Below are 82,338 nucleotides of genomic sequence, written 5' to 3'. Positions count from 1 at the left end.
CGACTACGTCGCCCAGGACGCCGATGGCGACACCGACAGCGCCACCGTCAGCATCGACGTTAACCAAGTCAACGACGCTCCCACCGGCACCGATGCCGTCATCAGCCTCAGCGAAGACGGCAGCCACGGCTTCAGCGCCGCCGACTTCGGCTTTGCCGATATAGACAGCGCCGACAGCCTGCAGGCGGTGCGCATCGATGGCCTGCCGGGGGCCGGTTCGCTGCAGCTGAACGGCGCGGCGGTCGGCGCGGGCCAGGTGATTGCCCTGGCCGACCTCGACAAGCTGACGTTCAAGCCGGCACCCGACGCCAGCGGTGACAATTACGCCAATCTGACCTTCTCGGTCAGCGATCAGGCCGGTCTGTTCGACAGCACGTCCAACACGCTGACCTTCGACGTGGCCCCGGTTGCCGACGCGCCCATCGTCACCCTCAGCCTGGGCGCAGGCAGCACCAGCACCACCACCATCAGCACCACCAACGTCACGGCCAGCGGCCAAGGCTTCAGCGTCAGTGCCGTCAAGCTCGATGGCAGTGCGGGGGTGATTGCCATCAACGGCAGCCCGAACGGCTTCGGCGTCGCGGGGTCGGCCTCCGGCGCCGACAATGAACTGGGCCAGGCCAGCGGCCAGTCCGAGCGTATCGCGGTGACCTTCGATGCCCCGGTGGCGAACGCGACCGTGCGCTTCGCCTGGCTGCATACCGGCGAAAGAGCCACCTACGAACTGTTCGACAGCGACGGTAACCCGATCGGCAGCGGCACCATCGCCGGCCTGACCGATGCCATCGATCCGGCCATCACACTGACCAGCAGCACCGGTGCCGCGATCAGCCGCATCGAGTTCAGCGCCCCGGGAGGCGGAGATAACGACTACCTGATCAACTCGATCGAGTTTGTCTCCAGCATCGGCTATCCGCTGACCATCACGGCCACGCCCAGCGACATCGATCACTCCGAGTCCATTGCCAGCATCACGGTGGCAGTCCCCGACGGTGCCACCCTGTCCGCCGGCACCGCCAATCCCGACGGTACCTGGACGCTGCCGCTGATCACTAACGGAAGCTATAACGTGGTGGTTGATTCCACTACAAAGGCAGTCACCATCACCGGCCTGACCATGACCATCCCAGGTAACCCGGTCGGCAACCTGAGCCTGACCGTGACGGCGACGGCCCAGGATGGTGCGGACAGCGAGTCGGCTTCCGCCAGCCTGACCATCGGTGACACGGGCGCCCCCGAATCCGTGGATGACCTGGTTACCGCCAACGAGGATGCCGGCGCCATCGCCATCACCCTGAAAGCGACCGATGCCGACAGCAGCATTGCCAACTTCACCATCGACAGCCTGCCGGCCAACGGCACGCTGAGCTACAACGGCCAGGCAGTGCAGGTTGGCCAGGCCATTCCCGCCATCGGCGATCAGGCCGTCCTGAGCTTCACGCCGAACGCCGACTGGAATGGCAGCACCGCGTTCCAGTACCGCGCCAGCGATGCTGCCGGCAACCTGGATCAAACCCCGGCCACCATCGCCATCCAGATCAACGCCCTGAACGATGCTCCGGTCAACCAGCTGCCGGCCAGCTACGGCACCAGCGAAGACGTCGCCCTCAAGCTCAGCGGGCTATCTGTCAGCGACGTGGATGCCGGCGCCAGCAACCTCTCGGTGAGCCTGAGCGTGAGCAGCGGCCTGCTCAGCGCCAGCTCGAGCGCAGGCGTAGACGTCACTGGTTCCGGCACCGGCAGCCTGCTGCTGACCGGCAGCCTGGCGGCGATCAACGCCTACCTCGCCGACGCGGCCAGCCAGCCGGTGTTTACCCCGGCAACCGATGCCAGCGGCACTGTCACCCTGAGCATGACCAGCAATGACGGTGGCAATACCGGCGCCGGCGGCCCCCTGACCGACAGCGACAGCATCGGCATCCTCGTCAACCCGGTGGCCGATGCCGTGCCCGGCAGCGATGTATCGCTGGTCATCGGCGCACCGCTGATCAACTCCATCAGCTTCGTCAGCGATGGCGGCCTGACCGGCAAGAACACCTACACCTTCGGCAATGGCGTGACCATTTCCACCGGCGGCAACGGCACCTTCAACTGGTCGGGTGGCAACGACCTGGGCGTCAACGGCAGCGGGGACAACGGCACCGAAGCCCAGCGCATCGAGGGCGACGAGGCCATCACCTTCAGCTTCCCGAGCGGCATGCAGTACATGGCGCTGAAGCTGAAGAACTCCGCCGATGACGTGGTCAAGGTCAGCAGCAAGCTGGAAGCCGCCGACCTGGTCGGGCAGAGCACGCTGAGCGGCAGCATCGGTACCTCCTCCACGACCACGGTATCCGCCGCCAACCTCAAGGTGGAACTGCAGCTGGAAGTGGCCAGCGCCAGCGGCGTCACCAGCACCGTGACCCGTACTGCCACGGTCAACTCAGGCGGCAGCTGGTCCGCGGACCTCACCGGTATCAGCGGCACCATCACCAAGGCCACGCTCAACGCCACGCTCGACGGCGCCCTGTTCAACCAGGGCGGCAATACCTCGGCCAACGTGAACTACTCGGTCAGTGCCGACATGAGCAGCCTGTCGATCGGGCTGGGGGCCGCCAACGCCTTCAATCCCGGAACCAGACCACAGGACGACAAGGCCAACAACGGCTTCCAGATCGAGTACATCGCCGTGGACGCCAGCCAGACCGGCCTGACCAGCTACAGCTACCCGGTGGATCTGTACGCCGTGGTGCAGGACAAGGTCGGCACCGCGGAGACCTTCACCGGCCTGGCCCTCAGCGACCTCCCCGCAGGCTCGACCCTCAGCGTGGCGCATGCCGATGGCACCTACCAGGAGATCATGCCCAACGCCCAGGGGGTCTATGACCTGAGCGCCTACACCGCCCTGCTGAACACCGCGACCACCACAGTGGGCACGGACAAGATCTACCTGACCACCAACTCGGCGCTGCCCAGCGGTTTCGCCCCGACCTTGACCCTGGAAGTCAGCGATGGCGGCACCAGCACGGCCAAGACCATTATCGGCGGCTCGGCCGACTCGACGCTCACCGGGGGTACCGGCAATGACTACATCAGCGGCGGCGCCGGCAACGACAGCCTGGTTGGCGGCACGGGCAACGACACGCTGGACGGTGGAATCGGCAACGACAGCCTGATTGGCGACAGCGGCAACGACATCCTGCTGGGCGGCAGCGGCAACGACTCGCTGACGGGCGGGAGCGGAGCCGACCTGTTCATCTGGAAGGCCGGCGATACCGGCAATGACGTGATCAAGGACTTCAATGCCGGCGAAGGCGACCGCATCGATCTGCACGAACTGCTGCAAGGCGAGAACGATGGCAATATTCTCAACTATCTGCGAGTCGATACCGCCACCTCGACCCTGCTGATCAGCAGCACCGGGGTGCTAAATGCCGACGGCAGCAACGCCGATGCCAGCATCCAGCTGGAGAATGGTGGTGCCGCCGTCAACCTGAACCCGGGCAACCTGAGTCAAGCCGACCTGGTCAACTCGCTGATCGCCGGCGCCGATCCGCTGGTCAAGACCGACCCGATCTGATCAGCAGAACCCCGCGCCCTCCCGGGCGCGGGCTGATTCGCGGCAGTCAAATGCGTAAGGAGCGGCCGATGCTGTATGTGAAACACGACGCCTGGGGTAACCTGGAGCGGGTGGAGCCTGCGCCATTCGCGGGCATGGACGGCGAGCTGGCGGCCGATAGCCAGGAAGCCCAGGCCTGGTTTGCCAACCAGAGCGTGGAAAACAGCCTGCTGCAACTGCAGCAGAGCGACCTGGACATGATCCGCGTGCTGGAAGACCTGATCACCGCGCTGATCCAGAAAGGCGTGCTGCGCATCACCGATCTGCCGGAAGCGGCGCAGGCCAAGCTGGTTGGCCGCAGCAAGGCGCGTGACGCGCTGGGCGGCCTGCACCGGCTGATCAACGATGAAGAGTCCGGCCTGATCTAGCCCGGCCGCGCGGGGGCATACTGCAGCCCCCGCGCCCAGCCGCCCCCTCTGTTCACGGCGACCCTATCCGGCCGCCACCCCCGCCCAACTCAGGCGCAAGGCCACAAGGCCCGCAGCACAGCCCTCACGGCCAGGGTTGCGGCTCGCCGAACAAGCGCCCCTGCACGCCCAGAATGCCCATCGAGCGCAGCACCTGCCACTCGCCGTCCGTCTCGACGCGCTCGGCGATCAACGGCAGGTCGATGCTGTTGGCGGCGCGCTGCATGGCCTCGATGAACAGGCGCTTGTCGTTTTCCTGGTCGATGGCGCGGATGTGGCTGCCATCCACCTTGAGGTGGCTGAGGCCCAGTTTGGCCAGGTTGCCGATCATGCTGAAACGCCCGCCGAAGTGCTGCAGGGCCATGCCGAACCCCAGCGCGTGCAGGCGCTGGGCCAGGGCCTGGAGCGCATCCTGTTCGGGCAGCTGGTCTTCACCCAGTTCGATGATCAGGCGCGCGCCCAGCTGGGCGTGCTGGCGCAGCTTCTCATAGAGCCCGGCCAGCGCCTGCGGGTCGCGCAGGGTACTGCCGGACAGGCTCAGCGCCACAGTGCCAGCGCATTCCTGCAGGTGCGCCAGCACCCGGTCGAGCATGCCCATGTCCAGGCGTGCGGCCCAGCCGAAGCGCTCCAGCCAGGGCAGGAAGCTTCCTGCCGGCAGCAGATTGCCCTGTTCGTCGAGCAGGCGCGCCAGCACCTTGTGGTGCAGCACCCGTTCGGGCTGGTTGGCATCGACCACCGGCTGCGCATACAGCTGCACGCGGCCCTCGCTGAGCGCCGTATCCAGCAGGCGATACCACACCTGGCGCTCGTCGACGGCCTGCTGCGCCAGCCCCTGCTCATGACAGGCCCAATTGCGCTCCAGCTGACTGGCCGCCCGGGTCAGCGCTTCGTCGGCAGCCTGGAAGATGCGCACAGCCTCGGCGCCGGGGGCGAAGGCGCTCAGGCCGATATGCGCCACCGGCAGGCTATCGACGATACCGCTGCGCTGCAGGTTGATCAGGGCCTGATCCAGCGCCTCGGCCAGTTGCTCGGCCTCGTCGCGTTGCAGGCCGATGGCCAGCAGGGCGAATTCGCCGCCGCGATTGCGCGCCAGCACATGGCGGCCCCGGCTAAGCAACTGCAGTTGCTCGGCCACGGCCTTGAGCAACAGGTCGGTGCGCTTGCCACCCAGGCGCTGGTTGAGTCCGGCCAAGTCGTTGATCCGCAGCAGCAGCAGGAAGCCGCTGCTGGCATTCTCGCCGCTCAGGCGACCCTGCAGCTGCAGGTCGAAGTAACGGCGGTTGGCCAGCCCGGTGAGGCTGTCCTCGTAGGCGTCGGCGCGCAGTTTTTCGCTGCGCGCGGCCTCCTCGGCAAACAGCGCCTTGAGCTTCTCCACCATCTGGTTCATCGCGCTGACCACCCGGCGGAACTCGGGGGTCTTGGGCAGCGCCGGCAGGCTGAGGAACTCGCGCCGGGCGATGGCATTGGACTGCTCCACCAGGTATTCCAGCGGGCGCAGCTGCCGCTTGAGGAACAGCACGCCCAGGCCCACGCAGAGCAGGCTGCTAAGGGCCAGCCACATCAGGGTGCCCAGGGCGCTCTGCCAGAGTTTTCCGATGGCGAACAGCGGATGGCTGACCACCTCGACGCGGGCCGCCTGGCGCCAGCCGTCGCTGACGATGGCGTCGCCGCTGGCGGCGTCCAGGTCGACCAGGCGGGCGAACCACTGCGGGGCGGCGGCGCTGACCGGCACGCCACTGCGCTCGACCAGCAGCTCGCCGCTCTCGGCGTCGAGCACGCGAATGCTCTGGAAGTAGCCGCTGTCGAAGATCGAGCTGACCATCAGTTCCATCATCGGCACGTCGTCGACGTGCGGGCTCAGCGAAAGGCCCAGTGCCGTCGCCGCATCCTGGGCGTGGGCGCGCAGCTGGTTGACCTGCTGCTCGCGCGAGCCCTCCACGCTGACCAGGAAGCTACCGGCGAAATTCACCAGCATCAGCACGCAGATGGCGATGAACAGCTGTTTGAACAGTGACATGCATAAACCCCTCGGCCGCTATCAGGGAAATCCCTCGGCACGCATTTTTTTCAACAGGTCTTGCCAGCGCGACAGGCGCTTGGCGTCGCCGACCTGCTTGCCGCCGCCCGCTCCGGGCAGCCACAAGCCTTCGGCATTGAAGGCATAGACCGGCACCAGGTCGGTCCGGCGGTCGGCCGGCTCGATGGCATCGATCAGGTTGTCCAGCACCAGCGGTATCGCCGAGGGCTGCGGGTAATAGGTCAGTACCATGTGCGCCTGGTTCTGGCGCAACGCCTTGACGTAGGTGATGCGCAGCTTATGGCTGGGAACCCCCAGCTGGCGCAGGCTGAAGTACTTGGCGATGGCGAAATCCTCGCAATCGCCGGCGCCGCGGAACAGGGCTTCCACCGGGGTGGCCCAGTAGTCCTTGACCCGCCACAGCTGGATGTCGTCGCGAAAGCGCAGGCGCAGGTTGAAGAACCGGTTGACCGCCTTCAGCTGTTGCAGCTCGGCCTGGCCCGCCTGCGCCTCGAACAGGCGCTGCCAGTCGTCGATGCGCGCGCGGCCCTCGCCCAGCGGGCCATAGAGTTTCTCCGCGCGCGCGCTGATCAGGCCGAAGTCCCAACCCGCCTGCAGAACGCCGGCAACGGCCAGGCAGACCAGCAAAAAAACCACTTTTGCGGGTCTACCCGGATGCTGCAGAAAAGAGACGAGGCGACCGATCGGCAAAGCCGGTACATCCAAACCGATGAATGGCCGTCATGGTGAGTGGCGCAGGCTGAAAACACAATCCTCGGCCCGCCCGACCGGGCCAGATGAATCGGCGCAACGGCCTTCATCCTGGGCCAGTCATTAAAGCGCGGCGCGGGCCTCAGTTGGCGATACGCCAGCCGCGCTGGCCGTCCTGGTGCGACGAGCGCTCCTGACGCCGCTCGCCTTCGTGGCGGCGTTCCTCGTGGCGACCCTCGTAGCGGCGGCCCTCGTCGCGCCGGTCGCTCTGGCGCAGCCAGGAGCCCTGGCGCCGCTCATCGTTGCCCTCGCGGCGATCCCAGCCATAGCGTGGCTGCTCGCTGTGCCGGCGTTGCTCGTGGTAGCGCTGCTGCTCGCCGGAGCGATGGCGGTCGTTGCGCCAGTCATAGCGGCCGTCATAACCGGGGGCATAGTGGGAGTGGCGGCGTTCCTGGTAGCGGTCGTGATGGTCGCTGTAACGCCGGTCATCGTCGTAATAGCGGTAGACCCGGTAACTCGGGTACACCTCGTAGCGCTGCACGTTGTAACCACTGTAGGGGGCGTACTGACGGTAATAGGGGCGCTCATCGCCATAGGCGACGCAACCGCCGAGACTCAAGCCGAGAACTGCACACAAGACTGCTCGAATGGACATGGGCGGCCTCCTTCGACCGCTGGGGTGGCGCCGACGAATATCGGCACCCGGGATCACTCCCACAGGCTTTGACCCTTGCCCCCCGAATGAAGTGCCGGACCGGCCCCGCGCATAAGTTGTATCGGCGCATTACCGGTGCACCAGCACGGTGCAAAACGCCTCGCTCCTGATGCGAAGACCCATGCTAGAGCGCTCCATGCCTTCCGCACAGGCCGCGCAATGGCATCCGACCCGTTGTTTTGGCACGCCATTCGCTAGACAGGGCGGACACAGGATTGCCGCCACGCGCAATCGCATCAGTACATCATCGCAATGGTCGACTAGGGTTCCGGCTCGCCCGCTCCGCAACGAGCAGGGCAAGCGACTGGTCCGAGAGTGGACAACCTCGACAGAGGTCACACGGCGGGACAAAAGCCCGGGAGAACGCGCAGCGTTTGGCTGCCGCCATCCTGTGCCCGTTTCTTCTGCCTGAGGTCAGCCATGTCACGCCGTTCCCTGTTCGCCCGTCTGCTTCCCGCCAGCCTGCTGGCCCTGCTGTTTGTGCAATCGCCCGGAGCCATCGCGGAGCCCGCCAAGTTCAAGGTCTGCTGGTCGATCTATGCCGGCTGGATGCTCTGGGGGCAGATGGCCGAGCAGGGCATCATCGACAAGTGGGCCAAGCAGTACGGCATCCAGATCGAGGTCGAGCAGGTACCGGACTACGTCGCCTCCATCGAGCAGTACACCGCCGGCGACTACGCCGCCTGTGCCATGACCAACATGGACGCCCTGACCATCCCGGCCGCCGCCGGGGTCGACTCCACCGCGCTGATCGTCGGCGACTTCTCCGCCGGAGCAGACGGCATCCTGATCCGCGGCGCGGATCGCGACATCAAGGACCTCAAGGGCAAGACCATCCTGCTGGTGGAAAACTCGGTGTCCCACTACCTGCTCGGCCGCGCCCTGGAATGGGCGCACCTGGACGAGAGCGAGGTGAAGATCGAGAACGTCTCGGACAAGGACCTGGCCCAGGTCTGGCGCAGCGGCAGGGGCGATGCGCTGGTGACCTGGAACCCGATCCTCGCCGACCTGCGCCAGGACGGCGACAGCACCCTGGTGTTCAGCTCGCACCACATCCCCGGGGAGATCCTCGACCTGCTGGTGATCAACAGTGCCACCCTGGCCGCCCACCCGGAACTGGGCAAGGCGCTGACCGGCGCCTGGTTCGAAGGCATGCGCCTGATGGGCATGCCGACCGCCGCGGGCAAGGCCGCCCGCACGCAGATGGCAACCGCCGCCGGCACCACCCTGGAAGACTTCGAGCTGCAGCTGAAGACCATCCGCTCCTTCTATGCCCCGCGCTCGGCCTATGCCTTCGCCAGCAGCGAGAAGATGCCCCTGCTGATGCAGCGCGTGGCCGGCTTCGCCGACGCGCACAAGCTGCTCGGCAACGACGGTAACGGCCTGCAGCAGCTGGGCATCTCCTTCAGCGGCAACCGGGTGCTGGGCAACCCGGCACAGATCAAGCTGCGCTTCGACCCCAGCTATATGCAGCAGGCCGCCGAAGCCAGGCTTTAACCCGCTGTTGTGGGAGCGGATTGATCCGCGAAGGGCGCGGCTGAGCCCGCGCCCAGGCACCAACAACGAACACCGCGCACCAGGATGGCGCAACCACCCATCCCGTTCACCGCCAGGCTCACCGCGCAAACCGCCAGGCCAAGGGCCTTGCCCCAGCTGGCACGATGTTCGCTTTAGTACCGACATGCAGAAGCACCCCGCAAGGGGCGCGGCACGACAATTTGCAATGGCTGACTAGGGTTCCGGCTCGCCGTTCTCCACAGAGTGCGGCAAGTGACTGGTCCGAGAGTTGGCGACCTCGTTCGGGGTTACACGGCGGGATAAAAGCCCGGGAGAACGCGCCACCTGGTCAGCCAGGCACGTGCCGCGCCGCTCCTGCCCGTATTCCCTGGAACTGGAGGTCTACCCATGCGCAAGTCCCTGCTGTCCTCGCTGATCGCTACCGGCCTGTGTGCCGCCCTGAGCTTCCCCGCCCTCGCCGCCCCGAAGACCGACTTCAGCGTCTGCTGGACCATCTATGCCGGCTGGATGCCATGGGAATACGGCGCCGCCCAGGGCATCGTCGACAAGTGGGCGAAGAAGTACGACATCAGCATCGATGTGGTGCAGCTCAATGACTACGTCGAATCGATCAACCAGTACACCGCAGGTGGGTTCGACGGCTGCACCATGACCAACATGGACGCCCTGACCATTCCCGCCGCCGGTGGCGTAGACAGCACCGCGCTGATCATCGGCGACTTTTCCAACGGCAACGACGGCATCGTGCTCAAGGGCGAGAAGAAGACCCTCGGCGACCTCAAGGGCCAGGACGTCAACCTGGTCGAGTTGTCCGTCTCCCACTACCTGCTGGCCCGTGGCCTAGAGCGCGCCGGCCTGGCCGAGAAAGACCTCAAGGTGGTCAACACCTCCGACGCCGACCTGGTCGCCGCCTTCGCCACCGACGACGTCAAGGCCGTGGCCACCTGGAACCCGCTGCTGGCCGAGATCGAAGCCACCCCGAGCGTGACCAAGGTGTTCGACTCCAGCCAGATCCCCGGTGAAATCATCGACCTGATGGTGGTCAACAGCGCCACCCTGAAAGACAACCCGGCCCTGGGCAAGGCCCTGACCGGCGCCTGGTACGAGATCATGGCGACCATGAGCGCCGACACCCCTGCCGGCAAGGCCGCCCGCGAGCACATGGCCAAGGCCTCCGGCACCGACCTGGCCGGCTACGACGCGCAACTGGCGGCGACCAAGATGTTCTACAGCGCCAAGGATGCCGTGGCCTTCGCCAACAGCCCGAAACTGCCGGCGACCATGACCAAGGTGGCCGAGTTCTCCTTCAGCCACGGCCTGCTCGGTGAAGGCGCGCAAAGCGCCGAGGCCATCGGCATGGGCTTCGCCAAGGGCGTGACCACCGGCGACAAGGGCAACCTCAAGCTGCGCTTCGACCCGAGCTACATGCAGATGGCGGCCGACGGAAAACTCTGACGCCGTAGGGTGCGCCGCGCGCACCAACCAGCCCCGCGCGTGCCAATGGTGCGCGCAGCGCACCCTACGCAGCTCTCGCTCTCCATGAGATAGCCCCATGCGCCTGATCAACCGACACCCGGACCGCGGCGGCCGCCTGCTGCTGATCCTGCTGCCCTTCGCCCTGCTGCTGTTCGCCTATTTCACGGGCTCGGCGGCGCGGCTGACGGACAACCCCAACGACAAACTGCTGCCCAGCGCCAGCCAGATGGCCGACGCCATCGATCGCCTGGCCTTCAGCGAGGACAAGCGCAGCGGCGAGTACCTGTTCTGGCAGGACAGCGCCGCCAGCCTGGCCCGCCTCGGCATGGGCATCGGCATTGCCGCCCTGGTCGGTCTATGCCTGGGCATCGCCGCCGGTATCCTGCCGCTGTTCCGCGCGCCGCTATCGCCGCTGCTGACCGTGCTGTCGATGGTGCCGCCGCTGGCGATCCTGCCGATCCTGTTCATCGTCTTCGGCCTCGGCGAACTGTCCAAGGTGATGCTGATCGTGATCGGCATCACCCCGGTACTGGCTCGCGATCTGGAGCAGCGTGCCCGCGAGATCCCTCAGGAAATCCTGATCAAGGCGCAGACCCTCGGCGCCAGCACCTGGACCCTGATCCTGCGCGTGGTGCTGCCGCAGCTGCTGCCGCGCCTGCTGATCGCCCTGCGCCTGGTGCTCGGCTCGGCCTGGCTGTTCCTGATCGCCGCCGAAGCCATCGCCGCCACCGATGGCCTCGGCTACCGGATATTTCTGGTGCGTCGCTACATGGCGATGGATGTGATCCTGCCGTACGTGGTGTGGATCACCCTGCTCGCCTGGCTGATGGACCTGGGCCTGCGGCAGACCACCAGACTTGTTTTTCCCTGGTATGAAGGAGCCAAGGCATGAGCGCCTTCATCGAAGTCAAAAACGTCTGGCAGGAGTATGGCGATCAGGTCGTACTGGAAAGACTTAACCTGTCGATCAACGAAGGCGAGTTCTGCACGCTGGTAGGGGCTTCCGGCTGCGGCAAGTCGACCTTCCTGCGCCTGCTGCTGGGCCAGGAACGCGCCAGCCGTGGCGAGATCCTGCTGGGTGGCCAGCCGCTGGCCGGCGAGCCGGATAGCAGCCGCGGCGTGGTGTTCCAGCGCTACTCGGTGTTCCCGCATCTGTCGGTACTGGACAACGTCGCCATCGGCCTGGAGCTGCCGCGCTCGCCCCTGCTCGGCCGCCTGTTCGGCGCCGCCAAGCGCGAGGCCCGCGAACAGGCCGCGGTGATCCTGAAGAAAGTCGGCCTCGGCCACGCCCTGGACAAGTACCCCAGCCAGCTCTCCGGCGGCATGCAGCAACGCCTGGCCATCGCCCAGGCGCTGATCATGAAGCCGCGCGTGCTGCTGCTCGACGAACCCTTCGGCGCGCTGGACCCGGGCATCCGCAAGGACATGCACGCCCTGCTGCTGGAGCTGTGGCACGAGACCAAGCTGACCGTATTTATGGTCACTCACGACCTGAGTGAGGGCTTCAGCCTCGGCACCCGCCTGCTGGTGTTCGACAAGACCCGCATCGACCCGCACGCACCGAACGCCTTCGGCGCGCGCATCACCTACGACATCCCCCTGAACAGCGACCGCCGCGCCACCCGCGCCGCCGTCGAAACGCTGCCGGCGCATGTCACCGGCACCGCGCAACCGGCCCTGTAAGGAGTTAGCCATGACTGCTGCACTCACCCTGCGCCCCAGCCTGTACGAAGAGCTCGTGCCCGGCGGCGGCCACACCTCCTTCGTTCTCAAGCGCGGCCAGCTGCTGCGCCTCACCGACCTCGAAGGCGGCGCCAACGTCAGCCTGCTGCTGCTTTCCGCCGCCGAGAAAAGCGAGCGCCTGAACCTGCCGGACACCCTCAAGTGCCAGCACACCGCCAAGCTCACCGCAGGCCACTGCCTGTACTCGGATATGGGCCGCGTGCTGGCCGCCATCACCGCCGACACCTGCGGCTGGCACGACAGCTTCGGCGGCGTACTCTCTGCCTCCGAAGTCAGCGAGAAGTACGGCGCCGGTCGTTACCAGGAGCTGCGTAACGGCTACTTCCGCAACGGCGTGGACAACCTGCTGGTGGAAATGGGCAAGTGGAACCTGAACATCCAGGACCTGCTGATGGCGCTCAACCTGTTCAGCAAGGTGACGGTCGATGGTGACGGACGCTTCCACTTCGAACCCGGCAATTCCAAGGCCGGCGACTACATCGAGCTGTACGCGCCGATGGACTGCCTGGTGGTGCTCACCGCCCTGCAGCACCCGCTGGACCCCAACCCGCAGTACGCGCCCAAGCCGGTGCAGCTGAACTGGAGCACGGTGGCGAGCGACGGCATCAGCGTGCTCTGCCGCACCTCACGCCCGGAGAACGGCCGCGGCTTCCACAACACCGAACGCCTGTATATCTGAGGACGCCGAGATGAGCCTTACCGCCAGCGACAAGCACCCCGAAGCCGCCGTCTACCGCCACGAGATCCCGGCCGGCGAGCCATTCCTCTGCGAAGTCAAAGCCGGGCAGACCGTGCGCCTGCTCGACCTCGAAGGCAACCAGGCGGTCGACACGCTGTTCTTCAGCGCGAAGAACCCGCGCGAGCGCTACGACCCGCAACGCACCCTGCGCAAGCAGAACAGCCTGTACCTGACCACCGGAACCGTGCTCTGGTCCAACCTGGGCAACCCGCTGCTGACCATCAGCGCCGACACTTGCGGGCGCCACGACACCCTCGGCGGCGCCTGCGCCCAGGAGAGCAACACCGTGCGCTACGCCCTGGACAAGCGCTACATGCACAGCTGCCGCGACAACTTCCTGCGCGCCAGCCTGCACGACGGCCGCCTGGAGAAGCGCGACATAGGCGCCAACATCAACTTCTTCATGAATGTCCCCGTCACCCCGGAAGGCGGCCTGACCTTCGAGGACGGCATCTCCGCACCGGGCAAGTACGTCGAGCTGATCGCGCATATGGACGTCATCGTGCTGATCTCCAACTGCCCGCAACTGAACAACCCCTGCAACGGCTGGAACCCGACCCCGGCCGAGGTGCTGGTATGGGATTAAGCATGTGGGAGCGGCTTCAGCCGCGATGCTTTCGCGTGATCCTGATTCGCGGCTAAAGCCGCTCCCACAGTAGAACCCCGCCACCAAACCGATTTACCCACCCCGGACGACCGGGGTGCAGACCGAATACTGCGGGACGGCCCGCCCCTTCGAGGACGCCTCGAATGTTCGACAAACTCCTGATCGCCAACCGCGGCGCCATCGCCTGCCGCATCCTGCGCACCCTGCGCGCCATGAACGTGAAAGGCGTGGCCCTGTACTCCGAGGCCGACGCCGCCAGCCTGCATATCCAGCAGGCCGATGAAGCCTTCAGCCTCGGCGAAGGTCCGGCCGCCAGCACCTATCTGGTGGTCGACAAGATCCTCGCCGTCGCCAAGCAGACCGGCGCAAAAGCCATTCACCCCGGCTACGGCTTCCTCTCCGAGAATGCCGCCTTCGCCGAGGCCTGCGAGGCCGCCGGCATCGCCTTTGTCGGCCCGACGCCTGAGCAATTGCGCGTATTTGGCCTGAAGCACACCGCCAGAGCGCTGGCAAAACAGCACGGCGTGCCGATGTTGGAAGGCACTGAGCTGCTGGAAAACCTCGACGCCGCGCTCAAGGCCGGTGAAGAAGTCGGCTACCCGGTGATGCTGAAAAGCACCGCTGGCGGTGGCGGTATCGGCATGCGCGTGTGCAACAGCGCTGCAGAGCTGAGCGAGGCGTTCGACACGGTCAAGCGCCTGGGGCAGAACAACTTCAGCGACAGCGGCGTGTTTATCGAGAAGTACATCCAGCGTGCCCGCCACCTGGAAGTGCAGGTGTTCGGCGACGGCCAGGGCGACGTGCTGGCCCTCGGCGTGCGCGATTGCTCGGTGCAACGGCGCAACCAGAAGGTGCTGGAAGAAACCCCGGCGCCCAACCTGCCGGCCGGCATGGCCGACGAGCTGTGCGCGGCGGCGATCAAGCTGGCCAAGGCGGTCAGCTACCGCAGCGCCGGCACCGTGGAGTTCGTCTACGACAGCGAGGCCGAGCGCTTCTACTTCCTCGAAGTGAACACCCGCCTGCAGGTCGAGCACGGCGTCACCGAACAGGTGTGGGGCGTCGACCTGGTGCGCTGGATGATCGAGCTGGCGGCCGGCGACCAGGCCCCGCTGAGCGAGCTGGCGCAGAACCTGAAACCCAGCGGCCACGCCATCCAGGCGCGCCTGTACGCCGAAGACCCGGGCCGCGACTTCCAGCCGAGCCCCGGCCTGCTTACCGCCGTCAGCTTCCCCAAGGCCGATGGCAAGAGTCTGCGTATCGACACCTGGGTCGAAGCCGGCTGCGAGATTCCGCCCTACTTCGATCCGATGATCGCCAAGCTGATCACCTGGGCGCCGAGCCGCGACCAAGCCAGCGCCGCACTGAACCAGGCCCTGGCCGACTCGGTGCTGTACGGCGTGGAATCCAACCGCGACTACCTGCGCCAGATTCTGGTCGACGCACCGTTCGCCAGCGGCTCGCCCTGGACCCGCTGCCTGGAAGGCCTGGTCTACCAGGCACACACTTTCGAAGTGCTGTCCGCCGGCACCCAGACCACGGTGCAGGACTTCCCTGGCCGTCTCGGCTACTGGGCAGTCGGTGTGCCGCCGTCGGGCCCGATGGACGACCGCGCGCTGCGCCTGGGAAACAGCCTGCTCGGCAACGACGAAGGTGCCGCCGGTCTGGAAATCACCATGAGCGGCCCGCTGCTGCGCTTCAACACCGATGCGGTGGTGGCGGTGACCGGCGCGGCGATTCCGCTGAGCGTGGATGGCAGCGAGCAACCAATGAACACCGCATTGCTGATCAAGGCCGGCAGCACCCTGAGCCTCGGCACCATCGCCGGTAGCGGCGCGCGCTCGTACCTGTGCCTGAGAGGCGGCCTGCAAGTGCCGAAATACCTCGGCAGCAAAAGCACCTTCACTCTCGGCCAGTTCGGCGGCCACGGCGGCCGTGCCCTGCGCGCCGGCGATGTGCTGCACATTCCACCTCTCGCGCAAAAGGACAGCGGTGCACAACTGCCCGCCGCGCTGTGCACCGCCCTGCCCGCCGTCCGCGAAATCCGCGTGATCTACGGCCCGCACGGCGCGCCGGAATACTTCACCCCGGCCTATATCGAGACCTTCCTCGCCACCGACTGGGAAGTGCATTTCAACTCCAGCCGTACCGGCGTGCGTCTCATAGGACCGAAACCCGAGTGGGTGCGCGACAGCGGCGGCGAGGCCGGCCTGCACCCGTCGAACATCCACGACAATCCCTACGCCATCGGCGCGGTGGACTTCACCGGAGACATGCCGGTGATCCTCGGCCCGGACGGCCCGAGCCTGGGCGGCTTCGTCTGCCCGGTGACCATCATCGAAGCCGACCTGTGGCAGCTCGGCCAGCTCAAGGCCGGCGACAAGCTGCGCTTCGTGCCGGTGAATATCGAAACCGCTCGCAACCTGGCTAAAGCCCGCAAAGAGGAAACCAGCGGACTGACGCCGGTCGCCGTCAACTGGCAGCCGATTCCGCTGGAGCCGCCGGTGATCCTCGACATCGGCAGCCAGGACAAGCGCCTGGTCGCCCGCCTCTCCGGCGACACCCACCTGCTGCTGGAAATCGGCCAGGCCGAGCTGGATCTGGTGCTGCGCTTCCGCGGCCATGCGCTGATGCAGGCGCTGGAAGCCAAGAACCTCAACGGAGTCATTGATCTCACGCCCGGCATCCGCTCGCTGCAGGTGCACTACCAGCCGGAAACCCTGTCGCTGGCCAACCTGCTGGCGGTGGTGATCGGCGAGTGGGACGCGGTTTGCAACGCCCAGGACCTCAAGGTGCCGTCGCGCATCGTGCACCTGCCGCTGTCCTGGGACGACCCGGCCTGCCAGCTGGCCATCGACAAGTACATGACCACGGTACGCAAGGACGCACCCTGGTGCCCAAGCAATCTGGAATTTATCCGCCGCATCAACGACCTACCCAATCTGGACGAGGTCTACAAGACCGTGTTCGACGCCAGCTACCTGGTGATGGGCCTCGGTGACGTCTACCTCGGCGCGCCGGTGGCCACGCCGCTGGACCCGCGCCATCGCCTGGTCACCACCAAGTACAACCCGGCGCGCACCTGGACCGCGGAGAACTCGGTGGGCATCGGCGGCGCCTACATGTGCGTGTACGGCATGGAAGGCCCCGGCGGCTACCAATTCGTCGGCCGCACCCTGCAGATGTGGAACCGCTACCGCGAAGTCGCCGCCTTCCACGGCAAGCCCTGGCTGCTGCGCTTCTTCGACCAGATCCGCTTCTACCCGGTGGGGGCCGAGGAACTGCTGCAGATCCGCCGCGACTTCCCGCTTGGCCGCTATGAACTGCGCATCGAGGACAGCGAACTGGCCCTGGCCGACTACCAGGACTTCCTCACCGAGGAAGCCGAGGGCATCGACGCCTTCCGCAGCCAGCAGCGTGCCGCCTTCGACGCCGAACGCCAGCGCTGGATCGCCTCCGGCCAGGCGCATTTCGAAGTCGAGGAAGTCGGCCCGGATGTGGGCGAGGACACCCAGCTCGGCGCCGGCCAGCACAGCATCGACAGCCACATCGCCGGCAATCTCTGGCAGGTGCAGGTGGAGGCCGGCAGCACGGTGAAAGCCGGCGATGTGCTGGTGATCCTCGAGTCCATGAAGATGGAAATCCCCCTCACCGCCCCACGCGATGGCGTGGTGCGCGAGGTGCGCGTGCAACCCGGTTCGCCGGTACGCGCCGGCCAGCGCGTGGTGGTGCTCGAGGAAGCCTGACACCTCGCAAGGGTGGATGGATAAAGCGCCATCTACCCCACAACAGAGATTCATAGCCGCACGGCGCCGTAGGGTACGCCGTGCGCACCAACCGGACATGCGGTGCGCACGGCGCACCCTACGAGAGAACTGCGATGAAACACCCATTCGATCTGCGCCTCGGCGCCCTGAAAACCGCCTACAGCGATGGCAGCCTGACCCCGCGCCAGCTGATCGCCACCCTGCACCAGCAGGCCGCCGCGCTGAACCCCGAGTTCAAGCTGTTTATCCACCTGCTCAGCCTGGCCGAGCTGGAACCCTACCTGGCCGCCCTGGACGGCAAGTCCCCCGCCGAGTTGCCGCTGTTCGGCGTGCCCTTCGCCATCAAGGACAATATCGACCTGGCCGGCGTGCCGACCACCGCCGCCTGCCCGGCCTTCGCCTATGTGCCGGGGCAAAGCGCGACCATCGTCGAGCAGCTGATCGCCCTCGGCGCCGTGCCCCTGGGCAAGACCAACCTCGACCAGTTCGCCACCGGCCTCAACGGCACCCGCTCGCCCTACGGTGAATGCCGCAACAGCGTGCACCCGGCTTACCCGTCCGGCGGCTCCAGCGCCGGTTCGGCCCTGGCCGTGGCACTGGGCGTGGCCAGCTTTGCGCTGGGCACCGACACCGCCGGCTCCGGCCGGGTGCCGGCGGCGCTGAACAATCTGGTCGGACTCAAGGCCACCAAGGGCCTGATTTCCACCGCCGGCGTGGTACCGGCCTGCCGTACCCTGGACTGCGCGACCTACTTCACCGCGACCGCCGCCGAGGCCAGCCAGTTGCTGGCGCTGACCGCCAGGCTGGATGCGCACGATGAATACAGCCGCGCCAACCCGCTGTGGAACGACGCCAGCGCCTTCGGCAAACCCCGCGCGGGCTTTCGCTTCGGCGTGCCGGCGCAGCTGGAGTTTCTCGGCTGCCCGGAAAGCCCGGCGCTATTCGCCAGCACCATCGAACAGCTCAAGGCCCTTGGCGGCGAAGCGGTGGAAATCGACTTCGCGCCCTTCCTCGAAGCCGCGCGCCTGCTCTATGAAGGGCCCTGGGTCGCCGAGCGCTACAGCGTTGCCGGCGCCCTGATCGAGCAGCAGCCGGATGCCGTGTTGCCGGTGATCAAGGCCGTGCTGGAAAAGGCACCCGGCGTCAGTGGCGTCGACACCTTTCGCGCCCAGTACCGCCTGCAGGCACTCAAGGCGATCTGCGACCGCATCCTCGGCGAGGTCGACTGCGTGCTGACCCCGGCCTACCCGCGCCCGGTAACCCTGGCCGAATTGCACGCCGAACCGGTCAAGCGCAACTCGGACCTGGGCTACTACACCAACTTCATGAACATGCTGGATTACGCCGCCGTCGCTGTTCCTGCAGGCTTCATGGCGGGCGGCCTGCCGTGGGGCGTGACCCTGTTCGGTCGCGCCTTCACCGACCAATCCCTGCTCGGCCTGGCCGACGGCCTGCAGCGCCAGCATGGCCTGGCGCTGGCCGGTCAACGCACGCTGGACGCACAGGCCCCGGCAAGCGTCGCCCGCAACGACCGCGCCCGCGTGGTGGTATGCGGCGCGCACCTCGATGGCCTGCCGCTGAACTGGCAGCTCAAACAACGCGGCGGCCGCCTGCTGCAGGCCACCCAGAGTTCGCCGGACTACCGGCTGTACGCCCTGGCCGGCGGCCCACCGTTCCGCCCAGGGATGGTCCGCGTCGCCGAGAGTGGCGTGGCCATCGCCGTCGAAGTCTGGGAGCTGCCGAGCGCCGAGCTGGGCTCGTTCCTCACCGGCATCCCCGCGCCGCTGGGCCTGGGCAAGGTGCAACTGGCCGACGGCAGCTGGGAAACCGGCTTCATCTGCGAACCCTATGGCCTGGCCGGCGCCGTGGACATCAGCCACTTCGGCGGCTGGAAGGTCTATCTGCAGAACAAGACCTGAGGCTCACTCATACGCTCTGCGTAGGGTGCGCCGTGCGCGCCGGCAAATCCGTACCGGGCCCTGGTGCGCACGGCGCACCCTACGAATCGCCAGCTCTCATGCCGGCACGGCATGCCGGGCAGCTGGCGGGGCTGGGGCTTCGGGTTTAGAGTGCTTGGAGGGAGTCGCCCGCTTGCCGGGACACAGCACGCACAGGGAACCGTATGCCGTCACTCACCCGCGACCAGGCCCAGCACCGCGCCGACGATATCCAGGCGTTCTACCGCGAGGTGCAGCGCCTGCATGAAGAGCAGGCCCTGAGGCTTGGCAACGAGCAGCTGCAGCACCTGCAACGACACCATCAGGAGTTGCTGGCGCAGTACCGCGCCCGCTTCGATATCGATGCCAGCCAGCAGAGCAAACGCCTGTCGCTGAGCATGCGGATCGTCTCGCTGCTCGGCGCCCTGGCCCTGGCCGCCAGCCTGCTGTTCTTCTTCTACCAGTTCTGGGGGCTGTTCAGCGAGGCGGCGCAGGTCGCCATCCTCGGCGGTTTCGCCCTGGGCAGCCTGCTGCTGACCTTCGCCATCCGCCGCCGCGACCCGTCCGGCTATTTCAGCAAGCTGGCCGCCCTGCTCGCCTTCGCCTGCTTCGTGCTGAACATCAGCATGCTCGGGCAGATCTTCAATATCACGCCCTCGGACAAGGCCCTGCTGCCCTGGGCCGCCCTCGCCCTGCTGCTGGCCTATGGTTGCAACGCGCGCCTGCTGCTGGTCGCCGGCCTGGCCTGCCTGCTGGCCTACAGCGGCACGCGGCTGGGCGCGTGGAGCGGCTTCTACTGGCTGGAGGCGAGCGAGCACCCGGAAAACTTCCTGCCCGGCGGGCTGCTGGCGTTCCTCCTGCCGCTGTTCGTCGGCCAGGCGCGCTTCAGCGGTTTCGCCGCCACCTACCGGATCATGGGTCTGCTCGCCCTGTTCGTGCCCATGCTGGTGCTGGCCAACTGGGGGCATGGCAGCTACCTGCCGTTCTCCGCCGCCAGCATCGAGAATGGCTACCAGCTGCTCGGCTTTGTCGCCTCGGCCCTGGCCATCTGGCTCGGCACCCGTCGCGACTGGACTGAAGTAGCGCTGACCGGCCAGCTGTTCTTCATCGTCTTTCTCGGCATCAAGATGGTCGACTGGTGGTGGGACGTGCTGCCCAAGTACCTGTTCTTCCTCCTGCTCGGCCTGGTTGCCGTGCTGAGCCTGCTGGTGCTCGGGCGCTTGCGCCGCAGCCACAAGGGGGCCAGCGCATGATCACGCTCACCAGCCGGCACGGCCTGCTCGCCGGCCTCGCCCTGATCCTGCTGACCAACGCCGTGGCCCTGGCCGGCGTCTGGTACAACCGCCAGGACCAGCCGGAGAGCAGCCTGCTGCTCTCCGAGCGCGAGCTGCTGCGCGACCACGAGGGGCCCAGCCGGGAAAACAGCGGCCTGGCCCTGCGCCTGGACTGGCGCAGCCCACGCCCCGCCGACTCCGGCAACCGCTACGAGCGCCGCCCCCTGCAGCAGGAGCAGCTGCTGGCCCTGGGCTTCGCCCCGCTCGCCGAGGACGACGCCGACTATCGGCAGCGCCATGGCAAGCGCCAGGTGCTGGTGGTGCTGGAGCTCGATGGCCCGGCCTACCAGGCCGAGCTGCGGCGCACGGAGGCCGAGCTGCAGCAGGCCAGCCGGGCCCTCGCCCAGCTACCGGACGATGAACAACTGCAGGTCCGCGAGCGTTTGGCACGCGAGGACCTCGCCCGCGAACGCCAGCACGACAGCCGCCTGTTCGCCGTCGATGTCGGCCTGGATGCCGCCAGCCTGCGCCAACGCTACCCGGACCGCAGCCGCTACGCCCTGGTCCCCGGCACGGTGAGCGCCTGGTGCGACTGCAGCGGCAAGGTGCGCCAGCTGAGCGGGCAGATCGACCAGCTGTACAACAGCAGCCTCAACGTGCCGCATGCCTGGCGCAGCCTGCTGGCCAAGCGCCTGCCCGCCAGCCACTCCGACGAGCCGCGCCCCGGCTTCCAGGCCCGGGTCAACTATGGCCAGCGCCTGGAGCCATGGATCAGCGCCATCCACGGCCTCGCCGAATAACCCGGCAGAACCGGTGACGCCGGCCCGGCCGGCGCGCTAGCATGGAGCCACTACTCCAGGGCCCACTCCATGCCACTCAGCCACTCGCGCAAAGCCCAGACCCTTCTGCTCCTGCTGTTGCTCGCCCTGCTGCTCAGTGGTTTCACCGCCACCGCCCTGGTCAGCTACTACACCTCGCGGGACAGCATCCGCCACAGCATCGTCAACACCGAACTGCCGCTGACGTCCGACAATATCTACTCGGAAATCCAGAAGGATCTGGTGCGCCCGGTGGTGATCTCCTCGATGATGGCCCGCGACACCTTCGTCCGCGACTGGGTGATGGGCGGCGAGCAGGATGCCGCGCAGATGACCCGCTACCTGCGCGAAGTGCAGGAACACTACGGCGCCTTCACCAGCTTCTTCATCTCCGAGAAGACCCACACCTACTACCAGGCCAAGGGCGTGCTCAAGCAGGTCAGCGCGAGCGAACCGCGCGATGTCTGGTACTTCCGCGTGCGCGCCATGCAGGAGCCCTACGAGATCAATGTCGATGTCGACATGGCCAACCAGGACCGGCTGACCTTCTTCATCAACTACAAGGTGTTCGACTACAGCGGCAACTTCATCGGCGTCACCGGCGTCGGCCTCACCGTCGATGCCGTGGTCAAGCTGATCGATGACTACCAGCAGCGCTACGAGCGCAGCATCTACTTCGTCGACGGCAACGGGCGCATCGCCCTCACCGGGGCCAGCGGCGGACCGCTGGGCGCACGCACCGGGCAGGCGCTCGGCAGCGTGGCCGGCCTGGAAGAACTGCTGGCCAGGCTGCCGCAACCGCAAAGCGGCCACTTCGACTACCAGGAGCACGGTCACCGACACTTTCTCAACGTGCGCTTCATTCCCGAACTGGACTGGTACCTGTTCGTCGAGAAGCACGAGGATGGCGCCCTGGCCGGCATCCGCCACACGCTCTATCTCAACCTGCTGATCTGCGCGCTGATCAGCGCCATGGTGCTGTTTCTGGTGTACCTGGCCATGCGTCGCTACCAGCGCCACATCGCCACCCTGGCCACCACCGACGTGCTCACCGGCCTGCCCAACCGCCGCGGCTTCAACCTGCTGGCCGGCCAGGCCCTGAACGAAGCCCAGCGCAGCCAGAGCCCGCTCTGCGCCCTGCTGATCGACCTCGACCACTTCAAGCAGCTCAACGACAACTACGGCCACCTGGCCGGTGACGAAGTGCTGCGCGGCTTTGCCCACAACCTGCAGGGCAATCTGCGCCAGTCCGACATCATCTGCCGCTGGGGCGGCGAGGAGTTCATCCTCCTGCTCAAGGACACCGACAGCGCCACGGCGCGCCTGCTGGCCGAGAAGATCCGCGAGCAGAGCACCGCCAGCAGCTTCCCCTTCAATGGCGTCAACCTGACGATCAGCACCAGCATCGGCCTCACCGAACTGCATGACGAGGACAGCCTCGACCGCCTGATCGCCCGCGCCGACCGGGCGCTGTACCGGGCCAAGCAGTCCGGGCGCAACCGCGTCTGCGCAGAAACCTTCGAGCCGCAGGCATGACCGACGCCAGCCATTGCCCACGCTGCGGCCAGCTCAACCGCTGCGCCCAGGCCGGCCAGAGCGAGCCGGTGCAGGATTGCTGGTGCTTCCACAGCCCAGTCGATGCGGCCGTGCTCGACAGCCTGCCAGCCGAACAGCGCGACCGGGCCTGCCTGTGCCCACGCTGTGCCCGGGGCCTGCCCGCCGAGCCCAAGCAAGCGGACTGAGCCGTGCGTCTCGACCGCTTTCTCAGCAACCTGCCACAGTTCAGCCGCGCCGATGCGCGCCTGCTGCTGGCCAGCGGGCGCATCCGGGTGGATGGCACCGCGGTGCGCGACGGCCGCTGCGAAGTGCGCGAATTCAGCCGCATCGAACTGGACGACCAGCTGCTGCAGGCCGGCAAGCCGGCGCGCTTCTTCATGCTGCACAAGCCGGTCGGCGTGGTCAGCGCCACCGAACATCCCGAGCACCGCACCGTGCTCGACCTGCTCGACGAGCCGGACAAGCACGAATTGCATATCGCCGGGCGCCTCGACCTCAACACCAGCGGCCTGCTGCTGCTCACCAACGACGGCCTGTGGTCGCGCCGCCTGACCGAACCGCGCAGCCGCCTGGGCAAGGTCTACCGGGTACGCACCGAACAACCGATCAGCGCCGAGTACATCGAGGTATTCGCCCGCGGCCTGTACTTCGCCTACGAGGACCTCACCACCCTGCCCGCCGAGCTGCAGATCCTCGACAGTCACAGCGCCCTGCTGACCCTGCACGAAGGCCGCTATCACCAGGTCAAGCGCATGTTCGGCCACTTCCAGAACAAGGTGCTGGCCCTGCACCGCGAGCGCATGGGCCCGCTGCAACTCGACCCGAGCCTGGCGCCTGGCGCATACCGGGCGCTGAGTGCCGAGGAAGCGGCTCTGGTCTGAATGCTACCGTCCGGCAGAAGTTGCAGAACCAGCCATACGAGTGACTTGCTTCGGTCACACAAGCCTGCTTGAATCAAATCCAAGGTCCGTAAGTGACCAGCAAGTCATAAGCAGAGTCTAAGAACACTTTTTTGGTTGAGGGTGCCACGGCACCTGTAACGGGACTGCCCCCGATCGTACCGAAGCGAAGTGACGCCACTTCTCCTCGGTCGATTCCCGAACCGAAAAATCGCCCGCCAATAACAACACCTGTCGGCAGACCGTACCCGTCGACAAGGGCCCCACTTTCCAGGCGCATGCCTACCTGTCCTGAAGCTCGTGCAGCTCGCGTTCCTGCGGCTGCGCGTCCGTAACACTGCACGTCAGGGGCATGTACGATGAAACCAGAAACCGCTGTGCTGGATATCCAGGGGCAATACCGGGTCTACACGGAGTTCTACCGCGCCGACAGCGCCGAGCACACCATCATTCTGGTCAACGGTTCACTGTCGACAACGGCGTCCTTCGCCCAGACCGTCCGCTATCTCTACCCGCATTTCAATGTGGTGCTGTTCGACCTGCCCTATGCCGGCCAGTCGCGCGAGCACAACGACCACACGCGTCTGATGACCCGCGAAGAGGAAGCCGACATCCTCCTCGAACTGGTCGAACAGTTCGCCTGCGACCACGTGCTGTCGTTTTCCTGGGGCGGCATCGCCACCCTGCAGGCCCTGGCGCGTCGGCCGCGGCGCATCGTCCGGGCGGTGATCAACTCGTTCTCGCCGGTCACCAACCAGGCCATGCTCGGCTACCTGGAGCGCGGCGTGGCGGTGATGAAGGCCTGCGACCGCGAGAACGCCGGTCTGCTGCTCAACGGCACCATCGGCAAGCACCTGCCGTCGCTGTACAAGCGCTACAACCATCGCCACCTGACCAGTCTGGAAGTCTACGAGTACCAGCAGATGTGCTTCCACGTGGAGAACGTGCTGAACATGGAAGGGCGTTCCTGCACCAGCTTCGCCGCGGAAATCGAGATTCCCACGCTGTTCGTCAACGGCGAGTGGGACGAGTACACCACGGTCGAGGATGCCCGCCTGTTCGCCCAGTACGTGCGCCACAGCGAGTTCCGCTGCATCGACCAGGCCGGCCACTTCCTCGACATGGAACACAAGGGCGCCTGGCTGCAGACCCGCGACACCCTGCTGGGCTACCTGCAGCAACCGCTGGGCCAGCGCTCGCGCAGCGTGGCCATGGCCGAGAGTGCCGCCCTCGCCGGCTGAACTCCGTGCCGCCGGCAGCCCGGCAAGGCCCCGCCGCAGCTGCCAGCGGCAACGGCGTGCACCACGACGCAGGTATTTCTTGCGCCGTGGCTTCACCTCGGCAGGCGATTCTGGTACAAAGTCACCCGCTCAAGCGGGCGTCGTATAATGGCATTACCTGAGCTTCCCAAGCTCATGACGAGGGTTCGATTCCCTTCGCCCGCTCCAGAACTTCAACGAAAAAGCCCTGCTCATGCAGGGCTTTTTCGTTTCTGCTGGCACACAGCCTTGCCAGCCGGCCATCGCAGTGGCTGCATGGCTGCTGGTCACCAGCACGACAGCCCTTAGCGAGGACACAAGATGCGCAGAGCACTGCAGCGACTCAGCGACTGGGCCAAGGCACTCAAACGACAAGTGATGGTGTTGTGGTTCTGCTGTCGACACCCCGACACCCCTTGGCTGGCCAAGGCCGTGGCGATTGCCGTGGTCGCTTACGCGCTGAGTCCCATAGACCTGATTCCCGACTTCATCCCGATTCTGGGCTATCTGGATGACCTCCTTCTGCTGCCCCTGGGCATCCTGCTGGTCATCCGCCTGATCCCCGGAAAGATACTGGAAGCGTGTCGACAGCAGGCCAGCGCATGGGAAAGCACACAACAGCCGCGCCCGGTAAACCGAGCCGCAGCGGTCTTGGTTGTGCTGATCTGGCTGGCAGGCCTGGCCCTGGCCTGGCTAGCAGTCAGGCCTCACTGAGCAGCCGCCTTCCCACACTTAGGCTCTCGGGTGAAGGTCTGGGAAACATCCACCGCGCCGAGATGCTCCAGCGTGCGCCGCCCGATGAGCACGGGGTAGAGCATCTTGCCCCGGTTCTTTAGCGAGAACTGCTCGCTGTACACCCGATGGCCAATGCACATCTGCATCAGCACGACCGGGCGATGTTCAGCGCCACCGGCACCGCGGACCTTCACATTACGCTCCACGCGCCGTTCGAAAGGGATGCTGACCGCGCTGCCGGTATCACTGTCCTTGGCCTCGACATTGAAACGCACCCACTTCTCGCCGTTCTTCTCGAAGCGTTCGAGGTCTTTGGCGTCCATGGACGAGGTTAACGCGCCGGTATCCAGCTTGATCTTCACCGAGACGTTTTCCGGCAGCAGCAGCCCCTCTTCGACCCAGCCGAAGACCTCTGGCTGGCTGGCATTGGCCGCATAAAGCGGTGCCGCGGTGACCAGCAGGAGCACCGAGGCAACGATCCAATCAATCCAGTTAGGCTTCACGCTGAGCTCCATGGCATAGACATGTCCGGACTCTAAAGAAAGCCAGGTGAAATACACGTCAAGGCGAGTATAGGGGTGCTGCCCCGCCCAGGGAGCCGACTCGGGCTGACCCGACAGAATCCGGCCAGCGGCATTTGCCCTGGCGCAGAAAAAAGAAAACCCCGCACGCGGGCGGGGTCAAAGGAGCACTGCATCTTGGGGATTTCAGTGGACTCAGGCTATGGCCCGAGCCGTGAAACTTTCGTGAAGGCGATGTCGGTAAAACGGTAAAAAAGCGAATTTCGCCACCCCGGCGCACCACCGGCCTCAGTCGGCGCCCCGCAGCCACTGCGCCAGGCTGCCGCTGAACAGCGCCGCCTGTTCCTCATGGAGCATTTCCAGCGCCCGGCGCAGGCCCGGATACCAGGCTTCATCATCGAGCTTGTCCGGCAATTGCCCGGGGCGCGGCAACGGCCATGGGCTGCGGCTGAGCAGTTGATGCAGGCTGAAATGCTCCAGGTCGCGGCACAGCACCCAACCGCCGCCACCGCTGACCCGGCAGACCAGGTGTTCGCGCTCGAGGAAGTCGAGCACTTCCTCCCACTCGTTCTCCGGCAGCAGCCAGCCCTCACGCTGCACGTCGCCATGGCGCAGCGGCACGCCGCGCACCTGGCGCTGGTGAAATACCCGCAGGATGCCCAACAGCACCAGCACCCTTGGCAGCGCGCGGCGGCGCCAGTGGCGCGAGGCCGTCAGGTTGCACACCAGCTCGGCACCGAACAGCACGATCAGCCAGGACACGTAGATCCACAGCAGGAACAGCGGCACCGTGGCGAAGGCGCCGTAGATCAGCTGGTAGCCGGGGAACAGGCTGACGAACAGGCCGAACAGCGCCTTGGCCACCTCGAACAGCACGGCGGTGAACAGGCCGCCGAGCAGCGCATTGCGCAGCGGTACCCGGGCATTCGGCACGGTGGCGTAGATCAGGGTGAAGGCGGCGACGCTGGACAGCAGCGGGGCGAAGCCGAGCAGGGTCTTGGCGCCGATCAGCGCATGCGGCCCGGACAGCAGCGACAGCGAGGTGATGTAGGTGCTCACCGCAAAGCCCACGCCGAGCAGCAGCGGGCCCAGGCTGAGGATCGCCCAGTACAGCAGGAAGCTGGACACGCCGCGGCGCGGCTGGCGCACCCGCCAGATGGTGTTGAAGGCCTTCTCGATGGTCACCAGCATCATGAACGCGGTGAGCGCCAGCAGGATCACCCCGGCCCAGGTCAGCTTGCGCGCCTGCACGGTGAACTCGCGCAGGTATTCCTGCACCGTGGCCCCGGAGGATGGCACGAAGTTGCGGAAGACGAAGCTCTGGATGTCCTCGCCCATGCCCTGGAAGGCCGGGATCGCCGAGAGCATGGCGAAGGTCACGGTCATCATCGGCACCACCGCGAACAGGGTGGTGTAGGTCAGCGCCGCGGCGCTCTGGGTGGCGCGGTCGGCAAAGAAGCGCTGCACCAGGAAACGCCAGAACTCCGAGACATCTTCTAGTCGCTGACGCATTCCCTCTCCTTAGAAACTGTTCATGTCCAGCGGCAACCTGGCTATTCCGCCCGCGAGCGCAAGGCGGACTGCGCTGATCCGCGCCGAGGCGGGTAGAATAGCGCCCACCTCAGGCTAGATGCGACCCATCCATGACCGACTTGACCCTCTATCACAACCCGCGCTGCTCGAAATCCCGCGGCGCCCTGGAACTCCTCGAAGCCCGCGGCCTGACGCCGAACATCGTGCGTTACCTGGAAACCCCACCCTCCGCCGCTGAATTGCACAGCCTGCTGGGCAAGCTGGGCATCGGCGCGCGCCAGTTGCTGCGCACCGGCGAGGACGAATACAAGGAACTCAACCTGGCCGACGGCAGCCTCAGCGAGGCCCAGCTGATCGAGGCCATGGTCGCCCACCCCAGGCTGATCGAGCGGCCGATCCTGATCGCCGGGGACAAGGCGGTGATCGGCCGGCCGCCGGAGAAAGTCCTGGAGTTGCTGGCATGAGCGCGCCCTACATCCTGGTGTTGTATTACAGCCGCCACGGCGCCACCGCCGAGATGGCCAGGCAGATCGCCCGCGGCGTCGAGCAGGCTGGCCTGGAAGCACGCCTGCGCACGGTGCCGGCCGTCTCCACCGAGTGCGAAGCCACGGCCCCGGCGATTCCCGCCGAAGGTGCGCTGTACGTCAGCCTCGACGACCTGAGGCACTGCGCCGGCCTGGCCCTGGGCAGCCCGACCCGCTTCGGCAACATGGCCGCGCCCTTGAAGTATTTTCTCGATGGCACCAGCAGCCTGTGGCTGACCGGCGAGCTGGTCGGCAAGCCGGCCGGGGTGTTCACCTCCACCTCCAGCCTGCATGGCGGCCAGGAAAGCACCCTGCTGTCGATGATGCTGCCGCTGCTGCACCACGGCATGCTGCTCTGCGGCCTGCCCTACAGCGAAGGCGCCCTGCTCGACACCCGCGGCGGCGGCACGCCCTATGGCCCCAGCCACCATGCCGGGGCCGACGGCAAGCGCGCCCTCGACGAACACGAAATCAGCCTGTGCCGCGCCCTCGGGCTGCGCCTGGCCAAAACCGCCCAGCAGCTGGAGACCCCGCGTGGCTAAGCAAGCGAAACCCCTTCCGGCCCTCGACTGGCTGCAACCGCGGCTGAAACTCAGCCGCGCCCTGAGCCTGTTCAGCTTCATCGCCCTGTTTGCCCTGCTGCTGGGCTGGAACCTCGGCTTCGCCGACCTGCACGGCGCGCGCATCTGGGTGGTGTTGAGCATCCAGCTGGTGCCGCTGCTGCTGCTCGCTCCCGGCCTGTTCCTGGGCAGCGCCCGCGCCCACGCCTGGACCTGCTTCGTGGTCAACATCTACTTCATCCAGGGTGTGCTGGCCGCCATCGACCCGGCTCGCGCGCTGTTCGGCATGCTGGAGGCGGTGATCAGCTTCGGCCTGTTCTGCTGCGCCCTGCTCTACACCCGCTGGCGCTTCCAGTACGACCGCAAGCTGGCCGGCGAGGCCTGATGCGACTCGCGCAGTAACAGGCTATTGCCGTTACTGCGCGAACCTCACCAGCCGAGCACTTCTTTCAGGAAAGGAATGGTCAGCTTGCGCTGGGCCTGCAGCGAGGCCTGGTCGAGGCGTTCGAGCAACTCGAACAATGCGCTCATGCTGCGCTCGCCACGGTTGAGGATGAAACGCCCGACTTCGTCGGTCAGGTGCAGGCCGCGGCGCGAGGCACGCAGCTGCAGGGCACGCAGCTTGTCCTCGTCGGACAGCGCATGCAGCTGGAACACCAGCGCCAGGGTCAGGCGCGACTGCAGGTCGGCCAGGCCGATCGGTAGTTCGCGCGGCGCGGCGGCAGCGGCGATCAGCAGGCGCCGCCCCGAATCCCTCAAGCGATTGAACAGGTGGAACAGCGCCTCTTCCCACTCCGGCCGGCCGGCCACCGCCTCCAGGTCGTCCAGGCAGACCAGCTCGCACTGCTCCAGGTTGTCCAGCAGCTCCGGGCCGTAGTCGGCCACCTCGGCCAGCGGCAGGTAGACCACCGACTCGCCACGCTGCTCGAACCGCAGACAGGCCGCCTGCAGCAGATGACTGCGTCCCACGCCATCGCTACCCCACAGGTAGATCAGGCTTTCGGTCCAGCCGGCATCGGCCTCGCACAGGCGCTCGACATAGCCGAGGGCCGCGGCGTTGGCACCGGGATAGTAGTTGGCGAAGGTGGCGTCGTCACGCAGACGCACCCCCAGGGGCAGCTGAATCGGGATCATGCAGGGTTGGGCGGTTCGTCAGAACCTGCTCCGAGCTCACCATAGAGATCGGAAAGTTTATAGAAATCATGAGCATGGCGCAGCAAAACCATGATGATCGCCGCCACCGGCAGGGCCAGCAGCACGCCGGTGAAGCCGAACAGCTGGCCGCCGGCAAGGATGGCGAAGATCACCGCCACCGGGTGCAGGCCGATCCGATCGCCGACCAGCCAGGGCGTCAGCAGCATGCCTTCGAGCAGCTGGCCGATACCGAACACCACGGCGATGCCGATCAGCGGGTACAGTTCGAAGCCGCCGAACTGGAACAGCGCCGCCACCAGTGCCGCACCGAAGCCGACGATGAAGCCCATGTACGGCACGATGCTGGCCAGCCCGGCCAGCACGCCGATCAGCAGGCCCAGCTCCAGGCCGACCAGCATCAGGCCACTGGCGTAGATGCCGGCCAGTGCCAGCATCACCATCAGCTGGCCGCGGATAAAGGCACCGAGCACCTCGTGGCACTCGCCGACCAGGCGCACGATGAAGCCCTCCCGGGCCCGCGGCAGCAGGCCACGCAGCTTGGCCAGCATCACATCCCAGTCGCGCAGCAGGTAGAAGGCCACCACCGGAATCAGCAGCAGATTGCCCAGCCAGCCAAGCAGCGCCAGGCTGGAGGCGGTGGCCTGGGCCAGAATCATGCCGGCGATATCGGTGGTCTTGCCCAGGTGCTCGCTGAGCGCGGCCTTGAGCTGTTCAAACCGCCAGAAGTCCTCGGCTAGGCCGAACTGTGCCTGCACCCAAGGCAACGCCTGGTGCTGCAGGCGGTCGAGCATCAGCGGCACCAGCTCATACAGGCGCACCAGCTGGCGGCCGAGCATGGGCAGCAGCACCAGCAGCAGAATCAGCAGCAACAGGCTGAACAGACCGAACACCAGCACCACGGCCCAGGTCCGCGACAGCTTGTGGCGTTCCAGGCGGTCGACCAGCGGGTCACCGAGGTAGGCCAGCAGCATGGCCACCAGGAACGGCGAAAGAATCGGGGTCAGCAGGTAGATCAGCCAGCCGCCGAGAAACAGCCCGGCCAGCCACATCCAGCGCCTTGAATCGGTCATCTCGGGCTCTCCGCCTCGGTTCATCCCTGTATCCGCGAGCCTTGGCGCGCGGTTGTGTGTGCTGCTTCAGCCCTTGTGCTTGATGGGCGGGGCGCTGCAGCGCGGCAAACTACCAGCGGAAACGCAGCAGATTGGCCGGCGCCGCGACCGGGGCGCCGGCCGCGGGCGCCGCCGCATCCAATGGCGCGGCATCGGCGGGAATTTCCTGCAGCCCGGCCAGGCCCAGCTGGGCGCGCAGCTGTTCAGCGCTGGCATTGACCCGCCAGGTCAACTGGTCGCCCTTGACCTTGATCAGGCGCGCGGCGAAGGGTTCGAGCAGGCGATCCAGCTCGGCATAACGTGCCAGGTTGGTGCCCTGGACCTCGACCAGCAGGGCGCTGGCCGCCCCCGGCTTGACCACGAAACGCGGCGCCAGGCGCTCGCTCACGGCCAGCAGCACGGCATCGGCCAGGGCCTTCTGGTCGGCGCCCTGGGCCTTGCCCTGCTCGCGACCATCGCCCAGCCACAGGCGCCATTCGGCCTGCCACTGGCCAGCCTCTTCGCGCGCCTGCACGGCCAGCAAGGCATCGGCGGCATAGCGCTCGGAGGCCGGCTGCAGTGCATCCGGCTGGTCGGCGCCGAGGGTTTCCGGGGTCGCCAGCAGTTGTTCCTGCAGATCGGCCAGCGGCAGGCGCAGCGGCAGGCCACGGTTCTGCGCGGCCTGGCGCAGCGGCGCGGCCGCTTCCTGGCCATCGCCGAGCAGGCTGCTGCCTTCTACCCCGGTATTCAGCCACCAGGCCAGGATCGCCGGGCGATTGGCGCCCCACAGGGCCAGGCCGGCCTGGCGCAGTTTGTTCTCGGTGGTCACTGGATCGAAGTCGACGATCAGGGTGTCGCCCTCGTAGACGTACTGGCTGACCAGTTGCTGCGGGTCCTTGCGCACCCCCTCCAGACCCGGCGCCTGCAGCGCCTTGGCGTCGCCGGTCAGGCGCAGCACCAGGGTTTCCAGGGCCTTGCCCAGGACCACGCTGCGCTCTTCCGGCTGCTGGCTGGTGACCGCCTCGCGCACCTGATAGAGGCCGCTGACCGGCTCGGCAAGGGACGGCAGGCTGAGCAGCGCACAGCACAGGGCAAACAGACGGACGAACAGGCGCATGTGAGGTCTCGACGGCTGGAGGTGTGTGCGACGGGCGCACGCGAAGGGTTATACCTTAAACAGCCGCCCGCCACGCGGCAACCGTCGGGGCCGGTGGCCGCTGACGGGCAAGCCTGATAAAATCGCGCGCCTTCGCAGACCGGCACGCGCGTGGACTCCCGCCCGGCCCGGTCGACAACCGCATTCCCCCCCTTAAAGGCCTGAACCCATGAGCAAGCAACCCTCCATCAGCTACAAGGACGCCGGTGTAGACATCGACGCCGGCGAAGCCCTGGTCGAACGCATCAAAGGCGTTGCCAAGCGCACCGCACGCCCGGAGGTCATGGGTGGCCTGGGTGGCTTCGGCGCCCTCTGCGAAATCCCCGCCGGCTACAAGCAGCCGGTACTGGTCAGCGGCACCGACGGCGTCGGCACCAAGCTGCGCCTGGCGCTGAACCTGAACAAGCACGACAGCATCGGCCAGGACTTGGTCGCCATGTGCGTCAACGACCTGGTGGTGTGCGGCGCCGAGCCGCTGTTCTTCCTCGACTACTACGCCACCGGCAAGCTCAACGTCGACGTGGCCGCCACCGTGGTCACCGGCATCGGCGCCGGTTGCGAACTGGCCGGCTGCTCCCTGGTCGGTGGTGAAACCGCCGAGATGCCGGGCATGTACGAAGGCGAAGACTACGATCTGGCCGGCTTCTGCGTCGGCGTGGTGGAAAAGGCCGAAATCATCGACGGCTCGAAAGTCGCCAGCGGCGACGCGCTGATCGCCCTGCCCTCCTCCGGCCCGCACTCCAACGGTTACTCGCTGATCCGCAAGATCATCGAAGTCGCCGGTGCCGACATCGAGGCCATCCAGCTGGGCGGCAAGCCGCTGACCGAGCTGCTGATGGCGCCGACCCGCATCTACGTCAAGCCGCTGCTCAAGCTGATCAAGGAAACTGGCGCGGTCAAGGCCATGGCCCACATCACTGGCGGCGGCCTGCTCGACAACATCCCGCGCGTGCTTCCGCAAGGCGCCCAGGCGGTGATCGACGTGGCCAGCTGGACCCGCCCGGCGGTGTTCGACTGGCTGCAGGAGCAAGGCAACGTCGACGAGCACGAGATGCACCGCGTGCTCAACTGCGGCGTCGGCATGGTCATCTGCGTCGCCCAGGACCAGGTCGAAGCGACCCTGGCCAGCCTGCGTGCCTCGGGTGAAGCCCCCTGGGTGATCGGCCAGATCGGCACTGCCGCCGCAGGCGCCGCCCAGGTCGTGCTGAACAACCTGAAAGCCCACTGATGGCCGACTGCAATGTCGTGGTGCTGATTTCCGGGTCCGGCAGCAACCTGCAGGCCCTGATCGACAGCATCGCCCAGGATGGCAACCCGGCACGCATCTGCGCGGTGATCTCCAACCGCGCCGATGCCTACGGCCTGCAGCGCGCCCAGGCGGCGGGGATTGCGACCCGCGTGCTCGACCACAAGCAGTTCGACGGCCGCGAGGCCTTCGATGCCGCCCTGGTCGAGTGCATCGACGCCTTCGCCCCGCAGCTGGTGATCCTGGCCGGCTTCATGCGCATCCTCACCCCCGCCTTCGTCAGCCATTACAGCGGCCGCCTGCTGAACATCCACCCCTCGCTGCTGCCCAAGTACAAGGGCCTGCACACCCACCAGCGGGCGCTGGAGGCCGGCGAGCGCGAGCATGGCTGCAGCGTGCACTTCGTCACCGAGGAACTCGATGGCGGCCCCCTGGTCGTACAGGCCATAGTGCCGGTACAGTCGGACGACACGCCGGACAGCCTGGCCCAGCGCGTCCACGCCGAAGAACACCGCATCTACCCACTGGCCATGCGCTGGTTCGCCGAAGGCCGCCTGCGCCTGAGCGGCACCGGGGCAGAATTGGATGGCCAGGCCCTGCCGCCCTGCGGACAGCAGCTACGTAACTAGGAGATCGATCGATGCGCCGCGCCCTGTTGTTGCTCCTCGCCCTGTTCAGCCTGCCGCTGACGGCAGCCGAGCTGACCCCGTTCTCGGCCAGCTACACCGCCGACTGGAAACAACTGCCGATCAGCGGTACCGCCGGTCGCAGCCTCAAGCAGCTGGACAACGGCCGCTGGGAGCTCAGCTTCGAGGCCGCCATGCTAGTGGCCAGCCTCAGCGAAGTGAGCACCTTCCGCGTGGAAAACGGCACCTTCCTGCCGCTGACCTACCGCTTCGACCGCAGCGGCCTGGGCAAGGCCAAGCAGGTCGAGCATGACTTCGACTGGACCGAGAAGCAGGTGATCGGCAGCGATCGCGGCGAGCCGGTGCGCTTCGCCCTCAACCGCGGCATGCAGGACAAGTCGACCTACCAGCTGGTGCTGCAGGAAGACGTGGCCGCCGGCAAGCAGAGCATGAGCTACCAGGTGGTCGACGGCGACGAGATCGAGGTCTACGACTTCCGCGTGCTCGGCGAGGAGCGCGTGCGCACCAAGGCCGGGCTGATCGACGCGATCAAGGTCGAGCGCGTGCGCGACCCGACCCAGAGCAGCCGCAAGACCGTGCTGTGGTTCGCCAAGGACTGGGACTACCTGCTGGTGCGCCTGCATCAGGTGGAGAAGGACGGCAAGGAATACCAGATCATGCTCAAGGACGGCACGGTCAACGGCCGCACCGTCGAGGGCATCCAGGAGTAAGTACTCCTGATGCGAACGAGCCGGGCACTGCCCGGCTTTTTTCTGCCTGGCGAAAATTGCCCTAGGCTGGTCAGTGAGCAATCAGGGGAAAGCGCCATGAACGACAACTACCAGCCCATCGCCTGCGACCTCTACGACTACCTGGAGATCGCCTGCATGCACCATTACCGGTTGCGCATCGAGCTGACGGACGGCAGCGAGCTGCTGGCCGAGGCAGTCAACACGGACATTAGCGCGAACAAGGAGGAGTTCTTCGTGGTGCGCGGCCCCGACGGCGAGCAGCGCCTGCGCATGGACCGCCTGCTGGCCATCACCCCGCTGGATGCAGGGGCCAGTTTCGGCCGGGTACTGCTGGGCAATGCGCGCTGCTAGCAACGCGACACGACTGAGGTGCCTGATCGCCGCAGGGTCAAAGCCGCGCTGCACCACCTGGGGAGCAGGTACGCCGACAACCTGACGACCCAGGCGCTGATGGAAGCGCAATGCTCCAACACGGAAATGGCCTTGACGGTGCAAGCCCATGACCTGAAACGGGCCATCCAGGTACTCGTTGCCGGTCGGTTGAACGAATTGCCGGGCTGCCCCCAGCTCACTTGCCGGCGCCCCAGAAATGCCAACGCCCCGAACCAGTCGGGGCGTTGGCTTACGGTCAGCGTGTTTGCACAGGCTCTGGATTGGCGGGCGGTGGCGAGACCTAGCGCACATCACCGCGCAGCTGCGCCACCTGCTCCTGCAGCACCAGGCGCCCGGTGTCGGCTGGCATGGGCTGGCCGGCGACCAGGGTGATGCGCGACCAGAAGCGCTTGAACAGGCCCTTGTGCGGCGCGCGGCTGAAGAAGCTGCCCCACAGCCCCTGCAGCGCCATGGGGATCACCGGCACCGGGTTGGCGGCGAGGATGCGCTCGACCCCGGCCTTGAACTCGTCGATCTCGCCGCTGGTGGTCAGCTTGCCCTCGGGGAAGATGCACACCACTTCGCCGTCCGCCAGGTACTGGGCGATGCGCTGGAAGGCCTGCTCGTAGACCTTCTCGTCCTCGCTGCGCCCGGCGATCGGCACGGTGCCGGCGGTGCGGAAGACGAAGTTGAGCACCGGCAGGTTGTAGATCTTGTAGTACATGACGAAACGGATCGGCCGACGCACCGCGCCGCCGATCAGCAGCGCATCGACGAAGGACACATGGTTGCACACCAGCACCGCCGCGCCCTCGTCCGGGATCGCCTCCAGCCCCTGGTGCTTGACCCGGTACATCGAGTGGCTGAGCAGCCAGATGAGGAAGCGCATGGTGAATTCGGGAACGATCTTGAAGATGTAGGCGTTGACCGCGATGTTCATCAGCGACACCACCAGGAACAGCTGCGGGATCGACAGCCCGGCGACGTTGAGCAAGAGCATCGCCACCAGCGCCGACACCACCATGAACAGCGCGTTGAGGATGTTGTTGGCGGCGATCACCCGGGCCCGCTCGCTTTCCACGGTGCGCGACTGGATCAGCGCATACAGCGGCACGATGTAGAAGCCGCCGAAGATGCCGATGCCGAGGATGTCCGCCAGCAGCCACCAGGCCTGGCCCTGGCCCAGCAGGGTCAGCCAGCTGTAGGGCTCGGCGGCGGCCGGGAAGCCCGCCGAGTGCCACCACAGGAGGATGCCGAACACCGTCATGCCCATCGAGCCGAACGGCACCAGGCCGATCTCCACCTTGCGCCCGGACAGGCGCTCGCAGAGCACCGAGCCCAGCGCGATGCCCACCGAGAACACGGTGAGGATCAGGGTGATGACGGTCTTGTCGCCGTGCAGCAGGTCCTTGGCGAAGCCGGGGATCTGCGCCAGGTAGATCGAGCCGATGAACCAGAACCAGGAGTTGCCGAGCAGCGAGCGCGATACCGCCGGGCGCTGACCGAGGCCCAGGCGCACCGTGGCCCAGGTCTGGCGGAAGATGTTCCAGTCCAGCACCAGCTCCGGCAGCGCCGCATGCGAGCGTGGGATGTTGCGGCTGACCAGATAGCCGAGGCACGCCACCAGCACGATGGCGCCGGACACCAGGCCGGCGGAATGGCTGCCGGACATGATCACCCCGGCGCCGATGGTGCCGGCGAGGATGGCCAGGAAGGTGCCCATCTCCACCAGGGCGTTGCCGCCGACCAGCTCCTCTTCGCGCAGGGTGGCCGGCAGGATCGAATACTTCACCGGGCCGAACAGCGCCGAATGGGTGCCCATGCCGAACAGCGCAAGCAGCAGCAGCGACAGGCTGTTGAGGTAAAAACCGGCGGCGCCGACCAGCATGATGGCGATCTCGGCCAGCTTGATCAGGCGGATCAGCGCGTCCTTGGCGAACTTCTCGCCGAACTGCCCGCCGAGGGCGGAGAACAGGAAGAACGGCAGGATGAACAGCAGGTGGCAGAAGTTGACCAGCAGGTTGCCGGTCTTGTCCGAGAACGCCATGTTGAACAGGATGACGAAGATCAGCCCCTGCTTGAACACGTTGTCGTTGAAGGCGCCGAGCAGCTGGGTGATGAAGAACGGCAGGAAGCGCCGGGTGCCCAGCAGGGCGAATTGCGAATGTGGGGTCATCGTCCTTGTACCTGTAGCGAAGCGGCAAACGCCGTCCCGCATTGGACAGCATCTGCCCCCGACAAAGCCACACCCGCGATGCTCGAAATGCAGCAATATCTTAATGCAAATTGTTTGCAATTAGATTAAATTCCGTGCCCTCTCAGAATCGCCAACCTCTCCGAGTGAGCACGCAATGTTCCGCAAGACCCACCTCTGCCTCTCGATCTCCCTCGCCCTTCTGGCTCCGACCAGCCAGGCCAAGGAAATCCTGCAACTGGAAAGCACCGCCATCAGCGCCACCCGCTCGCACAGCGAGGCCGGCAAGACCCCGCAGAAGATCACCGTGATCAGCCGCGAGCAGATCGAACAGCAACTGGCGATCACCAGCGACCACGGCCAGGTGCTGAGCAACCTGATCCCGTCCTACTCGCCGAGCCGGCAGAAGCTGAGCAACGCCGGCGAGACCTTCCGCGGGCGTGCGGCGCTGGTGATGATCGATGGCGTGCCGCAGTCCACCCCGCTGCGCGCTGGTGGCCGCGACGGTTACACCATCGACCTGTCGATGGTCGAGCGCATCGAGGTCATCCACGGTGCCAGCGCCGAACACGGTCTGGGCGCCACCGGCGGCATCATCAACTACGTCACCCGCCGCCCCCAGGGCGGCAGCCTGAAACAGCATGCCGGCGTCAGCCTGGAGGCCGGCGACGACTTCGACGGCGACGGCCTGGGCTACAAGCTGGACTACCGCGTCGAAGGCAGCGAAGGCGACTGGGACTACCTGGCCGCCATCAGCGGCCAGACCCGCGGCATGTTCTACGACGCCGACGGCCAGCTGATTGGCGTCGACGACACCCAGGGCGACATCATGGATTCCACCAGCACCGACCTGCTGCTCAAGCTGGGCTACTGGTTCGATGCCGAGCAGAATCTGGCGCTGATGGTCAATCGCTTCGAACTGGAAGGCGACCACCAATACGTCAACGTCCCCGGCGACCGCGACGCCGGCACCCCGACCACCTCGCGCAAGGGCGAGCCGCTGGGCAAGGCGCCGCAGAACGAGGTACTGGCCACCAGCCTGACCTACAGCAATACCGACCTGGCCGGCAACCTGCTCACCGCCCAGCTCTACAGCCAGCGTTTCCGCGCCCGCTACGGCGGCGGCACCCTGAGTGCCTTCCAGGATGCCAGCATCGCTCCGCCCGGCACCCTGTTCGACCAGTCGCAGAACGAGTCCGACAAGTACGGCGGCAAGTTGACCCTGAGCCGCGACGACATGCTCGACGGCTACCTCAAGCTCACCGGCGGCCTGGACTTCCTGCAGGACACCACCAGCCAGATGCTGATCGCCACCGACCGCGAGTGGGTGCCGGAGACCGTATTCCAGAACCTGGCGCCCTTCCTCCAGGCCGAGGTCCGCGCCACCGAGCGCCTGACCCTGCACGGCGGCGTGCGTCACGAGTTCGCCGAGCTGGAAGTCGACAGCTTCCGGACCATCGCCTCGACCACCAAGCCCGCTGGCGGCGTCACCGTCGAGGGCGGCAAGCCGAACTTCGAGGAAACCCTGTACAACGCCGGCCTGGTCTACCAGGTCAACGACTGGGCGCAGGTCTTCGCCAACTACTCGGAAGGCTTCGGTATGCCCGACGTGGGCCGCGTACTGCGGGCCATCAGCCAGCCCAACCAGAGCGTCGAGCAGTTCCTCGACCTGCAGCCGATCGTCACCGACAACCGCGAGATCGGCCTGCGCCTGAACTGGCAGACGGTCGACATGGAGATCAGCTATTTCGAGTCCGATGCCGACCTCGGCTCGCGCCTGGATAGCGTCGGCGGGGTCTACCAGGTGCGCCGCGAGCGCACCGAGATCGACGGCGTGGAGGCCAGCGCCGGCTGGCAGGTCAGCGAGGTGCACCGCCTGCAGGCGACCTACGCCCAGCTCAACGGCCAGTCCGACACCGATGGCGATGGCGACGTGGACACCGACCTGGACGGCGCCAACATCGCCCCGGACCGCTACGGCCTGAGCTGGCAGGCCACCTGGAGCGAGCAGCTCAACAGCCGCCTGCAGGTCAACCACTACGCCAGCCGCGGCTTCGACAGCCCCGGCCTGAACTTCGACGGCTACAGCCTGGTGGATGCCTCCGTCGGCTACCGCCTGCCGGTCGGCGAGGCCAGTCTGGGCATCGAGAACCTGCTCAACCGCGACTACATGACCTACTACGCCCAGGCCGGCAGCACCCGCGACGACCAGTACTTCGCCGGGCGCGGGCGTACCTTCACCCTGGGTTACCAGGTCGATTTCTGATCCCGCCCCGCATGACACGAACGGCCTCGCAAGAGGCCGTTTGCCGTTCTAGATCGGCAACTGCCCGAGCCAGGCGCGCAGCAGGAAGAACACCAGCAGCCCGCCGGCGATGGTCGCCAGCAGGTGACGGGTCAGCGCGGCGATGGCGATGGTCGACAGTCCGGCCAGCAGGTAGGCGTTGTCCAGCCGTACGGCCCAGTGCTGGCCGTCCGGCAGCAGCATGCCGGGCACGACGATGGCGGTGAGCACCGCGGTCGGCACGTAATGCAGGCCCTGGCGCACCAGCGGCGGAAACTGCAGGTCGGGGAAGGCGAACAGGCTGTAACGGATGGCGAAGGTGATCGCCAGCATGCCGAGAATCAGGGTCCAGTTGGCCATCACAGCGGCGCCTCCAGCAGGCTTTGCCTGCGCCGCTCCAGCAGCACGCCGACCAGGATGCCGCTGAACGCCGCCGCCATCAGCCCGAGCTTGTACGGCAGGCCGTGACAGGCCAGGGCCACCGCCCCGGCCACCAGCGCCGCCGCCACCTGCGGGCGACTGCGCAGCATCGGCACGACGATGCCGATGAAGGTGGCGAGCATGGCGAAGTCCAGCCCCCAGGCCGCGATGTTCGGCACCGCCTGGCCGAACAGCAGGCCGATCAGGGTGCACAGCTGCCAGTTCAGGTACATGGCCAGCGCCGCACCGAGGAAGTACCAGTGCTTGTGCGGCGAGGCATCCGTCTCGGCATAGCGATGCTGGACCACGGCGAACGCCTCGTCGGTCAGCCAGAAGGCCAGCGGCATGCGCCAGCGTCGCGGCAGATGACGCACGAAGGGCTGCAGGCTGGCGCTGTACAGGGCGTGGCGCAGGTTGACCACGAAGGTGGTGAGCAGCAGCACGGCCAGGGTCGCGCCGCCGCCGAGCAGGCTGATGGCGATGAACTGCGCCGAACCGGCAAACACCAGCACGGACATGCCGATGGTCTGCCAGGGCGTGAGGCCGGCGGCACCGGCCAGGCTGCCGAAGATGATGCCGAAGGGAATGGCGCCGAGCAGCATCGGCAGCATGTCGCGGGCGCCCTGCAGGAATTCGTGATGACGGGACATGGAACCTCCTTGAGAGCGTGAGGCTAGCCGCTCGTGCGCCGTGCGTCTTGAACGATCTTGCGCAATCGGTCAGCCGGGCACCGCGCTATCGCGGCTGACGCCGCTCCCACAAGAGCCGGCCGCTCAGCTGCGGGCTGGGCGACGACTCAGCCGACGCAGGCGCTGCGGTAGGCGCCAGGGGCGATGCCGTAGGCCTGCTTGAACTGCCGACTGAGGTGGCTCTGGTCGGCGAAACCCAGGCGCAGCGCCACCTCCAGCGGTGCGCAGCCGCCCCTGAGCAGGGCCCGCGCCTGTTCCAGGCGGCGCTGCCGCAGCCAGGCATGCGGCGGCAGGCCGGTGGCGCGGCGGAACACCCGGGCGAAGTGGAATGGCGACAGGTTCACCGCTTGCGCCAGCTGTTCCAGGGCCGGCGGCTCGCTCAGGCTGGCGGCCAGCAGCTCCTTGGCCCGCGCCACCGCCTGCGGCTCCTGGCCGGGCGCCCGGACCGCGGGCACCCGCGCATGGCGCTGCAACAGCTGCAGCATGACCTCGCGCCAGCGGGTCTGGCGCTGCAGGGCCGGGGTGTCGGGGTGTTCGAGCAGGCGGTGCAGGCGCAGCAGGGCGCCGACCAGGTCGGCATCGCGGTGCACGCTGCCATGGAACATCGGCGCGCTGCCGTGGGGCAGTTCCAGCTCCGCCAGCAGCCCCTGCAGCTGCCCGGGATGCGGATAGAACACCCGGTAGCGCCAGCCCTGCTCGCTGGCCTTGGAGCCGGTGTGCACCTCGTCCGGGTTGAGCAGGGCGAAGCTGCCGGCCGCCGCCAGGTGTTCGGCGCCGCGATAGCGGTAGCGTTCGGCACCCTCCTCCAGCACCGCGATGGCGTAGCTGTCGTGCACATGGGGGGCGAAGCTGTGGTCAATGAAGCGCGCGCTGAGCAGTTCGAGACCGTCCAGCTCCGCCACCGCGCTGAAGCGCGACTGTTCCTCGGCGCTCGCCGGCTCAGGCACCGAAGCGCGCCTCCAGCTGCTGCTTGACCTGCGGCCACTCGCTGTCGGTGATGCTGTACAGCACCGTGTCGTCGAGGCGGCCGTCGGCCAGGCGCCGGTGGTTGCGCAACAGGCCCTCGCGCACCGCACCGAGCTTCTCGATGGCGCGCTGCGAGCGCAGATTGCTCGCCGCCGTCTTCAGCTGCACGCGCACCAGGCGCCAGTCCTCGAAGGCATGACGCAGCAGCAGGTACTTGATCATGCTGTTCAGCCCGGTGCCGTGCTGGCGGCTGTCCAGCCAGGTGTAGCCGATCTCGGCGGCCGGCAGCGCCGCATTGAAGTCGAAGAAACGCGTGGTGCCGACCAGCTCGCCGGCCAGGCGGACGGCGAAGACCACCGCCGTCTGCGCGCGGTGCTCGGCCAGGGCCGTGCGGTACCAGTCCGGACGCGTGGTGCCGCTCATGTACTGCTGAGACTCGCGATTGGCCTCGGCCAGCGCCAGCAGGCCGGGCAGGTCGGCCTCGACCAGCGGGTCGAGGCGCAAGGCGCCCTGCTGCAGGGCTATGGGGTGCGGCTGAAACATCGCGAAACTCCGGTAGAACGACCACGGCCGGCCACGCTAACAGGGCCATGCAGCCGGCTCAAGCCGCTTGCGACCATGGTCGGCCTGACGGCACGCGCGGCCCATGCGAGACTACGCTCTAGCCCACCGGCCGCGCCGGATGGCTGGTGCCGCCCGGAGTTGCCCGGGCCATATTCATTGTGGAGTCTGCATGTCGCTGTCCGGCGGATTGATCGCCCTGGTTGCCCTGGTCTACATGGCCATCCTGTTCGCCATCGCCTTCTATGGCGACCGTCGCCGCGCGCCGCTGTCGCCGCGGGTGCGGGCCTGGGTCTACAGCCTGTCGCTGGCGGTGTACTGCACCAGCTGGACCTTCTTCGGCGCGGTCGGCCAGGCCGCCGGCCAGCTCTGGTCGTTCCTGCCGATCTACCTGGGGCCGATCCTCCTGCTGCTGTTCGCCCCCTGGGTGCTGCAGAAGATGGTGATGATCAGCAAGCAGGAAAACATCACCTCGATCGCCGACTTCATCGCCGCCCGCTACGGCAAATCCCAGGCGCTGGCGGTGGTGGTGGCGCTGATCTGCCTGGTCGGCATCCTGCCCTACATCGCCCTGCAGCTGAAGGGCATCGTCCTCGGCATCAACATGCTGATCGGCGCCACGCCCAGCACCAGCAGCGGCCAGGACACCGCGCTGATCATCTCCCTGGTGCTGGCCCTGTTCACCGTGCTGTTCGGCACGCGCAACCTGGATGTCACCGAGCACCACCGCGGCATGGTCCTGGCGATCGCCTTCGAATCGCTGGTCAAGCTGCTGGCCTTCCTCGCCGTCGGCGTGTTCGTCACCTGGGGTCTGTTCGACGGTTTCGCCGACCTGTCGCGCCAGGCCGTGCAGGCCCCGGCGCTGCAGGAATTCTGGGCGGAGACGGTGAACTGGCCGGCGATGCTGGTACAGACCGGACTGGCCATGACCGCCATCGTCTGCCTGCCGCGGCAGTTCCACGTCACCGTGGTGGAGAACATCGAACCCAAGGACCTGCGCCTGGCACGCTGGGTGTTCCCCGCCTACCTGGTGCTGGCCGCGCTGTTCGTCATCCCCATCGCCCTGGCCGGCCAGCTGCTGCTGCCGGCCGGCGTGCAGCCGGACTCCTTCGTCATCAGCCTGCCGCTGGCCGAAGCCCATCCGGCCCTGGCCCTGCTGGCCTTCATCGGCGGCGCCTCGGCCGCCACCGGCATGGTCATCGTCGCCTCGGTGGCGCTGTCGACCATGATCTCCAACGACATGCTGCTGCCGGTGCTGCTGCGCCGGCAGAGCGCCGAGCGGCCGTTCGAGGCCTTCCGCCACTGGATGCTCAGCGCCCGCCGGGTCAGCATCGTGGCCATCCTGCTGCTGGCCTACGTGTGCTACCGCCTGCTCGGCACCAATGCCAGCCTGGCCACCATCGGCCAGCTGTCGTTCGCCGCCATCGCCCAGCTGGCGCCGGCCATGTTCGGCGCCCTGGTGTGGAAGCAGGCCAACCGCCGCGGCGTGTTCGCCGGCCTGGCCGCCGGCTGCGCGCTGTGGTTCTACATCCTGGTCCTGCCGCTGGTGGCCGGCGGCCTGCGCTGGTCGCTGGACAGCTTCCCGCTGCTGCCGGAGCTGCTGTATTACCCGGTCGGCTTCGACATCGACCCGCTGACCCGCGGCGTGCTGCTGTCGCTGGCCGGCAACTGGCTGCTGTTCGGCTGGGTGTCCTGGTTCTCGCGCACGCGGGTCTCCGAGCACTGGCAGGCCGGGCGCTTCATCGGCCAGGAAATCGCCGCCCGCCCGGGCAGCCGCAACCTGCTGGCGGTCCAAGTCGCCGACCTGCAGGAACTGGCCGCCCGCTTCGTCGGCGAGGAGCGCGCCCGGCAGAGCTTCATGCGCTTCGCCTACCAGCAGGACAAGCCGTTCAACCCGACCCAGAGCGCCAACAGCGAGTGGATCGCCCACACCGAGCGCCTGCTCGCCGGCGTGCTCGGCGCATCCAGCACCCGCGCCGTGGTGCGCGCGGCCATCGAAGGCCGCGAGATGCAGGTCGAGGACGTGGTGCGCATCGTCGACGAAGCCTCCGAGGTGCTGCAGTTCAACCGCGCCCTGCTGCAGGGCGCGATCGAGAACATCACCCAGGGCATCAGCGTGGTCGACCAGTCCCTGCGCCTGGTGGCCTGGAACCACCGCTACCTGGAGCTGTTCGACTACCCGGAAGGGCTGATCAGCGTCGGCCGGCCGATCGCCAACATCATCCGCTACAACGCCGAGCGCGGCCTGTGCGGCCCGGGCGAAGCCGACAAGCACGTGGAGAAGCGCCTGTACTGGATGCGCCAGGGCACCGCCCACACCTCGGAACGGCTGTTCCCCAACGGCCGGGTCATCGAGCTGATCGGCAACCCGATGCCCGGCGGCGGCTTCGTCATGAGCTTCACCGACATCACCGAGTTCCGCGAGGCCGAACGGGCCCTCAAGGAGGCCAACGAAGGCCTGGAGCAGCGGGTCGCGGCGCGCACCCGGGAACTCTCCCTGTTGAACCAGGCGCTCACCGAGGCCAAGGGCGTTGCCGAGGCCGCCAACCAGTCGAAGACGCGCTTCCTCGCCGCGGTCAGCCACGACCTGATGCAGCCGCTGAACGCCGCCCGGCTGTTCTCCGCCGCCCTCTCCCACCAGCAGGAGGCCCTGCCGCGCGAGGCCCAGGAACTGGTGCGTCACCTAGACAGCTCGCTGCGTTCGGCCGAAGACCTGATCAGCGACCTGCTGGACATCTCGCGCCTGGAGAACGGCCGCATCACCCCGGACCTCAGCAGCTTCCCGCTGGGCCAGCTGTTCGAGGCCCTGGGCGCCGAGTTCAAGGCCCTGGCCCAGGAACAGGGGGTGGACTTCCGCCTGCGCTCGAGCCAGCTGCGCATCGAAAGCGACCCCAAGCTGCTGCGCCGGGTGCTGCAGAACTTCCTCACCAACGCCTTCCGTTATGCCAAGGGCCACGTGCTGCTGGGCGTGCGCCGCGAGGGGCAGAACCTGCGCCTGGAGGTCTGGGACCGCGGCCCGGGCATCCCCGAGGACAAGCGCAAGGTGATCTTCGAGGAGTTCAAGCGCCTGGACAGCCACCAGACCCGCGCCGAGAAGGGCCTGGGCCTGGGCCTGGCGATCGCCGACGGCCTGTGCCGGGTACTCGGCCATCGCCTGGAAGTGCGCTCCTGGCCGGGCAAGGGCAGCGTGTTCAGCGTCAGCGTGCCGCTGGCCAGGCAGGCCAGCGCCGTGGCGCCGCGGCTGGTCGGCGAGCTCAACGGCCAGGCCCTCGGCGGCGCCCAGGTGCTGTGCATCGACAACGAGGACAGCATCCTCACCGGCATGCACAGCCTGCTGTCGCGCTGGGGCTGCCAGGTATGGACGGCGCGCAACCGCCTGGAGTGCGAACACCTGCTGGACGAGGACGTGCGCCCGCAACTGGCGCTGGTCGACTACCACCTCGACGAGGGCGACACCGGCACCGAGCTGATGGCCTGGCTGCGCACCCGCCTGGGCGAACCGCTGCCCGGCGTGGTGATCAGCGCCGACGGCCGCCCGGAGCTGGTGGCCGCGGTGCATGCCGCCGGCCTCGACTACCTGGCCAAGCCGGTCAAGCCGGCGGCCCTGCGCGCGCTGATCAGCCGCCACCTGAGCCTGAGCTGAACCCGGGCCTGCCGGCGGCAGGCCCGGAAACGCATCGAATAAACAGATCAATAATCCGGGTTTTTTGCGCTTTTTATCCGGATAGACCAGATAGATCATGCAGCCCTAGCCCGTGGTGCCCAACGCGCACCGCCCCAGCAGGAGCACCGCCATGATCGAACTGCGCCCCTTCAACAGCCTCGGCCACGCCCAGCATGGCTGGCTGAATGCCCGCCACCACTTCTCCTTCGCCGAGTACCACGACGAGCAGCGGCTCAACTGGGGCGCGCTGCGGGTCTGGAACGACGACGAGATCGCCGCGCACAGCGGCTTCCCGCCGCACCCGCACCACGACATGGAAATCATCACCTACGTCCGCGAAGGCGCCATCAGCCACCGCGACAACCTGGGCAACCAGGGCCGCACCACCGCCGGCGATGTCCAGGTGATGAGCGCCGGCACCGGCATCAGCCACTCCGAGTACAACCTGGAAGAGACGACCAGCAAGATCTTCCAGATCTGGATCATGCCCAACCAGCGCGGCACCGCGCCGTCCTGGGGCAGCAAGCCGTTCCCCAAGGGTGAACGCGCCGGCCGCTTCGTGGTGCTGGCCAGCGGCCATGCCGGCGACGAGGACGCCCTGCCGATCCGCACCGACGCGCGCCTGGCCGCCGCCACCCTGAGCGCCGGGCAGAGCGCCGAGTACCCGCTGGGGCGCCTGCGCAAAGGCTACCTGGTGGCCGCCAGCGGGCAGATCGAGGTCAACGGCGTGCGCGCCGCCGAACGCGATGGCCTGGCCATCGCAGACGAGGACGTGGTGCGAGTGAGCGCTATTGAGGACAGCGAGGTGATTTTGGTCGACGTGGCCTAGGGTCTGTTGCCATGAGCGGGGTTACACTGCAGTGAAGCCACCGCTCAAGGACGCGCCATGCCGACCACCGCCACGCTCGACTTCAACCTCGCCCTGGCCCTGGCCACCTCCCTGGCGGTCGGCCTGCTGATCGGCACCGAGCGCGGCTGGCGTGCCCGCGACAGCGACGACACCCACCTGGTGGCCGGCATCCGCACCTTCGGCCTGGTCGGTCTGCTCGGCGGCCTGGCCGCCCTGCTCGGCAGCCATTTCGGCGTCGCCGCGTGGATCGCCGTGCTGCTGCTGGTCGGCCTGCACGCCCTGGCCGGCTACCTGGGCGAGGTCAGGCGCAGCGGCGACCTGGGCCTGACCAGCGAAATCGCCCTGCTCCTGACCTTTCTCCTCGGCAGCCTGGCGCTCAGCCACGGCAGCGCCCTGGCCGCCGGCGGCGCGGTGGTGGTGGCCCTGCTGCTGAGCCTCAAGGAACCCCTGCACAGCGGCCTGCGCCGGCTGTCGGCGGCGGAGCTGTCCGGTGCGCTGAAGCTGCTGTTCATTTCCCTGGTGCTGCTGCCGGTACTGCCCAACCAGGGCTACGGCCCCTGGCAGGCCTTCAACCCCTACGCCACCTGGTGGATGGTGGTGCTGATCGCCGCCATCGGTTTCGCCGCCTACGTCGCCATCCGCCTGGTCGGCACCCGCCACGGCATGCTGGTCACCGCCCTGCTCGGCGGCATCGTCTCCTCCACCGCCATGACCCTGACCCTGTCGCGCCTGCACGATGGCCGGCAGATGCGCGCCCTGCTGGCCTGCGCGCTGCTGGCCACCTCGGCGCTGATGTTCCCGCGCATGCTGCTGGAAGTCGGCGTGGTCAACGGCGCGCTGCTGCCGGCGCTGCTGGTGCCGCTGCTGCTGGCCGCGCTGGTGTATGCCGCGGGCGCGCTGGTCTATTACCAGATTGCCGGGCTGGAACTGAAAGAGGTCATCGAGCCACCGCTGAAGAACCCCTTCGAACTGGGCCCGGCCCTGCGCTTTGCCGCCCTGCTGGTGCTGATCCTGTTCCTGATCGAGGCGGCGCGGGCCTGGTTCGGCGATGCTGGGGTGTATGGCGTGGCGATCCTGTCCGGGCTCAGCGATGTCGACGCCATCACCCTGTCGCTGGCACGCAGCGCGCACAGCGACCTGGCCGCGGACCTGGCGGTGCAGGGCATCTACCTGGCCGCGTTCAGCAACAGCCTGGTCAAGGCCGGGCTGATCGCCCTGATCGGCGGCCGCGAACTGGCCCTGCGCACGGTGCCGGTGATGCTGCTCGGCCTGCTGGTCGGTTTCGCCGCCCTGCTGCTGCTCTGACACGCAGCGCACGTTTCGTGGGAGCGGCTTTAGCCGCGAAAGCCGGCCGCACCGAGGCGCTCCCGATCGCGGCTAGAGCCGCTTATACGGGAAATCGCCGGCCAGCGCCTACTCGCCCGCCTCGTCCAGCAACGGCACGCCGGCCGCCCGTTCCAGCAGGTCCGCCGGCAGGCTCTTGCTGGCGCGGGCGCCGAGCAGCTTGAGGTTTTCCACCCGGTTGATCAGGTTGCCACGGCCCTCGCAGAGCTTGTTGCGCGCCGCCGCGTAGGCCTTGTCCAGCTGCAGCAGGCGGCTGCCGACCTCGTCCAGGTCGCCGATGAAGGCGACGAACTTGTCGTACAGCTGGCCGGCGCGCTCGGCGATCTCACGGGCGTTCTGGCTCTGCCGCTCCTGGCGCCAGAGGCTGTCGATCACCCGCAGGGTGGCCAGCAGGGTGGTCGGGCTGACGATCACCACATGCTGCTCGAAGGCTTCCTGGAACAGGTTCTGGTCGGCCTGCAGGGCCGCGGCGAAGGCCGCCTCGATGGGCACGAAGAGCAGCACGAAATCCAGGCTATGGAGGCCGTCCAGGCGCTTGTAGTCCTTGCCGGCCAGCCCCTTGAGGTGGCTGCGCAGGGACAGCAGGTGCTGCTTGAGCGCCTGCTGGCGGATCACTTCGTCGTCGGCGGCGATGTATTGCTGGTAGGCGGTCAGGCTGACCTTGGCGTCGACTATCACCTGCTTGTCGCCCGGCAGCTGGATCAGCACGTCCGGCTGGAAACGCTCGCCATCGGCGCCCTTGAGGCTGACCTGGGTCTCGTACTCGCGGCCCTTCTCCAGGCCGGCGTGCTCCAGTACCCGTTCCAGCACCAGCTCGCCCCAGTTGCCCTGGGTCTTCTGCCCCTTGAGGGCACGGGTCAGGTTGGTCGCCTCGTCGCCCAGGCGCTGGTTGAGCTGCTGCAGGCGCTCCAGCTCCTTGCCCAGGGAGAAACGTTCGCGGGCCTCCTGCTGGTAGCTTTCCTCGACGCGCTTCTCGAAGGCCTGGATGCGTTCCTTGAGCGGGTCGAGCAACTGGCCGAGGCGCTGCTGGCTGGTTTCGGCGAAGCGCTGCTCGCGCTCGTCGAAGATCTTCCCGGCCAGCTCGGCGAACTGCGCGCGCAGCTCGTCGCGGGCGGCCTGCAGATCGCTGAGGCGCTGCTGGTGATGTTCCTGCTGTTCGCGCAGCTCGGCGGCCAGGCCGGCGTTGTGGCTTTCCAGGCGACGCAGTTCGCCTTCCTTCTGTTCGCGCTCGCGGCCCCAGTCCTGCGCGGCCACCCGCGCGCCCTCGCGTTCGATGCCGAGCAGCTCGGCCTCGCGGCGCAGGGCCGCCAGCTCGGCCTGCTGGCGCGCGCCCTCACCCTGCAGGTGGCGCAATTCGTCGAGGCTGCTGTCGAGCTGGGCGGACAGGCCCTCCTGGGCCAGGCGTGTGCTGCTCAGGCGCTCTTCCAGCAGCAGCCGCTCGGCGGCCTGGGTCGCCAGCTGGCGCTGCAGACGCCAGGCCAGCAGGGCCAGGGGCACGGCGGCCAGCAGCAGGCCGAGCAGCAGGTTGGACGGATCGAGGGTAAAGGACACAGGCACGGGCACACTCACTGTCAGCAACGCGATGCCCGGCAGTATACCCGCCCGCCATCAGCCGGTTGGGTTCAGCCTGCCGAGCAGCCGGGCGGCTTCGTGGGAGCCCTGGGCCGCCGCCAGTTCCAGCCAGTGGCGGGCCTGCAGTGGCTCGCGCTGGCGCGGCTGGCAGTACTGACGGCCCAGCTCCAGCTGCGCGCGCGCATCGCCGGCGCGCGCAGCCTGGCGCAGCAGCTCGAGGCCGATGCGGCGGTCGCGGGCATTGCCGCAATCGCGGCACAGCAGTTGCCCGAGGCGACTTTGCGCCTCGACCACGCCGCGCCGGGCGGGCTGCTTGAGCAGGCGCCCGGCCAGGCGCTTGATGCCGGCACTGCGCCCCAGGCGCGGCCGGTCGAGCAGCCACAACGCCATGCGCAGGAGCAGACGCGAGCTCTCGGTGGACGAAGAAGCAACAGAAGCGGACAGCGCGCGAGACTTCATGAAGGCAGCTGATGGCGGCAAGGGCGCGCCACTCTACACGCTTTTTTTCTCCGGTAAAGACTTGCCACTGCGGCAAAAAAGCGCTCTAGAACAAGCACTCTAAACAATCCACAAAAGCTGTGGATAACTCCGTGGACAACTTGCGGGAAACCCGGCTTACCACCGATGGCTTGGGGCTTTCGGTCAAACTGGTGGTTTTTTCACCAATAAAAAAACTCCATATTTTTCAATAACTTGAAAAAACGCAACGGAGAATCAAGCGCTTAGGCGCATTTATGACAGCGGGTTGACAAGCTGCCTCGCAATTGTGCACAAGTTCTCCGGCGCGGGCCGCGCCCTGCCCCGTTTGGGGGCGCAGCCGGCGCCCTGGCCGCGGCGGGCCCGGGCTCCGCCGCCAGCCGGCGTGCTATAAAACCGCGCCGCCCATCGAACCGACTTCAGCGCCCGTCCATGTCCCTTCTCGCCGCCTACCAGCACGCCATCGATCAACAGGGTTTCCAGTCCGATCTCGCCCAGTGGCAGGCCGTCGAGGCGCTGCAGAATTGCCAGGACGCCCTGCATGCCGGCGAGCAGCCGGTGCCCGGCGTCTACCTGTGGGGCCCGGTCGGGCGGGGCAAGACCTGGCTGATGGATCGCTTCTACGAGGGCCTGCGCGTACCGGCGCGGCGCCAGCATTTCCACCATTTCCTGCAATGGGTGCACCGGCGCCTGTTCCAGCTCACCGGCACCGCCGAGCCGCTGCAGGCCCTGGCCCGCGAACTGAGCAGCGAGGTGCGGGTACTGTGCTTCGACGAGCTGTTCGTCGGCGACATCGGCGATGCCATCCTCCTCGGCGGCCTGCTGCAGGCGATGTTCGCCCAGGGCATGACCCTGCTCGCCACCTCCAACCAGCCGCCGCAGCAGCTGTATGCCGATGGCTTCAACCGCGAACGCCTGCTGCCGGCGATTGAGGCCATTGGCCGCCACATGCAGGTGGTCGGCGTCGATGGCGGGCAGGACCATCGCCTGCATCCGGGCCGGCAGCACCAGCGCTACTGGCTCGGCCAGACCGACCAAGGCAGCGCCCTGGCGGCGGTATTCGAGCGCCTGAGCGCCGGCCAGCCGATCTCGCGGGAGGCAATCCAGCTCGGCCGCCGGCCGATCCGGGTGCAGCGGCGGGCAAGCACGGTGGTCTGGCTGCACTTCGCCGATCTGTGCGCGCAGCCGCTGGCGGCCCTCGACTTCATCGCCCTGTGCGACCAGTTCCAGGTGATCCTGCTCGGCGCGCTGCCCAACCTCAGCGCGGCCACCCGCCCGGCGAAGATTGCCCGCGGCACCGAGGACGGCGTCGAACGGGTGGTGGCCGGGGATCGCCAGCTCGCCGCGCTGTCGGTGCACGACGACGCGGTGCGCCGCTTCATCGCCCTGGTCGACGAGTGCTACGACCGCAAGGTGCCGCTCTATCTGGAGGCCGAAGTGCCACTGAACGAGCTGTACACCGAAGGCCACCTGGACTTCGCCTTCCGCCGCACCCTCAGCCGCCTGCAGGAAATGCAGCTGCAGCGGTTCACCAACGGGGCGGACTCGACGGCACCGGCCGCGCAGCAGCCCGTCGCGGTCGACTGAGACGCCGCCGAGCCGGCTCAGGCCGGCTGCGGCAGGCGCCCGTCGACCAGGAACAGCGCCAACTCAAACACCCGCGGCGTATCCAGGCCCTGGGCGCTCTTGAAGGCCACGTAGCCGGCCGTGGTCTCGCACAGCCAGGGTTGCAGGTTGCGCGGGCGCCGCTCGGCGAAGGCCTGCGGGCGGTACAGCGCCACGTTGTTGCCCCGCAGCGGGCAGCGCGCCGAGGGAAATTCGAACGCCTCCACGCCGGCCTCGCGCATGGCGCTGCCCAGCTCATGGGTGGCGCGGTAGTCGCTGCGGTGCGCCAGCAGCTCGCGGTGGCGGTCGAACGGCGGCAGCTGCAGGCGGATGCCGCGCTCGACTTGGTAGCGTGCCTCAAACGAGGCATGTTCGCTGAGAATCCGCCCGCTCGGCGGCGGCTCGAGCATCCCGTGCCACAGCACAAAGCGGTAGAAGGCCGTCTCGGCCATCGCCGTATCCAGGCGGCAGGCGGCGTAGAACAGGCTCGGCTCATGCCGGCGGCCGAAGCGCGAGCCCCAGCGCAGCGGCGGGTAGCGAAACGGCGTATGCAGCAGGTAGTGCAGCGGTTCGTCGCTGGCCGGCAGCGGCGGCTTGCTGGTCTCCAGCAGCTGTTCGAGCAGGGCCTGCTCCTCCAGGGTGTCGACCAGCTGCAGGGTGGCCACCTGCTCCTGGCTTTCCACCAGGCGCACCAGGCGCCCACGCAATGGGGCAATCTGCTCTGCGCCAGCACAGGCCTGCCAGATATCCATATCGATGCTCGCTGGGCCCGCCGGCGGCGGGCGTGAAAGTCGGGGGTAAGAAGATCGGTCTGTAGTCCGGGCGCTTAGCGGCAGCCGCACGAGGACGGTCCCGGCAGCGGCCTCAGAAGCTGTTTAGGATCTTTTGAGCTAGAGCCAGGCAAGGCGCAACGACCATTGGGAGTAACAGCCAAAGGCTGGCCCGAAGGGTGAGCGCCAGCGAATCAATTGGGTGAGGACGCGGAGTTTACGAGGTGTAAATGAGCAGTCCGAGCCCAATTTCAACGCAGCATGGCCGACGATCAAGAGATCCGAGACAGGTTCTCAGACCTTGCCGCGGATGGCGTCGAGATACTCGACCACCCGCACCAGGCCCTGCACCTGGCCCATCTGCTGCAGCGGTACGCCGGCCAGGTGGCGGTTCTCGGTGCGCAGGAAGTGGCGCATGTCCTCCAGGTTGCCGCCGAACAGGGCGAACAGCGCCCGGTAGGCGCGGATAAGCAACAGCGCCAGCTCGCCGGTCTTGCTCTGCGGGCGCAGGCCGCCGCTGTCGTTCCAGCGGCTGATGGCCGAACGGTTGACCCCGACTATCTGCGCCAGTTCCTGCTGGGTAAGGCCCAGCTGTTCGCGGCTGTTGAGCAGGGCCTTGAGCAGAACCGCATCCGCGGCGACGCGGGGCTTGCCAAGCGCACTCATGACCGTCTCCTGATGTCTGTTTGATACAAACATAGCAATAAAACAACCAAACGAACACCAGGATATGCACCGACGGCGGGGCTGGCCGGCGCTTGCGCAGGCTGCGCCATGCGCACCACAGGCCCGTGCGGGCTGCTGGTGCGCACAGGAACAGGCGCCTAGACGGTGCGGGAAAAGCGCCCCTGCTGCGCCTCGCCCAGGTAGGCATCGAAGGCCATGGCGATGCTGCGCATCAGCAGGTGGCCCGGTGGCAGCAGCACCAGTTCCCGCTCATGGATGTGCAGCAGGCCGTCGGCGACCGGCCCGGCGAGGGAATCCAGGGCCGCGGCGAAGTACTCGCGAAAGCGGATGCCATGGCGGCTTTCGATGCGGGCGAAGTCGACCCGGCCGTGGCACATCAGGTCGCTGATCACCTCGCGGCGCAGGCAGTCGTCGGCGCTCAGCCGATAGCCGCGCTGCACCGGCAGCAGGCCCTCGTCGAGACGGGCGTAGTACTGCGAGAGCTCCTTGACGTTCTGGCTGTAGCTGTCGCCGACCTTGCCGATCGACGACACGCCCAGGCCGATCAGGTCGCAGTCGGCGTGGGTGGAATAGCCCTGGAAGTTGCGCTGCAGGGTGCCCCGCGCCCGCGCCAGGCTCAGCTCGTCGTCCGGCAGGGCGAAGTGGTCCATGCCGATGTAGACATAGCCCGCCGCCGTCAGGCGCTCGATGGTCAGTTCCAGCAGCTCCAGCTTGCGTTCCGGCGGCGGCATGTCCTCGCGGCGGATCAGGCGCTGCGCGCGGACCAGCTCGGGCAGGTGGGCATAGCTGTAGGCGGCGATGCGGTCCGGGCGCAGGTCGATGATCTTGTCCAGGGTGACCGCGAAGCTGGCCCGGGTCTGCAGCGGCAGGCCGTAGATCAGGTCGACGCTGACCGACTTGAACGCGGCACGGCGGGCCGCGGCGACCAGCTCGCGGGTCTGCTCCTCGCTCTGCAGGCGGTTCACCGCGGCCTGTACCGCCGCGTCGAAGTCCTGCACGCCGAAGCTCAGGCGATTGAAGCCGAGGTCGCGCAGGTGCTGGATCTGCGGCGGGCTGATGGTACGCGGGTCGACCTCGATGGAGAACTCGTGGGCGTCGCTGTCATCCATGGCGAAGGCCGCGTGCAGGGCGGCCATCAGCTCCTCCAGCTGCTCGCCGGTCAGATAGGTCGGCGTGCCGCCGCCGAGGTGCAGCTGGGTCAGCTTGCGCGTGCCGTCGAACAGCGCGGCCTGCAGGGCGATTTCCCGCTTGAGGTAGGCCAGGTACTCGACCGCCCGGTGGCTCTTCTGGGTGATGATCTTGTTGCAGGCGCAGTAGTAGCAGAGGCTCTTGCAGAACGGGATGTGGATGTACACGGACAGCGGCTTGGGCGCGGCGGCCTGGTTGCTCCGCCTGGCCGCGGCGCGGTAGTCGTCCATGGCGAAGGCTTGGTGGAACTGCGGCGCCGTGGGGTAGGAGGTATAGCGCGGCCCGGGGCGGTCGTACTTCTCGACCAGGGCGCGGTTGAAACTCACCGGCTCAATCATGCTCACTCACCTGAACAGGGGATGCTGCTCAACCCGGGTCGTTCGCCGGCTGCCGATCCGCGGCAGCGGCCGGTTCCAGCAGGCCGGCCAAGCGACTGTTGATCAGCAGGGAATTGTTCACCAGCAGCTCCAGGTGCGCCTGCAGGCTGCCGGTGACCTCGCTCACGCCATGGCGCTGAAACCAGGCGGAGATCAGCTGGATGGCCTCCCCCAGGGCGACCTGATTCTGGTGAATCAGCGCCAGCGTGGTGGCGGTGACCCGCTGTCGATCCTGCATGGCCGAAACTCCTTGTGCGGCACTTCAGTCTGACAAGGGTCGGGGATCCGGGCCGCCAAGGCCATACCTCTGGATGGGTACCTCTTCGGCGCCGGCCTTATCCGGGGAAAAATTGACGAGAATCATTATTGATTACATCCCGCCTTCCTATGCTGGCGCCATCGACTACAGCCAAAGGAAACGCCCGGATGAACCCCCGCCTCTTGCTCGCCCTGACCGGCCTGATCGCCGCCACCACCAGCCAGGCCAAGGAATACCCGATCGGCGAACCGCAGCAGTGCGCCGGCATGGAAGTGGGTGCCGTGTACCTGCAACCGATCGAGATGGACCCACCGGGCATGATGCGCCCGGCAGTGGATTCCGACGTGCACATGGAGGCCGATATCAGCGCCCTGGAGCACAACGCCCACGGCTTCCAGGAAGGCAGCTTCGTGCCCTACCTGAACGTCAACTACCGCCTGAGCAAGGTCGGCAGCGCCCAGGTGCTGGAGGGTAACTTCCACGCCATGGTGGCCAACGACGGCCCGCACTACGGCGACAACCTCAAGCTGATGGGGCCCGGCCAGTACCAGCTGACCTACTGGGTAGCGGCCCCCGGCGGCCATGGCCAGCACTTCGGCCGGCATAGCGACAAGGAGACCGGCGTGGCGCCCTGGTTCGCCACCTGCGAGCTGCACTACAGCTTCACCTACGCCGGCATCGGCAAGAAAGGCGGCTACTGACCCCCGCGGCGCGCCCGCGCGCGCCGCCCTCCCCGGAGAGCGCCCCATGCATCATCCAGCCCTCTGCCTGCTGCTCGCCGCCCTGCCCGGCGGCCTGCTGGCCGCCCCGCTGCCGAGCTACGAGCTGAGCATCCGTGACGGTCACTTCACCCCGGCCAGCCTGCAGGTGGCCGCCGGGCAACGCTTCAAGATCGTCGTGCACAACGTCGGCCAGGGGCCCATCGAGTTCGAAAGCACGCCGCTGCGCGTGGAGAAGGTACTCAGCCCCGGCGTCAGCTCCTTCGTCGTGATCCATCCGCTCAAGCCCGGGCGCTACCTGTTCTTCGACGAGTTCCACCCCGAGCTGCCGCAAGGCGTGATCGAGGCTCGCTGACCCGCATTCTTCGAGGTACCCGCAATGGAACAAGCCCTGTTGATCGTCTGGCGCGAGAGCGTCGAGGCCCTGCTGGTGATCGGCATCCTGTATGCCTGGCTGCGCCGCCAGCCCGGCCAGCAGCGTGCCCTGCTGCACCTGTGGGCCGGGGTCGGCGCCGGCCTGCTGCTGGCCGGGCTGCTGGCCGCGCTGATGGCCCTGGCCGGCAACTGGATGAGCGGCCCGGGTGGGGAATGGTTCCAGGCCGGCCTCAGTCTGCTCGCCTGCGTGCTGATCCTGCAGATGGTGCACTGGATGGCCCGCAACGGCGGGCAACTGCGCCAGCAGCTCGAACAACAGGCCGACAGCGCCCTGCAGCACGGCCGCCTGGCCAGCCTGGCGCTGCTGGTGGCCCTGGCGGTGGCGCGCGAAGGCAGCGAGACGGTGATCTTCCTCTACGGCGTCAGCGCCTCGGCCAACCCCGCCAGCCTGGCGCTGGGCGCGGGCCTGGGCCTGCTGCTCGGCCTGCTGTGCTTCGCCCTGCTGCAGGCCGGCAGCCGCTTCATCGCCTGGCGCCAGTTCTTCCTGGTCAGCGAAGTGCTGCTGTTGCTGCTCGGCGGCGCCCTGCTGATGAGCGCGGTGGACCGCGCCAGCGGCCAGTGGATGGCCCTGGACCTGCCCGAACACATCTACGCCCTGCTCAGCGAGCCGATGTGGGACAGCTCGGCGCTGCTCGACGACGGCAGGAAGCCGGGCGCGCTGCTGGCCAGCCTGAGCGGCTACCGGGCCATGCCTTCGGCCCTGCACGTGGGCCTGCTGGGCTACTACTGGCTGCTCGCCTGGAGCCTGCTGCGGCCGCCGCGGAGGGTTCTGCAGAGCCGCGCGGCATGAACGCCGCGCTCAACCGCCGGCTCACCCGCCTGGGCCACGCCATGCGCCGCCACGCCGGACTGATCCGCCGGTTGCAGTGGCTGGTGGTGCTGGTCTACGCCGCTCTGCTGGTGATCCCCGCCCTGCTGCCCCTGCCGCCAGGCTCGGCGGGCCTGCTGGACAACCTGACGCTGCTGGCCCAGTTCGTGTTCTGGGGCCTGTGGTGGCCGTTCGTGCTGCTGTCGATCGTCCTGTTCGGCCGCCTGTGGTGCGGCGTGCTGTGCCCGGAAGGCTCGCTCAGCGAATGGGCCAGCCGACACGGCCAGGGCCGCGGCACCCCGCGCTGGATGCGCTGGGGCGGCTGGCCGACCCTGGGTTTCCTGCTGACCACCCTGTACGGCCAGCTGATCAGCGTCTACGACTACGCCCAGGCCGCCCTGCTGATCCTCGGCGGCTCGACCCTGGCGGCCATGCTGGTCGGCTACCTGTACGGCCGCGGCAAGCGCGTGTGGTGCCGCTACCTGTGCCCGGTCAGCGGGGTGTTCGCCCTGCTGGCCAAACTCGCCCCCGTGCATTTCCAGGTCGACGAGGCGCGCTGGCAGGCCAACGCCGCACCGCACCTGCCGCCGCCCAACTGCGCGCCGCTGCTGGATATCCGCCGCATGCGCGGCGCCTCAGACTGCCACGCCTGCGGCCGCTGCAGCGGCCAGCGCGATGCGGTGCGCCTGATCGCCCGCTCCGGCAACGAGGAAATCGTCCGCTACGGCGCCGACGGCGACACCACCTGGGAGGTGCGCCTGCTGCTCTACGGGGTGATCGGCCTGGCCATCGGCGCCTTCCAGTGGACGGTCAGCCCCTGGTTCATCGCCCTGAAGCAAACCCTGGCCGAATGGCTGGTGCGGCGCGACATCCTCTGGCCGCTGGAAGCCGACGCGCCCTGGTGGCTGCTGACCCATTATCCGCAGCTCAACGATGCCTTCACCTGGCTCGATGGCCTGAGCATCTGCCTGTACCTGGGCGCCAGCAGCCTGCTGCTCGGCGGCGGCCTGCACCTGTTGCTCAGCGGGGCCGCCAAGCTGGCCGGGCAAGGTCCGGCCTTCGCCCGCCAGATCGCGTTGTGCCTGCTGCCAACCGGCGCGGCCGGGCTGTTTCTCGGCCTCTCCGCCACCACGGTCAAGCTGCTGCGCTACGAGGGCCTGGCCCTGCTCTGGGTGCCTAGCGTGCGCGCCACGCTGCTGGCCGCCGCCCTGCTCTGGAGCCTGCACCTCGGCTGGCAGGTCTGCCGCGCCCTGACACCCGCACAACGCCTGCCGATCCTGGGCGCCCTGCTGCTGGCCAATCTGCTGATCGCCACGACCTGGTGGCTGCAGTTCTGGGGCTGGTAAGACGCGCTCGATAGCGGTTGGCGCAAGCCGTTGGCTCTGCGTGCGTCATGCGCACCGAAGACTCCGCACGGACTTACCGGTGCGCACGGCGCACCCTACGGCATGATGCAGACTGCAGCTCCGGGAGCAGTGAGAAACCCGGCACCCCGCAAGCCGCTGGCGCTGGCTCTGCGTAGGGTGCGCCATGCGCACCGAGGGCTCTGCACGGGTTTGCCGGTGCGCCCGCAAGTCGCAGGATTCCGCTCAGGCCTCACGCAGCTCGAAGCGGGGAAACAGCTGCTGCAGATAGGGCCATAGCTGGGCGGCTTCGGCCGGCATCGGCGCGGCGCCCAGTTGCGGGTCGAGCATCTGTTGCGGGCGGGCCAGCTGCACCACGAAGCGCTGCACGCCAAGCGCCGCCAGGCGTTCGCCCAGGCGTTGCAGGCGCTGGCAGTCGAACAGCTGCCAGTGCACGGTGGTGCGGCATTCGTAGTCCACCCCGCTGTCCAGCAGCAGCTCCAGGCTGTGCCAGTTGGCCTGGCCGCTGCCGGTGACCCCGGTGATCAGCTCGGCCTCTTCCTCCAGCGCCTTGACGTCGAAGCCGACCCAGTCGCACAGCGCCAGCACGCGGCGGAACGAGGTCGGCTTGATCCCGGCACTGTGCAGGCCGACCTTGAAGCCCAGTTCGCGCACCTTGCGCATGGCCCCGGGCAGGGCCTTCTGCAGGGTCGCCTCGCCGCCGCTGAAGACCACCGCGTCGAGCAGGCCGCGGCGCTTGCGCAGGAAGCGCAGCACCTCGTCCCAGCTGATCGGGGTGGGCACCTTGGCGCGGATCAGCTCCGGGTTGTGGCAGTAGCGGCAGCGCCAGGCGCAGCCCTGGCAGAACAGCACGCAGGCCAGGTGTTCGGGGTAGTCGAGGGTGGTCATCGGCAGCAGCCCGCCGATGCGCAGCGGTACGTCCAGCGGGCCACTGCCGAAGGACTGACAAGGACTGTTCATGACCACCTCCTGAAGGTACAGATGACAAAGCCAGACCCGCGCTTATCACCGCACGGGCCTGGCCGGATGACGCCGCTGGCGGCCTATTTGGGTTCGCAGAAGTGCTGGCGCTCGCGGTGCTCGGACTGCTTGCCCGGATTGAAGGCCGCCACCGGGCGGTGGTAGCCCATCACGCGGGTCCAGACTTCGCAGCGCTGGCGTTGGGCTTCTGGCAGTTGCATGGCTTGGTTCATGGTGTTGCTCCTTGCTGTGGGTGAATGTCTTTATCCGCCGCAGGCGCCGCAGCACTGCTGCTTGTGCAGCAGGGCCTCGTCGCACTTCGGACAGAACTCGTGCTCGCCGGCCAGGTAGCCGTGCACCGGGCAGATCGAGAAGGTCGGGGTAACGGTCAGGTACGGCAGGCGGTAGCGACTGAGAGCGGTGCGCACCAGCTTCTTGCAGGCCTCGGCCGAGGACACCCGCTCGGCCATGTACAGGTGCAGCACGGTGCCGCCGGTGTACTTGCACTGCAGCTCGTCCTGCAGCTCCAGCGCCTCGAACGGATCGCTGGTGAAGCCCACCGGCAGCTGCGAGGAGTTGGTGTAGTACGGTGCATCCAAGCTGCCGGCCTGGAGGATGTCGGGGAAGCGCTTCTTGTCTTCCTTGGCGAAGCGGTAGGTGGTGCCCTCGGCCGGCGTGGCCTCGAGGTTGTACATGTGCCCGCTTTCCTCCTGGAACTCGACCAGGCGGGCGCGCACGTGGTCGAGCAGGCGGATCGCCAGTTCGCGCCCGGCCTCGCTGTGCATGCCGTCGCGGTCGCCGGTGAAGTTGCGCAGCATCTCGTGCAGGCCGTTCAGGCCGATGGTGGAGAAGTGGTTGCGCAGGGTGCCCAGGTAGCGCCGGGTGTAGGGGTAGAGGCCGGCATCCATGTGGTGCTGGATCACCTTGCGCTTGACCTCCAGGCTCTCGTAGGCCATCTGCAGCAGCTGGTCCAGGCGCAGCAGCAGGCCGTCCCAGTCCTGGCGGTGGACATAACCCAGGCGCGCGCAGTTGATGGTCACCACGCCGAGGGAGCCGGTCTGCTCGGCCGAGCCGAACAGGCCGTTGCCGCGCTTGAGCAGCTCGCGCACGTCCAGCTGCAGGCGGCAGCACATCGAGCGCACCTGGTTGGGCTGCATGTCGGAATTGAGGAAGTTCTGGAAGTACGGCAGGCCGTAGCGCGCGGTCATGTCGAACAGGCGCGTGGCGTTGTCGCTGTCCCAGGGGAAGTCGTGGGTGATGTTGTAGGTCGGGATCGGGAAGGTGAACACCCGGCCCTTGGCGTCGCCGGCCATCATCACCTCGATGTAGGCGCGGTTGATCAGCTCCATCTCGGCCTGCAGCTCGCCGTAGCAGAACGGCATCTCCACCCCGCCGATCACCGGCACCTGCTCGCGCAGGTCTTCCGGGCAGACCCAGTCGAAGGTCAGGTTGGTGAAGGGCGTCTGGGTGCCCCAGCGCGACGGCACGTTGAGGTTGTAGATGAACTCCTGCAGCGACTGGCGCACCTGGGCGTAGCTCAGCTGGTCCTTGCGCACGTAGGGCGCCAGGTAGGTGTCGAAGGAGCTGAAGGCCTGGGCCCCGGCCCACTCGTTCTGCAGGGTGCCGAGGAAGTTGACCATCTGCCCGAGGGCGCTGGACAGGTGCTTGGGCGGCCCGGCCTCGACCCGCCCGGGGATGCCGTTGAGGCCCTCGTGCAGCAGGGTGCGCAGCGACCAGCCGGCGCAGTAGCCGGCGAGCATGTCGAGGTCGTGGATATGCAGGTCGGCCTCGCGGTGGGCCCAGCCGATCTCGGCGCTGTACACCTCGTCCAGCCAGTAGTTGGCGGTGACCTTGCCGGACACGTTGAGGATCAGCCCGCCGAGGGAATAGCCCTGGTTGGCGTTGGCCTGCACGCGCCAGTCCTCGCGGGACAGGTATTCGTTCATCGACGCGGCCACGTCGACCAGGCTGCGCCGGTCGCGGCGCAGCCGGCCATGGCGTTCGCGGTAGACGATATAGGCGCGCGCCGTGGCGTAGTAACCGGCCTCCATCAGCACCAGCTCGACCTTGTCCTGCACCTGCTCGACGCCCAGGCTGTCGAACTCCAGCAGACGGGCCAGCACCGCCTCCATCAGGGCCTGGGCATCGGCGGCGTGGAACTCGCCGCTGGCCTCGCCGGCCGCGGCGATGGCGCGCTGGATCTTGCTGCTGTCGAATGCCGCTTCACTGCCGTCGCGCTTGTACAGCAGGGTCGGCCGATAGGGTTGTTTACGCGGAAGCACTTACCACCTCCAAACACATCATGTAGTTATTGTTTAGCACATCAAACACAACATGCTGTGCAATCTACGGCTTGGCGGCACTAACGAATTGATCATGATCAAGAATGCGCAAAAGCCGAACGTGATCGGCTTCGCGCCTGCGGCAAACGGCATCGCCGGCAGCGAACAGAGGGGGCGATCGCGCGGCGAATCCCCTCGCCCACGGCGGCTCCATGGTTTGCAAAGGCGGGAACCAAATCCGCGTAGCGGCAAGAACGAGCCATCAGGCAGCTCGGTGCCCGAGTCCCCGTCAGGAGGCCGAGTGGAGGTGTTGCGCAGGGGGACGAGCCGCAGGGATGCGGCGAGAGGCTTAAAGGGCCATGGATGGCCCTTGTAAGCCAGCCCCCGGAGCGGCACCGGAAGGAGGGAACCCGGAGCGAAGCGCAGGGCCGGATGTCGGGGGGCGCTTTCTTTTGCTTACTTTTCTTTGCGCAAACAAAGCAACGCAGCAAAGCGGAGTAACAGCCGCAGGCTGACCCGCAGGGCGAGCACAGCGAGTCAAAGTGAGTCGCCCGGGTGGGCGAAACCCAAACCATCAGCCCGCTCGGCAATCAGCTCAGCATGGTGCCCCCGAGGCCATCAGGTGCGCACGGCGCACCCTACAAAGCAGAGCTCGTGCCCACGGATGGCATGCGCCCATTCAACACGCTATTGATACATCGCCAATGAAAAATGCCCGCACCTTGCGGGGCGGGCATCTGCGCGGGCGGCGCCGTGGCGCCTGCGGGCGGCGGGTTAGACCACGCCTTGCGCCAGCATGGCGTCCGCGACCTTGACGAAGCCGGCGATATTGGCGCCCTTGACGTAGTTGATCCGGCCGTTTTCCTCGCCGTAGTGCACGCAGGCGTTATGGATGCTCTGCATGATGCTGTGCAGGCGCTGGTCCACCTCGCCGGCCGTCCAGTTCAGGCGCATGGCGTTCTGGCTCATCTCCAGGCCGCTGGTGGCCACGCCACCGGCGTTGGAGGCCTTGCCCGGGGCGAAGCAGATGCCGGCCTCGATGAACAGGTCGACCGCTTCCAGAGTCGACGGCATGTTGGCGCCTTCGGCCACGCAGAAGCAGCCGTTCTTCAGCAGGCTGCGCGCATCCTCGGCATCCAGCTCGTTCTGCGTGGCGCACGGCAGGGCGATGTCGCACGGCAGGTGCCAGGGGCGCTGGCCCGGCAGGAAGTTCAGCTGGAACTGCGCGGCCATCTCGCTGAGGCGGCCACGGCGGACGTTCTTCAGCTCCATCAGGTACTGCCACTGCTCTTCGCTGAGGCCGTCCGGGGTGTGCAGGGTGCCTTCGGAATCGGACAGGGACACCACCAGGCCGCCCAGTTCCATGACCTTCTGCGCGGCGTACTGGGCCACGTTGCCGGAGCCGGAGATAGTCACCCGCCGGCCTTCGAAGCCGCGCTCGATGCGCTTGAGCATTTCCTGGGCGAAGTACACGCAGCCGTAGCCGGTGGCTTCCGGACGGATCAGGCTGCCGCCGTAGGTGATGCCCTTGCCGGTCAGCACCGAGGTGAACTGGTTGGACAAGCGCTTGTACTGGCCGAACAGGTAGCCGATCTCGCGGCCGCCGACGCCGATGTCACCGGCCGGCACGTCGAGGTCGGCGCCGATGTGGCGGTACAGCTCGCTCATGAACGCCTGGCAGAAGCGCATCACTTCGTTGTCGCTCTTGCCCTTGGGGTCGAAGTCCGAGCCGCCCTTGCCGCCGCCCATGGGCAGCGAGGTCAGCGAGTTCTTGAACACCTGCTCGAAGGCGAGGAACTTGAGTACGCCGAGGTTGACCGAGGGGTGGAAGCGCAGGCCGCCCTTGTACGGGCCGATGGCGCTGCTCATCTGCACGCGGTAGCCGCGGTTGACCTGCACCCGCCCGGCATCGTCGACCCAGGACACGCGGAACAGGATGGCGCGCTCCGGCTCGACCATGCGCTCGACGATGCCGGCCTGCAGGTAGCGCGGGTTGGCTTCGAGGAACGGCCACAGCGAGCGCAGCACTTCTTCCACGGCCTGGTGGAACTCGGGCTGGTCGGGATCGCGCTGCTTCAGGCGGGAGAGGAAAAGGTCGACGGACTCGCTCATGTGGATACCCCTGCAATGCCCATGCGGCTGGGCAGATCGACTAAAAAGTGCGCCGCACTCTATCAGCCGACAAGGCACTGCAATAGTGCAATATGTCGCTTTGATGAATCTTTTTGGTGCATTTATGTAAAAAGCTGGGCAAATCCAGGGCTTTGCCTGCGTCTATGGCTCACTCCGGCCCCGGCCAGCTCCGCGCAGGGAAACGCATCGAATTGGTGCGCACGGCGCAGCCTGCGCCTCATGGCCGTGCACGCTAGGGCGCCGCGCAAGCCCGCCAACCGCTGCACGCAACAAAAAAAAGGCCGCGCGAGGCGGCCGAAGGGAGATTGGCTCGATTCAGCCGCCGCTGGCGTTCATGAAGCGCAGCACCTGCACCTCGCCGCCGACGCTGAATTCGTGACGCAGCGGCTTGCGTGCCAGGCCGGCGTGGATCGCCTGCAGCAAGGGCGCGTCGCTTTGCGGATGGCGGCGCAGCAGGGCGCGCAGGTCGATGGAGTTCTCGTGGCCCAGGCACAGCAGCAGGCGCCCTTCCACGGTCAGGCGCACGCGGTTGCAGGTGCTGCAAAAGTTGTGGCTGTGCGGCGAGATGAAGCCGATGCGGCTCTCGGGGAAGTCCTTGAGGCGCACGTAGCGCGCCGGCCCGCCGCTCTGCTCGGCGCTGTCGAGCAGGCTGTAGCGCTCGGCGATGCGCTCGCGCACCCAGTCGCTGGAGCAGTAGCTTTCGCCGCGCGAGCGGCCCACCTCGCCCAGCGGCATTTCCTCGATAAAGCTGATGTCCAGACCGCGGTTCACCGCATAGTCGACCAGGTCGAGCACCTCGTCGGCATTGCGCCCCTGCATCACCACGGTATTGAGCTTGACCCGGGCAAAGCCGGCGGCGCTCGCCGCGTCGATGCCGGCCAGCACCTGGGCCAGCTCGCCGGTGCGGGTGATCGCCCGGAAGCGCTGCGGATCGAGGCTGTCCAGGCTGATGTTGAGGCGCTTGACCCCGGCGTCGGCCAGCGGCTGCGCCAGCTTGACCAGCTGCGAGCCGTTGCTGGTCATCACCAGTTCGCGCAGCCCCGGCAAGGCGGCGATCTGCGCGCACAGCTGGACGATGCCCTTGCGCACCAGCGGCTCGCCGCCGGTCAGGCGGATCTTCTTCACCCCGTTGCGCACGAACAGCGCCGCCAGGCGGTACAGCTCCTCCAGGCCGAGCACCTGCTGGCGCGGCAGGAAGGTCATGTCCTCGGCCATGCAGTAGACACAGCGGAAATCGCAGCGATCGGTCACCGACATGCGCAGGTAATCGATACTGCGGCCGAAGCCATCCTGCAGAATGCTATCCATCACGCGCTCCCCGGTTGCCTGGGCGACCCCTGTCGCCCGGCCCTGTGATTACTGCAGCAGTGGCGAGTCGGCGCCTTCCAGGACGATGCCCTGGATGTCCGCCTCACCGATCAGGCTCTTGATGTACTGCACCACCGCCACCTGCCAGACGCGCTGGTCCAGCTCGGCACGGATGGAGCCCTCGACCACCTCGAAGGGCAACTGCTCGCCCTCGATGCGCTGGTCGACCCACACCAGATGGAAGCCGTAACGGCTTTCCAGCGGGCGCCCGGCCAGGCCCAGCGGCAGGCGGAATAGCTGCCGCTCGAACTCCGGCACGGTCTGCCCCTGGCTGATCTGCCCGAGCGCCCCGCCCTGCAGTTTCGACGGGCAGGCCGAATGGGCCGCCGCCAGCTCAGCAAAACGAGTGCCATCGGCCTGCAGCTGCGCCAGCAACTCCTGCGCCTGCTCGCCCACCCGGCTGCGCTCCTCGGCGTCGTCCGCCTCGCAGGCCAGCAGGATATGCCGCGCCGCCAGCAACGGGGCACTGGCAAAGCGCGCCCGGTTGTTTTCGTAATACTGCCGGCAGGCGGCCGCGTCGGCGTGCGGCAACGGCACCTCCTGCTCGATCAGCGCACGGGTGGTCGCCTCCTCCTCGCTCTCCCCGGCCTGCACCTGGACCTGCAGGCCCAGGGTCGCGATCCGCTGCTGCAGCAGCTCGCGGATCACCAGCGCCTGGCTGGCGAGGAACACCGCTTCCTGGCGGGTATCGGCCGGGTGGTACTGCAGCTCCAGGGCAATCGCCTGGGGCTCGATGGCCACCCCGTTGACCTTGATCCGCGGCCACTCCTGCTCGCTGGTGGCGATCAGCTCGGGGGCTGACTCGCCCTCCTCCTCGTCATCGGCTTGGGGCTCGTCGGCAACGGCCGGCTCGAACGCCTGCACGCCAGCCTGGCTCGCCTCCACCGGGAGTTCCTGAGCCGCGCCGCCGGCGCAGCCACCACCATTACCGTTACCACCGCATCCACAACCCATTTCACACCTCCACACATTCGTTTGGTGATGGATACGCCGCAAACGGCGGTACCCACCCTACATCCGAGTCAGGGGGATCGGCCTGCCGACGCGCAGCCGATCCAGTCATTCTTAGCCTTTCTGCCGGACGATCTGGTAGCGCCGACCCAGGTACCACACCGGGGCACTGACGATGTGCACCAGGCGGGTGAAGGGGAACAGCACGAACAGGGTCAGGCCGAGGAACACGTGCAGCTTGTACACCAGGCTGACCGGGGCGATGCTCGCGGCGGCGGCCTGCGGCTGCAGGGTCACCACCTGCTGCGCCCAGTTGGCCAGCAGCACCATCACCGAACCGTCCATGTGCGCGGTCGAGGCGACGATGGTCAGCAGGCCGAGCACCAGCTGCGCCAGCAGCACCAGCAGGATCATGATGTCGGAGGCGCTGGAGCTGGCCCGCACGCGATCGTCGAACAGCCGGCGCTTGAGCAGCATGAGCAGGCCGATCAGGCACAGGAAGCCGAAGAAGCCCCCGGACACCATGGCCAGCAGCTGCTTGTTCTGGGTGCTGATGACGCTGTGGTAGATCGCCTCGGGGGTCAGCAGACCGACGAAGTGACCGGCCAGGACGAACAGCACGCCGACGTGAAACAGGTTGCTCGCCGCACGCATGTAGCGCTGCTCGGCCGCGGTGCGGTTGAACAGCTGGCTGGAGCCGGCCTTCCAGCTGTACTGCGACAGGTCGAAGCGCGCCCAGCTGCCGATGATGCAGATGGCCAGGGCGATATAGGGATAGATCCCGAACAACAGCAGATTGACGTTAGACATTGCGCACCTCCGGGGCCACCGTCACGGCCGGCCCATCGACCTTGAAATCCACCCAGTGCAGCGGCACCGGCACTTCCTCACGCACCTTGCCCGGCAGCGTGGTCTGGCTCGGGCAGCGGTCCTGCTGCTCGGCCTGCATGAAGTCCACGGCCTCCTCCTCCCAGATCTTGTCCAGCGCCTCCAGCGAGTCGTCGCGCACTTCCGCGGCGACCTGCTCGCGCACCTCGGCCACGGCCTGCTGCGGCTGCACGCCGGCAATCTGCAGCAGGGCCTGGAAGCAGGCGGCGTAGGGGCATTCGCGCTCGTCCAGCCGCGCGGCCAGCAAGGCCAGCAGATGGGATACATCGGCCAGGCCCTCGCGGGCCTCAAGGTCCTCGCGGGTGGCCAGGTACTCCAGGTACAGCGGGATGTAGTCAGGCAGCTCGCGCACGCCGATGGCGAAACCGGCCTGCTCGTACTGGCCCATCAGGTCGACCATGGCCTGGCCACGGTCGCGCGATTCGCCATGCACGTGCTCGAACAGCAGCAGCGACAGCGAGCGACCGCGGTCGAACAGCTCGCAGTAGCGCTCCTGCACGTCCATCAGGTCGCCACCGCTCAGCTCGTCGAGCAGCTCGATCAGCGCACTGCGCTGCTCCGGGCTGATCTCGCGGGCGCGGCCGATGGCCTCGTCCAGTTCACCCTGCGCATCGCGCAGGGCCTCGGTGGGGTAGTCGAGCAACAGGGAAATCACCTTGAGAATTTGCATGCTCAGTCCTCCCACAACTGCACGGTTTTCAGGATGTCGCGCTGGTTGGCCTTCTTCGCCCCGAACATGTTGGTGTCGGAGCTGCCGCTGCAGCCGCTGCCGAAGCTGAAGCCGCAACCGGAACGCTCGGCGAAGGCGTCGCTCATGGCCTCCTCGCGGTGCGCGGTGGGGATCACGAAGCGGTCCTCGTAGTTGGCGATGGCCAGGTAGCGGTACATGTCCTCGACCTGGGCCACCGACAGCCCGACGTCCTGCAGCACCTTGAGGTCCTGCACGCCATCGACCTGCTCGGCGCGCTTGTAGGCACGCATCGCCAGCAGACGCTTGAGGGCCAGCTTGACCGGCTGCACGTCACCGGCGGTGAGCAGGTTGGCCAGGTAGCGCAGCGGGATGCGCAGGCTGTCGACGTCCGGCAGCACGCCGTCCATGCTGACCTTGCCGGCGGTGGCGGCGTTCTGGATCGGCGACAGCGGCGGCACGTACCAGACCATCGGCAGGGTGCGGTATTCCGGGTGCAGCGGCAGGGCCAGCTTCCAGTCCACCGCCATCTTGTACACCGGCGACTTCTGCGCGGCGTCGATCACCGACATCGGCACGCCATCGGCCAGGGCCTGCTTGATCACCTTGGGATCGAACGGGTCGAGGAAGATGTCCAGCTGCTTCTGGTACAGGTCCTGCTCGTTTGGCGTACTGGCCACTTCGGCGATGCGGTCGGCGTCATACAGCAGCACGCCGAGGTAGCGGATGCGCCCCACGCAGGTTTCCGAGCAGACGGTGGGCATGCCGGCTTCGATGCGCGGGTAGCAGAAGATGCACTTCTCGGATTTGCCGCTCTTCCAGTTGAAGTAGATCTTCTTGTACGGGCAGCCGCTGATGCACATGCGCCAGCCGCGGCACTTCTCCTGGTCGATGAGGACGATGCCGTCCTCCTCGCGCTTGTAGATCGCCCCGCTCGGGCAGGAGGCCGCGCACGCCGGGTTGAGGCAGTGCTCGCACAGGCGCGGCAGGTACATCATGAAGGTGTTTTCGTACTCGCCGTAGATATCGGCCTGCACCTGGTCGAAGTTCTTGTCCTTGCGCCGCTTGGCGAACTCGGTACCGAGAATCTCCTCCCAGTTCGGGCCCCACTCGATCTTCTCCATGCGCTTGCCGGTGATCACCGAGCGCGGCCGGGCGGTCGGCTGGTGATCGCCGAGCGGCGCGGTGTGCAGGTGCTGGTAGTCGAAGTCGAACGGCTCGTAGTAGTCGTCGATGCTCGGCAGGTCCGGGTTGGCGAAGATGTTCGCCAGCACGCGGAACTTGCCGCCGATCTTCGGATTGATCGAGCCGTCCTTGTTGCGCACCCAGCCGCCCTTCCACTTGTCCTGGTTTTCCCACTCTTTCGGGTAGCCGATACCGGGCTTGGTCTCGACGTTGTTGAACCAGGCGTATTCCATGCCTTCGCGGCTGGTCCAGACGTTCTTGCAGGTGATCGAACAGGTGTGGCAACCGATGCACTTGTCCAGGTTCAACACCATGCCAATTTGTGAGCGAATCTTCATGGCATCAGTCCTCAGATATCTTGCGGCAGGGGTTGCGGCAGGTCGTCGCCGTTGGGACCGTCGAGCCAGTCGACCTTGTCCATCTTGCGCACCACGACGAACTCGTCACGGTTGCAGCCCACGGTGCCGTAGTAGTTGAAGCCATAGGCCAGCTGCGCGTAGCCGCCGATCATATGGGTGGGTTTCAGGACTACCCGGGTCACCGAGTTGTGGTGGCCGCCGCGAGTCTTGGTGGTCTCGCTGCCCGGCATGTTCACGATGCGCTCCTGGGCGTGGTACATCATCACCATGCCCTCCTTGACGCGCTGACTGACCACCGCCCGGGCGACCAGCGCACCGTTGGCGTTGAAGCACTCGATCCAGTCGTTGTCCTCGATGCCGGCCTTCTTCGCGTCGACCTCGCTCATCCACACGATCGGCCCGCCACGGCTCAGGGTGAGCATGATCAGGTTGTCGGTGTAGGTGCTGTGGATGCCCCACTTCTGGTGCGGGGTGATCCAGTTGAGGACGATCTCCGGATTGCCGTTGGACTTCTTGCCCTTCACGTAGTCGATGGTGCGGGTGTTGATCGGCGGCCGGTAGCTCATCATCTGCTCGCCGAAGGCCTGCATCCACGGGTGATCCTGGTAGAACTGCTGGCGCCCGGTGATGGTGCGCCACGGGATGTACTCGTGGACGTTGGTGTAGCCGGCGTTGTAGCTGACGTGCTCGTCTTCCAGGCCTGACCAGGTCGGGCTGGAGATGATCTTGCGCGGCTGCGCCTGGATGTCGCGGAAGCGGATCGCCTCGTGCTCCTTGGGCAGCGCCAGGTGGCTGTGATCCAGGCCGGTGAATTCCGACAGCGCGGCCCAGGCCTTGACGGCCACGTGGCCGTTGGTTTCCGGGGCCAGGGAAAGGATCACCTCGGCCGCATCGATGGCCGACTCGATCTTCGGCCGGCCCTGGCTGACGCCCTCCTCGCGCACCTTGTAGTTGAGCTCGCCGAGGAACTCGACTTCATCCTCGGTGTTCCAGTTGATGCCCTTGCCGCCGTTGCCCAGCGTGTCCAGCAGCGGGCCGAGGGAGGTGAACTTCTTGTAGGTGTTCGGGTAGTCGCGCTCGACCACCGCCATGTTCGGGCAGTTCTTGCCCGGGACCGGCGTCTCGCCGGCGCTCTTCCAGTCGGTACCGCCGAACGGCTGGGCCAGTTCGCCGGGGCTGTCGTGCAGCAGCGGCACGGTGACCAGGTCCTGCTCGACGCCCAGGTGCCCCTTGGCCATTTCCGAGAAGTGCTTGGCGATGCCCTTGTAGATTTCCCAGTCCGAACGCGCTTCCCAGGCCGGGTCGATGGCGGCCGACAGCGGGTGGATGAAGGGGTGCATGTCCGAGGTGTTCATGTCGTCCTTCTCGTACCAGGTCGCGGTCGGCAGGACGATGTCGGAATACACGCAGGTCGAGGACATGCGGAAGTCGAGGGTGGTGACCAGGTCGAGCTTGCCGATGGCGCCCTCGTCCTGCCACTCGGCTTCGTTGGGCTTGAAGCCGCCGCGCTTGCCGAGGTCCTCGTTCATCACGCCGTTCTTGGTGCCCAGCAGGTACTTGAGCATGTACTCGTGGCCCTTGCCCGAGCTGCCCAGCAGGTTGGAGCGCCAGATAAACATGTTGCGCGGGAAGTTGGCCGGGTTGTCCGGCTGTTCGCAGGCGAAACGCAGCGAACCCTGCTTGAGCGCATTGACCACGTACTCCTTGGGCTCCATGCCGGCGGCCTTGGCGTCGCGGGTAATCTGCAGCGGGTTCTTGTTCAGCTGCGGCGCACTCGGCAGCCAGCCACCGCGCTCGGCGCGGATGTTGTAGTCCAGCGCGTGCTCGGGGAACTGCGCCTTGTCGGCCAGCGGCGAGAGCACTTCGTGCATGCTCATCTTCTCGTGGCGCCACTGCGAGCTGTGGTTGTAGAAGAAGCTGGTGCCGTTCATCTGCCGTGGCGGCCGGCTCCAGTCCAGGCCGAAGGCCAGCGGCAGCCAGCCGCACTGCGGACGCAGCTTCTCCTGGCCGACGTAGTGGGCCCAGCCACCGCCGGTCTGGCCGACGCAGCCGCACAACATCAGCATGTTGATCAGGCCACGGTAGTTCATGTCCATGTGGTACCAGTGGTTCATCGCCGCACCGACGATGATCATGGAACGGCCATGGGTCTTGTCGGCGTTGTCGGCGAACTCGCGGGCGATCTGGATCGCCTTCTCGCGGCTGACACCGGTGATCTGCTCCTGCCAGGCCGGGGTGCCCGGTACGCTGGCGTCGTCGTAGCTGCGCGCCACATTACTGCCGCCCAGGCCACGGTCTATCCCTAAGTTGGCGGCCATCAGGTCGAACACGCTGGCGACCTTGGCGCTGCTGCCGTCGGCCAGGCTGATCGAACGCACCGGCACGCGGCGCAGCTGGATCTCCTCGCCTTCGGCATGGGCGAAGTGCTCGTGCACCTGGCCACCGAAGTAGGGGAAGGCCACTTCGGCCACTTCGCCGCTGTCGATCTGGCTCAGCTTGAGGTCGATCTCGCGACCCTCGCGGCCTTCACGGGCCTCGATGTTCCACTTGCCCTTCTCGCCCCAGCGGTAGCCGATCGAGCCCAGCGGCGAGACCAGTTCGCCACTGGCGTCGACGGCGATGGTCTTCCATTCCGGGTTGTTGTCCTGGCCCAGGTTGTTGTCCAGGTCGCTGGCGCGCAGGAAGCGGTCGGCCTGCAGGCGGCCGGCCTGGTCCTTGAGCAGCACCAGCACCGGCAGGTCGGTGTAGCGCTTGGCGTAGTCGGTGAAGTAGGCGCTCGGTTTCTCCAGGTGGAATTCCTTGAAGATCACGTGGGCGAAGGCCTGCGCCAGCGCCGCGTCGGTGCCCTGCTTGGGATTCAGCCAGAGGTCGGTGAGCTTGGCGACTTCCGCGTAGTCCGGGGTGATGGCCACGGTCTTGGTGCCCTTGTAGCGCACCTCGGTGAAGAAGTGCGCGTCCGGGGTACGGGTCTGCGGGACGTTGGAGCCCCAGGCGATGATGTAGTTGGAGTTGTACCAGTCGGCCGATTCCGGCACGTCGGTCTGCTCGCCCCACACCTGCGGCGAGGACGGCGGCAGGTCGCAATACCAGTCATAGAACGACAGGCACACCCCGCCGATCAGCGACAGGTAACGGGAACCGGCGGCGTAGCTGACCATGGACATGGCCGGGATCGGCGAGAAGCCGACCACGCGGTCCGGGCCGTACTGCTTGACGGTGTAGACGTTGGAGGCGGCGATGATCTCGTTGGCCTCGTCCCAGCTGGAGCGGATGAAGCCGCCCATGCCGCGCTTGCTCTTGTAGCTCTGCGCCTTGACCGGGTCCTCGACGATGCTGGCCCAGGCCTCCACCGGCGCCATGGTCAGACGCGCCTCGCGCCACAGCTTGAGCAGCGGCTTGCGAATCTTCGGGTACTTCAGGCGGTTGGCGCTGTAGATGTACCAGCTGTAGCTGGCACCGCGCGGGCAGCCGCGCGGCTCGTGGTTGGGCAGGTCGTTGCGGGTGCGCGGGTAGTCGGTCTGCTGGGTCTCCCAGGTGATCAGGCCGTTCTTCACGTAGATCTTCCAGGAGCACGACCCGGTGCAGTTCACCCCGTGGGTGGAACGCACGATCTTGTCGTACTGCCAGCGCGAGCGATAGACGTTCTCCCAGTCGCGCGACTCCTTGCGGGTCTCGCCATGACCGTCGGCGAACTCACCTTGCTTGCGATTGAAGAAGCGCAGCTGGTCGAGTAGGTGGCTCATTTTTTCTTCCTCTCAGGCTGAGCGCAGGCGGCCCTGCGCTCGTCATTTCTTGGGTTCGGGGGTTCGGCTTAGCAGGGCGTCTCCGCGCCCTTGCGCGAGTACCACCACCAGGTCAGCAGGATGCAGCTGACGTAGTAGCCGACGAATACGTACAGGGCGACTTCCGGGCCGCCGGTCAGGGCGATGGAGGAGCCGAACGACTTGGGGATGAAGAAGGCACCGAAGGCACCGATCGCGGAGCTGAAGCCCAGTACCGCGGCCGATTCCTTGCCGGCGGCCTTGATCGCCTGCTCCTTCTCGGCCGCGCCTTGGCCGGCGCTGAGGCGCTCGTGCAGGGTGCGGAAGATCACCGGGATCATGCGAAAGGTGGAGCCGTTGCCGATGCCGGTGGTGACGAACAGCAGCATGAACATGGCCAGGAAGCCGTAGAAGTTGCCGCTGTCGGCCTGGGTCGGCAGGAAGGAGATCACCCCGAACACCGCGGCGATCATCAGCACGAAGTTCCACAGGGTGACCCGCGCACCGCCGAGCTTGTCCGCGATCCAGCCGCCCAGCGGGCGTACCAGGGCGCCGACCAGCGGGCCGAGGAAGGCGAACTGCAGGGCGTTGACCGCGGGGAAGGAATGCTTGATCAGCAGCGGGAAGGCCGCGGCGAAGCCGATGAACGAACCGAAGGTGGCCAGGTACAGCCAGCACATCAGCCAGTTGTGCTTGCGGGTGAAGATCACCGCCTGCTCGGCGAAGGAGGCCTTGGCGCTGGCCAGGTCGTTCATGCCGAACCAGGCGGCCACGGTCACCGCGGCGATCAGCGGCACCCAGACGAAGCCGGCGTTCTGCAGCCACAGCTGGCTGCCGTCGGCCAGTTCCTGGGGCTGGCCACCGACCGCGCCGAACAGGCCCAGGCCGATCACCAGCGGCACCAGGAACTGCATGGCCGACACGCCCAGGTTACCCAGGCCGGCGTTCAGGCCCAGGGCGGTGCCCTGCTGGGCTTTCGGGTAGAAGAAGCTGATGTTGGACATCGACGAGGCGAAGTTGCCGCCGCCGAAGCCGCACAGCAGGGCGATGATCACGAAGATGCTGTAGGGCGTGTTCGGATCCTGCACGGCGAAGCCCATCCAGATCGCCGGCGCCAGCAAGGATGCGGTGCTCAGCGCGGTCCAGCGCCGGCCACCGAAGATCGGCACCATGAACGAGTAGAAGATGCGCAGGGTGGCGCCGGACAACCCCGGCAGCGCCGCCAGCCAGAACAGCTGGTCGGTGCTGAAGGTGAAGCCGATGGCGTTCAGGCGCACGATCACCGTGCTCCACACCATCCACACGGCGAAGGCGAGGAACAGCGCCGGAATGGAAATCCACAGGTTGCGGGTGGCGATGGCCTTGCCGGTGCTGCCCCAGAAGTGCGGGTCCTCGGGGCGCCAGTCCTGGATTACCGCCCCCTGCCGCGGAGGCTGGCCCATGGCCGGGTTCTTGGTTGCGGACATGCTCTGTCTCCTTCAAGCGTCGGAAGCGGAAGCCATGGGGCCGGAAGAGCCCTGGCCCATGACGGGGGTTTTGCGAACTTCGCTGAGGTACATCCAGATCAGGGAGACCCAGACCACGCCGTACATCAGCATGAAACAGGAGCTGCGCACGCCGGTCAGGTCGACCAGGGCGCCAAACATGATCGGCAGGACGAAGCCACCCAGGCCGCCGGCCAGGCCGACGATGCCGGACACCGCGCCCATGCGCTGCGGGAACTCGTCGGAGATGTACTTGAACACCGAGGCCTTGCCGAAGGCGAAGGCGATGCCCATGACGAACAGCAGCACGGTGAACAGGGTGGCGCTCAGGCCGATATGGAAGGTCTGCGGGCCGTTGACCGTCTGCACGGTGAAGTCGGTCTGCGGGTAGGACAGCAGGAACAGGCAGATCCAGCTGACCCACATCACCCACCAGGTCACGCTGTGGGCGCCCCACTTGTCCGACATCCAGCCACCGATGGCGCGCAGCACGCCGCCCGGCAGGGAGAAGGCAGCGGCCAGGAACGCCGCGGTCTGCAGGCTGAAGCCGTATTCCTGCACGTAGTACTTGGTCATCCACAGGGCCAGGGCCACGTAGCCGCCGAAGACGATCGAGTAGTACTGGCAGTAGCGCCATACGCGCGGGTCTTTCAGGGTCTTCAGCTGCTCGGCCAGCGACACGCTGCTCGGCACCCGGTGGGCCTTGTTCTCGTAGGTGAGGAACCAGAACGCCAGGGCGGTGAGGAACATGACCGCCGAGTAGACCTTGGGCACCATCTGCCAGCTGGCGGCGGCGATGATCGCCGGGGCGACGAACTTGGTCACCGCCGCGCCGGCGTTGCCGGCGCCGAAGATGCCCATGGCGGTGCCCTGGGTGCTCTTGTCGAACCACTTGGCGACGTAGGCGATGCCCACCGAGAAGGAACCGCCGGCCATGCCGACGAACAGGCCGAGGACGAGGAACTGCCAGTACTCGGTGGCGTAGCTGATCAGGTAGATTGGCAGCACGCACACCAGCATCAGGATGAAGAACACGATGCGCCCGCCGAAGCGGTCGGTGAGCATGCCCAGCGGCAGGCGGATCAGCGAGCCGGTGAGCACCGGCGTGGCAGCCAGCAGGCCGAACTGGGTTTCGTTAAGCTGCAGCAGTTCCTTGATCGGCACGCCGAGCACGGCAAACATCATCCAGACCATGAAACAGATGGTGAATGCCAGGGTACTCATGCCGAGCACCAAGCCTTGCTGGAGTTTCTGACTGGCCATGAAGGTCCTCCCGGAAATCTGTCATGGCTGCAGGCTAGACCGCGAAGACTTGAAATTCTTGACACGGATCAAGGGAAAGACCGGGCATCCGGCCCTACCATCGACCCTCCTACCACTTTAGTGATAGGCCGTTTAGAACCTTTTTAATCCATATAAATCAACAACTTAATAGATCACAGAGCACCCGGGAGCCGGCCTTACCCCCTCCTCGAACTCTTTAGAGGTAGCCGCCATGCTGGACTGGTTGAAAAGCTCTCTGCCGGCGCGTGCCGGGCTCGCGGTCCTGCTGATCGCCGCCCTGGCCTTCTCCAGCGCCTTCAGTGCCGTGCTGATCGCCTGGGTCAGCGAGGACGATGCTGCCGCCATCAACACCGCCGGTTCGCTGCGCATGGCCACCTACCGTCTCAACTGGCAGCTGGAAGCCAATGCCTCGGTCGAACGAATCCAGCACCTGCGCGACGACATGCAGCGCCGCCTGGACAGCACCGCCCTCCACCACCTGCTCAGCGAGCAGCCCGAATCGCCCCAGCAGCAGGCCTTCCAGGCCATCCTGCAGCAGTGGCAGGGGCAGCTGAAGCCGGCCCTCGAGCGCGGCGACGCGGCCGCCTTCCAGCAGCAGTCGGAAGTCTTCATTGGCCAGCTGGAGCACTTCGTCCTGCTCCTGCAGCGCCTCAGCGAGAAGCGCCAGGGCTGGCAGCAGAGCATCCAGGGCGCCGCCCTGCTGCTGACCGTGATCATCCTGCTGATCGGCATGTTCGAGCTGCAGAGCAGCGTGATCAACCCGCTGCAGGAGCTGGTCGGCGCCACCGAGCGCTTTCGCGCCGGCGACCTGGATGCGCGCATCGAATACCGCTCCGACGACGAGCTGGGGCAGATGGCCGTGAGCTTCAACAGCATGGCCGACGCCATCGAGGAGTCGCACCGCACCCTGGAGTCGCGGGTGGCGGAGAAGACGCAGAACCTGGAACAGAGCAACTCGGCCCTGGAGCTGCTCTACCAGAGCAGCCGCAGCATCGCCAGCAGCCCGGCCAACGCCGAACAGCTCGACGAGCTGATCGACAGCTTCCAGCAGCGCCTGCCCGGCCTGCGCCTGACCCTGTGCCTGCGCGGCGATGCGGCCGAGCCGGTCGAACAGCTGATCGCCCTGCACGGCAGCGAGTCGCGGGAAATCTGCTCGCGCAACGACTGCGCCAGCTGCGAGCGGCACCAGGGCCCGAGCCGCCTGATCTTCGCCGTCAGCGCCCAGGGCGACACCCTCGGCGAGCTGCGCGCGCACTACCTGGACGGCCATGTGCCGCGGCCCTGGGAGCAGGAACTGATCCAGGCCCTGGCCAACCTGATCGGCACCTCGCTGCTGCTGGAGCGCCAGCGCGAACAGGACAACCGCCTGCTGCTGCTCGACGAGCGCACCACCATCGCCCGCGAGCTGCATGACTCGCTGGCCCAGGCGCTGTCCTACATGAAGCTGCAGGTCAGCCGCCTGCAGACCCTGATCCGCCGCGGCGAACCCGGCGAGCAGCTGATCCAGGTCAGCGACGAGCTGCGCGAAGGCCTGAACAATGCCTACCGCCAGCTGCGCGAGCTGCTCACCACCTTCCGCCTGCAGATCCAGGAAGGCGGCATCGACCAGGCGTTCAACGACACCGCCCGCGAATTCGCCGAGCGTGGCAACATGCGCGTGCTGTTGCATTGCGAACCGCTGGCCTTCACCCTGACCGCCACCGAACAGATCCACCTGCTGCAAATCGTCCGCGAGGCCCTGTCCAACTGTGCCCGGCATGCCCAGGCCAGCCAGGCCTGGGTGCACCTGCGGCAGAGCGGCGAAGAGGTCGAGCTGCTGATCGAGGACGATGGCTGCGGCATCGCCCCCGGCTTCGACAGCCGCCAGCACCATGGCTTGAACATCATGCAGGAACGCGCGCGCAGCCTGGGCGGCAAGCTCGCCATCGAGCCGCGCCCCCCGCACGGCACCCGCGTGCATCTGCTGTTCTGCCCCGATTTCCTGCGTCAGCCCACCCACGAGATAGCGCAATGAGCCTTGCAAGTCCGCACACGCTGCTGCTGGTCGACGACCACCCGATGATGCGCCGCGGTATCCGCCAGTTGATTGAGCTGGAATCCGACCTGCTGGTGGTCGGCGAAGCCAACAACGGCGAGGAAGCCACCGTCCTGGTGGCCCAGCTGAACCCGGACCTGGTCCTGCTGGACAACAACATGCCGCAGCTCAACGGCGTGGAAACCCTCAAGCGCCTGCGCGACCAGGGCTATGCCGGCAAGATCCTGCTGTTCACCGTGTCCGACGCGGAGAACGACGTGCGCGACGCCATGCGCTTCGGCGCCGACGGCTACCTGCTCAAGGACATGGAGCCGGAGCACCTGATCACCCGCCTGCGCGAGGCGCTGCAAGGCAACCTGGTGGTCAGCCCGGCCCTGACCACCGTGCTGGCCCAGGCCCTGCGCTCGCCCCAGGGCGCCAGCTCGCTGGACCTCACCGAGCGCGAACGCCAGGTGCTGAAGATGATCGCCGGCGGCCTGAGCAACAAGATGGTCGGCAACAAGCTGGGCATCACCGAAGGCACGGTGAAGGTCCATGTGAAGAACCTGCTGCACAAGCTGGGTCTGCGCTCGCGGGTCGAGGCCGCGGTCTGGGCCATGGAAAACCTGCACTGAGGCCTGAGCACGCACAAGCCTCCGGTGCGCACGGCGCACCCTACGCAAGAACCGCCCGCCCCTGAAACGGGAGGGCTGGGGCAGATCGTCAACAGGCCCTAAGGCATGCCGCCGCCAATCCGCCGTAGGGTGCGCCGCGCGCACCATGGCCTGACACCGGTGGCCAACGCCACGCGTCCCTCACTGATCGTAGAGAAAGCTCGCATCGAGCTGCTCGGCACTGTCGACCGTGACCTGCAGGTCCTTGACCAGGCCGTCGTGCAGGCCGTAGATCCAGCCGTGCACGGCCAGGGCCTGGCCGCGGCGCCAGGCGTTCTGCACGATGGTGGTGTGGCACACGTTGCGCACCTGGCGCTGCACGTTCAGCTCGCAGAGCAGATTGACCTGCTGCTCCGGCTCCAGGCCGGCGAAGCGTTCCAGGTTCTGGTGATACAGCGCCTTCAGCGCGCGCAGCCAGTTGTCGATCAGGCCCAGCGCCTCATGGCCCAGGGCCGCCCGCACGCCGCCGCAGCCGTAGTGGCCGCAGACGATCACCTGCTTGACCTGCAGCACATCCACCGCGTACTGCAGCACCGAGAGGAAGTTCATGTCGGTGGCTACCACCATGTTGGCCACGTTGCGGTGCACGAACAGCTCGCCCGGCATCAGGCCGACCACCTCGTTGGCCGGCACCCGGCTGTCCGAGCAGCCGATCCAGAGAAACTCCGGGCGCTGCTGGCGCGCCAGCCGGGCGAAGAACTCGGGGTCCCGGGCACGCAGGGACTCGGCCCAGTAGCGGTTGTTGGCCAATAGCTGTTTGACATCCACGCGGCATTCCTCGATTAACCCACTCGCGCACCGAGATAGCATGGGCCAGGCCCCGCCGACTTGTCCAAAATCAAGCCCGCCCGGCGCCGCGCCGTTTAGGCTGGACACCCCTAGCCGCCCAGACCCGACCATGCGTTCGATTGTCCTGCTCAGCCTGCTCGCCCTGCTGCCCGGCCCGCTGCTGGCAGCCGCCGAACTGTCGGTGGCCGCCGCCGCCAACTTCGCCGCGCCGCTGCGCGAGCTGGCCAGGCGCTTCGAGGCGCAGCAGGGCGGCCGCCTGCTGATCTCCCTCGGCGGGACCGGCCAGCTGTACGCACAGATCCGCAACGGCGCGCCGTTCGAGGTGCTGCTGGCCGCCGACGACGCCACCCCGGCGCGCCTGGAGCGCGAAGGCCTGGCCGTGGCCGGCAGCCGCTTCACCTACGCCACCGGCCAACTGGTGCTGTGGTCGGCCCGCGCCGACCTGGTCGACGCCCAGGGCCTGGTGCTGCAGGGCGACGGCTTCCAGCACCTGGCCCTGGCCAATGCCCGGCTGTCGCCCTACGGCCAGGCCAGCCACGCGCTGCTGGCCAGGCTGGACCCGCAGGGGCGCCTGCAAACGCGCCTGGTCGAGGGGCAGAACATCGCCCAGGTGCAGCAGTTCATCGCCAGCGGCAATGCCGAGCTGGGCCTGGTCGCCTATTCCCAGGTGTTCGTCGACGGCCGCCTGCGCGCCGGTTCGGCCTGGCCGGTGCCGCCGCACCTGTATCCGCCGCTGCAGCAGGACGCCGTGCTGCTGCGGGCCGGCCAGCACAACCCGCTGGCCGGCGAGTTCCTCGCATTCCTGCGCAGCCCCGCCAGCCAGGCGCTGATCCGCCGCTACGGCTACCGCCTGTAGGCCGCCCATGCTCGCGCCGGACGACTTCTCCGCCATCCGCCTGACCCTGCAACTGGCCAGCGTCACCACCCTGCTCCTGCTCCTGCTCGGCACCCCGCTGGCCTGGTGGCTGGCGCACAGCCGCCAGCGCCTGCGCGGCGCGGTGGCCGCCCTGGTCGCCCTGCCCCTGGTCCTGCCGCCCACGGTGATCGGCTTCTACCTGCTGGTCGCCCTCGGCCCGCAGAGCCCGCTCGGCCAGCTGACCGCCAGCCTCGGCCTCGGCACCCTGGCCTTCAGCTTCAGCGGCCTGGTGATCGGCTCGCTGATCTACTCCCTGCCCTTCGTCGTGCAGCCCCTGCAGAGCGCCTTCGTCCAGCTCGGCCGCGCCCCGCTGGAGGCCGCCGCGACCCTGCGCGCCGGGCCCTGGGACAGCTTCCTGCACGTGGTCCTGCCACAGACCCGCAGCGCCTACCTGGCCGCCGCCGTGCTGGCCTTCGCCCATACCCTGGGCGAGTTCGGCATCGTGCTGATGATCGGCGGCAACATTCCGCAGCGCACCCGCGTGGTCTCCGTGCAGATCTTCAACCATGTCGAGGCCATGGACTACGCCAGCGCCCACTGGCTGGCCGGCGGCCTGCTGCTGGTGTCGTTCTGCGCCCTGCTGGCGCTGTATGGCGGCCTGCGCCAGCGAGGCCAGGCATGAACCTGCAGGCCCGCCTGCAACTGCGCCGCGGCGACTTCGAGCTGCGCCTGGCGCTGGACACGCCGCTGGCCGGGGTCACGGTGATTTCCGGGCCGTCCGGCTGCGGCAAGACCAGCCTGCTGCGCTGCCTGGCCGGCCTGGAGCGCGCCGAACCGGCCTACCTGGCGGTGGGCGGGCACTGCTGGCAGGACAGCCAGCGCCGGTTGTTCGTGCCGCCGCACCGGCGCCCGCTGGGCCTGGTGTTCCAGGACGGACGCCTGTTCGAGCACCTCGACGTGCGCCGCAACCTGCTGTTCGGCTGGCAACGCAGCGCTCCGGCCAGCCGGCGCATCGCTCCCGAACAGGCGATCCACTGGCTGGGCCTCGAAGCGCTGCTCGAACGCCGCCCCGCCCAGCTGTCCGGCGGCCAGCGCCAGCGCGTGGCCATCGCCCGCGCCCTGCTGTGCAACCCCAGCCTGCTGCTGCTCGACGAGCCGCTGGCGGCCCTCGACCAGGCCAGCAAGCGGGAGATCCTGCCCTACCTGGAGCGCCTGCACGACGAACTGCAGATCCCCATGCTCTACGTGACCCATGCCCACGACGAGATCCTGCGCCTGGCCGACCGCCTGCTCCTGCTGCACGACGGCCGCCTGCAGGCCTGCGGCCCGACCGCCGAGGTACTGGCCGGCCACGACCTGCCCGGCCAGGGCGACGACGAGGTCGGCGTGTTGCTGGACGGCAGCGTCGCCGCCTTCGATCCCCACTACCAGCTGCTCAGCCTGCGCCTGACCGGACCCCAGGGCCTGAGCCTGCGCCTGCCGGCCAGCCAGGCGGCAGCCGGCAGGCCGCTGCGCTGCCGGATTCGCGCCCGCGATGTCAGCATCTCCCACCAGCGCCCCGCCACCAGCAGCGCGCTCAACCAGCTGCCGGTGCGCCTGCTGGCCATCCGCGCGGCGCCGCATCCGGCCCATGCCCTGCTGCAGCTGGAGGCCGACGGCCATCCGCTGCTGGCGCTGATCACCCGCTACTCCCTGGAACAGCTGCAGCTGCAGCCGGGCCAGGCGCTGTGGGCGCAGGTCAAGGCCGTCGCCCTCAACTGAGCGCCACCCGCCCCCGCAGCAACAGGCGCGGCGCCAGGCCGCAGGCCGGATTGCACACCGCCCGGCGGAACTTGATGAGCATCAAGGTCGATTCGCCGCCGACGCCTATCGTCGGCCCCAACTTTGACACCCGGGAGAACCCGTATGTACCCACGCGCCAACAGTTGGATCATCCTGCCGCTACTGGCCTGCGCCACCCCCGTGCTGGCCGAAGAGGCCTTCAGCAACCTGTTCACCGAGGGCAAGCCGATCTTCGATGCGCGCTACCGCGTTGAACACGTCGACCAGGACAACGCCCTCAAGCATGCCAACGCCCAGACCCTGCGCACCCGCCTCGGCTTCCAGAGCGGCAAGTGGTACG

68 protein-coding genes, 1 tRNA gene, 2 pseudogenes and 2 riboswitches are annotated in these 82,338 nt (G+C 67.2%); of the genes and pseudogenes, 40 read left to right on the top strand and 31 right to left on the bottom strand.

Annotated features, from left to right (window positions below):
* Both F3I62_RS14145 and F3I62_RS14140 read left to right on the top strand, forming a co-directional pair.
* Positions 1–3,559 (top strand): S-layer family protein (locus F3I62_RS14145; protein WP_160490283.1); only part of this gene is annotated, 3,559 nt, incomplete at its 5' end.
* A 68-nt stretch (positions 3,560–3,627) separates the two neighbouring features.
* Positions 3,628–3,966 (top strand): tryptophan synthase subunit beta, encoded by a 339-nt coding sequence (locus tag F3I62_RS14140; RefSeq protein ID WP_160490282.1) that lies wholly within the window; start codon positions 3,628–3,630, stop codon positions 3,964–3,966.
* Positions 3,967–4,090: 124 nt separating this feature from the next.
* Here the strand turns inward: F3I62_RS14140 and lapD are convergent, their stop codons facing one another.
* The 3 genes from lapD to F3I62_RS14125 form a co-directional block, all read right to left on the bottom strand.
* Entirely contained in the window at positions 4,091–6,022 is a 1,932-nt protein-coding gene (gene lapD / locus F3I62_RS14135; protein ID WP_160490281.1) for a cyclic di-GMP receptor LapD, read from the bottom strand.
* A 21-nt stretch (positions 6,023–6,043) separates the two neighbouring features.
* Positions 6,044–6,670, bottom strand: coding sequence for a cysteine protease LapG (gene lapG, locus F3I62_RS14130; protein WP_372240139.1), 627 nt, complete (start codon positions 6,668–6,670; stop codon positions 6,044–6,046).
* A gap of 205 nt (positions 6,671–6,875) precedes the next feature.
* Positions 6,876–7,388, bottom strand: coding sequence for a hypothetical protein (locus tag F3I62_RS14125; protein ID WP_160490280.1), 513 nt, complete (start codon positions 7,386–7,388; stop codon positions 6,876–6,878).
* Between the two features lie 309 nt (positions 7,389–7,697).
* Positions 7,698–7,812: riboswitch (guanidine-I (ykkC/yxkD leader) on the top strand.
* A gap of 56 nt (positions 7,813–7,868) precedes the next feature.
* On the opposite strand from F3I62_RS14125, the gene F3I62_RS14120 reads away from it, so the two are divergent.
* The 16 genes from F3I62_RS14120 to F3I62_RS14045 all read left to right on the top strand — a co-directional run bounded on the left by F3I62_RS14120 (position 7,869) and on the right by F3I62_RS14045 (position 25,753).
* On the top strand, positions 7,869–8,945 hold the full coding sequence (locus F3I62_RS14120) for a putative urea ABC transporter substrate-binding protein (protein WP_160490279.1): 1,077 nt from the start codon (positions 7,869–7,871) through the stop codon (positions 8,943–8,945).
* A gap of 223 nt (positions 8,946–9,168) precedes the next feature.
* Positions 9,169–9,282, top strand: a riboswitch (guanidine-I (ykkC/yxkD leader).
* Positions 9,283–9,353: 71 nt separating this feature from the next.
* Complete coding sequence (locus tag F3I62_RS14115) at positions 9,354–10,421, top strand: putative urea ABC transporter substrate-binding protein (protein ID WP_160490278.1); 1,068 nt, start codon at positions 9,354–9,356, stop codon at positions 10,419–10,421.
* Between the two features lie 97 nt (positions 10,422–10,518).
* Positions 10,519–11,334 carry an ABC transporter permease gene (locus F3I62_RS14110; protein WP_160490277.1) on the top strand — a complete coding sequence of 272 codons (816 nt, stop codon included), beginning with the start codon at positions 10,519–10,521 and terminating at the stop codon, positions 11,332–11,334.
* Entirely contained in the window at positions 11,331–12,125 is a 795-nt protein-coding gene (locus tag F3I62_RS14105) for an ABC transporter ATP-binding protein (RefSeq protein WP_160490276.1), read from the top strand. Before F3I62_RS14110 ends, F3I62_RS14105 begins: the two co-directional genes overlap by 4 nt.
* Positions 12,126–12,135: 10 nt before the next feature.
* Complete coding sequence (locus tag F3I62_RS14100; RefSeq protein WP_160490275.1) at positions 12,136–12,864, top strand: urea amidolyase associated protein UAAP1; 729 nt, start codon at positions 12,136–12,138, stop codon at positions 12,862–12,864.
* A 10-nt stretch (positions 12,865–12,874) separates the two neighbouring features.
* Positions 12,875–13,510 (top strand): urea amidolyase associated protein UAAP2, encoded by a 636-nt coding sequence (locus F3I62_RS14095; RefSeq protein WP_160490274.1) that lies wholly within the window; start codon positions 12,875–12,877, stop codon positions 13,508–13,510.
* A 164-nt stretch (positions 13,511–13,674) separates the two neighbouring features.
* The gene (gene uca / locus F3I62_RS14090; protein WP_160490273.1) at positions 13,675–17,274 is read left to right on the top strand and encodes an urea carboxylase; all 3,600 of its coding nucleotides are present in this window, start codon (positions 13,675–13,677) and stop codon (positions 17,272–17,274) included.
* Positions 17,275–17,408: 134 nt separating this feature from the next.
* Complete coding sequence (gene atzF, locus F3I62_RS14085; protein ID WP_160490272.1) at positions 17,409–19,214, top strand: allophanate hydrolase; 1,806 nt, start codon at positions 17,409–17,411, stop codon at positions 19,212–19,214.
* 203 nt (positions 19,215–19,417) lie between these two features.
* A complete protein-coding gene (locus F3I62_RS14080) occupies positions 19,418–20,485 on the top strand; it encodes a DUF2157 domain-containing protein (protein WP_160490271.1) in 1,068 nt (355 codons plus the stop codon).
* Positions 20,482–21,306 carry a DUF4824 family protein gene (locus F3I62_RS14075; protein ID WP_160490270.1) on the top strand — a complete coding sequence of 275 codons (825 nt, stop codon included), beginning with the start codon at positions 20,482–20,484 and terminating at the stop codon, positions 21,304–21,306. Before F3I62_RS14080 ends, F3I62_RS14075 begins: the two co-directional genes overlap by 4 nt.
* Positions 21,307–21,375: 69 nt before the next feature.
* Positions 21,376–22,860 (top strand): sensor domain-containing diguanylate cyclase, encoded by a 1,485-nt coding sequence (locus F3I62_RS14070; RefSeq protein ID WP_160490269.1) that lies wholly within the window; start codon positions 21,376–21,378, stop codon positions 22,858–22,860.
* Positions 22,857–23,066 carry a cysteine-rich CWC family protein gene (locus F3I62_RS14065; RefSeq protein ID WP_160490268.1) on the top strand — a complete coding sequence of 70 codons (210 nt, stop codon included), beginning with the start codon at positions 22,857–22,859 and terminating at the stop codon, positions 23,064–23,066. Before F3I62_RS14070 ends, F3I62_RS14065 begins: the two co-directional genes overlap by 4 nt.
* Before the next feature lie 3 nt (positions 23,067–23,069).
* Complete coding sequence (locus F3I62_RS14060; protein ID WP_160490267.1) at positions 23,070–23,762, top strand: pseudouridine synthase; 693 nt, start codon at positions 23,070–23,072, stop codon at positions 23,760–23,762.
* Positions 23,763–24,139: 377 nt separating this feature from the next.
* Entirely contained in the window at positions 24,140–25,021 is an 882-nt protein-coding gene (locus tag F3I62_RS14055) for an alpha/beta fold hydrolase (RefSeq protein ID WP_160490266.1), read from the top strand.
* Between the two features lie 133 nt (positions 25,022–25,154).
* Positions 25,155–25,228, top strand: a tRNA-Gly gene (locus F3I62_RS14050).
* Between the two features lie 132 nt (positions 25,229–25,360).
* Positions 25,361–25,753, top strand: a complete 393-nt coding sequence (locus tag F3I62_RS14045; protein ID WP_160490265.1) for a YkvA family protein — start codon at positions 25,361–25,363, stop codon at positions 25,751–25,753.
* Here the strand turns inward: F3I62_RS14045 and F3I62_RS14040 are convergent.
* On the bottom strand, positions 25,747–26,289 hold the full coding sequence (locus tag F3I62_RS14040; protein ID WP_160490264.1) for an ATP-dependent zinc protease: 543 nt from the start codon (positions 26,287–26,289) through the stop codon (positions 25,747–25,749). The genes F3I62_RS14045 and F3I62_RS14040 overlap by 7 nt on opposite strands.
* Positions 26,290–26,583: 294 nt before the next feature.
* Positions 26,584–27,807, bottom strand: a complete 1,224-nt coding sequence (locus F3I62_RS14035; RefSeq protein ID WP_160490263.1) for a YihY family inner membrane protein — start codon at positions 27,805–27,807, stop codon at positions 26,584–26,586.
* Between the two features lie 131 nt (positions 27,808–27,938).
* Here F3I62_RS14035 and arsC point away from each other — a divergent pair, with 131 nt between their 5' ends.
* Genes arsC through F3I62_RS14020 form a run of 3 tightly spaced genes read left to right on the top strand, consistent with a single transcriptional unit; the run spans position 27,939 to position 29,297 of the window.
* Entirely contained in the window at positions 27,939–28,292 is a 354-nt protein-coding gene (gene arsC / locus F3I62_RS14030) for an arsenate reductase (glutaredoxin) (RefSeq protein WP_160490262.1), read from the top strand.
* A complete protein-coding gene (wrbA, locus tag F3I62_RS14025; RefSeq protein ID WP_160490261.1) occupies positions 28,289–28,894 on the top strand; it encodes an NAD(P)H:quinone oxidoreductase in 606 nt (201 codons plus the stop codon). The genes arsC and wrbA overlap by 4 nt, the downstream gene beginning before the upstream one ends.
* Positions 28,887–29,297 carry a DUF2069 domain-containing protein gene (locus tag F3I62_RS14020; RefSeq protein WP_160490260.1) on the top strand — a complete coding sequence of 137 codons (411 nt, stop codon included), beginning with the start codon at positions 28,887–28,889 and terminating at the stop codon, positions 29,295–29,297. Before wrbA ends, F3I62_RS14020 begins: the two co-directional genes overlap by 8 nt.
* 44 nt (positions 29,298–29,341) lie before the next feature.
* Here the strand turns inward: F3I62_RS14020 and hda are convergent, their stop codons facing one another.
* The 3 genes from hda to F3I62_RS14005 all read right to left on the bottom strand — a co-directional run bounded on the left by hda (position 29,342) and on the right by F3I62_RS14005 (position 32,272).
* Positions 29,342–30,046 (bottom strand): DnaA regulatory inactivator Hda, encoded by a 705-nt coding sequence (gene hda, locus F3I62_RS14015; protein ID WP_160490259.1) that lies wholly within the window; start codon positions 30,044–30,046, stop codon positions 29,342–29,344.
* Complete coding sequence (locus F3I62_RS14010) at positions 30,043–31,137, bottom strand: AI-2E family transporter (protein ID WP_160490258.1); 1,095 nt, start codon at positions 31,135–31,137, stop codon at positions 30,043–30,045. Before F3I62_RS14010 ends, hda begins: the two co-directional genes overlap by 4 nt.
* A gap of 109 nt (positions 31,138–31,246) precedes the next feature.
* Complete coding sequence (locus tag F3I62_RS14005) at positions 31,247–32,272, bottom strand: DUF2066 domain-containing protein (RefSeq protein WP_160490257.1); 1,026 nt, start codon at positions 32,270–32,272, stop codon at positions 31,247–31,249.
* A 208-nt stretch (positions 32,273–32,480) separates the two neighbouring features.
* Here F3I62_RS14005 and purM point away from each other — a divergent pair, with 208 nt between their 5' ends.
* The 4 genes from purM (at position 32,481) to F3I62_RS13985 (ending at position 35,286) form a co-directional block, all read left to right on the top strand.
* Entirely contained in the window at positions 32,481–33,539 is a 1,059-nt protein-coding gene (gene purM / locus F3I62_RS14000) for a phosphoribosylformylglycinamidine cyclo-ligase (RefSeq protein ID WP_160490256.1), read from the top strand.
* The gene (gene purN, locus F3I62_RS13995) at positions 33,539–34,186 is read left to right on the top strand and encodes a phosphoribosylglycinamide formyltransferase (RefSeq protein WP_372240138.1); all 648 of its coding nucleotides are present in this window, start codon (positions 33,539–33,541) and stop codon (positions 34,184–34,186) included. The genes purM and purN overlap by 1 nt, the downstream gene beginning before the upstream one ends.
* Before the next feature lie 11 nt (positions 34,187–34,197).
* Positions 34,198–34,914: a DUF3108 domain-containing protein gene (locus F3I62_RS13990; protein ID WP_160490255.1), complete on the top strand. Its 717-nt coding sequence runs from the start codon at positions 34,198–34,200 to the stop codon at positions 34,912–34,914.
* A gap of 96 nt (positions 34,915–35,010) precedes the next feature.
* Positions 35,011–35,286 (top strand): Rho-binding antiterminator, encoded by a 276-nt coding sequence (locus tag F3I62_RS13985; protein WP_160490254.1) that lies wholly within the window; start codon positions 35,011–35,013, stop codon positions 35,284–35,286.
* A 322-nt stretch (positions 35,287–35,608) separates the two neighbouring features.
* On the opposite strand, the gene F3I62_RS13980 is transcribed toward F3I62_RS13985, so the two are convergent.
* Positions 35,609–37,483 (bottom strand): 1-acyl-sn-glycerol-3-phosphate acyltransferase, encoded by a 1,875-nt coding sequence (locus F3I62_RS13980; RefSeq protein WP_160490253.1) that lies wholly within the window; start codon positions 37,481–37,483, stop codon positions 35,609–35,611.
* 175 nt (positions 37,484–37,658) lie between these two features.
* Here F3I62_RS13980 and F3I62_RS13975 point away from each other — a divergent pair, with 175 nt between their 5' ends.
* A complete protein-coding gene (locus F3I62_RS13975) occupies positions 37,659–39,767 on the top strand; it encodes a TonB-dependent receptor (protein ID WP_160490252.1) in 2,109 nt (702 codons plus the stop codon).
* 48 nt (positions 39,768–39,815) lie between these two features.
* On the opposite strand, the gene F3I62_RS13970 is transcribed toward F3I62_RS13975, so the two are convergent.
* The 4 genes from F3I62_RS13970 to F3I62_RS13955 form a co-directional block, all read right to left on the bottom strand.
* Positions 39,816–40,145, bottom strand: coding sequence for an AzlD domain-containing protein (locus tag F3I62_RS13970; RefSeq protein WP_160490251.1), 330 nt, complete (start codon positions 40,143–40,145; stop codon positions 39,816–39,818).
* The gene (locus tag F3I62_RS13965; protein ID WP_160490250.1) at positions 40,145–40,855 is read right to left on the bottom strand and encodes an AzlC family ABC transporter permease; all 711 of its coding nucleotides are present in this window, start codon (positions 40,853–40,855) and stop codon (positions 40,145–40,147) included. Before F3I62_RS13965 ends, F3I62_RS13970 begins: the two co-directional genes overlap by 1 nt.
* A 146-nt stretch (positions 40,856–41,001) precedes the next feature.
* Positions 41,002–41,841, bottom strand: a complete 840-nt coding sequence (locus tag F3I62_RS13960; RefSeq protein ID WP_160490249.1) for an AraC family transcriptional regulator — start codon at positions 41,839–41,841, stop codon at positions 41,002–41,004.
* Positions 41,834–42,403: a GNAT family N-acetyltransferase gene (locus tag F3I62_RS13955; protein ID WP_160490248.1), complete on the bottom strand. Its 570-nt coding sequence runs from the start codon at positions 42,401–42,403 to the stop codon at positions 41,834–41,836. Before F3I62_RS13955 ends, F3I62_RS13960 begins: the two co-directional genes overlap by 8 nt.
* 190 nt (positions 42,404–42,593) lie before the next feature.
* Between F3I62_RS13955 and F3I62_RS13950 the strand changes: the two genes are divergently transcribed.
* The 3 genes from F3I62_RS13950 (at position 42,594) to F3I62_RS13940 (ending at position 48,240) form a co-directional block, all read left to right on the top strand.
* The gene (locus F3I62_RS13950; protein ID WP_160490247.1) at positions 42,594–46,064 is read left to right on the top strand and encodes a PAS domain-containing hybrid sensor histidine kinase/response regulator; all 3,471 of its coding nucleotides are present in this window, start codon (positions 42,594–42,596) and stop codon (positions 46,062–46,064) included.
* A 151-nt stretch (positions 46,065–46,215) separates the two neighbouring features.
* Positions 46,216–46,914: a pirin family protein gene (locus F3I62_RS13945; protein WP_160490246.1), complete on the top strand. Its 699-nt coding sequence runs from the start codon at positions 46,216–46,218 to the stop codon at positions 46,912–46,914.
* Positions 46,915–46,971: 57 nt separating this feature from the next.
* Complete coding sequence (locus F3I62_RS13940) at positions 46,972–48,240, top strand: MgtC/SapB family protein (RefSeq protein ID WP_160490245.1); 1,269 nt, start codon at positions 46,972–46,974, stop codon at positions 48,238–48,240.
* A gap of 108 nt (positions 48,241–48,348) precedes the next feature.
* Here F3I62_RS13940 and rmuC read toward each other — a convergent pair whose 3' ends face one another.
* A complete protein-coding gene (gene rmuC / locus F3I62_RS13935) occupies positions 48,349–49,710 on the bottom strand; it encodes a DNA recombination protein RmuC (RefSeq protein ID WP_160490355.1) in 1,362 nt (453 codons plus the stop codon).
* A 177-nt stretch (positions 49,711–49,887) separates the two neighbouring features.
* Positions 49,888–50,310, bottom strand: a complete 423-nt coding sequence (locus tag F3I62_RS13930) for a tetratricopeptide repeat protein (RefSeq protein ID WP_160490244.1) — start codon at positions 50,308–50,310, stop codon at positions 49,888–49,890.
* A 450-nt stretch (positions 50,311–50,760) separates the two neighbouring features.
* Here F3I62_RS13930 and zapE point away from each other — a divergent pair, with 450 nt between their 5' ends.
* Positions 50,761–51,915 (top strand): cell division protein ZapE, encoded by a 1,155-nt coding sequence (zapE, locus tag F3I62_RS13925; protein ID WP_160490243.1) that lies wholly within the window; start codon positions 50,761–50,763, stop codon positions 51,913–51,915.
* Positions 51,916–51,932: 17 nt separating this feature from the next.
* Here the strand turns inward: zapE and F3I62_RS13920 are convergent, their stop codons facing one another.
* The 4 genes from F3I62_RS13920 to F3I62_RS13905 all read right to left on the bottom strand — a co-directional run bounded on the left by F3I62_RS13920 (position 51,933) and on the right by F3I62_RS13905 (position 55,193).
* A complete protein-coding gene (locus F3I62_RS13920) occupies positions 51,933–52,685 on the bottom strand; it encodes an RES family NAD+ phosphorylase (RefSeq protein ID WP_160490242.1) in 753 nt (250 codons plus the stop codon).
* 312 nt (positions 52,686–52,997) lie between these two features.
* The gene (locus F3I62_RS13915; RefSeq protein ID WP_160490241.1) at positions 52,998–53,369 is read right to left on the bottom strand and encodes an antitoxin Xre/MbcA/ParS toxin-binding domain-containing protein; all 372 of its coding nucleotides are present in this window, start codon (positions 53,367–53,369) and stop codon (positions 52,998–53,000) included.
* A 158-nt stretch (positions 53,370–53,527) separates the two neighbouring features.
* Positions 53,528–54,916, bottom strand: a complete 1,389-nt coding sequence (gene hemN, locus F3I62_RS13910) for an oxygen-independent coproporphyrinogen III oxidase (protein ID WP_160490240.1) — start codon at positions 54,914–54,916, stop codon at positions 53,528–53,530.
* 28 nt (positions 54,917–54,944) lie between these two features.
* Entirely contained in the window at positions 54,945–55,193 is a 249-nt protein-coding gene (locus F3I62_RS13905) for a hypothetical protein (protein WP_160490239.1), read from the bottom strand.
* Between the two features lie 188 nt (positions 55,194–55,381).
* On the opposite strand from F3I62_RS13905, the gene F3I62_RS13900 reads away from it, so the two are divergent.
* Genes F3I62_RS13900 through F3I62_RS13885 form a run of 4 tightly spaced genes read left to right on the top strand, consistent with a single transcriptional unit; the run spans position 55,382 to position 58,522 of the window.
* Positions 55,382–55,915 (top strand): iron transporter, encoded by a 534-nt coding sequence (locus F3I62_RS13900; RefSeq protein WP_160490238.1) that lies wholly within the window; start codon positions 55,382–55,384, stop codon positions 55,913–55,915.
* Positions 55,916–55,961: 46 nt separating this feature from the next.
* A complete protein-coding gene (locus F3I62_RS13895; protein ID WP_160490237.1) occupies positions 55,962–56,288 on the top strand; it encodes a cupredoxin domain-containing protein in 327 nt (108 codons plus the stop codon).
* Between the two features lie 24 nt (positions 56,289–56,312).
* A complete protein-coding gene (locus F3I62_RS13890; RefSeq protein WP_160490236.1) occupies positions 56,313–57,158 on the top strand; it encodes an FTR1 family protein in 846 nt (281 codons plus the stop codon).
* On the top strand, positions 57,155–58,522 hold the full coding sequence (locus F3I62_RS13885; protein WP_160490235.1) for a 4Fe-4S binding protein: 1,368 nt from the start codon (positions 57,155–57,157) through the stop codon (positions 58,520–58,522). Before F3I62_RS13890 ends, F3I62_RS13885 begins: the two co-directional genes overlap by 4 nt.
* A 243-nt stretch (positions 58,523–58,765) precedes the next feature.
* Here F3I62_RS13885 and F3I62_RS13880 read toward each other — a convergent pair whose 3' ends face one another.
* The 11 genes and pseudogenes from F3I62_RS13880 to F3I62_RS13825 all read right to left on the bottom strand — a co-directional run bounded on the left by F3I62_RS13880 (position 58,766) and on the right by F3I62_RS13825 (position 75,862).
* On the bottom strand, positions 58,766–59,500 hold the full coding sequence (locus tag F3I62_RS13880) for an anaerobic ribonucleoside-triphosphate reductase activating protein (protein WP_372240136.1): 735 nt from the start codon (positions 59,498–59,500) through the stop codon (positions 58,766–58,768).
* An 83-nt stretch (positions 59,501–59,583) separates the two neighbouring features.
* Positions 59,584–61,782, bottom strand: a pseudogene (locus F3I62_RS13870) (ribonucleoside triphosphate reductase).
* A gap of 774 nt (positions 61,783–62,556) precedes the next feature.
* Complete coding sequence (gene gdhA / locus F3I62_RS13865) at positions 62,557–63,894, bottom strand: NADP-specific glutamate dehydrogenase (RefSeq protein ID WP_160490233.1); 1,338 nt, start codon at positions 63,892–63,894, stop codon at positions 62,557–62,559.
* 336 nt (positions 63,895–64,230) lie between these two features.
* Positions 64,231–65,223, bottom strand: coding sequence for a GTP 3',8-cyclase MoaA (gene moaA / locus F3I62_RS13860; protein WP_160490232.1), 993 nt, complete (start codon positions 65,221–65,223; stop codon positions 64,231–64,233).
* Positions 65,224–65,271: 48 nt separating this feature from the next.
* The gene (locus tag F3I62_RS13855) at positions 65,272–66,237 is read right to left on the bottom strand and encodes a peptidylprolyl isomerase (RefSeq protein WP_160490231.1); all 966 of its coding nucleotides are present in this window, start codon (positions 66,235–66,237) and stop codon (positions 65,272–65,274) included.
* Positions 66,238–66,348: 111 nt separating this feature from the next.
* The gene (gene narI / locus F3I62_RS13850; protein ID WP_160490230.1) at positions 66,349–67,044 is read right to left on the bottom strand and encodes a respiratory nitrate reductase subunit gamma; all 696 of its coding nucleotides are present in this window, start codon (positions 67,042–67,044) and stop codon (positions 66,349–66,351) included.
* Positions 67,037–67,792 carry a nitrate reductase molybdenum cofactor assembly chaperone gene (narJ, locus tag F3I62_RS13845; protein WP_160490229.1) on the bottom strand — a complete coding sequence of 252 codons (756 nt, stop codon included), beginning with the start codon at positions 67,790–67,792 and terminating at the stop codon, positions 67,037–67,039. The genes narI and narJ overlap by 8 nt, the downstream gene beginning before the upstream one ends.
* Positions 67,793–67,794: 2 nt before the next feature.
* Positions 67,795–69,333, bottom strand: coding sequence for a nitrate reductase subunit beta (gene narH, locus F3I62_RS13840; protein WP_160490228.1), 1,539 nt, complete (start codon positions 69,331–69,333; stop codon positions 67,795–67,797).
* 11 nt (positions 69,334–69,344) lie between these two features.
* The gene (locus tag F3I62_RS13835) at positions 69,345–73,097 is read right to left on the bottom strand and encodes a nitrate reductase subunit alpha (protein ID WP_160490227.1); all 3,753 of its coding nucleotides are present in this window, start codon (positions 73,095–73,097) and stop codon (positions 69,345–69,347) included.
* Positions 73,098–73,165: 68 nt separating this feature from the next.
* Positions 73,166–74,557 carry a NarK family nitrate/nitrite MFS transporter gene (locus tag F3I62_RS13830; protein ID WP_218572876.1) on the bottom strand — a complete coding sequence of 464 codons (1,392 nt, stop codon included), beginning with the start codon at positions 74,555–74,557 and terminating at the stop codon, positions 73,166–73,168.
* Positions 74,558–74,593: 36 nt separating this feature from the next.
* Positions 74,594–75,862 (bottom strand): nitrate/nitrite transporter, encoded by a 1,269-nt coding sequence (locus F3I62_RS13825; RefSeq protein ID WP_160490225.1) that lies wholly within the window; start codon positions 75,860–75,862, stop codon positions 74,594–74,596.
* A 232-nt stretch (positions 75,863–76,094) separates the two neighbouring features.
* Here F3I62_RS13825 and F3I62_RS13820 point away from each other — a divergent pair, with 232 nt between their 5' ends.
* On the top strand, positions 76,095–77,897 hold the full coding sequence (locus F3I62_RS13820; RefSeq protein ID WP_160490224.1) for an ATP-binding protein: 1,803 nt from the start codon (positions 76,095–76,097) through the stop codon (positions 77,895–77,897).
* A complete protein-coding gene (gene narL, locus F3I62_RS13815) occupies positions 77,894–78,532 on the top strand; it encodes a two-component system response regulator NarL (protein WP_160490223.1) in 639 nt (212 codons plus the stop codon). Before F3I62_RS13820 ends, narL begins: the two co-directional genes overlap by 4 nt.
* A 180-nt stretch (positions 78,533–78,712) precedes the next feature.
* On the opposite strand, the gene can is transcribed toward narL, so the two are convergent.
* Positions 78,713–79,339 (bottom strand): carbonate dehydratase, encoded by a 627-nt coding sequence (can, locus tag F3I62_RS13810; RefSeq protein WP_372240135.1) that lies wholly within the window; start codon positions 79,337–79,339, stop codon positions 78,713–78,715.
* Between the two features lie 130 nt (positions 79,340–79,469).
* Between can and modA the strand changes: the two genes are divergently transcribed.
* From modA to F3I62_RS20165, 4 genes and pseudogenes are all read left to right on the top strand, one after another.
* The gene (gene modA, locus F3I62_RS13805) at positions 79,470–80,216 is read left to right on the top strand and encodes a molybdate ABC transporter substrate-binding protein (RefSeq protein WP_160490221.1); all 747 of its coding nucleotides are present in this window, start codon (positions 79,470–79,472) and stop codon (positions 80,214–80,216) included.
* Between the two features lie 7 nt (positions 80,217–80,223).
* Positions 80,224–80,898 carry a molybdate ABC transporter permease subunit gene (gene modB, locus F3I62_RS13800; RefSeq protein WP_160490220.1) on the top strand — a complete coding sequence of 225 codons (675 nt, stop codon included), beginning with the start codon at positions 80,224–80,226 and terminating at the stop codon, positions 80,896–80,898.
* Positions 80,895–81,977 (top strand): molybdenum ABC transporter ATP-binding protein, encoded by a 1,083-nt coding sequence (modC, locus tag F3I62_RS13795; RefSeq protein WP_160490219.1) that lies wholly within the window; start codon positions 80,895–80,897, stop codon positions 81,975–81,977. Before modB ends, modC begins: the two co-directional genes overlap by 4 nt.
* A gap of 144 nt (positions 81,978–82,121) precedes the next feature.
* Positions 82,122–82,338: pseudogene (locus F3I62_RS20165) on the top strand (hypothetical protein); the annotation flags it as partial.

The organism is Pseudomonas sp. R-28-1W-6 (genome assembly GCF_009799925.1).
GTDB lineage: Bacteria > Pseudomonadota > Gammaproteobacteria > Pseudomonadales > Pseudomonadaceae > Aquipseudomonas.
Note: the sequence above shows the minus strand (reverse complement) of the source record. Positions and strands in the feature narration are given on the sequence as shown.

What these genes read in the sequence shown, in the direction of transcription:
- F3I62_RS14140 (WP_160490282.1), top strand. Translation starts at nt 3,628, where the DNA reads ATGCTGTATGTGAAACACGACGCCTGGGGTAACCTGGAGCGGGTGGAG.
- lapD (WP_160490281.1), bottom strand. Translation starts at nt 6,022, where the DNA reads ATGTCACTGTTCAAACAGCTGTTCATCGCCATCTGCGTGCTGATGCTG.
- F3I62_RS14125 (WP_160490280.1), bottom strand. Translation starts at nt 7,388, where the DNA reads ATGTCCATTCGAGCAGTCTTGTGTGCAGTTCTCGGCTTGAGTCTCGGC.
- F3I62_RS14120 (WP_160490279.1), top strand. Translation starts at nt 7,869, where the DNA reads ATGTCACGCCGTTCCCTGTTCGCCCGTCTGCTTCCCGCCAGCCTGCTG.
- F3I62_RS14115 (WP_160490278.1), top strand. Translation starts at nt 9,354, where the DNA reads ATGCGCAAGTCCCTGCTGTCCTCGCTGATCGCTACCGGCCTGTGTGCC.
- F3I62_RS14110 (WP_160490277.1), top strand. Translation starts at nt 10,519, where the DNA reads ATGCGCCTGATCAACCGACACCCGGACCGCGGCGGCCGCCTGCTGCTG.
- F3I62_RS14105 (WP_160490276.1), top strand. Translation starts at nt 11,331, where the DNA reads ATGAGCGCCTTCATCGAAGTCAAAAACGTCTGGCAGGAGTATGGCGAT.
- F3I62_RS14100 (WP_160490275.1), top strand. Translation starts at nt 12,136, where the DNA reads ATGACTGCTGCACTCACCCTGCGCCCCAGCCTGTACGAAGAGCTCGTG.
- F3I62_RS14095 (WP_160490274.1), top strand. Translation starts at nt 12,875, where the DNA reads ATGAGCCTTACCGCCAGCGACAAGCACCCCGAAGCCGCCGTCTACCGC.
- uca (WP_160490273.1), top strand. Translation starts at nt 13,675, where the DNA reads ATGTTCGACAAACTCCTGATCGCCAACCGCGGCGCCATCGCCTGCCGC.
- atzF (WP_160490272.1), top strand. Translation starts at nt 17,409, where the DNA reads ATGAAACACCCATTCGATCTGCGCCTCGGCGCCCTGAAAACCGCCTAC.
- F3I62_RS14080 (WP_160490271.1), top strand. Translation starts at nt 19,418, where the DNA reads ATGCCGTCACTCACCCGCGACCAGGCCCAGCACCGCGCCGACGATATC.
- F3I62_RS14075 (WP_160490270.1), top strand. Translation starts at nt 20,482, where the DNA reads ATGATCACGCTCACCAGCCGGCACGGCCTGCTCGCCGGCCTCGCCCTG.
- F3I62_RS14070 (WP_160490269.1), top strand. Translation starts at nt 21,376, where the DNA reads ATGCCACTCAGCCACTCGCGCAAAGCCCAGACCCTTCTGCTCCTGCTG.
- F3I62_RS14065 (WP_160490268.1), top strand. Translation starts at nt 22,857, where the DNA reads ATGACCGACGCCAGCCATTGCCCACGCTGCGGCCAGCTCAACCGCTGC.
- F3I62_RS14055 (WP_160490266.1), top strand. Translation starts at nt 24,140, where the DNA reads ATGAAACCAGAAACCGCTGTGCTGGATATCCAGGGGCAATACCGGGTC.
- F3I62_RS14045 (WP_160490265.1), top strand. Translation starts at nt 25,361, where the DNA reads ATGCGCAGAGCACTGCAGCGACTCAGCGACTGGGCCAAGGCACTCAAA.
- F3I62_RS14040 (WP_160490264.1), bottom strand. Translation starts at nt 26,289, where the DNA reads ATGGAGCTCAGCGTGAAGCCTAACTGGATTGATTGGATCGTTGCCTCG.
- F3I62_RS14035 (WP_160490263.1), bottom strand. Translation starts at nt 27,807, where the DNA reads ATGCGTCAGCGACTAGAAGATGTCTCGGAGTTCTGGCGTTTCCTGGTG.
- arsC (WP_160490262.1), top strand. Translation starts at nt 27,939, where the DNA reads ATGACCGACTTGACCCTCTATCACAACCCGCGCTGCTCGAAATCCCGC.
- wrbA (WP_160490261.1), top strand. Translation starts at nt 28,289, where the DNA reads ATGAGCGCGCCCTACATCCTGGTGTTGTATTACAGCCGCCACGGCGCC.
- hda (WP_160490259.1), bottom strand. Translation starts at nt 30,046, where the DNA reads ATGATCCCGATTCAGCTGCCCCTGGGGGTGCGTCTGCGTGACGACGCC.
- F3I62_RS14010 (WP_160490258.1), bottom strand. Translation starts at nt 31,137, where the DNA reads ATGACCGATTCAAGGCGCTGGATGTGGCTGGCCGGGCTGTTTCTCGGC.
- F3I62_RS14005 (WP_160490257.1), bottom strand. Translation starts at nt 32,272, where the DNA reads ATGCGCCTGTTCGTCCGTCTGTTTGCCCTGTGCTGTGCGCTGCTCAGC.
- purM (WP_160490256.1), top strand. Translation starts at nt 32,481, where the DNA reads ATGAGCAAGCAACCCTCCATCAGCTACAAGGACGCCGGTGTAGACATC.
- purN (WP_372240138.1), top strand. Translation starts at nt 33,539, where the DNA reads ATGGCCGACTGCAATGTCGTGGTGCTGATTTCCGGGTCCGGCAGCAAC.
- F3I62_RS13990 (WP_160490255.1), top strand. Translation starts at nt 34,198, where the DNA reads ATGCGCCGCGCCCTGTTGTTGCTCCTCGCCCTGTTCAGCCTGCCGCTG.
- F3I62_RS13985 (WP_160490254.1), top strand. Translation starts at nt 35,011, where the DNA reads ATGAACGACAACTACCAGCCCATCGCCTGCGACCTCTACGACTACCTG.
- F3I62_RS13980 (WP_160490253.1), bottom strand. Translation starts at nt 37,483, where the DNA reads ATGACCCCACATTCGCAATTCGCCCTGCTGGGCACCCGGCGCTTCCTG.
- F3I62_RS13975 (WP_160490252.1), top strand. Translation starts at nt 37,659, where the DNA reads ATGTTCCGCAAGACCCACCTCTGCCTCTCGATCTCCCTCGCCCTTCTG.
- F3I62_RS13970 (WP_160490251.1), bottom strand. Translation starts at nt 40,145, where the DNA reads ATGGCCAACTGGACCCTGATTCTCGGCATGCTGGCGATCACCTTCGCC.
- F3I62_RS13965 (WP_160490250.1), bottom strand. Translation starts at nt 40,855, where the DNA reads ATGTCCCGTCATCACGAATTCCTGCAGGGCGCCCGCGACATGCTGCCG.
- F3I62_RS13955 (WP_160490248.1), bottom strand. Translation starts at nt 42,403, where the DNA reads ATGTTTCAGCCGCACCCCATAGCCCTGCAGCAGGGCGCCTTGCGCCTC.
- F3I62_RS13950 (WP_160490247.1), top strand. Translation starts at nt 42,594, where the DNA reads ATGTCGCTGTCCGGCGGATTGATCGCCCTGGTTGCCCTGGTCTACATG.
- F3I62_RS13945 (WP_160490246.1), top strand. Translation starts at nt 46,216, where the DNA reads ATGATCGAACTGCGCCCCTTCAACAGCCTCGGCCACGCCCAGCATGGC.
- F3I62_RS13940 (WP_160490245.1), top strand. Translation starts at nt 46,972, where the DNA reads ATGCCGACCACCGCCACGCTCGACTTCAACCTCGCCCTGGCCCTGGCC.
- F3I62_RS13930 (WP_160490244.1), bottom strand. Translation starts at nt 50,310, where the DNA reads ATGAAGTCTCGCGCGCTGTCCGCTTCTGTTGCTTCTTCGTCCACCGAG.
- zapE (WP_160490243.1), top strand. Translation starts at nt 50,761, where the DNA reads ATGTCCCTTCTCGCCGCCTACCAGCACGCCATCGATCAACAGGGTTTC.
- F3I62_RS13920 (WP_160490242.1), bottom strand. Translation starts at nt 52,685, where the DNA reads ATGGATATCTGGCAGGCCTGTGCTGGCGCAGAGCAGATTGCCCCATTG.
- F3I62_RS13915 (WP_160490241.1), bottom strand. Translation starts at nt 53,369, where the DNA reads ATGAGTGCGCTTGGCAAGCCCCGCGTCGCCGCGGATGCGGTTCTGCTC.
- hemN (WP_160490240.1), bottom strand. Translation starts at nt 54,916, where the DNA reads ATGATTGAGCCGGTGAGTTTCAACCGCGCCCTGGTCGAGAAGTACGAC.
- F3I62_RS13905 (WP_160490239.1), bottom strand. Translation starts at nt 55,193, where the DNA reads ATGCAGGATCGACAGCGGGTCACCGCCACCACGCTGGCGCTGATTCAC.
- F3I62_RS13900 (WP_160490238.1), top strand. Translation starts at nt 55,382, where the DNA reads ATGAACCCCCGCCTCTTGCTCGCCCTGACCGGCCTGATCGCCGCCACC.
- F3I62_RS13895 (WP_160490237.1), top strand. Translation starts at nt 55,962, where the DNA reads ATGCATCATCCAGCCCTCTGCCTGCTGCTCGCCGCCCTGCCCGGCGGC.
- F3I62_RS13890 (WP_160490236.1), top strand. Translation starts at nt 56,313, where the DNA reads ATGGAACAAGCCCTGTTGATCGTCTGGCGCGAGAGCGTCGAGGCCCTG.
- F3I62_RS13885 (WP_160490235.1), top strand. Translation starts at nt 57,155, where the DNA reads ATGAACGCCGCGCTCAACCGCCGGCTCACCCGCCTGGGCCACGCCATG.
- F3I62_RS13880 (WP_372240136.1), bottom strand. Translation starts at nt 59,500, where the DNA reads ATGAACAGTCCTTGTCAGTCCTTCGGCAGTGGCCCGCTGGACGTACCG.
- gdhA (WP_160490233.1), bottom strand. Translation starts at nt 63,894, where the DNA reads ATGAGCGAGTCCGTCGACCTTTTCCTCTCCCGCCTGAAGCAGCGCGAT.
- moaA (WP_160490232.1), bottom strand. Translation starts at nt 65,223, where the DNA reads ATGGATAGCATTCTGCAGGATGGCTTCGGCCGCAGTATCGATTACCTG.
- F3I62_RS13855 (WP_160490231.1), bottom strand. Translation starts at nt 66,237, where the DNA reads ATGGGTTGTGGATGCGGTGGTAACGGTAATGGTGGTGGCTGCGCCGGC.
- narI (WP_160490230.1), bottom strand. Translation starts at nt 67,044, where the DNA reads ATGTCTAACGTCAATCTGCTGTTGTTCGGGATCTATCCCTATATCGCC.
- narJ (WP_160490229.1), bottom strand. Translation starts at nt 67,792, where the DNA reads ATGCAAATTCTCAAGGTGATTTCCCTGTTGCTCGACTACCCCACCGAG.
- narH (WP_160490228.1), bottom strand. Translation starts at nt 69,333, where the DNA reads ATGAAGATTCGCTCACAAATTGGCATGGTGTTGAACCTGGACAAGTGC.
- F3I62_RS13835 (WP_160490227.1), bottom strand. Translation starts at nt 73,097, where the DNA reads ATGAGCCACCTACTCGACCAGCTGCGCTTCTTCAATCGCAAGCAAGGT.
- F3I62_RS13830 (WP_218572876.1), bottom strand. Translation starts at nt 74,557, where the DNA reads ATGGGCCAGCCTCCGCGGCAGGGGGCGGTAATCCAGGACTGGCGCCCC.
- F3I62_RS13825 (WP_160490225.1), bottom strand. Translation starts at nt 75,862, where the DNA reads ATGGCCAGTCAGAAACTCCAGCAAGGCTTGGTGCTCGGCATGAGTACC.
- F3I62_RS13820 (WP_160490224.1), top strand. Translation starts at nt 76,095, where the DNA reads ATGCTGGACTGGTTGAAAAGCTCTCTGCCGGCGCGTGCCGGGCTCGCG.
- narL (WP_160490223.1), top strand. Translation starts at nt 77,894, where the DNA reads ATGAGCCTTGCAAGTCCGCACACGCTGCTGCTGGTCGACGACCACCCG.
- modA (WP_160490221.1), top strand. Translation starts at nt 79,470, where the DNA reads ATGCGTTCGATTGTCCTGCTCAGCCTGCTCGCCCTGCTGCCCGGCCCG.
- modB (WP_160490220.1), top strand. Translation starts at nt 80,224, where the DNA reads ATGCTCGCGCCGGACGACTTCTCCGCCATCCGCCTGACCCTGCAACTG.
- modC (WP_160490219.1), top strand. Translation starts at nt 80,895, where the DNA reads ATGAACCTGCAGGCCCGCCTGCAACTGCGCCGCGGCGACTTCGAGCTG.